The sequence below is a fragment of the Paraburkholderia sp. LEh10 genome, from assembly GCF_017814945.1.
GTDB lineage: Bacteria > Pseudomonadota > Gammaproteobacteria > Burkholderiales > Burkholderiaceae > Paraburkholderia.
The window spans coordinates 1-86,720 of record NZ_JAGIPX010000036.1 but is presented as its reverse complement, the minus strand read 5'-3'; the positions used below and the strand labels follow the sequence as shown (position 1 = coordinate 86,720).

The following is an 86,720-nucleotide window of genomic DNA, read 5'->3' as shown; positions in this document are numbered from 1 at the left end:
TGCCTGCGCCACAAACGAGGACGCGAATCTTAGGCCATCCCGCGCCGCATGACAAGGGTGTGACGGGAGATTTTTTCGTCATTCAACCAGCAACTATTTTCCCGGCGCCTTCCCGACCTGCGCCACCGGGTCCACCGACTTTCCATCCGCCTCCGCAGCCAGTACGCGAGCGTCGGGCGAGCCGATCGTCCAGTCGTGCAAGACCGTATAGGCCACGGCAAGCAGCGTCGGCCCAATGAACACACCGAGAAAGCCAAACGCGAACGCGCCACCGAGAATACCGAGCATCACGAGAATCAGCGGCATGTCGCTGCTCTTGCCGATCAGGATAGGCTTGACGACGTTATCGGACATACCGACCACCACCACGCCCCACACCACGAGAAATATTGCCCATCCCGTCTCGCCGCCGTGATAAAGCCAGATCGCGGCAGGCAGCCATACCACGACAGGGCCGCCGGGGATCACCGACAGAAAGAACGTCGCGAGCCCCAGCAACGCCGGCGCTGGAACGCCCGAGATCCAGCAGCCAAAACCAGCCAGCACGCCCTGCACCAGCGCAGTCCCGAGAATGCCGTACACCACGCCTTTTACCGTGCTGCCCGCCAGGGCCAGCAGATAGTCGGCGCGCTCACCGGCGATACGTCGCATGCCCGCGTTGAGCCACGCGGCAGCGCCCTCGCCACCCGTATAAAAGAAGAAAGTCAGAATGATGCTGAGCGCGAGCAACCCCAGTCCGTGCGTGACGGCGAGAGCCGCCGCGAGAATCCACTTGCCGGCCGGCGCGGCCAGCACACGCAATTGCGAAACCATCTCGGAGTTGCTGCTGGTCACGCGTACCCAGAACGATTCAATGCTCGAACCGACGAGCGGAATCCGCGCCACCCAATCCGGCAGATCCGGCAAGCCCGCATCCATCAAGTGCTGAACGAACGTGGTGATATCCCTGGTGTGTGCACCCAGCGCGAAACCCGCGTACACGAAAGGCCCCAGCACGACGACCAGAATGATGAGCACAATCAGCGTCGCAGCCCACCTGCGCCGCCCGCCCAGGCTCGCCGACAGCTTGCAGTACAGCCCCCATGAGCTGTAGCTGAGAATCGCGCCCCACAGCAGCGCGGTCGTGAATGGCGCCAGCACCAGCAGCGAGCCGCCGACCAGCAACAGCAACGCGAACACGGCGGCAAGCCGCTCGATCAGTTGGTCCGATTTCACCATGAGCGACTCCCGACACCGTTGCACGCAGACCGAAGCGACCCACGACGCGCAGACATCCAAACATCTGCAGAACGAGTATAGGAAAGCGCACGGGAAAACGACGCACGCGAAGATGCGCGTCGGCGGCGAGCGGGCGAATGGGCTTGCTCCCGCGACTGCAAAGGCGATAGCGCCGGCGAATCACTGCCAGCAGTGCGTGTCGATAATATGTCGGCGAAGAAACGACTAGAATATATGGTTCTCTGCACACAACCTCCGGATTTATGCGCTCGCGAATCGCTAAACGACTCCCTCCCGATGCCGACAAGCTGGTCGGTCTTTCGCTCGCGCTTTTCGCGTCGGGCAGCCGCACCGAAGACCGCTTCTGGGAAGCCAAGCTCGACGCGCTGCTCGCAAAAATCGTCCGCAATGGCAATCAGACGACGCTCGACGCAGCGCTCGACCATCTTCAGCAAAATCACCCTGACGCTTACGGCGCCCTCGCTGACATGGCGGAAACGCATAGCGAGTCGCTGGTCGTCGAACACGACGGCGTGCAGTACGAAGCCTTGCTGATCGCCGCGCCCGTATTGGCCTGGACGCGCTATGTGATTCCGTCCGGCGCGCTGAAAGGCGATGCGGCCGACGCGCTGCGCGCGCATCTGCAGGCGCACGTGCTGGCGGACGGCACCCGCGTCGCGATGGCGCCCTTTATGTATAGCATCGACCAGTTGCCGCGTCACCATGTCGAAACGTGGCGTCTCGCGCAGCAACTGGCACAGGCGGCCGTCGGCGGCGGCAACGCGAAAATCAACTTCGGCGAGTTGCCGGAAACGTCGCCGATTCTGGCCGACCCGCGCTTCCTGCTGGCCGTCGTCGCGGCGCCCGTCGGCGCGCCCGTGTTCCGCTGGCAGGAAGAAGAGCACGGTACGCGGATCGAGCGCAGTCAATGCCTCGAACAATGGGCAACCCAAGGCGGCGCCAATCTGGCTGTCGTGCTCCCGGGCTGCGAGTTCGAATGCCTGTTGCCGGATGCTTACTACTCGGCCTGTCGCGACGCCGACGAGCGGGTGCGCCCGCACACTGTCCGCACGGCGGTGCGCTACCTGTTCGACACCATCGGCGCCACGCCCGACGAACTGCGCGCTGTCGTTGCCGGCTTCGGCGAGCGGCGCATCGACGAATATCGGATCGGCTTCACGCGCCGCGGCAACAACGACGTCATCTACGGCGTCGTGTGGCCGTTGTATGGCCGCGAGAACGGCGACCCAGGCATCGACGAAGAGCCGCAGGAAGCGATGTCCAGCGACGGCCCGCTCGAAGACATCGTGGCATTGCTGAAGGAAACAGGCGTCACCGATATTCGCCGACACGCAGGCCGCTTCGAGCCGGAATATTGCGACGACTGCGGCGTGCCGCTTTATGCGGATCCGCTTGGAGAGATCGTTCATGCTGAAATGCCGGAAGATGCAGAGCCTGCACAACCGCATTTCCACTGATCACTTCAGAATTTTCCATGCGTTTAATCAAGCCCCGCTGTACGCGGGGCTTTTTTCATGGCACTCGTCCTATGCCACCTGGACAGGCGGCCACGAGACCGGGAATTTGTCATCATCGACAGGATGATGGTGCATCGCTGCGCGACGACGATTTCGTTGCTGGCACCGCGCCGCCACGACTGATCGAACAGGAGGCAACGCATGCGATTTTCAGTTCTCAACTCGGACGCCGAACGCAGGGAAGGACTCAAGGCGCTCTTACGGCAAATCGACCGGCAGGCACGCTTTGGCGAAGCACAGGACTGGCCGCAGGCCGAGCGCACGCTGCGCCGCCAGCAACCGGACATGCTGGTGATCGACTGGGAAGACTGGATGTCGCCGACCGACGCTCGTGCGTTGCTCGCCAATCATCCGGGCTTGCCTGTCGCCGTGCTGGTCGACGACATATCGCCCGCCCATGTACGCGCGCTCATTGAAAAAGGCGTGCTTGGCGTGATTCCCCGCTCGACGGACCCGCGGGTCATCGTGCGGGCGCTGGAAATGGTTCTGCTGGGCTGCCACTACATCCCCGCCGGCGCGCTTTCGCTCGATGTGCCCGCGCAATCCGGCACACTTGCCCGTCCGCTGAACGAAGCGCACTCGCTCGAGCTGGTCGCCGCTCCGCCGAAGCGGCCGCGTTTCGCGGGCGGTCTTTCGCCGCGTCAAGAACAGATCATGCGCTGCGTGCACATGGGAAGCACCAACAAGATGATCGCTCGCGCGCTGGGCATCAGCGAGGGCACGGTGAAGATTCATCTGGCCACGATCTTCCAGCAGCTCGGCGCGCCGAATCGCGCCGCCGCCGTCGCCATTTACAACGGCTGGCTCACCGCGCAACTAGAAGTGCTGCGCAGCGGACCTAATCGCATCCAGCGTCCCGCGCGCGTGTCCAACGTCGCGCCGTCGCGGCAACGCAAGCCGCGCACGTTTTGCTATCCGTTGCCCGCCAACGACACCGCCGCGGCACTGCCGATGGCCGCCGAAGCAACCACGCCATACGCCACGCGGCGCAAGAGCAGGGCGCGCGACGAAGGCGCGATGTAAGGTCGAAAGGAACCGATCATGAATGGATATAAATCATGGCTGGCATGGAATCCGCTCACACCTTTCGTCCTTCAACGAGTAATATGAAGCCATGGGTTTCCTCTATACACCGCTTCCGTTGTGGGTCGCTGTCGGTGGCTGGATCGCCGCTGTGGCTGTGCTCGCGCTCGCGCTGTGGAAGAACCCGTTCAGGCGATTGCAGGAACCCGTGCTCCAGCATGTGTGGCTCGCGATCATCGTCGCGGTGTCCGTGCTGTGGGCGAGCAACGCGTGGCTCGAAGACGGCACGGTGATCCATCTGCTCGGTGCAACACTGGTCGTCACGCTATTCGACTGGGGCCTCGCGCTCGTCGCCATGGCCATCGTGACGGGGCTCGCGGCCGTCGTCTTCGATGCACCGTGGCAAGGCATCGCGCTCACCTTCCTCGTCTACGGCGCCGTGCCCGTCGGTGTATCGACGCTTCTGCAGCGCGCAAGCATCGCATGGCTGCCGCGCAATCTCTTCATGTTCATCTTCGGCCAGGGCTTCGTGTCACCCGCGATCGCCGTCACGGTGGCATCGGCTGCTGCACTGGCAACGCACGTCGCGCTCACCAACGGTTCGATGTCCGCCATCCCGGCCGGCTACGCTTTTAGCGTGTTCCTGCTTGCATCGGGTGAAGCGTGGTTCACGGGCATGTCGACAGCGTTGATCGCCGTCTATCGTCCCGCGTGGGTCACGACCTACGATGTGCGCCGCTATCGCCTCGGCGGCCCGCGCACCTGAACCCAGCTGATGTAGCCGCAGTGAAGCGGAACACTTAAACACGGATCACGCGACGCATCCCATCGCTGCTGGCGCATACCCGCGGCATCCGCCGACGCATCGCCTCATCGGGCTGCCTGACCACGACATAGCGCGACACAGCGCACGGACACTGCAAAATATTTGTGCCAGGATTGAACTCATTCCTGTGGGCGGGCATCTTATGTGCCAGAAGTCTTCACAGCATTGACCCAGATAGATGGAACGCACCAACGCACCGCGCCGATTGCTGCGGTTGGTCGGCCGGTTTGCGGTGTGGGCTGCGAGCACATCACTCGTATGCACACTGCCCGCCTTCGCCGATCAACTCGGACAGCACAACGACCTTGTCAGCAAGTTCATCAACGACATGCACGCCGATCCCCTGGTCGCGGATTGCGCCGCGCATGGCGACTTCGTCGCGAGCACGTCGACGGCTTTCGATCATGTAGAGTTTCCGCCCAGCTCGTTCGACAGCGCGCATTCATCTGTCACGCCATGGAACGATTCGTTCGACGAGGGTAAGCAGAAGGTCAAGGTCGACAGCATCGTGACCGTCGAGGGCCTGGGCATTCCGCAAGCCGGCGGTGAGCCATCGCAGCTCAAGTTTCGCTGCGGCTACGTCGGCGCACAGATGCTCGCGTTCAGCTGGAACGATCCGGTGCCGCCTTTGCGCGCACGCAGCGCTGCGTCGTCGGACACGCAGGGGGCGAAGGGCAAGCACGCGGCCAGCGGCAAGGGGTCCAAGAAGAGCGCGGGCGGCAAAGCGGCCAAGGGTGGCACCACGAACAAGTCGGGCACGAAGAAATCGGGCAAGTCGTCGAGCAAGGCGGTGACGACCAAAAGCAGTGCAACCAAGAGCGGCGCCACCAAGGCAAGCGCGAAAAAATCAGCGACAAAGAAAAAGTAATGACGCCGCGGCGCCGTCTGATTCGACCATCGGATCAGACGCTTTTCAAACAGCGAGGCCACGCACGATGCGTGGCCTCGCTTTTTTACACACCTTTGCCGCGCGCCGATGCACGCAGCGCGCGTGTCAGGCGAACGCCTCCATGTGCCAGAGAATCGCCTGCAGCATCGCAGCGCCGAGCGATGCGCTGCGCTCGCCGTTCCAGCCGACGCGCTCGTCGGGCAGATTGGCGTTGTCCTTGAACGGCATTTCCAGCGTCAGCGACAGGCAACCGAACTCGTTGCCGATGTACTTCGACGCGAGCTTGAGCGCATCCTGCCGATACTTGCTCGCTTCGTAGCCGTATTTGTCCTGGAAGTCGGGACTCGCGCGCTTGAAATTGTCGATGAACGCCGTCTGTTCCTGTCGTTGCCGCTCAGTGAAGCTCGGCAGCATCTCGGAGCCCGCAACGAACACATACGGCAGCGCTTCGTCGCCGTGAATATCGAAGAACAGATCGCAGCCGGTGGCGTGAATCGCGTCGCGCACCAGCAGCACTTCGGGACTGCGCGCGGCGTCCGGCTCCATCCATTCGCGATTCAGGTTCGCGCCTGCCGCATTGGTGCGCAGGTTGCCGTGCACGCTGCCGTCCGGATTCATATTCGGCACGATAAAGAAGTCGGCGTAGTCGTAGAGCTTGCGCGCGACGGGGTCACCCGACCAGTCGCCCCACCCCGCGAGCCGCTTCACCAGCCCTTCGACGAACCATTCGGCCATCGTCTCGCCCGGATGCTGGCGGGCGATGATCCAGATTTTCTTCTTCGGCTTCAGCGTGCCGTCTTCGAGCAACGTGGGCGCGCCAAGCGTCAGCAGCGACATCGGACGTCCCTCGACGGTCTTGCCCAGTTCTGTCAGCGCGGCATGCGGCATTTGTTGAACGGCGCCGAGGAATTCCGAGTGGCGCTCTTCGCTGTACGGCTCGAAGTACGCGTAATGGATGCTGTCGAAGTCGGGCGTGTGGTCGATGGTCAACACCCGGCCGTCGAATGAAGTCGGCACGCGGAACCAGTTCACACGGTCATAGCTCGCGCACGCCTGATAGTTGCGCCAGCCTTCGGCGAACGCACAGTCGGCGGCGTTTTCGAACGTCATCACGCAACGTTCGCCGCGCGCGCCCGACAGACGGAAATAGAACCACTGCGCAAAGTCCGCATGGCTGTCCGGGCGCACGCGCAGACGGATGTTGTCGGCCTGCTCGCAGGACAACACTTCGATCGCGCCTGCGTCGAAGTTGCTTGTAATCGATAACGTCATGATGTTCTTCCTGCTGTCCATACTGCTTGCACGGCGCGGCGTCAGTCCGCGACGCGCCGGCGAAATACATAAGTGGAGTCGTTCGATGCGACGGCGTCGAACGCATAGCCTTCGGCATCGAAACCCTTCAACTGTTCCGGCGTGTCGAGCCGGTTCTCCACGGCGAAGCGCGCGATCAGACCGCGCGCGCGTTTGGCATGAAAGCTGATGATCTTGTAGCGGCCGCCCTTCCAGTCCTCGAACACGGGCGTGATCACAGGCGCGGCGAGCAGCTTCGGCTTGACGGACCTGAAGTACTCCGTCGACGCGCAATTGATCAGCACACGCGAACCGTCCTGCTTCTTTTCGAGTTGTCGGTTGAGCGCCTGCGTGATGCGCTCGCCCCAGAACGCGTACAGATCCTTGCCGCGGCTGTTCTCGAAACGAGTGCCCATTTCGAGCCGGTAAGGCTGCAGCAGATCGAGCGGACGCAACAGGCCATACAGGCCCGACAGCACACGCACGTGCTGCTGCGCATAGTCGAGATCGGAAGCCGACAGCGACTTCGCGTCGAAACCCTCGTAGACGTCGCCATTGAATGCGAGCACGGCCTGCTTCGCGTTGGACGTGTCGAATTTCGGCGACCAGTCGGCGTAACGCTGGAAGTTCAGATGCGCGAGCGGATCGGAAATATCCATTAGCGTCGCAATATCCTGCGGCGACAGACGCCGCAGATCGCCGATCAGTTCAGCGGCGTCATCGACAAAATCGGGGATCGTGTGCTTCCTGACGTGCGGCGGTGTGTCGTAGTCCAGCGATTTGGCCGGCGACAGAACGATTATCATAGAGGCTTTCAGGCACGCCCGTGCCTGGCGGTCAAAGACGAAAGCCAGATTGTAGCGAATGCCCGAAACCCTTGCCTCGCCTGAACAGAACGCATCTGCACACGCGCTCGGCGTCGTGCTCGATTCGAACGTGTGGATCGACATTCTCGTGTTCGACGATCCGCACACGCGCCCCATTCACGCCGCGCTCGAACGCGGCACGCTGCGCGCGCTGATCGACGCGCGCTGTCTCGCCGAGCTGACGCACGTGCTCGATTATCCGCAGTTCGAAAAGCGCGCGATCGACAAGGCCGCCGTGCTCGCGACCGTCGCGCGGCTGTCGACGCTGGTCGAGCCGCCCGCGCCCGCCGACGACGCGCGGCCGCTGCCCAAATGCAAGGACCGCGACGACCAGAAGTTTCTTGAACTCGCGCATGCGATGCAGGCGGACTGGCTCGTCTCGAAGGATCGCGCGGTGCTGAAGCTCGCAAAACGGATCGCGCGCGACTTCGGCTTCCGGATCGCGCAGCCCGGGCCGTTCGTCGCCGGGTGCGGGATCGCGATCGACGAGCCCGTTGCGGCCTGATGCGGTCCGAAAGCCGGACGTCTTGCACTTCGAGCCCTGACCCGTCATCCCCGGCGCCGATTTTCCCTACAATCGAGCTTCACGCGCCGCCATCTGGGCGCACCCGTTTGTGCCACAACCACCCGGCCCCGCTTTGCACCGCGACATGAACGCACCGACCACGCCTATGACGACCATGCCTCCTACGTTCCCGTCCCGTTTGCCGAATGTCGGCACGACGATCTTCACCGTGATGAGCGCGCTCGCCGCCGAAAAGAACGCTGTCAATCTCGGCCAGGGTTTTCCGGATTTCGATTGCGATCCGAACATTGTCGACGCAGTGGCGAACGCGATGCGCGAAGGCCATAACCAGTATCCGCCGATGGCCGGTATCGCGCCGCTGCGCCAGGCGATCTCCGAGAAAATCGCAAGCCTGTATGGACGGCACTACGACGCGACCACGGAAATCACCGTGACGGCAGGCGCGACGCAGGCGCTTCTGACGGCCATCCTGTGTGCCGTTCATCCGGGCGATGAAGTGATCGTCGTCGAGCCGACCTACGACAGCTACTTGCCGTCCATCGAACTCGCGGGCGGCAAGCCCGTTTTCGTCACGCTCGAAGCGCCCGATTACGCGATTCCGTTCGACCGGCTCGCTGCCGCGATCACGCCGAAAACCCGCATGATCCTGATCAACACGCCGCACAACCCGACGGGCACCGTCTGGCGCGCGAGCGACATGCAGAAGCTCGAAGACATCGTGCGCGGCACGAATGTTCTGATCGTGTCGGATGAGGTCTACGAGCACATGGTCTACGACGGCGCGCCGCACGAAAGCGTCGCGCGTTACCCGGAACTGGCGCAGCGCAGCTTTGTCGTGTCGAGTTTCGGCAAGACCTATCACGTGACGGGCTGGAAGGTCGGCTATGTGGCTGCCCCCGCAGCGCTGATGGCGGAATTCCGCAAGGTTCATCAGTTCAACGTGTTCACTGTCAACACGCCGATGCAACTGGGCCTCGCGCATTACATGCAGGACCCGGCGCCGTATCTGAATCTGCCCGCCTTCTATCAGAACAAGCGTGACTTCTTCCGTGCCGGCCTGCAAAACACACGCTTCAAGTTGCTGCCTTGCACGGGCACGTACTTTCAGTGCGTCGACTATTCGGCCATCAGCGACATGCGCGAAGCCGAATTCGCGCAATGGCTGACGAGCGAGATCGGCGTCGCGGCCATTCCCGTGTCTGCGTTCTATCACGAGCCGCATGAATCGGGCGTCGTGCGCTTCTGCTTCGCGAAGAAAGAAGACACACTCGCCACCGCGCTCGAACGGCTGGCGCGTCTCTGACATGGCGCGCGCGACGATGCGAACGAACCCGGGTTCTTCGCCATCGCGCGCGAAGCGAACGGGCGCGCCTGCGGCTTGTGCATCGCCGCAAGCACGCGCCGCGCGTTCACTTTTTCTTTTGCGCTTCCATGTACGCCTTGCGGTCGTCCGTCACGCGCTGTGCGGCCGGGCGCGCATTGATCGTCTTCACGTACGGCTTCCAGTCGAGGCCGACATCGAGCAGGAAATCGTGCCCGTAGACGGCCTGCGTCGCCATGCCGACAAGCGGCAGACTGGTGAAGCCCGCAACGTCCGCAATACAGAACTCTTCACCACGGACATAAGGCGTGAACTTCGCAAGCCGTCTGAAGCCGCGAATGTGACGGATCAGCAGTTTCTCGGTGCGGCCTTTCGTGGCATCGGTGATCGTGCCGCCGAAAAACGCCTGCTTGTACAGATTGCGCGCGGTCAGTTCGAGATGCACGTCGATGAACGTGATCAGCTCGCGCTCTTTGGCTGCTTCCCAAGGGACGCGCGAGAACATCGCCTTCTCGGTAAACATCGCGGCCGCGTATTCGAGGATCACCTGCGACTCGCACAGGCTGCCATGCTCCGTCTGGATGTACGGCACCTTGCCGAGCGGCGAATGCTCGAGAATCGCCTCGTCATCGCCCGGCAGCACGAACACTTCTTCAAATGGAATGCCGAATTCGAGCAGCGCGAACTTCACTTTGTTGTAATAGTTGGACAGCGCAAAACCATGCAACTTGATCATCCGGTGTCTCCCTGCGGATGGTTATCGAGAGTCGCCTGTCATTCGTCGCGAAGACGCCGAATGCAACGAATCTGAAACGAGCGTGCTATTTTAAAATAATCATGGAGTGAGTCACATAATGTCATCGATTACCTCTCGCCAGTACAGCATCGATACCGTCGGCATTGTCGGCACGGGTGCAATGGGTCGCGGCATTGCGCAGATTGCCGCGCTTGCGGGCCTCAAGGTCAAGCTCTACGACACGAACGCCGCCGCGATCGGCGCGGCGCGCGACTACCTGTCGGACACGTTTTCGAAGCTGGTCGCCAAAGGCAAGCTCGACAACTCGCGCTCGCTCGCGGCGCTCGCCTGCGTGACGGGCGCGAACGCCATCGGCGACCTAAAGGACTGCGACCTCGTCGTCGAAGCGATCGTCGAAAAGCTCGACGTGAAGCGCGCGCTCTTCAAGGAACTCGAAGGGATCGTCGGCGAGCGCTGCATCCTCGCGTCGAATACCTCGTCGTTGTCGATTACGGCGATTGCAGCGGCTTGCGCCGATCCGTCGCGCGTGCTCGGCTACCACTTCTTCAACCCGGTGCCGCTGATGAAGGTCGTCGAAGTGATCGACGGCCTGCGCAGCGATCCCGCCGCCGGCGACGCGCTGATGGATCTCGCGCGCCGCATGGGACACACGCCCGTGCGCGCGAAGGACATGCCGGGCTTCATCGTCAATCACGCGGGCCGCGGCATGAACACGGAAGGCCTGCGTGTCGCGGATGAAGGTGTCGCGAGCTTCGTCGAGGTCGATCGCATCATGCGCGAGCAGGCGGGCTTCCGTCTCGGGCCGTTCGAGCTGCTCGACCTGACGGCGCTCGACGTGTCGCATCCCGTCATGGAGTCGATCTATCACCAGTTCTACGAAGAGCCGCGCTTCACGCCGTCGCCGATCACGGGCACACGGCTCGCGGGCGGCCTGATCGGACGCAAGGCGGGTGAAGGGTTCTATCGGTATGTCGATGGCAAGCAGCAGGTGCCCGAGGAAGCGCCCGCACCGGCCGGATTGCCGACCCGCGTGTGGGTCAGCAAGCGCGTGCCCGCCGCGCGCGACGCCGTGCTCGCGCTGATCGCGAAGGCCGGTGTCGCCGTCGACGACGGTGCGACGCCGGCCGCCGATTCGCTGATCGTCGTGACCCCGCTCGGTTTCGACGCGACGACGGCTGCCGTCGATGAACAACTGGACGCGAGCCGCGTCGTTGCGATCGATACGCTGTTCCCGCTCGTCGACGCACAACGCCGCACGCTGATGACCACGCCTGCGACTACGCGCGCCGCGCGCGACACCGCACACGCACTGTTCGCGCACGGCGGCGTGCCCGTCACGGTGATCCGCGATTCGACAGGCTTCGTCGCGCAGCGTGTCGTGGCGACCATCGTCAATATCGGCTGCGATATCGCACAACGTCAGATTGCCTCGCCGCAGGACATCGATCTCGCCGTGACGCTCGGCCTCGGTTATCCGCGCGGGCCGCTCGCGCTCGGCGACGCGCTCGGCGCGCAGACCATTCTCACGATCCTGCGCAATATGTTCAGCGTTCTGGGCGATCCGCGCTACCGGCCGTCGCCGTGGCTCGCGCGCCGCGCGCAACTCGGCATGTCGCTGACGCAGGCGGATGCCGCCGATGACACCAGGGAGCAAGCATAATGGCCGCCGAACTGCTGGCTTCCCGCCCCACCGAAAGCGAATCGACGCTCGTGCTGACGCTGTCGAATCCGGGCGCGCGCAACGCGATGCACCCGGACATGTACGCAGCCGGCATCGAGGCGATGAACACGGCTGAGCGCGACACGTCGATCGGCGCCATCGTGATCACAGGCGCCGACCAGTTCTTCTGCGCGGGCGGCAACCTGAACCGCCTGCTCGAGAATCGCGCGAAAGATCCTGCCGTGCAGGCGCAAAGCATCGATCTGCTCGGCGAATGGATCGCGTCGCTGCAGGCCTCGTCGAAGCCGGTGATCGCGGCCGTCGAAGGCGCGGCGGCAGGCGCGGGCTTTTCGCTTGCGCTCGCGTGCGACCTGATCGTCGCCGCCGACGACGCGAAGTTCGTGATGTCGTATGCGCGCGTCGGCCTCACGCCCGACGGCGGCGGCTCGTGGTTCCTCGCCCGCGCGCTGCCGCGCCAGATCGCGACGGAAGTGCTGATCGAAGGCAAGCCGATCGGCGCGCCGCGTCTTCACGAACTCGGCGTCGTGAACCGGCTCGCGAAACCGGGCACCGTGCGCGATACGGCCATCGCATGGGCCGACGATCTCGGCAAGGTCTCGCCGAACGCGAAAGCGCGCATCAAAGGTCTGATCGCGGCGGCGGGCGCACAATCGCTGGCCGAGCATCTCGTCGCGGAGCGCGACAGCTTCGTCGCGTCGCTGCATCATCGCGACGGGCTCGAAGGCATCACGGCGTTCCTTGAAAAGCGCGCGCCCAACTACAAATGAGCACGCCGACGGGACCCGGCTATCAGCTGCCGAAGCGCCGGCGCATCTATCTGATGCGGCACGGCGACGTGACGTACTTCGATGCGTCGGGCCAGACGATCGACCCCGAACGCGTGCCGCTGAACGACAACGGCTGCGCGCAGGCGGACGCCGCGGGCCGCGCGTTTGCCGGGCAGAATGTGCGCTTCGATCGCGTGATCGCGAGCGGCATGCCGCGCACGGTCGAAACGGCGCAGCGCGTGCTCGCGCAAATGGGCCAGCACGCCGATATCGGCATCGAGCCCGCGTGGGAAGAGATACGCGGCGGCAAGCCGGGCTCGATACCGCCCGCCGATCTCGAAGCGGCATTTCTCGGCGCATTCGACGGCATCGTCGCCGAGGACATGAAGTTTCTCGGCGGCGAGACGATCGGCGAACTGTTCGACCGCGTGCTGCCCGCTATGGCTGCGCTGCGCGATGACCCATCGTGGGACGTCGTGTTGCTGGTGCTGCACGGCGGTGTCAATCGCGCGATTCTCTCGCACGCGATCACGGCGGGCGGACGCACGTTCTTCGGTCATCTCGCGCAAGCCACGGGCTGCATCAACGCGCTCGATGTCGGCGACGCGCCGCGCGACTGGGTCGTGCGGCTCATCAATCATTCGCCGCCGTCGCCGCTGCATCGCGACGTGCGCAATACGACGATGGAAATGCTTTACGCGCAGTTCATCCAGTCCAGACGCAACTAGTCGCCACCTCGATCGCACAACGGAGGAGACATGCCGCAAGACGCGACACCAGCCGGATCGACGACTCAAACCGACTACTCCGCATTCGAAGGCACACGGCCCATCAGCGAGCGGCAACGCATCGACATCGATGCGCTGTCCGCGTGGCTCGCACAACACATTGAGGGCTTCGCCGGGCCGCTCGCGCTCGAACAGTTTGCCGGCGGCCAATCGAACCCCACCTTCAAGCTCGTCACGCCGGCACGCTCGTATGTGATGCGCGCGAAGCCCGGCCCTTCCGCGAAGCTGCTGCCATCGGCGCACGCGGTCGAGCGAGAGTATCGCGTGATGCACGCGCTGCGCGACACCGATGTGCCCGTCGCACAGATGCTTGCGTTGTGCGAGGACGAAAGCGTGATCGGCCGCGCGTTCTACGTGATGGAGTTCGTGCAGGGCCGTGTGTTGTGGGACCCGTCGCTGCCCGGCATGACGCCCGCGCAGCGCGGGGCGATCTACGACGAGATGAATCGCGTGATCGCCGCGCTGCATGCCGTCAATGCCGAAGCGGCAGGTCTCGCGGACTACGGCAAGCCGGGCAACTACTTCACGCGGCAGATCGGCCGCTGGAGCAAGCAGTATCAGGCGTCGGAGACGGAGCCGATCGACGCGATGAACCGCCTGATCGAATGGCTGCCGCAGCACATGCCCGCCGAAGCCGGCGAGCGCGTATCCGTCGTGCACGGCGACTACCGGCTCGACAATCTCATCTTTCATCCGCACGAGCCGCGCGTGCTCGCCGTGCTCGACTGGGAACTGTCGACACTGGGCGATCCCCTCGCCGATTTCGCGTATCACTGCATGGCGTGGCATGTCGATCCCGCGCAGTTTCGCGGCATCGCGGGACTCGACTGGGCTGCGCTAGGCATTCCCGACGAGGCACAGTACGTGCAACGCTATTGCGAGCGCACGGGCTTTTCGATCCACGGCGACTGGAACTTCTATCTCGCGTACAACATGTTCCGCATCGCGGCGATCCTGCAAGGGATCATGAAGCGCGTCGTCGACGGCACGGCGGCGAGCGAACAGGCGGCCGACGCCGGCCGGCGCGCGCGCCCGATGGCCGAGCTCGCGTGGCGCTACGCACAGACAGTACGCTGACCGAACGCGCCCGCCAAGGCGCTGTCATCATCAGGACCGGCTTCAAACGTCATCCACGAGGGCAAGATGAATTTCGACTACACCCCGAAAGTTCAGGCATTGCGCGAGAAGCTGCTCGCCTTCTTCGACGAACACATTTACCCGAGCGAACAGGCGTATGCCGCCGAAGTCGCGCGCAACCGGGAGGCGGGCAACGCGTGGGTGCCGACGGAACTCATTGAGAGCCTGAAGCAGAGGGCACGCGACGCGGGCCTGTGGAATCTTTTCTTGCCCGATTCCGAACGCGGCGCCGGCCTGACGAACCTCGAATACGCGCCGCTGTGCGAGATCATGGGCCGCGTGCCGTGGGCGCCTGAAGTGTTCAACTGCAATGCGCCCGATACGGGCAACATGGAGACGATCGAACGCTACGGCAGCGAAGAGAACAGGCGCGAATGGCTGGAGCCGCTGCTGCAAGGCCAGATCCGTTCGGCGTTTCTGATGACGGAGCCGGACGTGGCGTCGTCGGATGCGACCAACATCCAGACGAGCATCGTGCGCGACGGCGACACGTATGTGATCAACGGACACAAGTGGTGGTCGTCGGGGGCGGGCGACCCGCGCTGCAAGCTATTCATCGTGATGGGCAAGACAGATTCCGAAGCGCCGCGCCACCAGCAGCAATCGATGATCCTCGTGCCCGCCGACGCGACGGGCATCACCGTGCATCGTCCGTTGACGGTGTTCGGTTACGACGACGCGCCGCACGGCCATATGGACATCACGCTCGACAACGTCCGCGTGCCTGCCGCCAACCTGCTGCTGGGCGAAGGACGCGGCTTCGAAATCGCGCAGGGGCGGCTCGGGCCGGGCCGCATCCATCATTGCATGCGGCTCATCGGGCTCGCGGAGCGCGCGCTCGAACTGATGTCGAAGCGCGCGTTGCAGCGCGTCGCGTTCGGCAAGCCGATTGCCGCGCAGACGGTCACGCAGGAGCGCATCGCCGAGGCGCGCTGCATGATCGAGCAGGCGCGCCTCTTGACGCTGAAGACGGCGTACATGATGGACACCGTGGGCAACAAGGGAGCGCGCGGCGAGATCGCGATGATCAAGGTCGTCGCGCCGAACATGGCGTGCAAGGTGATCGACTGGGCGATGCAGGCGCATGGCGCGGCGGGCATGAGCGACGATTTCCCGCTCGCCTATGCGTATACGACCGCGCGGTGGCTGCGGTTTGCCGATGGGCCCGATGAGGTGCATCGGAATGCGATTGCGAAGATTGAACTGGCCAGATATGCGGCGTCGCCGGCTTCTTCCGCCGGAGCGCACGGCTGAAAGGCGCCTTCTGTAGCGCCGGCACTGTTCGGTGAACTGTGATCTAATTTTTTTTTGTGTCCGCGACGCGGGTGGTTTGGGTTTTTGCTCGCATGCGCGATGCGGTTTGTTTTGCCCTGCGCGGGCGGTCGCGATGTGGTTTGCTTTGCCTTTGCGCGGGCATGCCGCGATGTGGTTTGCTTTGCCCTGCGCGGGCGGCCGCAATGCGGTTTGCCTTGCCCTACGCGGGCATCCGCAATGCGGTTTGCTTTGCCGCTGTCGCTGGCATCCGCGATAGCGCCTCGCGGCGCGGGCGTTGCCCCTGTGCGGGGCGCTAACGCGGATGCCCGCGTAAGGGCAAAGCGAACCGCATCGCGCATGCCCGCGCAGGGCAAATCAAACCACATCGCGCATGCGAGCAAAAACCCAAACCATCTGCATCGCAGACAACGAAAACCCAAGGAGCCTCCAATGATCGACATCTACAGCTGGGCGACCCCGAACGGCCACAAGATCCACATCATGCTCGAGGAGACAGGCCTCGAATACAACGTGCATCCGATCAACATCGGCGCGGGCGACCAGTTCACGCACGAGTTCCTCGCGATCAGCCCGAACAACAAAATCCCCGCCATCGTCGACAGCGATGGCCCAACGCGCGCTGACGGCAAACCATTCGCGCTGTTCGAGTCCGGCGCGATCCTGATCTATCTCGCAGAGAAAACAGGCAAGTTCCTGCCGGCCGATCCGGCCGCGCGCTATGAAACGCTGCAATGGCTGATGTTCCAGATGGGCGGCATCGGCCCGATGCTCGGTCAGACACACCACTTCCGCGTCTACGCGCCGCAGCCGATCGAATACGCGATCAACCGCTATACGAACGAAGCAAAGCGCCTCTACGGTGTAATGGATACGGCGCTCGGCAAGACGCGCTATCTGGCGGGCAACGACTATACGATCGCAGATATCGCCACCTTCCCGTGGACGCGCTCATGGCAAAACCAGGGCCTGCAGATCGACGAATTTCCAAACGTGAAGCGCTGGCACGAAGAAATCGCCGCGCGACCCGCCGTGCAGCGCGGCGTCGAAGTGCTGGCGTCGGCACGCGTGCCGCTGATGGACGAAAAAGCAAAGGAAGTGCTGTTTGGCGCGACGCAGTACGCGAAGCACTGAGCGCCACTATCGGCGATGCTGCGGGACGCAGCAGCGCCACCCGCTCACCGGCAGGTTCGCGAAGCGATCGCTGCGCGTGGCGTCTGCGCGCGATGCTGGAAATAGTGCCGCGTGATGAACTCCGCGATACGAACCGGCCGCTCGCGGCGCTGCCGTTCGAGCGCCACGCTCGATACGACCTGTACCCCGCCTTCTTCGACATCCGTCACGCCTGCCACCGCGAAGCTCGCCGCAACCGCGAACCCACAGGCACAGACGCCGTGAATCGCACGCGATTGAGCCCGTCGTTGACGCCCATGCGCTGCTCGAAACCGAATGTGTTGTCGAGCAGCGCCGGGATCAACGACAAGGTCAGAAAGCCGTGCGCAATCGGTGCGCCAAACGGCGATTCGCGATTCGCGCGTCGCGCGTCGCGCGTTCGCGACCGACGTGTATCCATTGATGATCGCCCGTTGCGTCGGCAAAGCCGTCGACGCTCGTTTGATCGACCGCGACCCAATGGCTCACGCGCGGGACCATGCCGACGAGCGCACGCACGACGTCGGCATGACGTGGTGTCAACTTTGGAATCACGCAGCGGCGCCGGGATTGCGCAGCCCGAAGATCGCCTTCGAGCGCACAGTAATCACCAGTTCGCCATTCTGATTGATGCCCCGCCACTCCGTCGAAACGATGCCGCGATCCGGCTTGCTCGCCGACACGCGCTTGTCGAGAATGCTGTTGGTCATGCGAATCGTGTCGCCGGCTCGCACGGGCTTGAGCCAACGCAGGTCGTCGATACCGGGCGAGCCCATCGACGTCGAGCCCTCCAGCGCGCTGCGCACCAGCATGCCCATCATCACCGAGCACGTATGCCAGCCGCTCGCGATCAGCGTGCGATACGGCGACGCGGCAGCGCCCGCGTCGCTCACATGGAACGGCTGCGGATCAAACTGCTCCGCGAACCGGACGATCTCCTCGCGCGTGAACGTGTGCTCGCCGACTTCATACGTCTGGCCGACTTCCATGTCCTCATAGCTCAAACCCATCTCTCACCTCATAACATGTGTAGGGTGCAACGCTCAGGCCGCGGCCGTCGCGAAGCCCGGCAGCGCAGCAAAGCGCGCCAGATGATGATCGACATCGCCGAGCGTGGTTTCGATGATCGCGAGACGCTTGAACAGATGCGCGGCCGCGACCTCGTTCGTCACGCCCATGCCGCCATGCAGTTGCACGGCCTGCTGGCCGACGAAGCGCGCTGCCTGTCCCACCCGCACCTTGGCCGCCGACACCGCGCGCCGACGCTGGTCGATGTCCTCGCTGCCATAACGCACCGCGGCGAGATACGTCGCCGAACGGGCCTGCTCCGTGTGAATCAGCATGTCGACCATCTTGTGCTGCAGCGCCTGGAAGCGCGCAATCGGCACGCCGAACTGCTGGCGCGTCTTCGTGTATTCGACCGTCGCATGATTCAGCGCGTCGAGCGCGCCGACGGCCTCCGAGCACAGCAGCACGATGCCGTAATCGGCGATGTGCTCCAGCGCGGCGGCACCCGCGTGCGTGCCGTCGAGCTTGCGCGCGGGCGTTGCATTAAACACGAGCGTCGCGGCGCGCTGGCCGTCGATCGTCCGATAGTCGGTGACCTGCGTGTTCGCCGCATCGCGCGCGACGACGAACAGCGCCACCTCACCGTCGAGCCGCGCGGGCACGATCCAGTGATCGGCTTGCGCGCCGTGCAGCACGACCGATTTGGTACCGCTCAATACATAGCCGCCGCCCTGACGGACCGCTTTCGTTTCGATAAAAAAGAGGTCGTAGCGTGCATCGGGTTCGTGGAATGCGACAGCGAGCTTGAGCTTGCCTTGTGCTGCAAGTTCGAGCAGTTCGGCATCGTCGCCGTCGCCCGTGCCGGAAAGCTTCAGCGCTTCGATGCCGACAGCCGTCGACCAATACGGCTCGACGACCATCGCGCGCCCGAGTTCCTGCATCACGACCAGCATGTCGACGGTGCCGCCGTTGAAGCCGCCCTGCGCTTCCGGCACGGGCAACGCGGTCAGGCCGAGTTCGGCGAATGCGGACCAATGCTCGTTCGAGACGCCCGCCATCGAGTGCACAATCGCCTGACGCGCTTCAAAGCCGTAGTGCCTGTCGAGATAGCGGCGCAGCGCATCCGCGAATTGCTGCTGTTCATCGGTGAAATTGAAGTCCATGCGCCGCTCCTCACAGTCCGAGAATCATCTGCGCGATGATGTTCTTTTGAATTTCGTTCGAGCCGCCGTAGATCGACGTCTTGCGATAGTTGAAGTAGTACGCGGCGAGCGGCGCGGCATCGTCGTCGCCTGCGATGCTGTGCGCGCGTTCGCCTTCGAGGAACGGCACGTCGAACGGCGCGGCAAGCGGACCGACGGCTTCGACCATCAGCTCCGTCAGACCTTGCTGCACTTCGGTACCCTTGATCTTCAGCATCGATGCCTCCGGCCCCGGCCCGCGCCCGCCCGCTTCATTCGCGACGACGCGCTGTACGGTTACTTCGAGCGCCATCAGCTCGATTTCGAGGCTCGCGACCTTCGCGGCGAAGAGCGGATCGTGCAAGAGCGGCTTGCCGTTCTTCTTCTGCCTGAGCGCGACGCTCTTGAGAAACGCGAGTTCGCGCTTCGATTGCCCGACGCGCGCAATGCCCGTGCGCTCGTGGCCAAGCAGATATTTCGCGTAGGTCCAGCCGCGGTTTTCATCGCCGACCAGATTCTCGACGGGGACCTTCACGTCTTCGAAGAACACTTCGTTGACTTCGTGATCCTCGTCGAGCGTGATGATCGGACGCACGGTGATGCCCGGCGTCTTCATGTCGATCAACAGGAACGAAATGCCCTCCTGCTTTTTCGCGCCGCTGTCGGTGCGCACGAGACAGAACATCATGTCGGCGTACTGACCGAGCGTCGTCCAGGTCTTCTGGCCGTTGACGACGTAGTGATCGCCGACGCGCTCTGCGCGCGTGCGCAGCGACGCCAGATCCGAGCCCGAGCCCGGCTCCGAATAGCCCTGGCACCACCAGTCGGTGCCGTCGAGGATACGCGGCAGATAGTGGCGCTTTTGTGCTTCGCTGCCGTACTTCATCAGCACGGGCGCGACCATCGACACGCCGAACGGCAGCACCGCAGGCGCGCCGATGCGGGCGCACTCTTCGTCCCAGATATGGCGCTGCGTCGCGTTCCAGTCCGGGCCGCCGTATTCGTGCGGCCATGCGGGCGCCGACCAGCCGCGCTTGCCGAGCAGCTTGTGCCAGTTCGCGTAGTCGTCGCGATTCAGACGTTTGTGGCTGAGGACTTTGTCGCGCAGCTCGTCAGGCAGATTCGCTTCGAGCCAGGCGCGAATGTCGGCGCGGAATGCGTCGTCGGCGGGGGAATAGTTCAGATCCATGCGCAGTGTCTCCTGGCCGCGGCCGCCCGCCGCCAAGAGCACTGCCACTGCACGCGATGGCTATTGCAGCGGCTCTTTCAATGCGGCGGGGACAGGCAGCGGCATCACATCGATGCCTTCTTCGACGAGGGCTCGCGCGTCTTCCGGCGTGGTGACACCCCGGATGCTGCGAGCGGGTGCTTCGTTGTAGTGAATGCGCCGCGCTTCCTCGGCAAAGCGGTCGCCCACGTTCTCCGTCTTCTCCAGCACCTCGCGCAGCGCGCGCATTACCTGCGCCTGCAGCTCGCCAGCATTCGCAGCCTTCTCGCCCGATGCGCTCGTCGCACCCGACAGATTCAGGCGCGGCGCAGACGGCAAGCGGCTCACTTCGGTCGCACCGCAAATCGGACATTCGACCAGCTTGCGGGACAATTGCGATTCGAAGTCGTCGGCGGAAGCAAACCAGCCTTCGAACCGATGGTCATGCGGACACTGTAGATCGAGGACCTTCATGGGGAATCAGGGCTTGCGTACGAGTTTAGCGCAAAAACAAAATTTTTGAACGGTCGTTCGTTAAAATGCGTCTGCTTTTTTGGCGCCGGTTCAGCGCGACGTGGCAACATGCGTCGCTTAGATGCTACTCGCATCTCGCTCAGGCGCCGGAAAGCGGGCAGCGAACGGGAACCAGCCATTCTAGCGCGTTGGAGCAAGGCGCGCCGACAGTCAGAAGGCCGGCTTGCAATGCCCGTCAGAAACGGAAAACGGCAGCGCGCAGGCTGCCGTCGCAGATTCGTCGCGGCGCCGACGAGCAAGCAGAACTTGCGCGCCTTCTGGCGTCAGCCTGGTTCCGGTGCGTTCGTCGGCCATGCGCCCGACAGCATCTTCTCCAGCCAGAATGTGCCAATGATCGTCTTCACGTCGCTGACCTGGCCCGTGCGCACCCATTCGGATACGTCCGACACCTTCGCGATGAACGTCTCAAGAAACTCCCCGTCGTCGAGCTTGCGCTCGCCCGGTGTCAGGCCACGCGCGACGTATATGTCGATGAACTCGGTCGAGTAGGAAATGATGGGATGAATGCGCGTCAAATAGATGTATTCGCGCGCGGTGTAGCCCGTCTCTTCGAGCAGCTCGCGCTTTGCACACGTCAGCGGATCTTCATCCGGATCGAGCTTGCCCGCCGGGTACTCGACCATCACCTTGCCCATCGCGTAACGGTACTGGCTCTCCATCAGCACCCGGCCATCGTCGAACAGCGGAATCACCATCACGGCGCCAGGATGCTGCACGTATTCGCGCGTCGCGTGCTTGCCGTCAGGCAGACGCACTGTGTCGAACTTGACCGTCATGAAGGGGCCTTGATAAGCCACTTCGCTCTTGATGCAAGTCTCTTTGAGCGCAGCGTCGTGATTGGGGAGTTCTGCCATGTGCGGCCTCTTTGCAGCAAGAGACGCGACGGCTGGAACCGTCAGCGCCGTTTGACGAGATATTGAAACGTGAAGCCCGGGAAGGCGAACACGATGAACAGGCTGAACGTGATCGCGTAGAACTGCCAGCCCTGTTCGAAGCGGTTGCCGGCGCGCGCTTCGAGCAAAAAGCCGAGCGCGCCGACAATGAAATACAACACGATCAGTTCGCCGATCCTGAGCCACGCGCTCTTCTTCGCGGTCTTCAACGGGACCACACCGAACAGGCGCTGATTCAAAAACGGCAGGTTGGCGCCCACGAGCGCCAACAGCACAATGAACCACCCTGCTGCCGACATTACAGCGGCAGCGTATGCGAAATCGCGTTCAGACAGATCGACATCAGCGGACCCGGCACGATGCCGAGCACCAGCACGGCCACGCCGTTCAGCGCGAGCAGCGTGCGCTTGCAGGTATCGCCCGCGATCGGCGTCGTATCGACGGGGTCATCGAAGTAGACCAGCTTGACGATGCGCAGGTAGTAGAACGCACCGAACAGCGACGTGATCACGGCGAGCACGGCCAGCCACGTGAGGCCCGCGTTCATCGTCGCTTCGAGCACGGCGAGCTTCGCATAGAAGCCGACCGTCGGCGGAATGCCGGCGAGCGAGAACATCATCACCATCATCACGAACGCGAACACCGGGCTGCGCTGGTTGAGACCCTTGAAGTCATCGAGCGTTTCCGCTTCGAACTCGCGGCGCGCGAGCAGCATCACGACGCCAAACGAGCCGAGCGTCGTCAGCAGATAAACGATGCTGTAGAACATCGCCGAACCGTACGCGCTCGCAGCCGCACCCGTCTTGCCGTCGACCACGCCCGCGAGCAGGCCGAGCAGCACGAAGCCCATGTTCGAGATCGCCGAGTAGGCGAGCATCCGCTTCACATTGCGCTGAACGATACCCGTGATGTTGCCGACGATCAGCGACAACGCGGCGAGGATCACGAGCATTTCCTGCCAGTCGACGGCCAGCGGCAGCAGACCCATCACCAGGAAGCGCAGGCCCCAGGCGAATGCCGCGACCTTCGGACCGCCGCCGACGATCAGCGTCATCGCGGTCGGCGCGCCCTGGTAGACGTCCGGCACCCACATGTGGAACGGCACGGCGCCCATCTTGAACGCGATACCCGCGACGATGAAGATCACGCCAAACAGCAGCACCACATCGTTGATACGGCCCGAAGCCACCGCCTTCAGCACTTCGTTCAGTTCGAGCGAGCCCGTCGCGCCGTAGAGCATTGAGATGCCATACAGCAGGAAGCCCGAAGCCAGCGCGCCCAGCACGTAGTACTTCATCGCGGCTTCGTTCGACGGCGCCGCTTCACGGCGCAGCGCGATCACGGCGTACAGCGACAGCGACATCAGTTCCAGACCGAGGTACAGCGTCAGGAAGTTGTTGCCCGAAATCATCACCAGCTGGCCAAGCAGCGAGAACATGCCGAGCAGGAAGAAGTTGCCCTCGTACAGGCCACGGTCTTCGAGATACTTGCGCGAGTAGATGATCGACACCGCGTAACCCAGCGACACCACCGCCTTCATCACGTTGGCGAACGGATCGACCACGTACATGCGCGAGAAGTAGTACTGCGGCCCGGCGCCCGGCGCGAATGCGTCGATGGCGAACCAGATGCCGGCCACCACCGTCGAGACGAGTGCGATGAAATACGTCGAGCGGCGGCTCTCGGCGCCCCTGAAGGTGTCGTTGAGCCACGCGACGACGATGGCGGTCATCACCAGCGCGTCGGGTAACAAGGCGGTCATAGGTGCGTTTTGCATGATCTTTAAATTCCTCCGCTTCGCATCACTGCGGCAGCGGCAGCTTCGACTGCGCAACGTGGGACAGGAGGTTTTCCACCGACACGTGCATCACTTCGGTAAAGGGCTTCGGATAGATGCCCATGTACAGCGTCAAGGCGGCGAGCACCGCCAGCATGAAGAACTCGCGGCGATTGATATCGACGAGGCTCTTCACGTGGTCGTTCACAACCGCGCCGAAGTACACGCGCTTGTACATCCACAACGTATAGGCCGCGCCGAGAATCAGCGTCACGGCCGCGCCGAACGCGATCCAGAAGTTGTACTGGACAGCGGCCAGAATCACCATGAACTCGCCGACGAAACCGGACGTGCCCGGCAGGCCGCAGTTCGCCATCGAGAACAGCATCACGAGCGCCGCGAACTTCGGCATCGTGTTGACGACGCCGCCGTAATCGGCGATCTGACGCGAGTGCATCCGGTCGTACAGCACGCCGATGCAAAGGAACATCGCGCCCGACACGAAGCCGTGCGAGATCATCTGCACGATCGCGCCTTCCGTACCGAGCTGGTTGAAGATGAAGAAGCCGAGCGTCACGAAGCCCATGTGCGCGATCGACGAATACGCGACCAGCTTCTTCATGTCAGCCTGCACCATCGCGACGAAGCCGATATAGATCACCGCGATCAGCGACAGCGTAATCACGACGGGCGCGAGGAAATGGCTCGCATCCGGTGCGATGGGCAGCGAGAAGCGCAGGAAGCCGTATGCGCCCAGCTTCAGCATGATCGCGGCCAGCACCACCGAGCCGCCCGTCGGCGCTTCCACGTGCGCGTCAGGCAACCACGTGTGGACGGGCCACATCGGCACCTTGACGGCGAACGCGAGGAAGAACGCGATGAACAGCAGCACTTGCGGCGTCATCGACAGCTTCGCGGCTTGCCACGTGGCCAGATCGAACGTGCCCGTCTGCGTGTACAGGTACAGCAGGCCGACCAGCATCAGCAGCGAGCCCATCAGCGTATAGAGGAAGAACTTGAACGCCGCATACACGCGGTTCGCCCCGCCCCACACGCCGATGATGATGTACATCGGAATCAGCGTCGCTTCGAAGAACACGTAGAACAGCATGCCGTCGGCCGCGCAGAACACGCCGACCATGATGCCCGACAGGATCAGGAATGCCGCCATGTATTGCGCGACGTTCTTCGTGATCACTTCCCACGCGCTGATCACCACGATCACCGTGATCAACGCCGTCAGCACGACGAACCACATCGCAATGCCGTCGATGCCGAGGTGATACGTGATGTTGAAGCGCTCGATCCAGTTAGCTTTTTCTTCGAACTGCAATGCCGCCGTGCTCGTGTCGAAATCCGTGATCAACGGAATCGTCACGATGAAACTCAACACCGAACCGATCAGCGAAATCCAGCGCGCAGGACCGGGATTGCGATCAGAACCGACGGCCAGAACCACCAGGCCAAAAACAATCGGCATCCAGATCGCGATACTCAGAATCGGAAACGTCGTGTGCATGTGAAGTGTCTCCAGCCTGTTCTTATTTGCCGCCAAGCGTTACAAACAGGGTCAAGAGCCCCAGCATGCCGATGATCATGGCGAATGCGTAGTGGTAGATGTAACCCGATTGCAGGAAACGGATCACGCTCGCGAACCAGCCGATAAAGCGGGCGCTTCCGTTGACAACGCCGTCGATGACCACGACGTCGCCTTCCTTCCACAGCCCGCGGCCGATGGCCACGGCGCCGCGTGCGAACACGACTTCGTTGATCTTGTCCATGTAGTACTTGTTATCCAGCAGCGTGTAGATGGGGCCGAACGCGCGGCGCAGGGAAGCCGGCAGATCCGGACGCTTCAGATACAGGAACCACGCAACCACCACACCGGCCAGCGCCAGCCACACGGGCACACCCGATGCCGCGTGCAGGCCCATCGACGCCCAGCCCTGGAATTCTTCCGCCATCTCGTGCAGCGCCGGATGGTTTTCACCGATGAAGATCACCTTCTCGAACGCGACGCCGTGCTGGAAGAAATCGCCATACAGCATCGGGCCGATTCCGATTGCGCCGATCACGATCGACGGAATGGCGAGCAGGACCAGCGGCACCCACACCACCCACGGCGTCTCGTGCGGCTCGTGAGCGTGATCGTCATGACCGTGGCCGTGGTCGCCGTGATGGCCGTGGCCATGCGCAGCCGCTTCCGCGCCCATCGGCGAGTCGGGATGCTTCGGACCCCGGAAGCGCTCTTGGCCGTGGAAGACCATGAAGTACATGCGGAACGAGTACAGCGCCGTCACGAACACGCTCGCGACGACCGCGAAATACGCGAAGCCCGAACCCGGCAGATGCGAGAGCTTCACCGCATCGATGATCGAGTCCTTCGAATAAAAGCCCGAGAAGAACGGTGTGCCGATCAGCGCAAGCGAGCCGATCAGCGACGTGATCCACGTGATCGGCATGTACTTGCGCAGGCCGCCCATGTTGCGCATGTCCTGGTCGTGGTGCATGCCGATGATCACCGAACCCGCGCCGAGGAACAGCAGCGCCTTGAAGAACGCGTGCGTCATCAGGTGGAACACGGCGACGGGATACGCGGACACGCCCAGCGCGACCGTCATGTAGCCGAGCTGCGACAGCGTCGAGTAAGCGACGACACGCTTGATGTCGTTCTGCACGATGCCGAGGAAGCCCATGAACAGCGCCGTGATCGCGCCGATCACCGTGATGAACGACAGTGCCGAGTCCGACAGTTCGAACAGCGGCGACATGCGCGTCACCATGAAGATGCCGGCCGTCACCATGGTCGCCGCGTGAATCAGTGCGGAGATCGGTGTCGGGCCTTCCATCGAGTCCGGCAGCCACACGTGCAGCGGGAACTGCGCCGACTTGCCCATCGCGCCGATGAAGAGGCAGATGCAAGCGACCGTCAGCAGGCCCCAGTCGGTGCCCGGGAAGCTCAGCGACGCCAGTTCGTGGCTCTTCGCGAACACGTCGCCGTAGTTCATCGAGCCGCCGTACGCGAGGATCAGGCCGATGCCGAGAATGAAGCCGAAGTCGCCCACGCGGTTGACGATGAACGCCTTCATGTTCGCGTAGATCGCGCTCTCACGCTTGAAGTAGAAGCCGATCAGCAGGTACGACACGAGACCCACCGCTTCCCAGCCGAAGAACAGCTGCAGGAAGTTGTTGCTCATCACGAGCATCAGCATCGAGAACGTGAACAGCGAGATGTACGAGAAGAAGCGCTCGTAACCCGTCTCTTCGTCGGCCATGTAGCCGATCGTGTAGATGTGCACCATCAGCGACACGAAGGTCACCACGCACATCATCATCGCCGTCAGCGTGTCGACGAGGAAGCCCACTTCGAACTTCACCTTGCCGACCGTCATCCATTCGTACACGGTCGCGTTGAAGCTCGCGCCGTTCAGCACGTCGAGGAACACGAAGCAGGACAGCACGAACGAGATCGCGACGCCGAGAATCGTGACCGAGTGAGCACCCGCGCGCCCCACCGTCTTGCCGAACAGCCCCGCAATCAGCGAGCCGGCCAGCGGTGCAAGCGCAACCGCCAGCAACAGGTTTTCATTGAGTGTCGTAGACATAAGAGCCTGTGCCTGAAATTAACCTTTGAGCTGATCGAGATCCTCGACGTTGATCGTGTCGAGGCTTCGGAACAGGGTCACCAGAATTGCAAGGCCGATCGCCGCTTCGGCTGCCGCGACGGTCAGCACGAAGAACACGAAGATCTGGCCATGCACATCGCCGAGGTAATGCGAGAACGCGACGAAGTTCGTGTTGACCGCCAGCAGCATCAGTTCGATCGCCATCAGGATGATGATGACGTTGCGACGGTTCAGGAATATGCCAACGATGCTGATCGCGAACAGGATCGCGCCGAGCACGAGGTAATGGGCAAGGGACAACATGTTTTTTCTCCTCTACGTCAGCTGTTCTTGCCGGCGCCCGCGTCGCCGGTAATGGCTTCAGGTTCAGCCGGACGTTCCTTCTCTGCTGCCATCTTGACCACGCGCACGCGATCTTCGCGGCGCACCTTCACCTGCTCCGACACACGCTGACGCTTGCTGTCCTTGCCGTGGCGCGCGGTCAGCGCGATCGCCGCGATGATCGCGACCAGCAGCACGAGACCCGCCACTTCGAACGCGAAGATGTAGTCGGTGTAGATGATCTTGCCGATCAGGCGCGTGTTCGACCAGTCGGCCGCGCCGGCGACGGCCGCCGTCGTGTCGCGCACGGGCTGAACCGTCGCGCCGTAGCCGCGCCACAGAATCAGCGCCGTCTCGATCACGATGATCGCGCCGACCACCGTCGCCATCGGCACGAAGCGCTTGAAGTCGCGCCGCAGCACGTCGAGATTGATGTCCAGCATCATCACGACGAACAGGAACAGCACCATCACCGCGCCGACATACACCAGCACCAGCAGGATCGCGAGGAATTCCGCCTGCAGCAGCATCCAGATCGCGGCCGCGTTGAAGAACGCGAGCACGAGGAACAACGCGGATGCCACCGGGTTGCGCGAAGTGATCACCTTCAGCCCTGACACCGTCAGGAGTAGCGCGAAGATGTAGAACAGTACGGTCGTGAAGTCCATGATTACCGATTCATCGTTAGGCCATCGTCAGGCTTGGTGCTGTGGCATGCGTCAACGTTGCACGATGCCGCGCCACAGCGGTCTGGCAGCGCCGCGCGGTCTTATGCCTGGCAGACCGTGCGGCGTCGAACTGCTGTATCAACCTACATCAACGATACGGTGCGTCCGCTGCCTTGTTCGCAGCGATTTCCGCTTCGTAGCGGTCGCCGACTGCCAGCAGCATGTCCTTCGTGAAGTACAGATCGCCGCGCTTTTCGCCGTGATATTCGAGAATGTGCGTCTCGACGATCGAATCGACGGGGCAGCTCTCTTCGCAGAAGCCGCAGAAAATGCACTTGGTCAGGTCAATGTCGTAGCGCGTCGTGCGGCGCGTGTTGTCCGCGCGCGTTTCCGATTCGATCGTGATCGCAAGCGCCGGACACACCGCTTCGCACAGCTTGCATGCGATGCAGCGCTCTTCGCCGTTCTCATAGCGGCGCAGCGCGTGAAGGCCACGAAAACGCGGCGAGATCGGGGTCTTCTCTTCCGGGAACTGCACGGTGATCTTGCGCTGGAACGTATAACGTCCCGTCAGCGCGAGGCCCTTGAGCAGCTCGGTCAGAAAGAAGGTCTTGAAGAAGTTTTGGATTGCGGTCATGGTTCGTCCGCCCTTTAATTCCAGATATTCAACGGCGACATGATCCAGAGGCCGACCACGATCACCCAGATCACAGTGACAGGCAGGAACACCTTCCAGCCCAGACGCATGATCTGGTCATAGCGGTAGCGCGGGAACGTCGCACGCGCCCAGATGAATACCGACAGCAGGAAGAAGACTTTCAGGACCAGCCAGAAAATGCCGGGGATAAACGACAGGAACTCGAACGGCGCGCTCCAGCCGCCCAGGAACAGGACGGAAGCCAGTGCCGAGATCACGATCATGTTGATGTACTCGGCGAGGAAGAACAGCGCGAACGCCATACCCGAGTAATCGATCATGTGGCCGGCGACGATTTCCGACTCCCCTTCCACCACGTCGAACGGATGGCGGTTCGTTTCGGCGATGCCCGAAATGAAGTACACGGCGAAGGCGGGCAGCAGCGGCAGCCAGTTCCACGACAGGAACGTGACACCGTGGCTCGCGAAGATGCCACGCATCTGCGAACCGACGATGTCCGTCAGGTTCATCGTGCCTGCCGTCATCATCACGACGACGAGCGCGAAGCCCATCGAGATTTCGTACGACACCATCTGTGCCGCCGCGCGCATCGCGCCGAGGAACGCGTACTTCGAGTTCGACGCCCAGCCCGCGAGAATCACGCCGTACACGCCCATCGACGAAATCGAGATCGCGTACAGCAGGCCCGCGTTGATGTCGCCGAGCACGGCGCCTGCCTGGAACGGGATCACCGCCCAGACCGCGAATGCGGGGACCACTACCATTACGGGCGCGACCAGGTAGATCCAGCGGCTCGCCTGGGTCGGCTGGATGACTTCCTTGAGCAGCAGCTTCAGCACGTCGGCGATTGGCTGCAAGAGACCTGCGGGGCCGACGCGGTTCGGCCCGAGACGCACGTGCATCCAGCCGATCAGCTTACGTTCCCACAGAATCAGGTACGCCACGCACAGCAGGATCGCGACGGACACCACCAGGATGCGCACGAGTGCCCACACCGTCGGCCATGCGACACCGAGAAGTTGGCTGCCGCCCGCGTTGATCGTATCGAACAAGGTCATTTACGCCTTCTCCACCACCAGTTCACCGAACAGGTTGCCCAGCGCTGCACCGGCAGGCGTAGCCGCCGACACGCGGACGACCGTCTCCGCAAGATTCGCATCACGCACGGCCGGAACCTGCACCGAGCGATCGCCCTGACGAACGCGCACTGCGTCGCCTTCCTTCAAACCCAGCTTGTCGAACAGCGCTGCCGGCAGACCGGCCGTGTGCGCAGCGCGCGCGGCCGCCGTCAGATGCAGCGATTCGGCGCGGCGCACGAGCGGGTCAGCGTGGTAGATGGGCACATCGGCGACGCGCTCGAACGCGCCGTTCGCCGCCTTCGCCGCGCTGCCGCGCGCAACGGCCACCGACGTCCGGTTGGACATGCGCGGCGTGAGGTCGCCGTCGCCAAGCGCGGCGACACGCACTTCCTCTGCCGTGTCGTACTCGAAACCCGACGCGCCGAGCAGGCTGCCCAGCACGCGCAGCACCTTCCATGCGGGACGCGTGTCACCGAGCGGGCGCACGACGCCGTTGAACATCTGCACCGTGCCTTCCGCGTTGACGAACGTGCCCGACGTTTCCGTGAACGGTGCGATCGGCAGCAGCACGTCTGCGTATTCGGCACCCGTTTGGAACGGCGACAGCACGACGACCATTTCCGCCTGGTTCAGCGCCGCCAGCGCTTGCGCCGGGTTGGCCGTATCGAATTCCGGCTCGAGGTTCAGCAGCACATAACCCTTGCGCGGCTGCTCGAAGACTTCGCGTGCGTTCAGGCCGCCCTCGCCCGGCAATGCGCCGACGAGATGCGCGCCGACCGTGTTCGCTGCTTCCGTCAGGAAGCCGAGCGTTGCGCCCGTCGCGTCGGCGATCCATTGCGCGGCTGCGTGGATACGCGAGAACTCGGGATGCTGGACGGCACCGTTGCCGAGCAGCACGACGCGCTTTTCACCTGCGCCGAGCGCCGTTGCCGTCCGTTTTGCGGCTTCGGACGCCGTCGCGCCTGCAAAGGCCTCCGGCAGCGCGACGCCCTTCGCTTCCGACACTGCCGCAGCAATGCCCGCGAGCTCGTCGAGCCATGCCGACGGCGCCGCCGCGATGCGCGCCGCTTGCGGGATCAACGCGTCGTCGCGCGTGGCTTGCAGCAGCGTGATCTTCGCGCCGCCCTTCGCGGCCTGGCGCAGACGCGCGGCGAACAACGGGTGATCGCGGCGCAGCGACGAGCCGATCACCAACGCGGCGTCGAGCATCGACAGGTCGGCGATGGCCGTACCGAGCCACGGTGCGCCATTCACGCCCGCCGGGAAGTCCGTCTGACGCAGACGGAAATCGACGTTCGGCGTGCCGACCGCTTCAGCAATCTCTTTCAGCAGGAACAGTTCTTCGACCGTGCTGTGCGCGCTGCCGAGCGCGGCAATCGCGTTCGCGCCGTGGTCGGCCTTGATGCCCTTCAGACCCTTGACGACGTATTCGAGTGCCGTCTGCCAGTCCGTCTCGACCCACTGGCCGCCTTGCTTGAGCATCGGCTTCGTCAGGCGTTCCGCGCTGTTCAGGCCTTCGTACGAGAAGCGGTCCTTGTCCGAAATCCAGCATTCATTGATGGCTTCGTTTTCGAACGGCAGGACGCGCATCACGCGGTTGTTCTTCACCTGCACGACGAGGTTCGCACCGACGGAGTCGTGCGGGCTCACCGACTTGCGGCGCGACAGTTCCCACGTGCGGGCGCTATAGCGGAACGGCTTGCTGGTCAGCGCGCCGACGGGGCACAGGTCGATCATGTTGCCCGACAATTCGGAGTCGACCGTCTTGCCGACGAACGACGTGATTTCCGAATGCTCGCCACGGCCGAGCATGCCGAGCTCCATCACGCCGGCGATCTCTTCGCCGAAGCGCACACAGCGCGTGCAGTGAATGCAGCGCGACATTTCTTCCATCGAGATCAGCGGTCCGACGTTCTTGTGGAACACGACGCGCTTCTCTTCGCTGTAACGCGACGCCGACTTGCCGTAACCGACGGCCAGATCCTGCAGCTGGCATTCGCCGCCCTGGTCGCAGATCGGGCAGTCGAGCGGGTGATTGATCAGCAGGAATTCCATCACGGATTGCTGGCCCTTCACTGCCTTGTCCGACTGCGTGCGCACGATCATGCCCGCCGACACCGGCGTCGCGCATGCAGGCACGGCCTTCGGCATCTTCTCGACATCGACGAGACACATCCGGCAGTTGGCCGCAATCGACAGCTTCTTGTGATAGCAGAAGTGAGGGATATAGGTATCGACCTTGTGGGCAGCCTGAATGATCATGCTGCCTTCGGCCACCTCTACTTTCTTGCCGTCTATTTCAAGTTCAACCATGATGGTCAATCTTCCTTAACCTGTTACCGCTCAATCGTTCGCCCGCTCGCCGCTGCGCGCAGCGTTGCGGCGGCTCCCGCGTTGTCTCTGGTGGCTTTATGCAGCGACCGTTTCCGATGCCGCCGCTGCGCCCGCATGCCCCCCGACGAGACAACGCTTGTTGGCGACGTGATACTCGAATTCGTCCCAGTAATGCTTGAGCATGCCTCGCACAGGCATCGCGGCTGCATCGCCGAGCGCGCAGATCGTGCGGCCCATGATGTTCTCGGCGACCGAGTTCAGCAGATCCAGATCTTCGTTGCGGCCCAGACCGTGCTCGATGCGATGCACGACGCGATACAGCCAGCCCGTGCCTTCGCGGCATGGCGTGCACTGACCGCACGACTCCTCGTAATAGAAGTACGACAGGCGCAACAACGAGCGCACCATGCAGCGCGTCTCGTCCATCACGATCACGGCGCCCGAACCGAGCATCGAACCCGCCTTCGCGATCGAATCGTAGTCCATGTCGGTTTGCATCATGATGTCGCCCGGAACCACGGGCGCCGACGACCCACCCGGGATCACGGCCTTGATCTTCTTGCCGCCGCGCATGCCGCCTGCGAGTTCCATTAGCGTCGAGAACGGCGTGCCAAGCGGGATCTCATAGTTGCCCGGACGCTCGACGTCACCCGACACCGAGAAGATCTTCGTGCCGCCGTTGTTCGGCTTGCCCATTTCCAGGTAAGTCTGCGGACCGACCGCCAGCAGGAACGGCACGGCTGCGAACGTTTCTGTGTTGTTAATCGTGGTCGGCTTGCCGTACACGCCGAAGCTCGCCGGGAAAGGCGGCTTGAAGCGCGGCTGGCCCTTCTTGCCTTCCAGCGATTCGAGCAGCGCGGTTTCCTCGCCGCAGATGTACGCGCCGTAACCGTGGTGCGCGTGCAGCTCGAACGAGAAGCCCGAGCCCATGATGTTGTCGCCGAGGAAGCCCGCTGCGCGCGCTTCTTCCAGCGCCTCTTCAAAGCGCTTGTAGACTTCGAAGATTTCGCCGTGAATGTAGTTGTAGCCGACGGTAATGCCCATCGCGTACGCGCCGATGGCCATGCCTTCGATCAGCGCATGCGGATTCCAGCGCAGGATGTCGCGGTCCTTGAACGTGCCCGGCTCGCCTTCGTCCGAGTTGCAGACGAGATACTTCTGCCCCGGAAACTGACGTGGCATGAAGCTCCACTTGAGGCCGGTCGGGAAGCCCGCACCGCCGCGGCCACGCAAGCCCGAAGCCTTCACGTCGGCGATCACCTGCTCGGGCGCAATCTTTTCTTCGAGAATGCGGCGCAGCTGCTTGTAGCCCCCGCGCGCCACGTAATCCTGAAGATGCCAGTTGTCGCCGTTCAGGCCGGCGAGAATCAGCGGTTTGATGTGACGATCGTGTAAAGACGTCATTTCGAAAGTTCCTCGAGCAGCTGGTCGATCTTCTCGCGGCTCATGAAGCTGCACATACGATGGTTGTTCACGAGCAGCACGGGGGCGTCGCCGCACGAACCCATGCATTCGCCCTCTTTGAGGGTGAACTTGCCGTCCGCCGTAGTTTCGCCGAAGTCGATGCCGAGCTTCTGCTTCAGATATTCGGCGGCGCTGTCCGAACCGCCATCGGGACCGAGCTGGCACGGCAGGTTCGTGCAGAGCGTGATCTTGTGTTTGCCGACGGGCGACGTCTCGTACATCGTGTAGAAGGTCGCGACCTCCTGCACGGCGACTGCCGGCATGCCGAGATAGTCCGCGACGAACTGCATCAGTTCGGGCGACAGCCAGCCATGCTCCTCCTGACCGATCGCCAACGCCGACATCACGGCGGACTGTTTCTGATCGGCGGGGTACTTCGCGATCGCACGATCGATTTCTTTCAGGCCTTCAGCTGAGATCATTTTCAGACACGACTCTTTCAATTCCTACCGAACGAAAACCTGTCGCGCACTGCATGTTGCGACAGACCCGGCGTTCCTTTGCTTGACGCGCACCCAGCTTCTAATGCTTTATCGGCTTCGTGAGCGCGCGCCTTGATGAATACCGCTTATGAAGACCGGCTAGCGATCCACTTCACCGAACACGATGTCCTGCGTGCCGATGATCGTCACGGCGTCGGCGATCATGTGACCGCGCGCCATTTCGTCGAGCGCGGACAGATGCGCATAGCCCGGCGCGCGAATCTTCAGGCGATACGGCTTGTTCGCGCCGTCCGACACGAGATAGATGCCGAACTCGCCCTTCGGATGCTCGACGGCCGCGTACGCTTCGCCTTCCGGCACATGGAAGCCTTCCGTGAAGAGCTTGAAGTGGTGAATCAGCTCTTCCATGTTCGACTTCATGCCGACGCGCGACGGCGGCGCGACCTTGTGATTGTCGGTCATCACAGGGCCAGGATTCTTACGCAACCATTCAATGCACTGTTTCGCGATGCGTGTGGATTGGCGCATTTCTTCGACGCGCACCAGATAGCGGTCGTAACAATCGCCGTTCACGCCAACGGGAATGTCGAAGTCGAGCTGATCGTAGACTTCGTACGGCTGCTTCTTGCGCAGATCCCACTCGACGCCCGAGCCGCGCAGCATCGCGCCCGTCATGCCCAACTGGAGCGCACGCTCCGGGCTCACGACGCCGATGCCGACCAGACGCTGTTTCCAGATGCGGTTGTCGGTGAGCAGCGTCTCGTATTCGTCGACGCACTTCGGGAAGCGGTTGAAGAAGTCTTCGATGAAGTCGAGCAGCGAGCCTTGGCGGTTCTCGTTGAGCCGCGACAATGCCTTCGCGTTGCGAATTTTCGATGCCTTGTATTGCGGCATCGCTTCCGGCAGATCGCGATAGACGCCACCCGGACGATAGTACGCGGCGTGCATGCGTGCGCCGGACACCGCTTCATAGACGTCCATCAGGTCTTCGCGCTCACGGAACGCGTAGAGAAACACGGCCATCGCGCCGACGTCGAGTGCGTGCGCGCCGATCCACATCAAGTGGTTCAGCACGCGCGTGATTTCGTCGAACAGCACGCGAATGTATTGGGCACGGATGGGCACGTCGATGCCGAGCAGCTTTTCGATGGCCAGCACATAGCCGTGCTCGTTGACCATCATCGACACATAGTCGAGACGGTCCATGTACGGCACCGACTGAATGAAAGTCTTGCTTTCCGCGAGCTTTTCAGTCGCGCGGTGCAACAGGCCGATATGCGGATCGGCGCGCTGGATCACCTCGCCGTCGAGTTCGAGCACGAGGCGCAGCACGCCGTGCGCTGCCGGGTGCTGCGGTCCGAAGTTGAGCGTGTAGTTCTTGATCTCTGCCATGGCGTTCTCTTAGTGTTTCAGACCGCCATAGCGATCCTCGCGGATCACGCGCGGTGTGATTTCCCGAGGCTCGATCGTCACCGGCTGATAGACGACGCGCTTCTCTTCCGGGTCATAACGCATTTCGACGTAGCCGGAAACCGGGAAATCCTTGCGGAACGGATGACCGATGAAACCGTAATCGGTCAGGATGCGGCGCAGGTCCGGGTGACCCTCGAAGACGATGCCGTACAGATCGAACGCTTCGCGCTCATACCAGTTGGCCGAGTTCCAGATGTCGACGACGGACGCGACGAGGGGCACTTCGTCGTCCGGCGCAAACACACGTACGCGCAGGCGCCAGTTGTTCGAGATGGACAGCAGATGCAGGACGGCGGCAAAACGCGGACCTTCGTAAGCGCCTTCGCCGTAGGTTTGATAGTCGATACCGCACAGGTCGATCAACTGCTCGAAGCGCAGCGTCGCGTCATCGCGCAGACGCCTCGCCACTTCGAGGTAATCACCCGCCTTCACGACAATGGTCAGCTCACCGATGGATTCGGTGATGCTCGTCAGGCGGCCGCCAAAGGCCGCCTCGAGGTTCGCTTTGAGGGTCTCGAGTTTGCTTGCCATATTGTGGGGGAGGCTCTGGCCTTATTGACGGGCGATGGTATTGGTGCGGCGGATCTTCGCCTGCAACTGGATCACGCCGTACACCAGCGCTTCAGCCGTAGGCGGGCAGCCCGGCACATACACATCGACTGGCACGATGCGGTCGCAGCCACGCACCACCGAATACGAGTAGTGATAGTAGCCGCCGCCGTTCGCGCACGAACCCATCGAGATCACCCAGCGCGGCTCGGCCATCTGGTCGTAGACCTTGCGCAGCGCAGGCGCCATCTTGTTGCACAGTGTGCCGGCGACGATCATCACATCCGACTGACGCGGACTCGGACGGAACACCACGCCGAAACGGTCAAGGTCATAACGGGCAGCGCCCGCATGCATCATCTCGACCGCGCAACACGCGAGACCGAACGTCATCGGCCACAGGGAACCGGTACGCGTCCAGTTGATCAGCTTGTCAGCCGTGGTGGTGACAAACCCTTCCTTCAAGACCCCTTCGATACTCATTTGTTTTCCACTCCAGACGGGCGGCGAGCCATCGCCACCCATGCACACCGGCGATTAACCCGTCATTCCCAGTCAAGACCACCTTTCTTCCAGATATAGGCGAAGCCCAGCAGGAATTCGAGCAGAAAAATCATCATCGAAATGAAGCCGGGCCAGCCGATATCGCGCAGGGCAACGCCCCACGGAAACAGGAATGCCGTTTCAAGGTCGAAAATGATGAAGAGAATGGCAACCAGGTAGTAGCGCACATCGAACTTCATGCGCGCATCTTCGAATGCTTCGAAGCCGCACTCGTACGGTGCGTTCTTTTCGGTGTCCGGGCGATTCGGACCGAGGATCTTGCCGATACTGACCAGTGCTACGCCTAAACCGGTGCCCACGAGGAGGAACAACAATACGGGGAAATAGGCTGCGAGGTTCAAAGCTATCCTCAATCGGTTGGTTCTGAGTGACGTCAGGAGACGTGGACTACTTCGAACAACCCCTGACGCGAAACACTTCGGGCTGCTTGATGTTGAAAGCACACAGCAAACACAACCCTAGAAGTGAAAATGCCAGCCGAAGCTGAAGCAAGCGGCTGGCATTAGATAACATTGGTGCCGACGGCGAGACTCGAACTCGCACAGCTTTCGCCACTACCCCCTCAAGATAGCGTGTCTACCAATTTCACCACGTCGGCACTGTCTGCAATCCGGGAAAACAACTTGTAAAACCCGCGAATCGCTTCAAGACTTGAATTGTAACCCGGTTAAACAGTTTGTTCAACGCACAAACGCGTTTTCTTCGAAAATTTATTTCGGCACATCCTGGCCTGGCGCAGAAGCTGCAGATGCAGCAATAGCAGCCGATGCATTAGCGGGCGCCGAAGCAGCAGGCGCAACCGAGGCAGCCACAGGAGCCGATGCGGGCATGCCACCCAGCACGCCTGCCGAAGGTTTCGAATGATATGCGCCGAGATACGTCAACGCCAACGTGGTCACGAAGAACACGGCTGCCAGTATCGCAGTGGTACGTGACAGAAAATTAGCAGAGCCTGTCGCGCCGAAGAGACTGCCCGATGCACCACTACCGAAAGCCGCGCCCATGTCGGCGCCCTTGCCGTGTTGCAACAGCACGAGGCCGATGACGCCAAGCGCCGACAGCAACTGCACGACAATGATCAATGTTTTCAAATACAGCATCACACTCACCTGAGTCTTTATTTAACCGCACAGCACGACATGCTGCACGCAATGGGTCATCCTCGCCCGGGCACTGCGTTCAACGCGCGGCGGTGGCCGCGACAGCTGCACCGCAGATTGCCAGGAAATCCTTGTCCTTCAACGATGCGCCGCCAATCAGGCCGCCGTCGATGTCCGGCTGACTGAACAACTCTTCGGCGTTCTCGGGCTTTACGCTGCCGCCGTACAACAGCGACACGTCCGCGACATCATCACCCTTTGCCGCGAGACGCGCACGCAAGAACGCGTGAACGTCCTGCGCCTGCTGCGCCGTCGCGCTCTTGCCCGTGCCGATTGCCCAGACGGGCTCGTAAGCCACGACGATCCGGGCCGCACTCTCCACCGACAGCCTTGCGAGCACGGCATCGAGTTGCCCGCCTACGATCTGCTCGGTCTTGCCGGCCTCGCGCTCTTCGAGCGTTTCACCGACGCAAACGATCGGCGTCAAACCTGCCTCGAGCGCGCGCTCCGCCTTTATCGCGACCAGATCAGCACTTTCGCAATGATAGGCACGACGCTCCGAGTGTCCGACGATCGCAAACGACGCGCCGAATTCAGCGGCCATTTCAGCGGCGACTTCGCCCGTGTATGCACCATGCGTGTACGCGGAGATGTCCTGCACGCCCCACGCGACGCGACCACTTTCGAGCAGCGTCTGCGCTTGCGCGAGGTAAGGACACGGCACGCATACGCCGACTCGCACATCGTCCGGAAGATCGTCGGCGCCGCTCGATACCGCTTGCAGCAGCACGCGGTTATCGGCGAGCCGACCATGCAGCTTCCAGTTGCCGACTACCAGTTTTGCTCGTTGATTCGCCATCGTCTCGCTCGTTTTATCGTGGTACGGGTGTTGAACGCGTCCGCTTCGTCAGCGCTCGCTACCCTGTCCGCATGCAAAAACCATGCAGAACGCGCAAAACATGCGATTTTACTGTGTGCTGACAGACCGGGTCAAACTCAATTAAATGGCCGCTGTCAAGCACCCGCGCCCCAATTCAGTACGATCTTGCCGACGTGCGCGCTGCTTTCCATCAGTTCGTGCGCCTGTGCTGCCTGCGCCGCCGGGAACACCTTGTAGATCACCGGCTTGATCGTGCCGTCTTCGAGGTGCGGCCATACATGCTCCTTCAGTTGCGCGGCGATCTTCGCCTTGAACTCGACGGGACGCGGCCGCAGCGTCGATCCCGTCACCGTCAGCCGGCGACGCAGAATATCGTTCAGGTTCACTTCGGCCTTCGCGCCGCCCAGCAACGCGATGATCACGAGGCGGCCGCCGTCGGCGAGCGCCTTCAGCTCGCGCGGCACGTAGCTTCCGGCAACCATGTCGAGGATCACGTCGACCCCGCGATCATTGGTGAGCGACTTGATCACTTCGACGAAATCTTCCGTCTTGTAGTTGATCGCGCGCTCCGCGCCGATCGCTTCGCACGCACGGCACTTTTCGTCGTTGCCCGCCGTCGCGAATACACGAAAGCCGAGCGCATGCGCAATCTGGATCGCCGTCACGCCGATACCGCTCGAACCGCCCTGCACGAGGAACGTTTCGTTCTCGCCGCCCTCGCCCTTGCCGAGCATCGCGCGGTCAAACACGTTGCTCCAGACGGTGAAGAACGTCTCGGGCAACGCGGCCGCCTCGACATCCGACAAGCCCGCCGGCACGGGCAGGCATTGCAGCAGCGGCACGGCCGCATATTCCGCATAGCCGCCGCCCGCCATCAGCGCGCACACGTGGTCGCCGATCTTCAGACCGAACGGGTTGCGCTTCTCGTCGATATTTCCGCCGACGATTTCGCCCGCGACTTCAAGCCCCGGCAGATCCGACGCGCCCGGCGGCGGCGCATAGCCGCCCTTGCGCTGAAACACGTCCGGCCGGTTCACGCCCGACGCAGCCACCTTGATCAGCACTTCGCCCGTCTTCGGTTCGGGCATTGGCCGCTCGGCGAGTTTCAAGACTTCCGGCGCACCGAATTCGGTGATTTCGATTGCGTTCATCGTCGTCTCTCCCCAGGACTGGATTGCGCTGTGAACCGGTTACGGAGAAACCAGTTCGCACTGCAATCCACCCTACATGAAAAACGGCCGGCGCGCTTCCACGCTGCCGGCCGTCCACTTTCACCGCGTTACTGCTGCGGCGTCGGCTCCGTCTGTGCTGCTTCGTTCAGAAGCGCCTTCGCCGACAGACGCACACGACCCTTCTCGTCCGTCTGGATGACCTTGACCTTCACTTGCTGGCCTTCCTTCAGATAGTCGTTGATGTCCTTGATGCGCTCGTTGGCGATCTCGGAGATGTGCAGCAGGCCGTCCTTGCCCGGCAGCAGGTTCACGATCGCGCCGAAGTCCAGCAGCTTGAGCACCGTGCCTTCGTACACCTGACCCACCTCGACTTCCGCCGTGATGTTCTCGATGCGCTTCTTCGCCTCGGCCATGCCTTCGCTGCTCGTGCTCGCGATCGTGACGACGCCGTCGTCCGAAATGTCGATCGTCGTGCCCGTTTCTTCCGTCAGCGCGCGGATCACCGAACCGCCCTTGCCGATCACGTCGCGGATCTTTTCGGGATTGATCTTGATGGTGATCATGCGCGGCGCGTAAGCCGACAGTTCCGTGTTCACGCCCGACACCGCCGACGTCATCTTGCCGAGGATGTGCATGCGGCCTTCCTTCGCCTGTGCGAGCGCCACCTGCATGATCTCCTTCGTGATGCCCTGGATCTTGATGTCCATCTGCAGCGCCGTCACGCCGTCAGCCGTGCCCGCCACCTTGAAGTCCATGTCGCCGAGGTGATCTTCATCGCCGAGGATGTCGGTCAGCACGGCAAACTTGTTGCCTTCGAGGATCAGGCCCATCGCGATGCCCGCGACGTGCGCCTTCATCGGCACGCCGGCGTCCATCAGCGCGAGGCAGCCGCCGCACACCGACGCCATCGACGACGAACCGTTCGACTCGGTGATTTCCGACACGACGCGAATCGAGTAGCCGAATTCGTCGGCGCTCGGCAGGCACGCGACCAGCGCGCGCTTCGCGAGGCGGCCGTGGCCGATTTCGCGGCGCTTCGGCGAGCCGACGCGGCCCGTTTCGCCCGTCGCGAACGGCGGCATGTTGTAGTGGAGCATGAAGCGGTCGCGGTACTCGCCTTCGAGCGCGTCGATGATCTGCTCGTCGCCCTTCGTACCAAGCGTCGCGACGACGAGCGCCTGCGTTTCGCCACGCGTGAAGAGCGCCGAACCGTGCGTGCGCGGCAGCACGCCCGTGCGGATTTCGATCGGGCGCACCGTGCGGGTGTCGCGGCCGTCGATACGCGGCTCGCCGTTCAGGATCTGCGAACGGACGATCTTCGCCTCGATGTCGAACAGCACGTTGCCGACGGACGCCTTGTCGGCTGCCACGGTGCCCGCGCTCGCCGCTTCTTCTTCCAGCTTCGTCTGCGTTGCTGCGTAGATTTCCTTCAGGCGCGTCGAGCGAGCCTGCTTGTCGCGCGTCTGGTAAGCCGCGGCCAGATCGGCGTAGGCGATTTCGTTGACGCGCGAGATCAGCGCTTCGTTCTTCGGCGCCGGCTGCCAGTCCCACTCGGGCTTGCCGCCTTCACGAACGAGTTCATGGATCGCGTCGATGGCCGTTTGCATCTGCTCATGACCGAACACGACAGCGCCCAGCATCACGTCTTCCGGCAGTTGATCCGCTTCCGATTCGACCATCAGCACCGCGCGCTCCGTGCCGGCGACGACGAGGTCCAGACGCGATTCCTTGACTTGCGAACGGGTCGGGTTCAGCACGTACTCGTTGTTGATGTACGCGACGCGCGCTGCGCCGACGGGGCCGTTGAACGGCAGGCCCGACACGGCGAGCGCCGCCGACGCGCCGATCAGCGCCGGGATGTCGGCCGGGACTTCCGGGTTGATCGACATCACGTGCACGACGACCTGCACTTCGTTGTAGAAGCCTTCCGGGAACAGCGGACGCAGCGGACGGTCGATCAGGCGCGAAATCAGCGTTTCGCCTTCCGACGGACGGCCTTCACGGCGGAAGAAGCCGCCCGGAATCTTGCCTGCCGAATAGGTCTTTTCGATGTAGTCGACGGTCAGCGGGAAGAAGTCCTGGCCCGGCTTCGCCGTCTTCGCGCCGACGACGGTCGCCAGCACGACGGTGTCACCGACGTCGACGAGCACAGCGCCGCTCGCCTGGCGGGCGATTTCACCCGTTTCCATGCGAACCGTATGCTGGCCCCACTTGAACTCTTTGACGACCTTGTTAAACATAGACATTTGTCCTCCTGGATCTTTTAGTCATGCCGCGCCAGACCGCGCGGCAGCTTCAGGACCGAGGCCTTTCGGGTAGAGGAGTGTTATGCCATTCCAGAGAATCACGTGGATGCACTCACTTGCACGCGAACCGCTGGAATGACACAGCGCCCTACCCTGAAGCCCGGTTTTGATTCGTTTTACCCGCGACGCAACCGGCACGCCAGACGGGTGATGCAACGGCAAACCTCACACGAAGCGCACCGTTGAAAAACAAAATGCCTGTATCAGCAGAACTGACACAGGCATCTTGCTGACAGAAAGTCCGATGCGTCCGATTACTTACGCAGACCCAGCTTCTCGATCAGAGCGCGGTAACGGTCGGCGTCCTTGCCCTTCAGGTAGTCGAGCAGCTTGCGACGACGGCTCACCATGCGCAGCAGACCGCGACGGCTGTGGTGGTCCTTTGCGTGTGCCTTGAAGTGGACCGTCAGTTCGTTGATGCGCGTGGTCAGCAGAGCGACCTGAACTTCGGGGGAGCCGGTGTCGTTGGCGCCACGTGCGAATTGCGCGACGACGTCGGATTTCTTGATTTCAGCTACGGACATGTGGATTTCCTTTGAATCAGACAGGCGGTCACGGAAGAAGGGCCGTGCCGTGGGTTACAACAAAACGAGTCGCGTATTGTAGCACAGCCCGCTCATCCGGCGAACCACACGGTTTCGGGCAGGTTTCGAGCAGCAAGCAGGACTGGCGCCGAACCCGGCATCGCGTCATCAGGGCCGCTTCATCCTGCAGGTCGTCGGCGCGACGGTACGCGCGGCCGGCAATCCCAGCACCGTTCGGAAGCCGTAGCCCGAGCCTTCGTTGTCGAAATGGACGCCGGGTGTGCCCGCCTTGTCCATCTCCATCACGTAAAGGGGCTGGATCAGCTGGTGGTCCTCGGCGCGCATCCACGATGCGTGGAAGCCGCCCTCGTTCTGCTCGTACTTCATGCCTTCCAGCGCCTTCGCGACTTGTTCCGGCTGCGCGCTGCCCGCGCGGTTCATCGCCGCCGCCAGCATCCCGATCATCAGCGGCATGCGCAGCACCGGGTAGTCGTCCTGCGCGGCGGGGAAACGCTGGCGGAACGCCGCATACCACGCGTCCGACGCCGCGCCGCCTGCGTTCGGATGCCAGTCGGCGACGGCGATCACGCGCTTGACGCCCGCATCGCCGAGCGCGGCGGGCGCGCCGAGGCTATTGCCGTAGAACGTATAGAACTTCGTGTCGAGGCCCTGCTCGCGCGCCGCCTTCACGAGCAGCGTCAGATCATTGCCCCAGTTGCCCGTGACCACGGCATCCGCGCCGCTTGCGCGGATCTTCGCGACGTATGGCGCGAAATCCTTCACGCGGCCAATCGGATGAAACTCGTCGCCGACCACGGCGATATCGGGACGTTTCGCGGAGAGCGCCGCGCGCGCCAGCGTGCTGACGTCATGACCGAAGCTATAGTCCTGATTCAGCAGATAGACCTTCTTCACCGATTTGTCGCGCTCCATCACGTCGGCGAGCGCATCCATCCGCATGCCCGCGTGCGCATCGAAGCGGAAGTGCCAGAAGCTGCAGCTCGCGTTGGTGAGCGCCGGATCGTCGGCGGAATAGTTGAGGAACAGCGCGCGATTGTCCGGCTCGCGCGCGTTCTGCCTGTCGATGGCAGCGAGAAGCGCCGCCGCCACGGCCGAACTGTTGCCTTGCGCAATGAAGCCAATGTGCCTGTCGGCAGCCGCGCGCAGCTGCACGAGCGCTTCTTCGGCGCTGCCTTTGCTGTCGAGCACGACGAGTTCCAGCGGATGGACGCCGTCCGCGAGCTTCACGCCGCCGCGCGCATTGACCGTTTCGACGCCGAAGCGCAGATTCCGCTCGACGGCCGCGCCTGCGTTCGCGAACGGGCCGGACATGCCTTCGATCATCGCGATGCGGATCGGCGCGCCCGTCGGCGCATTTTGCGCGTGAGCGCCCGCCGTCAGCGCCATCGCCATCATCGCCGCGGTCGCCGCAATCGCCTTCGTCCACTTTGCTTTCATCAGCGCATCTCAACTGTCGATCGAAGCGCGGATCATAGGCGGCGCGCACCTCGCAAGCAAGCGAACCGGCGTCCGCGCGAACGAAACGCCCAAAAATCTTTTGACGCAGCGCATGTCAAAATATCAGGTCAGGAGAATAACAACCAGCCATCGAACGCTTACGGAGGTGTCATGTTCAACCGCCTTACATCCGCGCGCGCGGGCCGCGCGTCGTCGGCGATGCCGGGCTCGAGGGCGGCGCGCAGCGCGCTGGCCGTGCTCGCCTGCGCGAGCGTCCTCGCGCTCGCCGGATGCGCGCAGCCCTGGCAGAACTATCAGGCGGGCGCGGACCAGTCGACGATCGTCGCACGCCTCGGTCCGCCGCGCGAAGTCTACGACCTGCCCGACGGCGGCAAGCGCCTGATGTGGCCGACGCAACCGATGGGGGAAACCACCACGGCCGCCGACGTCGACGCCTCCGGCAAGATCCTCAACGTGCGCCAGGTGCTGCAGCCGAACGAGTTCTATCGCGCGGAAATCGGCAAATGGACGCGCGACGACGTGCTCGTCAACTTCGGGCGGCCCGTCGAGACCAGCTATTTCCCGCTGATGAAGCGTGAGGTGTGGACTTACCGCTATCTCGAGGACAACATCTGGTACATGATGTACAGCTTCTACTTCGACAATCAGGGCATCTTGCGTCTCACACAAAAGACGCCCGATCCGCTGCACGATCCGGATCGGCGCAGCCTCTTCTGAGCCGCGCCGCCAACGAAAAGCCGCCCTTCGAGGCGGCTTTTTTCATCGCGCAATGTGAAAAAAACCCCGCCGCAGCGGGGTTTCTGATGACGGCCCGATGCCGGCAACACGCGTCAGATTTCGGCGCGCTGCGGGTTCAGCTTGTCGTGGCCCGCATACAGCCGGTTCAGCGCCGAGATATACGCCTTCGCCGACGCCGCGACGATATCCGGGTCCGTGCCCACGCCATTGACGATGCGCCCAGCCTTCGACAGGCGCACGGTCACTTCGCCTTGCGCCTGCGTGCCCGTCGTGATCGCGTTGACCGAGTACAGCAGCAGTTCCGAGCCGCTGCCGACTTCCGTTTCGATCGCGTTCAGCGTCGCGTCGACGGGACCGTTGCCGTTCGCTTCGCCGACGACCTCCTTGCCTTCGACCGAAAACACGATGCGCGCATGCGGCCGCTCGCCCGTTTCCGAGTGCTGCGACAACGACACGAACTTGTAGCGCTCCTTCTCCTGCGCTTCGAGCGACTCTTCCGCGACGATCGCGATGATGTCTTCGTCGAAGATTTCGGCCTTGCGGTCAGCCAGTTCCTTGAAGCGCTGGAACGCGAGGTTCAGTTCGCTTTCGCTGTCGAGCGTGATGCCCAGTTCCTGCAGACGCTGCTTGAACGCGTTGCGGCCCGAGAGCTTGCCGAGCACGATCTTGTTCGCGGTCCAGCCCACGTCTTCGGCGCGCATGATTTCGTACGTGTCGCGCGCCTTCAGCACGCCGTCCTGGTGGATGCCCGACGCGTGTGCGAACGCGTTCGCGCCGACCACCGCCTTGTTCGGCTGCACGACGAAACCGGTGATCTGCGATACGAGCTTCGAGGCCGGCACGATCTGGGTCGTGTCGATGCCGAGATCGAGGCCGAAGTAATCCTTGCGGGTCTTCACGGCCATCACGATTTCTTCGAGCGAGGTGTTGCCCGCGCGCTCGCCGAGACCGTTGATCGTGCACTCCACCTGACGCGCGCCGCCGATCTGCACGCCTGCCAGCGAGTTCGCGACAGCCATGCCGAGGTCGTTATGACAGTGCACCGAGAACACCGCCTTGTCCGAGTTCGGGATGCGCTCGCGCAGCGTCTTCACGAGATTGCCGTACAGTTCCGGCACGCCGTAGCCGACGGTATCCGCGATATTGATCGTCGTCGCGCCTTCCGCGATCACGGCTTCGAGCACGCGGCACAGGAAGTCCATGTCCGAGCGGCTGCCGTCTTCCGGCGAGAACTCGACGTCGTTCGTGAACTTGCGCGCGAACCGCACGGCCAGCTTCGCCTGCTCGAACACCTGTTCCGGCGACATGCGCAGCTTCTTTTCCATGTGCAGCGGCGACGTCGCGATGAACGTGTGGATGCGGAAGTGGTCGGCGGGCTTCAGCGCGTCGGCGGCACGCTGGATGTCCTTGTCGTTCGCGCGGGCGAGCGAGCAGATCGTGCTGTCCTTGATCATGCCGGCGATCGTGTGGATCGCGTCGAAGTCACCGTTCGAGCTTGCGGCGAAGCCGGCTTCGATCACGTCTACCTTCATGCGCTCGAGCTGCTTGGCGATGCGGATTTTTTCTTCCTTCGTCATCGACGCACCGGGCGATTGTTCGCCGTCACGCAACGTCGTGTCGAAAATGATGAGCTTGTCTGCCATCTCGGGTCTCCAGGGGGATTCGGTCGGTTTGAATTGGAAAACGGAATTCGAGTGTTTGCGCCACCACCGCAGGCGACGCTAGACAACGAACGAGGCAGACGGAGGGCGAAAACGATCAGCGCGGCAGGCGCGCTAGCGCTAGCGAGCCTGGTAGCGCGCCGGCTTGAAGAGACAGAAGGGGGAACGTGGAAGGTGCCATGCCAGAGACTATAGCGGCAATGCCGAAAACGCGCAATTGGGTTGGGTTTGGGCTGCTTGCCGGTTTGCGTTGCCCCCCGCTCGCATCCGCGATAGCGGGCAAAACAAGCCCGCCCTGATCGCAGGCAAACCACACCAGCATCACCCAACCCCAAGCCACTCACGCATCAGATCGCCATTCGCGCGGAAAACATCGGGCGAACCATCGAAGACAATCTCCCCATGCCCCATCACCGCGATACGGCTCGCAAGCCGATCAGCGACAACGAGCCGCTGCTCTATCAGCAGCATCGCAACCCCGCGCTCGCGCAGCAACTTCAACGCCGCCGTCAGTTGCGCGACGACCTGCCCCGCCAGTCCCTCCGTCGGTTCGTCGACCACAACGAAATCAGGATCGCCGAGCAACGCGCGCGCAACCGACAGCATCTGCTGCTCGCCGCCCGACAATGCGCCCGCCTTCGTCCGCGCCCGTTCGCGCAGCACGGGAAAGAGCGTGTGCGCATCGTCGAGCGTGAAGCGCGCGGCGTCTTTTCTGCCGCGCGACGGGATGCCAAGTTGCAGATTCTCGCGCACGGTCAGCGTCGGAAACACATCCCGCTGCTCAGGCACATAGCCGACGCCGAGCCGCGCGATCTCGAACGGACGCTTGCCGGCAAGCGTTACGCCCGCGAAACGGATCACGCCCTGTGTATGCACGAAACCCATGATCGCCTTCGCGAGCGTCGAGCGGCCCGACCCGTTGCGGCCCGCGAGCGCGACGGCCTCGCCCGCCTGGATACACAGGTTCACGCCGTGCAGCGCCTGGCTCGCGCCATACCACGCGCGCAGATCGCGGATCTCCAGCAACGGGTTCATCGCGCCGCTCCCGGCGGCACGTCGCGAGGCTCGCCGAGATAGGCCGCGCGCACGGCGGGATCGGCGCGGATCGCGTCCGGCGTGCCCGTCGCGATCACCTGCCCTTGCACGAGCACACTGATGCGATCCGCCAGACCGAACACCACGTCCATGTCGTGCTCGACCATCAGCAGCGTGCGTCCCGCCGTCGCCGCGCGGATCAGTTCGACCGCGCGGGCGGCCTCGGCGCGGTTCATGCCGGCCGTCGGCTCGTCGAGCAGCAGCGTATGCGCGCCGCTCGCGAGCGCGAGCCCCAGATCGAGCGCCCGCTGTTCCGCGTAGCTCAGCGTGCCCGCAATCGCGTCGCGCCGCCCGTCGAGCCCGACCGAATGCAGCACGGCTTCGGCATGCGCGTCGGCTTCGCGTGTCGTCGTGTAGCGCTGCCACCAGCGCATGTGCTCGCGATTCGCGATCATTGCGGCACAACGCAGGTTGTCGAGCACGCTCAACTTCCCGAACAAGCTGGTCGTCTGAAAACTGCGCGCAAGGCCGCGGCGACAGATCGCCGCCGGCGCGAGCCGCGTAATGTCGGCGCCGTACAGCTGAATGCGCCCCGCGCTCGGCCGCGTCGCGCCCGCGATCAGGTGGAAGAGCGTCGATTTGCCCGCGCCGTTCGGACCGATCAGCGCGTGACGCTCGTGCGGCTCGATGGACAGGTCGACGCCGTGCAGCACGCGCGTGGCGCCGAAGCGCTTTTCGAGTCGATGCACGGCGATCGCGGGAATCATGCGTGCGCTCCGTCGCGCGCGTCGGCGGCTCGCTTTCTTTCGATGCGCGCGGCAACCGTCGTCGCGAGCCAGCCGAGCGCGGCGAGACACGCCACGGCCGCCGTCAGCCGCAGCGGATCTGGCGTCGCGAAGAGGCTCGCGCGTTGTTCGCCGCCAAAGCGCTGCGCGTACGCCCAATCGACGCACAGCACAATCGCAAGCGACCATCCGGCAGCGCTCGCGAGGCGCAGCGCGAAGAGCGGCGCACAGGCGCGCCAGCCGTCGCGCGCGAAGCGCGCCGCCTGACGCTTGAGCCATCCCGCGACGCCGTCCGGCGCCCTCACCACGACGACCACAAAGAACAGCCCGAGATACACGAGCCACGCGCGCGTCGCGCTCGCCACCACGACGCTGAAAAACGTCAGCACGACGGCGCCCGCGACGGGTCCAAAGAACGCCCCGCTTCCGCCGATCACGGTCGCGATCAGCACCGAGCCAGAGCGCAGCATGCCGACGCTTTCCGTCGAGACCAGCTCGACGTCGATCAGCCACAGCGTGCCCGCGATGCCCGCGAAAAACGACGACCATACGACGACCTCATAACGCACGCGGCGCGCATGGCAGCCGATGGCGGCCGCGCGCGCCGGGTTGTCGCGCACGGCATTCGCGAGCCGCATGAACGGCGTGCGCGTCAGCGCGTACATCGCGATCACGGCGAGCGCGCACCACAGCGCGATCAGCGCATATGCTTCGCGCGCGGGCCCGAATGTGACGCCCGGCACGTTGAACGCGGCGGGGCCCGCCGTGCGGTCTATCGCGACGCCCGCTTCGCCGCCGAACCAGTCGGGCAGGGTCCACGCCGCCGCCGCGACGAGTTCACCGATGCCGAGCGTGATCATCGCGAACGCGGTGCCCGCGCGGCGCGTGGCGATGAGCCCGTACGACGCGCCGAACAGCGCGCCGCCGAGGCCGCCCGCCAGCGGCAACAGCGGCAGTGGCACGCCGACGCGATTGAACAGTTGCGCCGCGATCAGCGCACCGATGCCCGACGACGCCGCATGTCCGAACGACAGCAGCCCCGCCCCGCCGAGCAGCAGGTTGTACGACAGCGCGAACACGATCATCGCCGCTGTCTGCGCGAGCCACGCGACCAGCCAGCTTTGCGGGAAAACGCACGGCGGCACGGCGAGCAGCAGCGCGAGCGCGATCCAAGGCACGGCTGCGTGCCAGCTTCGGGCGTGCGACGAAGACAGCGGCGCGCTACGCATCGTCGTCGCGTTGTCCGAACAAGCCGCGCGAACGCACGGCGAGCATCGCGACGAGCAGCAGATACGGCACGAGCGGCGCGAGTTGTGCGAGCGTCAGCGCGCTCCACGCCGCCGGGAGTGATCCGCCGAGGTCGCCGATCAGGTCGCCGAGCGAAACGTCGGTCGCGACGGCGAAAGTCTGCACGCAGCCGATCGCCAGCGACGCGACGAGCGCGCCGCCGAGCGACCCCAGCCCGCCCATTACGACCACGACGAAGACGATCGACCCGACGGAGTCCGCCATCGCCGGTTCGAGCACGAAGAGCGGCGCGCCGATCACGCCCGCCAGCGCCGCGAGCGCCGTGCCCGCTGCGAACACGCAGGTGAACACGCGCGGCACGTCATGGCCAAGCGCCTCGACAGCGTCGGGGTGAGTGAGCGCCGCGCGCACGACGAGCCCCGCCCTCGACACCCGCAGCACCGCGTACAGCGCCGCCAGCATCGCCACGGCGACGCTCATCATGAACACGCGATACTGCGAGAACGCGACGCCGTAAACGCTGAACAGCGAACCGTCGAGCGCCTTCGGCACCGGGGCGCTCAGCGCCTGCAGGCCCCAGACGAGCTTGACGCCCTCGCCGATCAGATAGGCGACGCCGAAGGTCAGCAGCAATTCCGCGAGATGCCCGTGCGGCCGCACGCGGCGCAACAGCCAGCGCTCCAGCGCCGCGCCCATCAGCCCGACGACGAGCGGCGCGATCACGAGCGCCCACCAGAATCCCGCGCGCGCCGCGACGGAAAACCCGACATACGCGCCAAGCATGTAGAAGCTCGCGTGCGCGAAGTTCAGCACGCCGAGCATGCTGAAGATCAGCGTCAGCCCCGCCGACAGCATGAACAGCAGCAAGCCGTAGCTCGCGCCGTTCAGCGCATCGATGACGAGCGATTGCACGCGCTAGTCCGCCTGCGCGCGTTGCGTGTCCTGCGCGCTCACCAGCGGCTCCAGCGCGGCGCGCAGTCTGTCGGGCAGCGCCACCGGCCGACGCGTGTCGCGATCCACGTAGACATGCACGAAATGCCCTTGCGCAGCGGGCGCGTCGTCGCCTTCCTTGAAGAGCCCCACTTCGTAGCGCACGCTCGACGTGCCCAGACGCACGACGCGCAGCCCCGCATCGACGCGGTCCGGAAACACGAGCGGCGCGAAGTAGTTGCATTGCGTCTCGACGACGAGGCCGATCGTCGTGCTGTGCTCGATGTCGAGCACGCCGGCGCGGATCAGATACTCGTTCACGACGGTATCGAAGTAGCTGTAATAGACGACATTGTTCACGTGTCCGTAGACGTCGTTGTCCATCCAGCGCGTGCCGATGGAGAGGAAGTGCGGGTAGGCGGCGCGCGGCGCAGGGGCGGGTTTGTTCATGTCGTTTCCGGCTGGCGTGGCTGATGGGGTGGTCGGGGCTTCGGCGGCGGCGCGCTTACATCGACTCGGTCAGCATCCGCCGATAATCGTCGGCCGTCGCTTCGCGCGGATTCGTCTTGTGGCAATGATCGGCGAGCGCGCCCTTGATGACCTTGTCGAACACGCTTTCGTCGACGCCCATTTGCCGCAGGCCCGTCGGCAAGCCGAGGCGCGCTGTCATGTCGTGCAGCGCCTGGGCGAGATCGGCGCCCTCCTGCAGATTCATCACGCGGCGCATGCGCGCGTAGCGCCGGTTAGCGACGACCGTCTCCGCGCTTTCGTTGAAACGCAGCACGGCAGGCAGCACGACGGCATTGAGCGTGCCGTGATGCAGCGACGTGCGTCCGTTCACGGGCACGCCGCCGAGCGGATGCGACAGCGAATGCACGCAGCCGAGGCCCTTCTGGAACGCCATCGCGCCCTGCTCGAATACCGGCTCGTCGAGCCCGCGAAGCTGCGCCCGTGGCGCGCGGCCACGGGACTCGCGCTCGGCGACTGGATGCGCCGGCGCGGTCTGCCCTTCGAATTCGTCGAGCGGCCCTGGCAGTAAGCGCAACGCTGTGCGGTGATTGCGGGCGTGCGCTGCCGTATTGTCGGAAGCCGACGGGGATTACCTTCAAAAGCAACGGAGACACATCGATATGGCCTACATCTACTATCTGACACACATTCATCTCGGCTACGACGCGCTCGCGCAATTGCCGGCGGAGTGCGAGCGCTCGGGCATCAGGCGGCCGCTCGTGGTGACGGACAAGGGCGTGATGGCGGCGGGCGTCGCGCAACAGGCGATCGATGCGTTGAAGCTCCCTGGCGTGCCCGTCTTCGACGACACGCCGTCGAACCCGACAGAAGCGATGGTGATGGCCGCCGCGCGCCGTTATCGCGACGAAGGCTGCGACGGGCTTGTCGCGATCGGCGGCGGTTCGTCGATCGATCTGGCGAAGGGCGTCGCGATCATGGCGACGCATGAAGGCGCGATGACGCAGTACGCGACCATCGAAGGCGGCAGCGGCAAGATCACGGAAAAGGCCGCGCCGCTGATCGCGATTCCGACCACGGCGGGCACGGGCAGCGAAGTGGCGCGCGGCGCAATCGTGATTCTCAACGACGGGCGCAAGGTTGGCTTTCATTCGTGGCATCTGCTGCCGAAGGCCGCGATCTGCGATCCCGGCCTCACGCTCGGCCTGCCGCCGACGCTGACGGCCGCCACCGGCATGGACGCGATCGCGCACTGCATCGAGACGTTTCTCGCGCCGTCGTTCAACCCCCCAGCGGACGGCATCGCGCTCGACGGGCTGGAGCGCGCGTGGGCCAACATCGAGCTCGCGACGCACGACGGCCAGCACCGCGATGCACGCCTGCACATGATGAGCGCGTCGATGCGGCGACAGCGCGATTTCGCCCTGCGCACGCACGTGATACGCGATGATCAGCTCGTTCTTGCGCATGAACTCGTACACGCCGACGAGTTCGACGGAATCCGCGACCAGCGATGTCTCTTCCTTCACTTCGCGCGCGATCCCCTGCTCCGGCGTCTCGTCGCTTTCGAGAAAGCCGGTGATCAACGCGAACCTGCCCTCGGGCCACGCGGCGTTGCGCGCAAGCAGCACCTTGCCTTCATATTCGACGATCGCCGCGACGACGGGCAACGGATTATTCCAGTGCACATAGCCGCAGGACGCGTCGGGACAGCCCTGACGAATACGGCCGCCTTCTTGCGAGGGATCGGTGCGCTCGACGAGCGGCGTCGCGCAGCGCGGGCAGTATAGGTAATCGGTCATGTGCGTCGGCAAAGGTGGTTCGGTGCGCGCGGCGCGGGGTCGCGTCGCGCGCGGGACAATGCTCATGCCGTCAAGCCACGCACAGCGCACGGACTTCGGCGGTGAAGCGCTCGACGGTCTCGGGCTGCGTGTCCCACGCGCACATCAGCCGGCAGCCGCCCGCGCCGATGAACTCATAGAACTTCCAGCCGCGCGTGCGCATCGCCTTCGCCACGTGCGGCGGCAGTTGCGCGAACACCGCATTCGATTCGCTCGGAAACATGATGCTCACACCCGGAATTTCCGCGAGGCGCGACTCCATCAACTTCGCCATCGCGTTCGCATGGCGCGCGTTGCGCAGCCAGACATCGTTATCGAGCAGGCCGAGCCACGGCGCGGAGATGAAGCGCATCTTCGACGCCAGTTGCCCTGCCTGCTTCAGGCGATACGCGAAATCGTCGGCGAGCGCGCGGTCGAAAAACACGACCGCCTCCCCGACGGGCAAGCCGTTCTTGGTGCCGCCGAAACACAGGACGTCGATGCCCGCGCGCCACGTGATCTCGGACGGATGCACGTCGAGCGCGGCGACGGCGTTCGCGAAGCGCGCGCCGTCCATATGCACCTTCAGATGACGGCGCTTCGCGATTGCCGCGATCGCGCGTATCTCCTCGACGCTGTACACGGTGCCCACTTCCGTCGATTGCGTGAGCGTGACGACCTTGGGCTTCGGATAATGGATATCGGCGCGGCGCGTGACGACGGCCTCGATTGCATCGGGCGTGAGCTTGCCGCGGGCGCCGGGCGCTGTCAGCAGCTTCGAGCCGTTCGAGAAGAACTCGGGGCCGCCGCACTCGTCAGTTTCGATATGCGCGAGCTCATGGCAGATCACGGAATGGTAGGACTGGCACAGCGACGCGAGCGCGAGCGAGTTCGCCGCCGTGCCATTGAAGACGAAGAACACTTCGCAGTCGGTCTGGAACAGCTCGCGCAGGCGGTCGCAGACTTGCTGCGTCCACGAGTCATCGCCGTAGGCCGGTTCGTGGCCGCTGTTGTTGGCGGCAATCAGCGCTTCGAGCGCCTCGGGACAGATGCCGGCGTAGTTGTCCGACGCGAAATGTTGCATGGCAGGCGGCGCGCCCGTCGACGGGCGCGCGAAGATGGCTGGAAAGCGGACATTTTAGTGCGGTGGGTGCTGAATTGGTTTTTGGCTGCTTTGGTCCAGCCGGGGGCTGCCTGCGCGTGGGAAAGCCATCTTGCGCGTGCAATTGGGCGGCGTGGCCTCACGCATTGACGGCCGCAGTGTTTCGCTCAGTGTTTGGTACCGGTCATCACACGCAATGATGCCGTCGGCGTGCTTGCGGAACGTGTCCGGCCACAGCCTCGGCGCGCGGCCTCTCGCTCACGCGCGCGACACGGGCCGAGCCAGCGCCACCGCGACAAGCCCCGCCGCGCCCGCCAGCAGAGCGCCCGCCGCCAGTGACAACGCAGGCGTAAAAGAGCCCGTGTGAGCGGCGATCGGCGCGGCGACGAGCGGTCCGGCGATCTGCCCGAGGCCGTAAGCAGCCGTCGCGTAGCCCATCAGGCCCGCCGCGTCGTCGCCGTGCAGGCGGCGCGCTTCACGCATCGCGAACAGCGTGATCGCGGTGAACGGCAAGCCGATCAATGCGCTGCCGAGCGCGAAGCCGCCCGCCGTCGGCGATACGATGCCCGCAGCAATGCCGAGCGCCTGCAGCACATAGCACCCTGCGAGCAGCACGCGGTTGTCCCAGTGCGACGGCAGGCGCGCGCCCGCCAGCGCGCCCGCGACGAGCGCGGCGCCGAACATCGGCCAGAACAGGTCCGGCCACGGAGAACCCGCCGGCAACGCGGCGCGGGCGATCACGGGCAGAAACGTCGCCGTGATGATGTAGCCGAAGCCCGGCACGCCGTAGAGCACGATCAGCCAGAACGCATCGGCGCGATGCAGATGCACCCGGTGATGCTGCGCGTGGCTCTTGGGCGCTGCGCTGCGTGCGGTTGTCTTGACGGCTGGCGTCGAGGCGAACGTGCGCCACACGAGCGCGGTGATCACCGCCGACGCGAGCCCGAAACCAATCCACCCCGCCGACGCGCCGTATCCGCCCGCCGCGCTGACCAGTAAACCCGTGGCCGCAATGCCGAAGCCCGGCCCCGTGTAGATCACCCCGCCCCACTCGTTCGCGCCGAGTTCGGCGAGCCGCCGCAAGCCCCATTGCGACGCGAACACGAACGTCCACGCGCTGACGGCGCCCGCGACGAAGCGCACGACCGCCCAGACCCAGAACTGATGGGTGACGCCCATCGCCAGCACGAGCAGGACCGTCAGCGCGAGGCCCGCTTTCACCATGCGCGCGGCATCGATGCGCAACGCCGCGCACGCGATCGCGCCGAGAAAATAGCCCCCATAGTTCAGCGACGCGAGCCAACCGCCATGTTTGATATCGAGGCCGCCGCCGTGAAGCATCAGCGGCAAAAGCGGTGTAAAGGCGAAGCGCCCGACGCCGAGCGCGACAGCCAGCGCCGCCATGCAGGCGAGCGCGGCCCGGCGGGCGGCAGCAGGTGACGCGCGAGTCTGAAAGTGGTGCGTGGCGAGGTCGGTCATTGCGGTGGCTTGGCTGCGAGTGCCCGCCGCGCGAAAAGCGTGCGGCAGACGTCAGGTTGTCGAGCCAATCGTAACTTGACCGCTTAATCTCATAAAATGAATAATACGGATAGATTTAATCTCATCGAGAGATTCATGGATCTTGCCGCCCTGACCATCTTCCGCGCCGTCGTGCGCGAGAACGGCGTGACACGCGCCGCCGCGAAGCTCAACCGCGTGCAGTCGAACGTCACGACGCGCATCAAGCAGCTCGAAGAGCAGCTCGGCACGGAGCTTTTCATCCGCGACGGACGCCGGCTCGTGCTGACGCCCGCCGGCGAAACGCTTTTGCCTTATGCAGAACGGCTGCTCGCGCTCGCCGACGAAGCGCGGCACGCGGTCAAGGACGCCCGGCCGAGCGGGCGCCTGCGTCTCGGCACGATGGAAAGCGTCGCCGCGAGCCGGCTCCCCGGGCTGCTCGCGCAATACCATCAGACGTGGCCGGACGTCTCGCTCGAACTGGAGACGGGAACGTCGCGCAAGCTGATCGATCGCGTGCGCGAATTCGAAGTGGACGCCGCGCTCACCGCGACGCCGCCCGACCCTGCATGGCATGGCGATCTGTTCGAGGCCGTGCCCGTATTCCGCGAGGAACTGGTGATGCTGACGCCGCGCGGCCATCGCCCGATCCATCATGCGAGCGATATCGCACTGTCGACGCTGATCGCATTCGAGCAGGGTTGCGCGTATCGGATTTACATCGAGAAGTGGTACATCGAGCATGGCATCCGGCCGGCGCGCGTGCTCGAGCTTGGGTCGTATCACGCAATGGTCGCGTGCGTGGCGGCCGGCGCGGGCGTCGCCGTCGCGCCGCGTTCGGTGCTGGCGCTGCTGCCCGAATCTAACGATATCGCCGTGCATCCCCTCGACGAGATCGGCAGCATCGACACGCTGCTGATCTGGCGGCGCGGGCATTTCTCATCCGCATTGAATGCGCTGCGCGGCATGCTCATCGCGAGCGGCAACGTGCCTGATCGGAGCGTCGAAGCGCTGGCTGGATTGTGAATTGCCGTGCGAAGCCAACCTCTCTTCCGCCAGCCTTGAGCGCACCGCGCGTGCCGCTCACGCCATTCCGTCCGATGAAAAACAAAAAGCCGCGAGTCTTGTCGACCCGCGGCTTTTTATTCGTTGGATGCGAACGCTGTTCGGAGCGACGGCTTAGAGTTGCGCTTCCACCCAGCCCTTCACGCCTGCCAGAGCAGCGGGCAGATTGGCGGGCTCCGTGCCGCCCGCCTGCGCCATGTCGGGACGGCCACCGCCCTTGCCGCCGACCTGTTGCGCGACGAAGTTCACGAGTTCGCCTGCCTTGACCTTCTTGCTCGCATCGGCTGTGACACCCGCGATCAGGCTGACCTTGCCGCCTTCGACGGACGCGAGCACGATGGCCGCGCTTTTGAGCTTGTCCTTGAGCTTGTCCACGGTTTCACGCAGCGTCTTGACGTCCGCGCCTTCCAGCGTCGCCGCCAGCACCTGCACACCCGATACGTCGATCGCCTGGCCCGCCAGTTCGTCGCCCTGGCTCGACGCGAGCTTCGACTTCAGCGCACCCAGTTCTTTTTCGAGCGACTTCACCTGGTCCTGGACCATCGCAATGCGCTGCGTCAGCTCCGACGGCTGCGCCTTCAGCGCGGCCGCTGCCGCGGTGATGCGCGCGTCCAGTTCCTGCACGTAGCGCACCGCGTTGTCGCCCGTGATCGCCTCGACGCGGCGGATACCCGCCGCGACGCCGCCTTCCATCACGATCTTGAAGAAGCCGATGTCGCCCGTGCGGTGCACGTGTGTACCGCCGCACAGCTCGCGCGAGAAGCCGAGATCCAGCACGCGCACTTCGTCGCCGTACTTCTCGCCGAAGAGCGCCATCGCGCCGCCCTTCACTGCTTCGTCGAACGGCATGACGCGCACGATACCCGGCGCGTTCGCCAGCACTTCCGCATTGACTATTTCTTCGACACGGCGGATTTCGTCGTCCGTCATCGGCGCGTTGTGCGCGAAGTCGAACCGGGTCTTGTCCGCGTCGACGAGCGAGCCCTTCTGCTGTACGTGGCCGCCGAGCACTTCGCGCAGCGCCTTGTGCATCAGGTGCGTGGCCGAATGGTTGCGGGCCGTGCGCGCGCGGCGGATCGCGTCGATTTCCGCCTTCACGACGTCGCCGACCTTCAGCGTGCCCTGCTCGAGGGTGCCGTGGTGGCCCACGACGTCCGCCTGGACCTTTAGCGTATCGGCGACGGCAAAGCGGAGGGCCGCATTCGCGAGCACGCCCTGATCGCCGACCTGGCCGCCCGATTCCGCGTAGAACGGCGTGTGATCGAGCACGACGACGGCTTGCTGGCCCTTCGTCACTTCGTTGACGGACGCGCCGTCGACATAAAGCGCCGTGACCTTCGCGTCGTCGAAGACGATTTCCTCGTAGCCGTGGAACGTGGTCTTTGCGCCCGAGTATTCGAGGCCCTGCGCCATCTTGAACTTGCCGGCCGCGCGCGCCTGTTCGCGCTGGCGGGCCATCGCTTCGTCGAACGCCGGTTCGTCGACGGTGACGCTGCGCTCGCGGCACACGTCCGCCGTCAAGTCCAGCGGGAAGCCGTAGGTGTCGTGTAACTTGAACGCGACTTCGCCGTCGAGCGTCTTGCCGCCCTTCGCTTCCAGGTCGGCCAGCGCGCCTTCGAGGATCGACATGCCGTGCTCGATGGTTTCGAAGAAGCGCTCCTCTTCCTGGCGGAGAACGTCCGTGACGCGTTGCTCGGCATCCTTCAGTTCCGGGTACGCGCCGCCCATCTGCGCGACGAGATCGGCAACCAGCTTGTGGAAGAACGAACCCTTGCGGCCGAGCTTGTAGCCATGACGGATCGCACGGCGCACGATACGGCGCAGCACGTAGCCACGGCCTTCGTTGCCGGGAATCACGCCGTCGACGATCAGGAACGAGCAAGCGCGGATGTGATCGGCGATCACCTTCAGCGAGTTGTTGGAAAGATCCGCGACTCCCGTTTCGCGCGCCGCGCCTTTGATCAGCGCCTGGAACAGGTCGATCTCATAGTTGCTGTGCACGTGCTGCAACACAGCCGCGATCCGCTCGAGGCCCATGCCCGTGTCCACGCACTGCTTGGGCAGTGGCGTCATGTTGCCCTGCGCATCGCGGTTGAACTGCATGAACACGAGGTTCCAGATTTCGATGTAGCGGTCGCCGTCTTCTTCCGGCGATCCCGGCGGGCCGCCCCACACGTCCGGGCCGTGGTCGTAGAAGATTTCCGAGCACGGACCGCACGGGCCCGTATCGGCCATCTGCCAGAAGTTGTCCGATGCGTAGCGCGCGCCCTTGTTGTCGCCGATGCGGATGATCCGCTCGGTCGGCACGCCGACTTCCTTCGCCCAGATGTCGTAGGCTTCGTCGTCTTCCTGGTAGACGGTGACCCAGAGCTTTTCCTTCGGCAGCTGATAGACGCCCGTCAGTAGCTCCCACGCGTAGTGGATCGCGTCGCGCTTGAAATAGTCGCCGAACGAGAAGTTACCGAGCATTTCGAAGAACGTGTGGTGACGCGCGGTGTAGCCGACGTTCTCCAGATCGTTGTGCTTTCCGCCCGCGCGCACGCTGCGCTGCGCCGTCGTGGCCCGCGAGTACGGACGCGATTCGGCGCCGAGAAACACATCTTTGAACTGCACCATGCCCGAATTGGTGAAGAGCAGCGTCGGGTCGTTGCCGGGCACGAGGCTCGACGAACGGACGATCGTATGGCCCTTCGATTCGAAGAATTTGAGGAATTTCTCGCGGATTTCGGCGGCTTTCATAGCGTGCTTGTGGGGACGGTCCTGGCTTGAGCCGACGGCTGCGGAAGACTGACCGGCCGTCGCAATGGATTGTTTCCTGAACGGTCGATTATACGGGATCGGCGCGCCCGCGCGGCGGCGCGGCGCGGGTTGCGCGCGCCATTGGCCATTCGGCCGGTTTTTGCCGGCAGCACCGACAGGAAAAGGTCCGCTGCGTCATTTGTCCTATGCCATCGGGCCGAATGGGCCGGCCCCGGCTAATCGCTTAAGATGCAACACATCGTTGAATCGGGCACCCGCATGCCCCATCACATTGGAGACATCGACAGACCATGGGCGCACTCAGTCATATCCGCGTGCTGGACCTTACCCGCGTGCTCGCCGGTCCGTGGTGCGCGCAAACACTCGCCGACTTCGGCGCCGACGTGATCAAGGTCGAGCGGCCTGGCGCCGGCGACGACACGCGCCACTGGGGCCCGCCGTACCTGAAGAAGCCGGACGGCGAGGACACGCGCGAAGCCGCCTACTACCTCGCGGCGAACCGCAATAAGCGCTCAGTCACCGTCGATATCGCCACACCAGAAGGGCAGGCGATCGTCCGCGAGCTGGCGGCGCAAAGCGATATCGTGCTGGAGAACTACAAGGTCGGCCAGTTGAAGAAGTATGGGCTCGACTATGAGTCGCTGAAGGCCGTGAAGCCGGACATCATCTACTGCTCGGTCACGGGCTTCGGACAGACGGGCCCGTACGCGCAGCGCGCGGGCTACGACTTCATCGTGCAGGGCATCGGCGGCTTCATGAGTATCACGGGCGAGCGCGACAGCCTGCCGGGCGGCGGACCGCAAAAAGCGGGCGTTGCCATCGCGGACCTGATGACGGGCATGTACTCGACCGTCGCGGTGCTGACGGCGCTCGCGCATCGCGAGCGCACGGGCGAAGGCCAGTACATCGACATGGCGCTGCTCGACGTGCAGGTCGCGATGCTCGCCAACATGAACTCGAATTTCCTCGCGAGCGGCAAGCCGCCCGTGCGCTGGGGCAACGCGCATCCGAACATCGTCCCCTACCAGACGTTCCAGACGAGCGACAGCTGGATCATCGTCGCCGTGGGCAACGACGGTCAGTTCCGCAAGTTCGTCGAAGCGGGCAATCGCGCGGATCTCGCCGACGACGACCGCTTCGCGACCAACCCCGAGCGCGTGCGCAACCGTGAAATCCTCGTGCCGATCCTCGCCGAGATGGTCCGCGCGCGCAGCAAGCACGAATGGATCGACGCGCTCGAAGCGGCAGGCGTGCCCTGCGGCCCGATCAACGACCTCGGCGAAGTCTTCGAAAACGAACAGGTGATCGCGCGCGGCATGCAATTGCAATTACCGCATCCGTCAGGCGGCACGGTGCAGCTGGTGCGCAACCCAATCAGGATGAGCGCGACGCCGCCCGAAGCGCACGCCCACCCGCCCACGCTCGGGGAACATACGGAGGCGATCCTGCGCGATGTGCTCGGGTATGGAGACGACCGGATCAACGCACTGCGGGATCAATCGGTGATCTGATGGACGGTGGCCGATTGCGAGAAGCTGCGCGGGTCGTACCTGCGCGAGGCTGCGCGAATAGAAGCGCCGCCTGGTCGGCCGGCGATCCTACGCCTACGCAGGAAGCCGCGCCCCGAGGTGGCAGCGGCTTGCGCGCAGAGGCAGTGGGCCCCAAGTCGACGGCGCGGATCGAGAAGGCGCAAAAAGGCGCGAGAAGGCGCGACGAGCCGCGCCAGTGGCTCACGCCATCGACGCCAGCCACCGCTGCCCTACTTCCCAGTCGCCCAGCCCGCTTTCGGCGTTGATATGGCCGCGCGGACCGATGTTCTCCCAGCGGCTGCCCCACGCCGCCGCGCAAGCCTGCGAGAACGGCACGCCGCCATACGGATCGTCGGTGCTGGCGACCACGATCGATTTGAACGGCAGCCTGACCAGCGGCACAGCGCCAAAGCCCGAAGCATCCGGGGGGAATTCAGGCCCAGCCGGGTCGGGCACTGCGACGAGCAACGCACCCGCCACTTTGGCGAGCCCTCCGTCCGATGCATGACGAGCCGCCCAGAATGCGATCGTCAGACACCCGAGGCTATGCGCGGCAAGCAGAACGGGCGCCTTCGACGCGGCGACCGTCGCGTCGAGCGTGTCGCACCATGCTTCGCAAACGGGATGATCCCAGTCGTGCATCGCCACGCGCACGAAGTTCGGATACCGCGCCTCCCAGCGGGTTTGCCAGTGCCCCTCGCCGGAGTTCATATAACCCGGCAACACGATCACGCTCTGCTGCTCCGACGCCATTGCTTTCCCCGTTCCTCGTCTGATTGTCAAAAGGCGGCGCGGCCGCCAGCGCTATTGAATCACACGGCCCACGCCCGCGCCGCGCGGATCGGCGGCCGGGTGCGGAGTCGTGCCGTCGATGCGGATCATCTGCACATCGCCATTGAACTCCTGGCCTTGCAGCGTGTAGCCGCGCGCCTTCAACTGCTCGGCCAGCTCGCCGTCGATGGGATGATATGGCTCCCAGTAAATCGTCTTCTGCGGCAGCAACTGGTGATGAAAGCGCATCGCGGCAAGCGCGTCAGCGGGCGGCATGTTGAAGTCGTACAGGTCCGTCATCACCTGGAAAATCGACGTGAAGATGCGCGAGCCGCCCGGCGTGCCGATCACGAGTGAAACCTTGCCGTCCTTTAGCAGGATGGTCGGCGTCATCGACGAAAGCGGCCGGCGGCCCGGCGCGATCGTGTTGACGTCGCCGCTCGTCACGCCGAACTGGTTGGGCACGCCCGCCTTCGACTCGAAATCGTCCATTTCGTCGTTCAGCGCGAAACCACCGCCGTCGACCACCACGCCCGAACCGAACGGCCCGTTCAGCGTATAGGTGTTCGACACCGCGTTGCCCCACTTGTCGACGACGGAGAAATGCGTCGTTTGCGCCCTTTCGGGCATCGAGTCGCCGAGGCCCGGTTTCACGGGCGCGGCGCCCGGCACCTCGTCCGGCGTGATGTCCTCGACGCGCTTCGCGAGGTACCCATCGTCGATCAGCTTGTCGACGGGGACGCGGTACGCATCGGGATCGCCGATGTATTGCTGGCGGTCGGCGAACACGCGGTCTTCGATCTGTGCGACCAGATGGATGTACGGCTCCGAATTCAGCGCGACTCCGTCGAATTGCGGCTTCAGGTCCGCCTTCATCTTCAACATCTGGATCAGTCCGATGCCGCCCGAGCTCGGCGGCGGCGCAGTGACGATCTGGTGGCCGTTCCAGCTCGCCGTCACCGGCTGACGCCAGACGGCCTTGTACCGCACGAGGTCGGACTTCGTGATCAGGCCGTGCCCGTACATCTGCCTCGCGATCAGGTCCGCCGTCTGTCCCTCGTAGAACTCGCGGCCACCGCCCGACGCGATCCGCGTCAACGTCTGCGCCAGTTCAGGCTGGCGAAACAGCGCGCCCGCTTTCAGGTTCGAGAAATACGCGTCGAAGTTGGTCTTGCGGCCGAAGCTCTGCGAAGCAACGTCGCGGCGCTTGTGCAGCCAGTCATCCACCGTGAAGCCGTCCGTCGCGTACTTGATGGCGGGCGCGAGCACCTGCTTCCACTTGAGCTTGCCAAAACGCTTTTGCGCTTCCCACATGCCGTCGACGGTGCCCGGCACGGCCACCGCGCGATGTCCGATGGTGCTTATGCCCGTGATCACGTTGCCCTTGTCGTCGAGGTACATGTCGCGCGTCGCGCTTTGCGGCGCCTTTTCGCGGTAGTCGAGAAAGTATGGCTTGCCGTCCACGTAGAGCGTCATGAACCCGCCGCCGCCGATATTGCCCGCATCCGGGTACGTGACGGCGAGCGTGAAAGCGATCGCGACGGCGGCATCGACGGCATTGCCGCCTGCCGCGAAAATCTGCTGCGCGGTCTCGGCGGCGTAGCGGTCGGGCACGGCGACGGCGGCCGCGTCGAGCGCGGGCTTCGGCTGTGTCGTCTTCGCCTCGGCATGTGGCGACGCGACGAAGCTCGCCGTCAGTGCAGCCGTGCACACGAGCGTCGCGACGAAACGCGCAAAAAGTCCTGATCGTCGCGTTGCTGCTGTTGCGGCACGCTCGCCGTCGAAGCGGACGACACGTCGGGACCCGGGCGCCGCAGAAAAAACTGCGGCGTCGGCACATGAATCGGCATGGGCGCCAGCATGCGTTTCGACATGCCGATCGGCGCCTGGAAGCGCGCGAGGCGCGCGCAACGTCGGAAGGAACATCCGGGGAACTCCGGGATCGATGGACCTGCAACGCATGCGCAGCGGCAGTGGCCCGCTTGCGGCGGGAACAGGTCGCGTAACGCGGCGCAACGGGCGGCCGCACACACGCGACGCGCGCCCGAGCCCGCGACAGAATAACGGAAAGGCGGCGACGGCCTGGAAGCACGCCAGGGGCGCGCCACCCCAAGCGCGCCCGCGTGCATCGCCAGCGGAAGGCAGGCAAGCTCTCGGCTCGGCAAACGCACGAGCGGGACGCGTCGCTCGCGTGCACAGTGGCGCGCGACGCATCCTAAGCGCCCAGGTCGGCCCGAGCCAACGCGATTTACGTCCTGTTACAGCGTCCTCCCGACCCCGAAAACACCGCGCGGGCCCGCGACTGCCGGCTGCGCGCCGCACACCGCAAGGCTAAAGACTGTTCTCGAAGGTGTCGTCAGGTAGAATTGACAGACTAACGGACGCATATAGTGCCCAGGACCGACCTTCTCCTTCTCGCATGAACAACGAACGCAAAGACGCCGAGCGCAACGACGCGCCGGCTTCCAATTTCATCCGCAACATCATCGACGACGACAACCGCTCCCATAAGTGGGGTCAGCGGGTGGAAACGCGCTTCCCGCCCGAGCCGAATGGTTATCTGCATATCGGCCATGCGAAGAGCATCTGCCTGAACTTCGGCATTGCGCAAAGCTACGGCGGCGTCTGCCATCTGCGTTTCGACGACACCAATCCGGAAAAGGAAAGCTTCGAATACGTCGATTCGATCATCGACGCGGTCAAGTGGCTCGGCTTCGAGTGGAACGCTGACGGCAAGGAGCACCTCTACTTCGCGAGCGACTACTACGACAAGCTCTATGAGTTCGCCGAATTGCTGATCTCGCGCGGCAAGGCCTATGTGGATAGTCAGACGGCCGAAGAAATCCGCGCGAATCGCGGCTCCGCGACGGAAGTCGGCACGCCGTCGCCGTTTCGCGAGCGCAGCGTCGACGAGAACCTGGACCTGTTCCGCCGCATGAAGGCGGGCGAGTTCAAGGAAGGCGAGCACGTGCTGCGCGCGAAGATCGACATGTCGTCGCCGAACTTCAACATGCGCGATCCCGTGATCTATCGGATCCGCTTCGCCCACCACTATCGGACGGGCGACAAGTGGTGCGTGTACCCGATGTACGACTACACGCACTGCATCTCGGACGCGCTCGAGAACATCACGCATTCGCTGTGCACGCTCGAGTTCGAAGACCACCGGCCGCTATACGACTGGATCCTCAACGAACTCGCCGACGCCGGCATCTTCACGCGCCCGCTGCCGCAGCAAATCGAGTTTTCGCGCCTGAATCTCACGTACGCGATCACCAGCAAGCGCAAGCTGCTGCAACTGGTCAACGAAGGCCACGTCGACGGCTGGGACGATCCGCGCATGCCGACCATCGTCGGCGTGCGCCGCCGCGGCTTCACGCCGGACGGCATCAAGCTGTTCTGCGAGCGCATCGGCATCACGAAGGTCGACTCGTGGATCGACATGAGCGTGTTCGAAGGCGCGCTGCGCGACGATCTCGACGACAAGGCGCCGCGCGCGACCTGCGTGCTCGATCCGCTGAAGCTCGTCATCGACAACTACCCCGAAGGCCAGACGGAAGAATGCAGCGCGCCCGTGCATCCGCATCATCCCGATCGCGGCGTGCGCACGTTTCCGTTTTCGCGTGAACTGTGGATCGAGCGCGAAGACTTTAACGAAGCAGCGCCGAAGGGCTACTTCCGGCTGTTCCCGGGTAACAAGGTGCGTCTCAAGTACGGCTATGTCGTCGAATGCACGGGCGCGGACAAGGACGAGAACGGCAACCTGATCGCCGTGCATTGCAATTACTTCCCGGACAGCCGCTCGGGCACGGAAGGCGCGAACAACTACAAGGTGAAAGGCACGATCCACTGGATCAGCGCATCGCAGGCCGTGCCGGCGCAAGTGCGCCTATACGATCGCCTGTTCAAGGAAGCGCAGCCCGACGCAGGCGGCCGCGATTTCCTCGAAGCGCTCAATCCGGATTCGAAGCGCGTCGTGCAAGCCTACGTGGAGCCCAGCCTGCGCGACATCGAGCCGGAGCAGCGCTACCAGTTCGAGCGCCATGGTTACTTCGTCGCTGATCGCTACGACACGAAACCGGGCAAACCCGTATTCAATCGCATTGTCAGTCTGCGCGACAGTTGGGGGAAGCCGGCGTAAGCTGATTGTGTGGTTGAGTCACAGGCGGTATGCGGCGCTTTCTACGCGCCCATGCCGGCGAGCCACACCGCGGACGATACGCTGCGACGGCATGACGGTGCAGCCGGGGTGATTGCTGCCGGCCCAGGGGAAACGATGAAGGTTGCAATCAAACAAAAACTGGTGGCGCTCGCGGCTGCCGCGGCGGTTGCGTCGCTGGCTGCGCCCGCGCGCAGCGACGAACTGACGGGCACGCTGAAGAAAATTCATGACGATGGCGTGATCACGCTCGGCGTGCGCGAGGCGTCGATCCCGTTCTCCTACTCCAACGGCGATCGCACGATCGGCTATTCGCAGACGATCGCGCTCGCGATCGTCGAGGAAATCAAGAAGACGCTCGCGATGCCGAACCTGCGGGTGCGCGAAGTCACGATCACATCGGCGAATCGCTTTCTGATGCTGGTCAACAACCAGATCGACCTCGAGTGCGGCTCGACCACGCATACGCGCGAGCGCGAGAACGTCGCTGCGTTTTCGAACAGCTTCTTTCAGTACGCGGTGCGGATGATCGCGCGCAAGAACGCCGGCATCGCCGACTTCCCGGACCTCGCGGGCAAGCCGGTCGTGACGACGGCGGGCACGTCCGACGAGCGCCTCGTGCGTCAGTTGAACAGCGCGAAGCAGCTGAACATGCGGATTGCAAGCGCGAAAGATCATTCCGACGCGTTCGCCGCCGTCAAGGCGGACCGCGCGGTCGCGTTCGTGATGGACGAACCGATTCTGTACGGCTTTCGCGCGACCGACCCGCGCCCCGACGACTTCATTGTGACGGGCACGCCGCTTGGCTATGAAACCTACGCGTGCATGTTCCGCAAAGGCGATGCGCCGTTCCGCGACATCGTGAACCGCGTGATCGCGAGAATGCAGACGTCGGGCGAGGCCGAGCGCCTCTACAACGTCTGGTTCACGCAGCCGATTCCGCCGCATGGGATCAACCTGAACTACCCGCTGTCCGCGGAAATGCGCACGCTGTTCGCGCATCCGAACGACAAGGCGCTCGACTGACGCGCTGCGCGTGTAGGTGCGCGACGCCTCGCGAGCGCTACCGTTCGGCCACCAGCGTCCCGTGCAGTTCGGCGAGCGATAGCGTCGTCTGAAAGAGCCGCGTGAGGCTGCGGCTCGCGTAGTGCTGCACTTCGTCGGGTGTGCACCAGCGGAACGCGTCCATCTCGGGAATCATCTCGCCGTCCGAGCGGCGCGGAAACATCGACGTGCAGACGCAGCGCGTGAGGTCCAGTTCGTCGGAGCGAGCGCGCGCAGCGAACAGATGCAGGTCCTTGTCGCGCCGGTAAACAAACAGGCCGAGGTCCGTCAGACGCCCGGCCGCCACGGCGATACCCGTTTCCTCCTCCATCTCGCGCAGCGCGGTGACGTGCGGCGCCTCGCCTTCTTCGCCCTGCCCTTTGGGAATGTCCCAGTGATCGGTTTCCGTCGCGTGTGCAAGCAGCACGCGACCGTCCGGATCAAGCAGCACGACGCCGCAGGAAACCGTGCGCGCGCTCAATGTTTCTTCTGCATGACCCAGTTGCCCGTGCCCTGCCGGCAGAACTGCGGATTCAGATTCATCGACTGCCCTTTCGCGCTCAATACGACATGCAGCGACCGGCAGGTGCGGTCGCCTGTCTTCGACGTGGCGTCGGGCGTCAATTGCGCCTCGATCTTCGTGCTGTTGCGCAGGCCGTCGTTGTTCCAGGTGGCCGATTCGCCATCCTGCTTCTTGTCGAGCGTGTCGAACGCAGCCGCTCTGAGCGAATCATTGTCGGCCTGCTTCATGTAGGCGATCGGCGTGTCGTTCAGAAAGCCGAGATTGGCGGCATTGGCGCCGACTGCGCTGGCGAGCAGCAGCCCGCCCAGCGAGAGTTGAAACGCGGCTCGGGTTCTCATCGACATGGAGGATTCTCCGAAAAAACGAATTCAGGCAGGATCGGCGCAGCACCGCGCGATCTGGACCTCAAAAGGATAGCACGCCGTTCCCGCGTGTATGGTCGTTGGACACGTGCTGGCGGACGCGATCAAGCTTCGGCCGAAGCTGTATTGAGATAGCGAACCGGCCGTCGCCCGTCCGTCGGAAAGCTGCCCGACCATTTTTAGGACATCTCTCATAGGCGCTGGAGTACGCGATCCCTAACATGAGCCGAGTCAAATCCAACAGCTTCCCCCGCGCTCACGCGCTGCGACTTCCGTTCATGGACCTCTCGTTCGCTCTCCAGTTCTTCACTGCGATGCTGATGCTGATCTGCGTCGTTCTCGGCGCCATCGTGATGCGACTCGATCCGGTACCGACCCCGACCATCGCGCGCGTCCACGGCATGCGTCGCAGCAAGTGGCCCTGCGTGCTCACGCGAGTGGGTCTCGCATGCCTGCTCGCGTCGTTCGCGCTGATGCTCGGCGGCTGTTATCTGCTGCTGACAATGTGAGCGCCGGCCTGCTGCTCGGGCGCGTCGGGCTGATACCCGTCCGTCAGCGTCTTAAGAAACGCGACCACATCCTTAATCTCTGATTCGTCCAGCGCAGGCTTGTCGCCCGGCTTGCGATCGAATGGCGGGTCGGTATTCAGATTCGCCCAATACTGCTTCGGCAAATCGTCGAACTTCTGCACCTTCCCTTTTACGACCGGGTAGAACTTCTCCGGGTTCGTATCACGCTCCGCATAGAAACGGACGACCTCTTCGAGCGAGTGATAAATCCCATTGTGGAAGAACGTCTTGCGCAGTGCGACGTTGCGCAGCGACGGCGTGCGGAAGATGCCGCAATACTCGTCGCGTCCCTTCAGATCGGCCCGCTCCGGACCACATGCGCCCAGATCGTAGAAATGCGGATCGCGGTTCACTGGCAGCGCGCGATTGCGCGGCACGCCGATCGCGATCAGGCCGAAGTCGGTGAACGCGGGCGCCGCGCCGTCGAGCGCGCGCTGGCTGATGTGGCAGCTTGCGCAGTTGCCCTTCGTTTCGTCGTTGAAGAGTTGCAGCCCGTGCAGTTCGGCTTTCGTCAGTTGGGCTTTGCCAGCGAGATACGCGTCGTACTTGCTCGAATACGGATAGAACAGCTCAGGCGTCTGCTCGAAGACTTCGAGCGCCTGCAGCACGGCCTTGAACGTCGCGTCGTCGCTATCGAATACCTGCTCGCCAAACGCATCGCGGAACTGCTTCGCGTACGGCGCGGCCTTCACGGCCGCGGCCACTTTCTGCGGACTGCTGCCCATTTCGAACGACGACGTCAGCGGCATGCGCGCCTGTTCGTGTGCGCTATTTACGCGGCCGTCCCACATCAGGCCGCCCGTCGGGCCGGCGTCGACGCTTTCGTCGCCCTCGTCGTCCGAATCGTGGTAGTGCTCGTTGAACGACGGCACGTTCTGCAGATACTTGATGCTGGGCGCCGCACGCAAGCCCTGCTGGCGCATATCCAGCCCGCCCAGTTGCACGGCGAGGGCATTCGGCGGACCGAACGCGTGCTGCGGGTTGTGGCACGACGCGCACGCGAGTTTGCCCGCCCCCGACAGCGACGGATCGAAAAACAGTTGCTTGCCGACGGCCGTCATTTTCCTGACGGTCTCATACACCTGAGCGCGCGTCTGACCGCCCGCGGGAATCGCCGCAGCGCCGTCCGCCGATACTTTTTGCATCGCCGCGCCGCCGGCGGCCGTCGCTGTGCTTGCGGTCGCGTTCGCGCCGTCGCTGGACGTGCTTCGCGCGTCGCACGCGATCAGCATCGCCGACACGCATATCACGCCAAGCCATCCGGCACTCCACGCGCCGTTCGACAAACGCCCCCTTCGAATCCCTGCCACGTCCTGCTGCATATGTGTTGTTACCTGCCCGTGCTAATCGACCCGACGAGCGTATTTCGCAGAGATGTCGTCTAAATGACATAAAGCCGACGACGAATGAAAAACACAAGCCATTCAGAAGATCGAAGTAAGTAAATTAATCGTTCTGTCAAACAGCCCTGCGACACTCTCGCCGCCGGCTACCCCAATGAGGATCGCCGCGTGTCCCCAACGCGAGAGAGATAAATCAATGAACAAAAAACTGATCTGCGCGACGCCTATGGCGATCGCCGTAGCGGTCGGGCTGTACGCATGTGGTGGCGATTCGGATTCGAAGCCGACGTTGTCTTCCGTCAAGAACGTCGTGGTGATCTATGCGGAAAACCGCAGCTTCGACAACCTCTACGGCAACTTCCCCGGTGCTAACGGACTGCAGAACGTGTCGGCGGCGAGTTCGCGTCAGGTCGATCGCGACGGCTCGGTTCTGGCGACGCTGCCGCCCATCTGGAAAGGACTGACGATCGCGGGCGAAACGCCCGTCATCACGGAAGCGATGACAGCGAACTTGCCGAATGCGGCATTTGCGATCGACGATCCGAACGGCTTCAACCTGCCGCTCAACGTCACGACGCGCGACCTGTTCCACCGCTTCTACCAGAACCAGATGCAGATTCACGGCGGCAAGAACGACATGTTCGCCGCGTGGGGCGATTCGGGCGGGCTCGTGATGGGCCACTACACGGCCAACGCCGACAAGCTGCCGCTCTACAAGATCGCGCAGCAATTCACGCTCGCCGACAACTTCTTCATGGGCGCGTTCGGCGGCTCGTTCCTGAACCACCAATGGCTCGTGTGCGCGTGCACGCCGGCCTACCCGAACGCCAGCACGAGCCCGGCGAAGGGCCTGATCTCGGCGGTCAATCCCGATGGCGTCACGCTGACGCTCACGTCGACATCGCCCGCCTCGGCGTTGACGGGCATTCCCGCCTATGTCAACGACAGCAACCTCACACCCGACTTCTTCGCGGTCAACACGATGCAGCCGGCGTATCAGCCGAGCGGCAACAAGGCGGCCGCGGGCGGCGACGCGAATCTCGCCGACCCGAACAACGCGACGACGCTGCCGCCGCAGACCGCCCAGCACATCGGCGATCTGCTGAACAGCGCAGGCGTGACGTGGGCGTGGTATGGCGGCGCATGGGCCAATGCGCTGAGCGCGGCGCAGAACAACACGGCCAACGTGATCTATGGCCCGAACCTGACATCGCCCAACTTCCAGCCGCATCACCAGCCGTTCAACTACTTCGCCGATCTTGCGCCGGGCACCGACAACCGCGCGAAGCACCTGCTCGACGGCGGCGTGAACGGCTCGGAGTTCATCAAGCAAATCGACGCGGGCGCGCTGCCGCAAGTCGCGTTCTACAAGCCGCAGGGCAACCTGAACGCGCACGCGGGCTATACCGACGTGGCGCAAGGCGATCAGCACATCGCCGACGTGATCTCGCATCTGCAGAAGAGCCCGCAGTGGAACAACATGGTCGTGGTCATCACGTACGACGAGAACGGCGGCTTCTGGGATCACGTCGCGCCGCCGAAGGGCGACCGCTGGGGCCCGGGCTCGCGCATTCCGGCGATCATCGTGTCGCCGTACGCGAAGAAGGGCTTCGTCGATCATACGCAATATGACACGACGTCGATCCTGCGCTTCATCACGCACCGCTTCAATCTGCCGACGCTGCCGGGCCTGACCGCGCGCGACAACGCGCTCGTCGCCGCCGGCGGCCAGCCGATGGGCGATCTGACGAATGCGCTCGATCTCAAGCAGTAATCACGCAGGCGGGCCCCGCCTATAACGGGCAAGCAACAGTCGCGCATTCATCCACGTTCGATGCGCAACGCTTCGGGCAGCTTCGGCTGCCCTTTTTTATTGGCGTTCGATGGGCGCGCGATGTGGCGCGTGTTGGGCTGACGTCACGCGCCGCGCCGGGGCATTGCTGGAAATGCGGGAGTGGGAGGGGAAGATTTGCGCGGCAGCGGGCACCGAATGGGTGCCACGGCTCTCGACCTTGCGCATGACATCGAGTAGTTCGGCGCGGTGACTTTATCGGACGTTCGCCGAGCGACGACGGGAAGACGTCCTGATGGAACAACTTGATCACGTTGGCCGCATAGCCGTCAGCCCACGACTCGACCTTGCCTGCGTGCCAGCAAGCGATGCCCCCGATTTCGGCGAGTATCAATTGGAAAACCTGGGCAACACTGGTAAAGCAAGACGCCGTAAGCCCTTGACTTATTGAATTTTTTTGGGTGCTTCCGGGAAACGATCGAAATCTTGGCCCCCCCACGAGGAATCGAACCTCGATTTCAGGTTTAGAAGACCCGTGTTCTATCCGTTGAACTATGGGGAGGCGAAACTCGAATTCTAACCTGGCCGCAAGCGGCAGGTAGAGCGCGCGGCGCGAGGTCCGCAGCACGACAGCAGCCGGATCGTGCGCGAACCGCATGACATCCGCGTTGAAGGCCGCGCGCCGCGGCGTAGCAAAACTGCGACGCAGAAAAAATGCCCGGCAGCAGCGCCGGGCCCGGATTATAACCGATCGTGCCCCGCTATCAGACGGGCTGCGGATGCGTCATGAACCAGCCGAGAAACACCACGCCCGCAATGACGCAGTAAAGGCCGAACGACGCCAGCCGGCCGCGTCCTTCGAAATAGCGCATCAGGAAACGCACGCTCAGGTACGCGGCAACGGCTGTCAGCACGCCGCCCAGCAGCGCGTCGGCGAGCTGGTCCGGCGCGTGAAAGAGCTTCGGCAGTTCGAGCACGCCCGCCGCGAAAATAATCGGCGTGCCGAGCAGGAACGAAAATTCGGCGGCTTTCTCGGCGGTGAGCCCAGCGCCGTTGCCCGCGATCATCGTCAGGCCGCTGCGCGAGAAGCCCGGGATCAGCGCGCCGATCTGCGCCAGACCGACCAGAAATGCCTGCCTGAACGTCAGCTTCTCCGGCGCGCGATGCGCGCGCGAGCGCTGCAAACGATCGCCGAGCCACAGCAGGATGCCGTTGACGATCAGCGCGATCGCCACGATGCGCAGGTCGTGGAAAACGCGTTCGAGGCGCTTTTCGAGCACGAGCCCAACGAGACCCGCTGGAATCGTCCCGATGATGAGGGCCCACATCATATGACCTTCGTCATTGCGGCGGCCCGACAGCGACGCGAAAAAGCCGCCTGCGAGGGCAACCCAGCGCGCACGAAAGTACCACAGCAGCGCGAACGCGGTGCCCAGATGCAGGGCGACGAGAAACGGCAGCAACTGAGGCGCATGCTTGTCGATATGCATGCCGAAGAGAGCGGGAATGAGCAACGTGTGGCCAAGACTGCTCACTGGAAACAGTTCCGTGACGCCCTGCAGCACGCTCAAAAACATCAAAAACGACAGGCTCACGCGTCGCTCCTTTTCATTAGTAGGGAGGAAAGGCAGCTTGCCGGACAACGTGTCCGGCGTCTGAAGCGCGTCGATTATGCCTGGGCGATCCGGGCACGCCAAGGACAAAAATTCGCTTCTGGCGGAATCTTGCGGCAGTGCATCAAATCCGAAAGCATGATTACGGCGATGAAAGCAAAAAGGCCCGCCTTGAAGGCGGGCCCGTGTGCGGAGGCTGCGCGGACCGTCGATACGTGCCGACGGCTCAACGTGGAATCTCGTCGCCCCGTGTCAGCGTGTAAATTTATAAAAGAAATAAATCGTACTGCCCGTAAACATGCCGAACAGTGCCACGCTCATTGCCATTGCGAGATCCATCGCCCCTCCCGAAAACCGAAAGTTCGTATCCGGTCAGAACCGGTCGTCTTACACATTATCGATTGCACAGACTGTGCGGTAACACCCGCAATTTCCCCAGAAGGGTTTCCCCGTAGCGCAAAGCGGCGCAAAATCGGCGTTCGCCGCGCCTCGCGCCAGGGCGGTGCACGCCGACTCCCTTCTTAACCGCTTTTTATCGCCAAAGCCATGCCTCAATTCCAGCAACAGGACATCATCGAGATCGCGCACGACGCCTCCCTGCTCCGCTTCGCGCCGCAGGCGGGCGGTCGCCTGCTCTCGTGGGACATCGACGGCCAGTCGGTGATCTTCTGGCCCGAGCAGGCGGACTGGAGCCAGCCTGCGCGCGTGCGCGGCGGCAATCCGCTGCTCTTCCCGTTTCTAGGCCGCCATTTTGTCGACGGCCGGATCGGCCGCTGGAAGGACGCGCAAGGCACAGTGCGCGATCTGCCGATGCACGGCTTCGCGCGCGATCTGCCGTTCGAGGCCACGGTCGACGAAGCCGGCCGCTCGATCAGCATGACGCTGACCGACAGCGACGCGACACGCGCTGTCTATCCATTCGGCTTTCGCTTCGAGGCCCGGTACACGCTCGCCGACGCGCATACGCTCGACGTCGACTTCGTCACGACGAACACGGGCGCCGCCGGGAGCGCGCCGCTGCCCTACTACGCGGGCCATCACTTCTACTTCACGCTGCCGCACGCGCAGCGCGGCGAAACGGTGCTCGAACTACCGCGCACGGTGCGCCGTCATCAGCAGCCGGACGGCTCGATCAGCGCGGGCGAAGCGGGCGAGCCCGATTACCGTCTCGACGATCCGCGCATTCTGGACCGCTTCCATTGCCTCGACGGCGCGCCGGACCATCTGGTGCGCGTCGTCGCGCTGGACCTGAACCGCAGCATCACGATCGATCTGCAACGCCCCGGCTCGGTGCCCTGGTTCGCGGTGACGACCTGGACGGAGAAGCCAGAATCGGACTTCTTCTGCGTCGAGCCGTGGCTCGGCCTGCCCGACGCGATCCATAACGGCCAGGGCTTGCGCTGGCTCGATGCAGGCGACACGGAAACAGCGTCGCTGCGCATCGCGATCGGCACACTGCCCTAAAGCGGCGGGTCTTCCACATGCTGCGCGGCCTGTGCGTCGCGCAGCCTTTGCGTCGGGCGAAGCCTCGGGTCAAAAACGGGCGCGCCTTGCAAAACCGTTAGAATGGGTCGTTTTGCATCTGCCGCGTGATCGGGATCGGCGCGCGGCGGCGTCTTGCGAGGTCCAATGTTGACAACAAAAATCAGACGGCTCGTCTGCGCAGCGATGATCGCAGCACTGGCCGCTTGCGGCTCGGCACCCGTGGGTCCAGGCTATTACCGCGTCGAACGGGGCGACACGCTGTACAAGATCGCGCGCAGCAATCGCGCGTCGGTGCAGAGCATCGTGCGCTGGAATAACCTGCCGAACCCCGATTCGATCGAAGTCGGCCAGGTGCTGCGCGTATCGCCGCCGCCGGGCACAGCGACGGCGAGCACGAGCGCCGCACGCAGCAGCGGCGCGGGTGCTTCGGCGGGTGCGTCGGCGGGTGCGTCGGCAGGTGCGTCATCTTCGTCGCGCAGCGCAGCCGCGGACACACCGTCGCCATCGTCGACGGCTTCGTCGATCTCGCTGATCTGGCCGGCAAGCGGCAACGTGATCCGCGGCTTCGACGGCGGCAATTCGAAGGGCATCGACATCGCGAATGCCGCGGGCACGCCCGTGTTCGCGGCGGCAAGCGGGACCGTCGTCTATGCGAGCAACGGTTTGCGCGGCTACGGCAATCTGCTGATCATCAAGCACAACGCCGATTACCTGACCGCGTACGCGCACAACCGCGCGCTGCTGGTGAAGGAAGGTGAAGCCGTCCAGCAAGGCCAGAAGATCGCCGAAATGGGCGACTCGGACAACGACCGCGTGATGCTGCATTTCGAGCTGCGATACGCGGGCCGTTCGATCGATCCGGCGCGCTCGCTGCCGCCGCGCTGAAGGCGCTCGTCGCCCACATCGCGTCTGGCGAACGTCCCAGTCGCGAGCCCGCGCCTGCGGCGGCGGCCAACGCATGAGTCATGACGTGCGACGTGCCCGCTTCAAGGCCTGCGCCGGACGCGCTACAGAGGCACGCGCATACAGCGGCTCGCGGACCCAACGCCGTGCGCGGCTCCATCCTTCAGCCGCGCGGGCACGGTCCGTGCCGCAGCAGTCGACAAGCGCAATTGCGTGCAACGATACCAAGAGGACTTTTCGATGAAACACGCCCTTGCGGCAATTCGTGCGACGGCGGCCAGTCTCGCGATCGCGTCTGTCACAGGCTTCGCAGGCTGCGCAAGCTCGGGTTCGACGACGCTCACCTATCTGCCGAGCGGCGACACCGGTTTTGCGATCAACTGCAGCGGCAGCGACGCGAGCCAGAACTGGGGTGAATGCTACAGACGGGCCGGCGACGCATGCGGTGCCTACGGCTACGACGTGATATCGAAAGACGTCGACACAGGCGGCGCGGCGGGCGGCTCGCTGGGCGGCGTGCTCGGAGCAAACGTGAAGAACCGGTCGATGGTCGTTCGCTGCAAGCAGTGAATCAGCGATTCTGTGAATCAATCATCGGGACGGCTGCGCTGATATGTCTGATGTTAATCGTCGGCAAAACAAAAAAAGTGCCCGGCCGAGGCCGGGCAAACGGGGGTTCGGCGCATATCGGCAAAGGACCGGTTCACCATGCGCCGAAACGAAATCTAGCAACGCCCCCATACCCACGCAATCGATTAATTGTGCAAATAGTGTGAGTCGGCGCACGGTTCAAAGCCAATCTGAATCGGGCAACCGTCAATTTGGAAACCGAATCAACCGGATTCCTGTCATCGGACAGCCGAACCGCGCATTATCGGAATGCCCGCAAACCCACAATTGACGGGGGTCTTCAAAAGATCATAAAAATACGCTGCGCGAATTCATCTGCACTGCCATATTCACGCGATTCGCGCACTTCACGGCGCTCGCGGCAGTAACGGGACTACGTGCGCCAACGCACCTTTCCGTTACGATTTCTCGCTGATGAAACATCAGATTTAACGAGTGACGTATGGGTTTAGTGCTGGCATACGCGCGGCGCGACACACCATTCAGTGCGCGCGAAACCGCCTTTAATCAGCGAATGACATTGAACGGGCGTCGTGCGCGATGAGCATGCCGCTCAGGATGGCGGCCGCGCGTTCGAACGGCCGCCCGATAACAGCCAAACGGCCGTTCGTCGGCTATGGTTTATAGTTACGCCCGCCCGTGCCGGCGACCGCTGCCGTGCCCCGTTATGCCCTGCTGGTTACTATCGCCATGACATCCTCCGATATCCCACAAAGCCCTCTCTACCAGAAACTGCTCGGTGAAACCGCGAAGATCGGCTGGGCGGAACTCGAACGATTTTTCGCGCGCGGCATGCTGCTGCGCGTCGCACGGGATCTCGACCTCGTGAGCGTCGCCGAGGCGATCGCCAACGACGACACCGTGCAGGTCTCGCAATGGCTATCGTCGGGACTCGTCGACCGCGTGCAGTCGGAGACGGCTGCCGACTTCGCCGCGCGCGACCCGAACCTGTGGGCCGTCGTCGTATCGCCTTGGGTCTGCGTGCAGGAACGCGATTGAACGAGCGCGCCGACGACGCAGCCACGCTGGCGAGCGCCGCCGTGCCCACACGCTGGCACAGGCGTGTGCTGACGCTCGCGTTCCCCATCGTCGTTGCCAATCTGACGCAGCCGATACTCGGCGCCGTCGATACAGCCGTCGCCGGGCATCTCGACAGCGCGTCCTACCTCGGCGGCGTGGCCCTGGGCGGGCTGTTCTTCAACTTTGTGTTCTGGGGCTTCGGCTTCCTGCGCATGGGCACGACGGGGCTCGTCGCGCAATCGTTCGGCGCCGACGACGAGGCCGGCCTGCGCATGAACATCGTGCGCGCGCTGCTGCTCGCACTTGCCATCGGCGCGGTGGTGCTGGCACTGCAGGCTCCGTTGATCGAGTTCGCCGTGCGCACGATCGGCGGCAGCGACGACGTGCAGCGGCACGCGCGCGCCTACTGTCACGCGCGCATCTGGGCTGCGCCGCTCGCGCTCGCCAACTATGTCATTCTCGGCTGGCTGCTCGGCACGCAGCGCGTGCGCGTCGCGCTCGCCACGCAGGTGTTCATCAACACCGCGAACATCGTCGCCGTGCTGTTGTATGTGTATGCATTCCATTGGGGCATCGCGGGGATCGGCGCGGCGACCGCAACGGCCGACGCGCTTGGGTTCACATTCGGCGCCGCGCTTTTGTGGCCGCTGCTTTGGCCGCTATTGTCCCAAGTGCGCACGCGCGGCCTGCCCGCGCTTGAGCGCGCCGCGCTGTTCGACCGCGCCGCGCTCAAGAGAATGGTGACGATCAACCGCGACATCTTCGTGCGCACGATGTGCCTGCTCGGCGCGTTCGGCTGGTTCGCGCATCTGGGCGCGAGACAGGGCGACGCCACGCTCGCCGCAAACGCGCTGCTGCTCAACTTCCAGACTTTCATGGCCTATGGGCTCGACGGCTTCGCGCACGCGGCCGAAGCGCTCGTGGGCGCGGCCATTGGCGCGCGCAATCGCGACGCGTTCCGCCAGGCCGTCAAGGTGACGCTGCTCTGGTCGGCGCTCGGCGCGCTCGGTTTTGCCGCCGTCTACTGGACGGCGGGTGCGTGGATCATCGAACGGCTGACCGATCAGGCCATCGTTCGCGCGACGGCCGATGCGTTCCTGCCATGGACGGCGCTGTCGCCCGTCGTGTCCGTATGGGGCTTTCTGCTCGACGGGGTGTTCATCGGCGCGACGCGCACGCGCGAGCTAATGACGTCGATGGTCGTGTCGCTCGGCGTGTTTTTCGCGGCCTCGTGGGCGCTCATCGGCACCCACGGCAACCACGGGCTCTGGGCCGCGCTGCTGATCTTCATGGCGGCACGCGGCCTTACGCTTGGGCGCCTGCTGCCACGTCTCGCGCGTGACGTCGGACCGCGCGCGGCGCAGCGCCACGCCTGAACGGCACGCGCGCAACGTCCGCGATGCACGGAGGTTGGCGCAATACGCGCCGCCGACCCACGTTATTTGGGCGCGGCGGGCGTGTCGATCATTATGGGCGGACGATCGTCGGTCGGCACGCCATGGTAGTCGGCGGGGTCTTTGGGCGGCACGTGATGATGGTTCGACTGATCGCCGGCACACGCCGACAGGGCGAACAGCGAAAACAGCGATGCGGCAAGAAGGAAGCGCGTCATGGACTTTTGAACAGGGAGGGTCGTAACGACGAATGACGTCGCGGGCCACGAGTCTACCTGCAAAGCGTATTACGCGCCGCCGAACCCGGGCCGCTTCCGCCTTGCGCCAGGTTCCGGCGCAAGTCTACTATGTATCTATGGTCGAAGTCGTCGAAGGAGGCCGCCATGGATGCCGAATCGATCGCAGGTCTGGTTGGACTCGCCGTGGGTTTGCTGGTGCTCGTCGCCCTATCGGTATTCGAATCACGCACCTATCGCCGCGAACACAACGGCGAAGGCATGATGCATCACTGGCTTGCCGAGCATCACGTCCTCGACAGAATGCACCGCAGACACTGAAGCCGATCGCGCCGCGCTCCCAGCGGCGCGATGTTTGATGTTCGCCTGAATCTTTTCCGGGCTCGCGCGTCGACACTGACGCGGTGCGCGCGTGCGCGCACGCGAGGCGCCGTCCCACCCCACCCCTGTCTTTCTCTCGACCAAGTTGCCCAGCGGCCGCCATGGCGGGCATATGCCTTGCTGAAGCGTAAGCCACAGAGCGCGCATTCCGCGTGCTCGGCAATCCGGCCGCCGCACGCGAAGGCTGCCCCTCTGCGCGTGCGCCGTGGTCGCCATTTGTGGCCCGGCCCTATAAGGAGAGATAACATGACCCTCGGAACCATTCTGCTGATCGTGCTAATCCTGCTCTTGATCGGCGCCCTCCCCAGCTGGCCGTACAGCCGCGAGTGGGGCTATCGTCCGACCGGATTGGTCGGCGTGGTGCTGATCGTGGTGATCGTGCTTCTGCTGTTGGGACAGATATGACTGTCGGGCGTTTTGTGCATGTGCTTACGGCTCGTAGCGTCAGGAATTGACGGGCGGTCACGAGAGCGGATACAATCTCTGGCTCGCGTCGGAGCGTAGCGCAGCCTGGTAGCGCATCTGATTTGGGATCAGAGGGTCGTAGGTTCGAATCCTATCGCTCCGACCAATAGAAACAAGCACTTAGCCCAGCCATTATGGCTGGGCTTTTTGCTTTTCAAGGCTCCCGCTGCGCAATCGAATGGGTTGGGAGAATGCTGTCGGCGCCCACGCGCGAGCCTCTGCTAATCGCCCTGTCCCTACCACGACGCCCGCAGGCTCGCGGCGGCTCTGCAAGCTGTTTCCACGCGCCCGCGCCGGTCAAACGGCATCGGGCACGAGTCAGGTGCCCGAGCGGAGGTGGGTTTGCAACACGCATCGCGTGATGCTGTAAAGCGGCGCTACTGAAAAGTTATTCCGTCGAATGGAATGGGCTGGGCGTTCCAACTCGTGCCGCATCCCGTCGTCGCGTACTCAAGGTCGAATACGACGCTGCGAGTTTTATCCAGGCCAACAAGTCGCGCATGAACACCACCGTCGGCGATGGCGTAGCTAATCAGCACCGAGGCATCCGACGCGGCCTCGTAGGCACTCGAACACATATACGAGAAGATGCTCTGCCTGTAATCGAAGAGCCACGCCTCGACGGCGCTCTGATTCGCTCCTGGTTAACAGCGTTGATGACGTAGTCTGAACTGTATTGCACCGAGGCGCCCGACAACGCGGACGAAATTTTCAGATCCACGAAGGCAATGAAAGGGGAAGTACCACTGCGCACCGCCTTGACGACGGCCGCCGATCCGGAAACCGAACTCGAATCGCCGTCACCGCAACTGGCCAGGCTCAGCACCCACCATTGCGGCGCAAAGCGTTATGCGGACATATGACAAGCCCATCATTCGTGCAACGTAAGACATGGACGCCTCGTCGCATTGCGGTGGTCCAACCTACATGGCTGCTGACTGTCCGCGGATGCCGGGTACCGCACGGCAATGCGCATCAAAATCCCGTCAGACTCCCTGTCATGCCTCGATGCGAGGTGGCGATGGCGGCAGGCCCAAGTGGTCGTGATCAGATCTATGTCAGGAGAACGCGACCTGGCTCGCCAATTGAGGTGAAGAGTCCGCTACCCGCCCACGCGCACGGAACGCCTTCCCTCAACCCGTCCGCGATAAAACAGACGGCCCCACAAAACTCCCCTCACCTCGCGCTGTCCATACCTTCCATACGAGCCGGTACGAGCCGACACGAGCCCTGGAGACACCGCAATGAACCTGATCCTCTGGCGTCATGCCGAAGCTGAAGACACTGCATCGAACGATCTCGCCCGCCAGCTAACCTCACGCGGCCGCAAGCAGGCGCAGGCATCCGCGAAATGGCTGCGCGCGCGGCTCCCCGACGACGCCCTGATCCTCGCGAGCCCCGCCACGCGCACTGTGCAGACGGCTGAATCGTTGACGGACCAATATCGCGTCGTGCGCGAAATCGCACCGGACGCCAGCGCCACCGACGTCCTCGCCGCCGCCGGCTGGCCCGACGGCATCGCGCCGACCGTCGTGATCGTCGGCCACCAGCCGACGCTCGGTCATGTCGTCGCCCGCCTGCTGGCCGACAGCGGCGCAAGCTGGTCGATCAAGAAATCGGCGATCTGGTGGATCGAAAGCCGCTCGCGCGGCACCGGCGAACAAGCTGTGCTGCGCGCCGCGATCAGCCCGGATCTCTTCTGACCCTGGCCGCAGACCAGCGCACAGAGAATCACCGCAGGAGCATCGAAGGCCCCGCGAAAGCGTCGGGCTTACGGCACGTCATCGAATCGTCATACCGTTGCCACGTGAGCGTCACCCGCCGTTACTACATTGGCGTCGAAGTGAATTTTCATTTTCGACCAGGAACGCCACAATGCGAGAACTGCCGACGCCAACCCTGCCCTTCGCATCGATCCTCGAACCGCGCCGGCGCCTGCCGCGCACGGAAGAAGCCGTCACCGCCCAGCATCGTCTGCAAGTGTCCTGGGCACGTACCGACGAGGAACTTCGCGAAGCGCAGCGTCTGCGTTACCGCGTCTTCGCCGAGGAAATGGGCGCGCGCCTGTCCGGCCCCGTCGGCCTCGACGTCGATTCGTTCGACGCTTACTGCGATCACCTGATCGTGCGCGACCTCGACACGCTTAAGGTGGTCGGCACCTATCGCGTGCTGCCGCCGCACCAGGCGGCGCGCATCGGACGCCTGTATGCGCAAGGCGAGTTCGACATCTCGCGCCTTACGCACCTGCGCTCGAAGATGGTCGAAGTGGGCCGCTCGTGCGTGCATCCCGACTACCGCAGCGGCTCGGTGATCATGTCGCTGTGGGCGGGGCTCGGCTCGTACATGCAGCACAACGGCTACGAGACGATGCTAGGCTGCGCGAGCGTTGCGATGGCCGACGGCGGCCACTATGCGGCAAACCTGTACGCTTCGCTGCAGGATGATGCGCTGACCGAGCCGGAATATCGTGCGTTCCCGCACACGCCGCTGCCCGTCGACGAACTGCAAACGGGTGCAAAGGTCGCGCCGCCGCCGCTTGTCAAAGGCTATCTGCGCCTCGGCGCGAAGATTTGCGGCGCGCCTGCATGGGACCCAGACTTCAACACGGCCGATTTCCTGACGCTGTTCCGCCTGTCGGAAATCAACGCGCGCTACGCCCGCCACTTCCTCGGTGACGCGCTGCCGCGTTAGGCGCCGCAGCAAACATACACGCGGCTCGCGCCGCGCGATGCGCCCCCGGCGTTGCATCGAAGCGATATGCACGACGGTGAGCAGAATAAAAAACGCCCGGTTTGACCGGGCGTTTTCTTATGCGATTCGCGGTTCGCACACGCGATGCCGTCGATACAACTCGCGAATTCCGAACGATCAATCTTCCGTATAGACCACGCGATACGGCGTCCGAATTTTCTCCCACTCTGCCGCCTCCTGAATCAGGCTGTAGTCGGTCAGCGGATTGTTCGCGACCCATGAATTGGGCAGGCGCACGTCGTAGCCGCCATTCGCTTCCGCGACGGTAATTTCAGGAAAGCCGACATCGGCACGGCGACGGCACAGCAGCGCCGCGAGCCGCAGACAGAACAGCAGCTTCCATTCGAGATCGCGCGTCTGTGCGAGCTTGCCGAGCTTGCCCGCATGACCGACGACGAGCGCGGCAAGGCGCGCCTGATCGGTGCGCGAGAAACCCGGCATGTCCGCATTGCTCGCGATATACGCCGAATGCTTGTGGTACGCGCTATGTGAAATCGACAGCCCGATCTCGTGCAGCGCCGCGGCCCAGCCGAGGAACATGCGGTTTTCCTCGCGCACTTCGTCATCCGGTTCGTCGAGCTGATCGTAGAAGCGCACGGCCAGCTCACCGATGCGGCTCGCCTGCGGGCGGTCGACGCCGTAGCGCCGCATGAAGCCTTCGACGGTGATCGTGCGCATGTCCTGATGCTGCGAGCGGCCAAGCAGGTCGTACAGCACGCCCAGGCGCAACGCGCCGTCCGTCGTATCGACGTAATCAACGCCGAGTTCATCGAACACGGCGATCATGATCGACAGGCCGCCCGCCAGCACGGGCACGCGATCGGGCTTCAGCGCGATCAGCTTGAGCCGGTTGACGTTCTCCGCCTTGATCAGCGCCCGCTTCAGGCGCTCGAGGCCGCCGCGCGATATGCCGTGCGTGATGCCCGGATCGTTGAAGCCGTTCGCCTCAACGAGTTCCGCGAGCGCGCGCGCCGTGCCTGACGAACCAATACCCTGGTCCCAGCCCTCGGCCCGGTAATCCGCCGAAATGATCTGGATTTCGCGCGTCGCCGCCAGTTCCGCCTGACGCATCGTGTATTCGTCGACGTTGCCGGCCGGAAAGAACTGGCGGCTGTGGCTCACGCAGCCGATATACAGGCTCTCCATCTTGATCGGCGTGTAGTGCGAACCGATGATGAATTCCGTCGAGCCGCCGCCGATATCGACGACCAGTCGCTTGCCCGCGCTCGCCGGCACCGAATGCGCAGCGCCTGCGTAAATCAGGCGCGCTTCTTCGCGGCCGGCGATCACTTCGATGGGAAAACCGAGTGCGGCTTCCGCTTCGCCGAGAAATTCCTGCGCATTCTTCGCGACGCGCAGCGTATTGGTCGCGACGGCGCGCACATGATCCGGATGGAAATCGCGCAGACGTTCGCCGAAGCGCTTGAGCGCGTCCCAGCCGCGCACCTGCGATGCACGGTCGAGCAATTTTTCGCGCGACAGCCCCGCTCCAAGCCGCACCGGCTCACGCAGCGCGTCGACCTGATAGATCTGGCTGCCCGCTTCCGTTTCCTCGACGCGGCCCACGATCAGGCGGAAGCTGTTGGAGCCGAGATCGACGGCGGCGAGTAGTGGAGGAGTGTTGACCATCGGGTAGGGGAACCTCGTGCGCGCGGATGGTGCGCCCGTGCCAGGCGCATTCGTTGCCGCGTTGTTCAAAGTCGCCATTTTAAGCGTACTGGACATCGCGATGTCACCTAGGCCGTTGTCGTGCGATATGGTCACATATAGTTACGGCATATTTACGACACCGTTAGGCAAAAGCGTAAAATTGCGGCAAAAGCCAATTCACGCACTTGTCATCATACTGTGAGAATTTCCGAGCGTCCTTTCGAGTCACCTCCCGACCTTTCCTTCTCACCGCCGATGTCCAACCGCTACCCTCTTCTGAATCGCGAGCTGGGCATTTTGGGGTTCAACGAGCGCGTGCTCGCACAGGCTGCGGACCCATCCGTGCCGCTCCTCGAACGCTTACGTTTCATCTGCATCACCAGCAGCAATCTGGACGAGTTCTTCGAAATCCGCATGGCGGGCTTGCAGGAGCAGATGCGTGACAACCCCGGCGCGCTTTCGCCGGATGGGATGTCCCTGCAGCATTGCTACGACCTCGTCGTAGAACGTGCGCAAAAACTGGTCCATCGCCAGTACACGATGCTGCAGGACACCGTGCTGCCCGCACTCGAAGACGAAGGCATCTATTTTCACGGCACGGAAGCATGGAACGAAGCGCAGACGGAATGGGCGCGCAATTACTTCCTCGATGAACTCTTGCCCGTCCTGACGCCGATCGGCCTCGATCCCGCGCACCCTTTTCCGCGTGTGCTGAACAAGAGCCTGAATTTCGTCGTCGAACTGGAAGGCAAGGACGCGTTTGGCCGCCAGGCGGTGATGGGCATCGTGCAGGCGCCGCGCGCGCTGCCGCGACTCGTGCGCATGCCGCAGGAACTGTCCGGCTATCCGCACGGCTTCGTATTGCTCAGTTCGCTGCTGCAACGCTTCGTCGGCGAGCTGTTTCCGAATCTCGTCGTGCGCAGCTGCAACCAGTTCCGCATCACACGCAACAGCGAACTGTTCGTCGACGAAGACGAAATCACGAACCTGCGCGTCGCGCTGCAGGGCGAACTGCCCGCGCGACATCTCGGCAACGCGGTGCGGCTCGAAGTGTCGGCGGAAACGCCCGCGCATCTCGTGCGGCGCCTGCTCGACGAAAGCGGCCTTTTGCAGAAGGACTGCTATTACGTCGATGGCCCGGTGAATCTCGTGCGTCTGATGCAGTTGCCCGAGATGGTCGACCGGCCCGATCTGAAGTTCGTGCCGCACATTCCCGCCACGCCCGCGCAGATCACCAACAGCTCAAGCCTGTTCGACGTGATCGATCAGGGCGACGTGCTGCTGCATCATCCGTACGAGAGCTTCCAGCCCGTGCTCGAACTGCTTTTGCAGGCCGCGAAGGACCCCAACGTCGTCGCGATCAAGCAGACCATCTATCGGACGGGCACCGATTCGCCGCTGATGGACGCGTTGATGCAGGCTGCGCGCAACGGCAAGGAAGTGACCGTGGTGGTCGAACTGCTCGCGCGCTTCGATGAAGAGACGAACATCAACTGGGCGTCGCAGCTCGAAGCCGTCGGCGCGCATGTCGTGTACGGCGTGGTCGGCCACAAATGCCACGCGAAGATGATGCTGATCGTGCGGCGCGTGTCGGAAGGCGGGCGCTCGCTCCTCAAACGCTATGTGCACCTTGGCACGGGCAACTATCATCCACGCACGGCGCGTCTGTACACCGACTTCGGCCTGATGACGGCCGACCAGAAAATCTGCGAAGACGTCCACCACGTATTCCAGCAACTGACGGGCATCGGCGGTGAGTTGCCGCTGCACGAGTTGTGGCAATCGCCGTTCACCCTGCATCCGAAGCTCATCGACGCGATTCGCGCCGAGGCCGAGCATGCGCGCGCAGGCAAGCGCGCGCGGATCGTCGCGAAGATGAACGCGCTGCTGGAACCGACGGTGATCGCGGAACTCTATGAGGCCTCGCAGGCGGGCGTGAAGATCGACCTGATCGTGCGCGGCGTGTGCGCGTTGCAGCCGGGCGTGGAGGGGTTGTCGGAGAACATCACGGTGCGCTCGATCGTCGGGCGCTTTCTCGAGCATCACCGGATCTTTTACTTCTATGACGATGGACGTGAGCAGGTTTATCTGTCGAGCGCCGACTGGATGGATCGCAACTTCTTCCGGCGCGTCGAGGTGGCGTTTCCGATCAACAACAGACGGTTGAAGCGCCGCGTGATCGCGGAAGGGCTGTCGGCGTTTCTTGGCGATAATCAGTCCGCGTGGCTGATGCAGAGTGATGGGCATTATCGGCGCCGCCGGCCGGGGAAGTCGTCGCGCAATGCGCAGATGAGTTTGTTGACGAAGTTTTGTATGTAGTGGGATTCGCGTTGCCCTTGCGTGGGGATTCGCGATGCGGGTCGCCGTTCCTTTACGCTGGCAGCCGCGAGGCGGGTCGTTTTGCCCCTTCGCTGGCAGCCGCGATGCGGTTTGCTTTGCCCTTACGCGGGCATCCGCGATGCGGGTCGCCTTGCCCCTTCGCGGGCATCCGCGAGGCGGGTCGTTTTGCACCTTCGCTGGCAGCCGCGAGGCGGGTCGTTTTGCACCTTCGCTGGCAGCCGCGATGCGGTTTGCTTTGCCCTTACGCGGGCATCCGCGATGCGGTTCGCTTTGCCCCTTCGCGGGCATCCGCGATGCGCCTCGCGGCGCGGGCGTTGCCCCTGTGCGGGGCGGCACCTACTTTCTTTGCCGCGGCAAAGA

General features: G+C 63.7%; 77 protein-coding genes, 3 tRNA genes and 5 pseudogenes. 33 read left to right on the top strand and 52 right to left on the bottom strand.

The genetic code is table 11. From position 1 onward, the window contains the following. Nucleotides 1-93 precede the first annotated feature (93 nt). Nucleotides 94-1,218: an AI-2E family transporter gene (locus J8I87_RS26760; protein ID WP_209935078.1), complete on the bottom strand. Its 1,125-nt coding sequence runs from the start codon at nucleotides 1,216-1,218 to the stop codon at nucleotides 94-96. A gap of 263 nt (nucleotides 1,219-1,481) precedes the next feature. Between J8I87_RS26760 and J8I87_RS26755 the strand changes: the two genes are divergently transcribed. The 4 genes from J8I87_RS26755 (at nucleotide 1,482) to J8I87_RS26740 (ending at nucleotide 5,473) form a co-directional block, all read left to right on the top strand. After that, nucleotides 1,482-2,696 (top strand): DUF2863 family protein, encoded by a 1,215-nt coding sequence (locus J8I87_RS26755; protein WP_209935077.1) that lies wholly within the window; start codon nucleotides 1,482-1,484, stop codon nucleotides 2,694-2,696. A 201-nt stretch (nucleotides 2,697-2,897) separates the two neighbouring features. Further along, nucleotides 2,898-3,779, top strand: a complete 882-nt coding sequence (locus tag J8I87_RS26750) for a DNA-binding response regulator (RefSeq protein WP_209935076.1) — start codon at nucleotides 2,898-2,900, stop codon at nucleotides 3,777-3,779. Nucleotides 3,780-3,870: 91 nt separating this feature from the next. Then, the gene (locus J8I87_RS26745) at nucleotides 3,871-4,545 is read left to right on the top strand and encodes an energy-coupling factor ABC transporter permease (protein ID WP_209935075.1); all 675 of its coding nucleotides are present in this window, start codon (nucleotides 3,871-3,873) and stop codon (nucleotides 4,543-4,545) included. Nucleotides 4,546-4,783: 238 nt separating this feature from the next. Further along, on the top strand, nucleotides 4,784-5,473 hold the full coding sequence (locus J8I87_RS26740) for a BspC domain-containing protein (protein WP_209935074.1): 690 nt from the start codon (nucleotides 4,784-4,786) through the stop codon (nucleotides 5,471-5,473). Nucleotides 5,474-5,599: 126 nt separating this feature from the next. Here the strand turns inward: J8I87_RS26740 and J8I87_RS26735 are convergent, their stop codons facing one another. Both J8I87_RS26735 and yaaA read right to left on the bottom strand, forming a co-directional pair. Beyond that, on the bottom strand, nucleotides 5,600-6,766 hold the full coding sequence (locus J8I87_RS26735; RefSeq protein ID WP_209935072.1) for a M14-type cytosolic carboxypeptidase: 1,167 nt from the start codon (nucleotides 6,764-6,766) through the stop codon (nucleotides 5,600-5,602). 41 nt (nucleotides 6,767-6,807) lie between these two features. Beyond that, nucleotides 6,808-7,590, bottom strand: coding sequence for a peroxide stress protein YaaA (gene yaaA / locus J8I87_RS26730; RefSeq protein ID WP_209935071.1), 783 nt, complete (start codon nucleotides 7,588-7,590; stop codon nucleotides 6,808-6,810). A gap of 58 nt (nucleotides 7,591-7,648) precedes the next feature. Between yaaA and J8I87_RS26725 the strand changes: the two genes are divergently transcribed. Together J8I87_RS26725 and J8I87_RS26720 are read left to right on the top strand one after the other, a co-directional pair. Further along, the gene (locus tag J8I87_RS26725; RefSeq protein ID WP_209935070.1) at nucleotides 7,649-8,155 is read left to right on the top strand and encodes a putative toxin-antitoxin system toxin component, PIN family; all 507 of its coding nucleotides are present in this window, start codon (nucleotides 7,649-7,651) and stop codon (nucleotides 8,153-8,155) included. Nucleotides 8,156-8,300: 145 nt separating this feature from the next. Beyond that, nucleotides 8,301-9,479 carry a pyridoxal phosphate-dependent aminotransferase gene (locus J8I87_RS26720; protein WP_409518805.1) on the top strand — a complete coding sequence of 393 codons (1,179 nt, stop codon included), beginning with the start codon at nucleotides 8,301-8,303 and terminating at the stop codon, nucleotides 9,477-9,479. A 106-nt stretch (nucleotides 9,480-9,585) separates the two neighbouring features. On the opposite strand, the gene J8I87_RS26715 is transcribed toward J8I87_RS26720, so the two are convergent. Beyond that, complete coding sequence (locus J8I87_RS26715) at nucleotides 9,586-10,233, bottom strand: glutathione S-transferase (protein ID WP_209935069.1); 648 nt, start codon at nucleotides 10,231-10,233, stop codon at nucleotides 9,586-9,588. Nucleotides 10,234-10,351: 118 nt separating this feature from the next. Here J8I87_RS26715 and J8I87_RS26710 point away from each other — a divergent pair, with 118 nt between their 5' ends. The 6 genes from J8I87_RS26710 (at nucleotide 10,352) to J8I87_RS26685 (ending at nucleotide 17,033) form a co-directional block, all read left to right on the top strand. Beyond that, nucleotides 10,352-11,914 (top strand): 3-hydroxyacyl-CoA dehydrogenase, encoded by a 1,563-nt coding sequence (locus J8I87_RS26710; RefSeq protein WP_209935067.1) that lies wholly within the window; start codon nucleotides 10,352-10,354, stop codon nucleotides 11,912-11,914. Next, nucleotides 11,914-12,702, top strand: a complete 789-nt coding sequence (locus J8I87_RS26705) for an oxepin-CoA hydrolase, alternative type (protein WP_209935066.1) — start codon at nucleotides 11,914-11,916, stop codon at nucleotides 12,700-12,702. Before J8I87_RS26710 ends, J8I87_RS26705 begins: the two co-directional genes overlap by 1 nt. Further along, nucleotides 12,699-13,430, top strand: a complete 732-nt coding sequence (locus tag J8I87_RS26700; RefSeq protein WP_209935065.1) for a histidine phosphatase family protein — start codon at nucleotides 12,699-12,701, stop codon at nucleotides 13,428-13,430. Before J8I87_RS26705 ends, J8I87_RS26700 begins: the two co-directional genes overlap by 4 nt. Before the next feature lie 30 nt (nucleotides 13,431-13,460). Continuing rightward, nucleotides 13,461-14,567 (top strand): phosphotransferase, encoded by a 1,107-nt coding sequence (locus tag J8I87_RS26695; RefSeq protein WP_209935064.1) that lies wholly within the window; start codon nucleotides 13,461-13,463, stop codon nucleotides 14,565-14,567. Between the two features lie 66 nt (nucleotides 14,568-14,633). Then, a complete protein-coding gene (locus J8I87_RS26690; RefSeq protein WP_209935063.1) occupies nucleotides 14,634-15,881 on the top strand; it encodes an acyl-CoA dehydrogenase family protein in 1,248 nt (415 codons plus the stop codon). 450 nt (nucleotides 15,882-16,331) lie between these two features. Then, nucleotides 16,332-17,033, top strand: a complete 702-nt coding sequence (locus tag J8I87_RS26685; protein ID WP_209935062.1) for a glutathione binding-like protein — start codon at nucleotides 16,332-16,334, stop codon at nucleotides 17,031-17,033. A 44-nt stretch (nucleotides 17,034-17,077) separates the two neighbouring features. Here J8I87_RS26685 and J8I87_RS26680 read toward each other — a convergent pair. The 28 genes and pseudogenes from J8I87_RS26680 to J8I87_RS26545 all read right to left on the bottom strand — a co-directional run bounded on the left by J8I87_RS26680 (nucleotide 17,078) and on the right by J8I87_RS26545 (nucleotide 44,270). Continuing rightward, nucleotides 17,078-17,552 (bottom strand): annotated as a pseudogene (locus J8I87_RS26680) (MaoC family dehydratase). A gap of 50 nt (nucleotides 17,553-17,602) precedes the next feature. Continuing rightward, nucleotides 17,603-18,061, bottom strand: a complete 459-nt coding sequence (locus J8I87_RS26675) for a MaoC family dehydratase (protein ID WP_209935060.1) — start codon at nucleotides 18,059-18,061, stop codon at nucleotides 17,603-17,605. 33 nt (nucleotides 18,062-18,094) lie between these two features. Beyond that, nucleotides 18,095-19,222 (bottom strand): acyl-CoA dehydrogenase family protein, encoded by a 1,128-nt coding sequence (locus J8I87_RS26670; RefSeq protein ID WP_209935059.1) that lies wholly within the window; start codon nucleotides 19,220-19,222, stop codon nucleotides 18,095-18,097. A 10-nt stretch (nucleotides 19,223-19,232) separates the two neighbouring features. Then, nucleotides 19,233-20,429 (bottom strand): acyl-CoA dehydrogenase family protein, encoded by a 1,197-nt coding sequence (locus J8I87_RS26665; RefSeq protein WP_209935058.1) that lies wholly within the window; start codon nucleotides 20,427-20,429, stop codon nucleotides 19,233-19,235. Between the two features lie 60 nt (nucleotides 20,430-20,489). Next, complete coding sequence (locus tag J8I87_RS26660; protein WP_209935057.1) at nucleotides 20,490-20,921, bottom strand: DUF1178 family protein; 432 nt, start codon at nucleotides 20,919-20,921, stop codon at nucleotides 20,490-20,492. A 323-nt stretch (nucleotides 20,922-21,244) separates the two neighbouring features. Beyond that, on the bottom strand, nucleotides 21,245-21,835 hold the full coding sequence (locus J8I87_RS26655; RefSeq protein ID WP_209935056.1) for an NUDIX domain-containing protein: 591 nt from the start codon (nucleotides 21,833-21,835) through the stop codon (nucleotides 21,245-21,247). Nucleotides 21,836-21,876: 41 nt separating this feature from the next. Next, entirely contained in the window at nucleotides 21,877-22,173 is a 297-nt protein-coding gene (locus tag J8I87_RS26650) for a DUF2818 family protein (protein ID WP_209935055.1), read from the bottom strand. Beyond that, nucleotides 22,173-23,651, bottom strand: coding sequence for an NADH-quinone oxidoreductase subunit NuoN (gene nuoN, locus J8I87_RS26645; protein WP_209935053.1), 1,479 nt, complete (start codon nucleotides 23,649-23,651; stop codon nucleotides 22,173-22,175). Before nuoN ends, J8I87_RS26650 begins: the two co-directional genes overlap by 1 nt. 25 nt (nucleotides 23,652-23,676) lie before the next feature. After that, a complete protein-coding gene (locus J8I87_RS26640; RefSeq protein WP_209935052.1) occupies nucleotides 23,677-25,170 on the bottom strand; it encodes an NADH-quinone oxidoreductase subunit M in 1,494 nt (497 codons plus the stop codon). Nucleotides 25,171-25,192: 22 nt separating this feature from the next. Further along, nucleotides 25,193-27,256 carry an NADH-quinone oxidoreductase subunit L gene (gene nuoL, locus J8I87_RS26635; RefSeq protein WP_209935051.1) on the bottom strand — a complete coding sequence of 688 codons (2,064 nt, stop codon included), beginning with the start codon at nucleotides 27,254-27,256 and terminating at the stop codon, nucleotides 25,193-25,195. Between the two features lie 18 nt (nucleotides 27,257-27,274). Further along, nucleotides 27,275-27,580, bottom strand: coding sequence for an NADH-quinone oxidoreductase subunit NuoK (nuoK, locus tag J8I87_RS26630; protein WP_007588140.1), 306 nt, complete (start codon nucleotides 27,578-27,580; stop codon nucleotides 27,275-27,277). A 17-nt stretch (nucleotides 27,581-27,597) separates the two neighbouring features. Further along, the gene (locus J8I87_RS26625; protein WP_209935050.1) at nucleotides 27,598-28,266 is read right to left on the bottom strand and encodes an NADH-quinone oxidoreductase subunit J; all 669 of its coding nucleotides are present in this window, start codon (nucleotides 28,264-28,266) and stop codon (nucleotides 27,598-27,600) included. A 148-nt stretch (nucleotides 28,267-28,414) separates the two neighbouring features. After that, nucleotides 28,415-28,903: an NADH-quinone oxidoreductase subunit NuoI gene (gene nuoI, locus J8I87_RS26620; RefSeq protein ID WP_012401389.1), complete on the bottom strand. Its 489-nt coding sequence runs from the start codon at nucleotides 28,901-28,903 to the stop codon at nucleotides 28,415-28,417. Nucleotides 28,904-28,917: 14 nt separating this feature from the next. Beyond that, the gene (gene nuoH, locus J8I87_RS26615; RefSeq protein ID WP_209935049.1) at nucleotides 28,918-29,982 is read right to left on the bottom strand and encodes an NADH-quinone oxidoreductase subunit NuoH; all 1,065 of its coding nucleotides are present in this window, start codon (nucleotides 29,980-29,982) and stop codon (nucleotides 28,918-28,920) included. Further along, nucleotides 29,983-32,316, bottom strand: coding sequence for an NADH-quinone oxidoreductase subunit NuoG (gene nuoG / locus J8I87_RS26610; RefSeq protein WP_209935047.1), 2,334 nt, complete (start codon nucleotides 32,314-32,316; stop codon nucleotides 29,983-29,985). A gap of 96 nt (nucleotides 32,317-32,412) precedes the next feature. After that, nucleotides 32,413-33,741 (bottom strand): NADH-quinone oxidoreductase subunit NuoF, encoded by a 1,329-nt coding sequence (gene nuoF, locus J8I87_RS26605; protein WP_209935046.1) that lies wholly within the window; start codon nucleotides 33,739-33,741, stop codon nucleotides 32,413-32,415. Continuing rightward, the gene (gene nuoE / locus J8I87_RS26600) at nucleotides 33,738-34,223 is read right to left on the bottom strand and encodes an NADH-quinone oxidoreductase subunit NuoE (protein WP_209935045.1); all 486 of its coding nucleotides are present in this window, start codon (nucleotides 34,221-34,223) and stop codon (nucleotides 33,738-33,740) included. The genes nuoF and nuoE overlap by 4 nt, the downstream gene beginning before the upstream one ends. A 159-nt stretch (nucleotides 34,224-34,382) precedes the next feature. Next, on the bottom strand, nucleotides 34,383-35,636 hold the full coding sequence (locus tag J8I87_RS26595) for an NADH-quinone oxidoreductase subunit D (protein ID WP_209935044.1): 1,254 nt from the start codon (nucleotides 35,634-35,636) through the stop codon (nucleotides 34,383-34,385). A 9-nt stretch (nucleotides 35,637-35,645) separates the two neighbouring features. Further along, nucleotides 35,646-36,248: an NADH-quinone oxidoreductase subunit C gene (locus J8I87_RS26590; RefSeq protein ID WP_209935043.1), complete on the bottom strand. Its 603-nt coding sequence runs from the start codon at nucleotides 36,246-36,248 to the stop codon at nucleotides 35,646-35,648. 21 nt (nucleotides 36,249-36,269) lie between these two features. Then, nucleotides 36,270-36,749, bottom strand: a complete 480-nt coding sequence (locus J8I87_RS26585) for a NuoB/complex I 20 kDa subunit family protein (RefSeq protein WP_006052903.1) — start codon at nucleotides 36,747-36,749, stop codon at nucleotides 36,270-36,272. Between the two features lie 62 nt (nucleotides 36,750-36,811). Continuing rightward, the gene (locus tag J8I87_RS26580) at nucleotides 36,812-37,171 is read right to left on the bottom strand and encodes an NADH-quinone oxidoreductase subunit A (protein ID WP_007588164.1); all 360 of its coding nucleotides are present in this window, start codon (nucleotides 37,169-37,171) and stop codon (nucleotides 36,812-36,814) included. A 172-nt stretch (nucleotides 37,172-37,343) separates the two neighbouring features. Further along, nucleotides 37,344-37,428, bottom strand: a tRNA-Leu gene (locus J8I87_RS26575). 112 nt (nucleotides 37,429-37,540) lie between these two features. Next, entirely contained in the window at nucleotides 37,541-37,930 is a 390-nt protein-coding gene (secG, locus tag J8I87_RS26570; RefSeq protein ID WP_209935042.1) for a preprotein translocase subunit SecG, read from the bottom strand. 79 nt (nucleotides 37,931-38,009) lie between these two features. Further along, entirely contained in the window at nucleotides 38,010-38,789 is a 780-nt protein-coding gene (tpiA, locus tag J8I87_RS26565) for a triose-phosphate isomerase (protein ID WP_209935040.1), read from the bottom strand. A gap of 155 nt (nucleotides 38,790-38,944) precedes the next feature. Continuing rightward, nucleotides 38,945-39,961: an NAD(P)H-quinone oxidoreductase gene (locus tag J8I87_RS26560; RefSeq protein ID WP_209935039.1), complete on the bottom strand. Its 1,017-nt coding sequence runs from the start codon at nucleotides 39,959-39,961 to the stop codon at nucleotides 38,945-38,947. Nucleotides 39,962-40,089: 128 nt separating this feature from the next. Beyond that, complete coding sequence (gene pnp / locus J8I87_RS26555) at nucleotides 40,090-42,228, bottom strand: polyribonucleotide nucleotidyltransferase (protein ID WP_209935038.1); 2,139 nt, start codon at nucleotides 42,226-42,228, stop codon at nucleotides 40,090-40,092. A gap of 314 nt (nucleotides 42,229-42,542) precedes the next feature. After that, on the bottom strand, nucleotides 42,543-42,812 hold the full coding sequence (rpsO, locus tag J8I87_RS26550; protein ID WP_209935037.1) for a 30S ribosomal protein S15: 270 nt from the start codon (nucleotides 42,810-42,812) through the stop codon (nucleotides 42,543-42,545). Nucleotides 42,813-42,980: 168 nt separating this feature from the next. After that, nucleotides 42,981-44,270 carry a branched-chain amino acid ABC transporter substrate-binding protein gene (locus J8I87_RS26545; protein ID WP_209935036.1) on the bottom strand — a complete coding sequence of 430 codons (1,290 nt, stop codon included), beginning with the start codon at nucleotides 44,268-44,270 and terminating at the stop codon, nucleotides 42,981-42,983. Between the two features lie 171 nt (nucleotides 44,271-44,441). On the opposite strand from J8I87_RS26545, the gene J8I87_RS26540 reads away from it, so the two are divergent. After that, nucleotides 44,442-45,008: a hypothetical protein gene (locus tag J8I87_RS26540; protein WP_409518804.1), complete on the top strand. Its 567-nt coding sequence runs from the start codon at nucleotides 44,442-44,444 to the stop codon at nucleotides 45,006-45,008. A gap of 113 nt (nucleotides 45,009-45,121) precedes the next feature. Here J8I87_RS26540 and J8I87_RS26535 read toward each other — a convergent pair whose 3' ends face one another. From J8I87_RS26535 to J8I87_RS26505, 7 genes and pseudogenes are all read right to left on the bottom strand, one after another. Beyond that, entirely contained in the window at nucleotides 45,122-46,672 is a 1,551-nt protein-coding gene (locus J8I87_RS26535) for a 2-isopropylmalate synthase (RefSeq protein WP_209935034.1), read from the bottom strand. Nucleotides 46,673-47,011: 339 nt separating this feature from the next. Then, nucleotides 47,012-47,725 (bottom strand): ABC transporter ATP-binding protein, encoded by a 714-nt coding sequence (locus J8I87_RS26530; protein WP_209935032.1) that lies wholly within the window; start codon nucleotides 47,723-47,725, stop codon nucleotides 47,012-47,014. Further along, nucleotides 47,722-48,492, bottom strand: coding sequence for an ABC transporter ATP-binding protein (locus J8I87_RS26525; protein ID WP_209935029.1), 771 nt, complete (start codon nucleotides 48,490-48,492; stop codon nucleotides 47,722-47,724). Before J8I87_RS26525 ends, J8I87_RS26530 begins: the two co-directional genes overlap by 4 nt. Continuing rightward, nucleotides 48,489-49,739 carry a branched-chain amino acid ABC transporter permease gene (locus J8I87_RS26520; protein ID WP_209935028.1) on the bottom strand — a complete coding sequence of 417 codons (1,251 nt, stop codon included), beginning with the start codon at nucleotides 49,737-49,739 and terminating at the stop codon, nucleotides 48,489-48,491. The genes J8I87_RS26525 and J8I87_RS26520 overlap by 4 nt, the downstream gene beginning before the upstream one ends. Further along, the gene (locus J8I87_RS26515; RefSeq protein ID WP_209935027.1) at nucleotides 49,732-50,670 is read right to left on the bottom strand and encodes a branched-chain amino acid ABC transporter permease; all 939 of its coding nucleotides are present in this window, start codon (nucleotides 50,668-50,670) and stop codon (nucleotides 49,732-49,734) included. Before J8I87_RS26515 ends, J8I87_RS26520 begins: the two co-directional genes overlap by 8 nt. A 3-nt stretch (nucleotides 50,671-50,673) precedes the next feature. Continuing rightward, the gene (locus tag J8I87_RS26510) at nucleotides 50,674-51,138 is read right to left on the bottom strand and encodes an acyl-CoA thioesterase (RefSeq protein ID WP_209935026.1); all 465 of its coding nucleotides are present in this window, start codon (nucleotides 51,136-51,138) and stop codon (nucleotides 50,674-50,676) included. Nucleotides 51,139-51,193: 55 nt separating this feature from the next. Further along, nucleotides 51,194-51,601 (bottom strand): annotated as a pseudogene (locus tag J8I87_RS26505) (iron-containing alcohol dehydrogenase); the annotation flags it as partial. On the opposite strand from J8I87_RS26505, the pseudogene J8I87_RS26500 reads away from it, so the two are divergent. Beyond that, nucleotides 51,596-51,727 (top strand): annotated as a pseudogene (locus tag J8I87_RS26500) (ADP-ribose pyrophosphatase); the annotation flags it as partial. The pseudogenes J8I87_RS26505 and J8I87_RS26500 sit on opposite strands and share 6 nt — an antisense overlap. Before the next feature lie 91 nt (nucleotides 51,728-51,818). Next, nucleotides 51,819-52,562: pseudogene (locus J8I87_RS26495) on the top strand (iron-containing alcohol dehydrogenase); the annotation flags it as partial. On the opposite strand, the pseudogene J8I87_RS26490 reads toward J8I87_RS26495, so the two are convergent. From J8I87_RS26490 to J8I87_RS26480, 3 genes and pseudogenes are all read right to left on the bottom strand, one after another. Then, nucleotides 52,560-52,958, bottom strand: a pseudogene (locus J8I87_RS26490) (NUDIX domain-containing protein); the annotation flags it as partial. The pseudogenes J8I87_RS26495 and J8I87_RS26490 overlap by 3 nt on opposite strands. A 70-nt stretch (nucleotides 52,959-53,028) precedes the next feature. Then, on the bottom strand, nucleotides 53,029-54,060 hold the full coding sequence (locus tag J8I87_RS26485; protein ID WP_209935024.1) for a threonine aldolase family protein: 1,032 nt from the start codon (nucleotides 54,058-54,060) through the stop codon (nucleotides 53,029-53,031). Between the two features lie 276 nt (nucleotides 54,061-54,336). Then, entirely contained in the window at nucleotides 54,337-55,557 is a 1,221-nt protein-coding gene (locus J8I87_RS26480) for a YbfB/YjiJ family MFS transporter (protein ID WP_209935023.1), read from the bottom strand. 135 nt (nucleotides 55,558-55,692) lie between these two features. On the opposite strand from J8I87_RS26480, the gene J8I87_RS26475 reads away from it, so the two are divergent. Beyond that, nucleotides 55,693-56,601, top strand: coding sequence for a LysR substrate-binding domain-containing protein (locus J8I87_RS26475; RefSeq protein WP_209935022.1), 909 nt, complete (start codon nucleotides 55,693-55,695; stop codon nucleotides 56,599-56,601). A gap of 153 nt (nucleotides 56,602-56,754) precedes the next feature. Here J8I87_RS26475 and alaS read toward each other — a convergent pair whose 3' ends face one another. Further along, nucleotides 56,755-59,379 carry an alanine--tRNA ligase gene (alaS, locus tag J8I87_RS26470; protein WP_209935021.1) on the bottom strand — a complete coding sequence of 875 codons (2,625 nt, stop codon included), beginning with the start codon at nucleotides 59,377-59,379 and terminating at the stop codon, nucleotides 56,755-56,757. Between the two features lie 311 nt (nucleotides 59,380-59,690). On the opposite strand from alaS, the gene J8I87_RS26465 reads away from it, so the two are divergent. Then, complete coding sequence (locus J8I87_RS26465; RefSeq protein WP_209935020.1) at nucleotides 59,691-60,911, top strand: CaiB/BaiF CoA transferase family protein; 1,221 nt, start codon at nucleotides 59,691-59,693, stop codon at nucleotides 60,909-60,911. Nucleotides 60,912-61,130: 219 nt separating this feature from the next. Here J8I87_RS26465 and J8I87_RS26460 read toward each other — a convergent pair whose 3' ends face one another. Both J8I87_RS26460 and ggt read right to left on the bottom strand, forming a co-directional pair. After that, nucleotides 61,131-61,682, bottom strand: a complete 552-nt coding sequence (locus J8I87_RS26460) for an RBBP9/YdeN family alpha/beta hydrolase (protein WP_209935018.1) — start codon at nucleotides 61,680-61,682, stop codon at nucleotides 61,131-61,133. 51 nt (nucleotides 61,683-61,733) lie between these two features. Next, complete coding sequence (gene ggt / locus J8I87_RS26455; protein ID WP_245254177.1) at nucleotides 61,734-63,626, bottom strand: gamma-glutamyltransferase; 1,893 nt, start codon at nucleotides 63,624-63,626, stop codon at nucleotides 61,734-61,736. Between the two features lie 493 nt (nucleotides 63,627-64,119). On the opposite strand from ggt, the gene J8I87_RS26450 reads away from it, so the two are divergent. Together J8I87_RS26450 and J8I87_RS26445 are read left to right on the top strand one after the other, a co-directional pair. Continuing rightward, nucleotides 64,120-65,841, top strand: a complete 1,722-nt coding sequence (locus J8I87_RS26450) for a glutamine--tRNA ligase/YqeY domain fusion protein (protein WP_209935016.1) — start codon at nucleotides 64,120-64,122, stop codon at nucleotides 65,839-65,841. Between the two features lie 135 nt (nucleotides 65,842-65,976). Beyond that, a complete protein-coding gene (locus J8I87_RS26445) occupies nucleotides 65,977-66,885 on the top strand; it encodes a transporter substrate-binding domain-containing protein (protein ID WP_209935015.1) in 909 nt (302 codons plus the stop codon). A 37-nt stretch (nucleotides 66,886-66,922) separates the two neighbouring features. Here the strand turns inward: J8I87_RS26445 and J8I87_RS26440 are convergent, their stop codons facing one another. Beyond that, nucleotides 66,923-67,384 carry an NUDIX hydrolase gene (locus tag J8I87_RS26440; RefSeq protein ID WP_209935014.1) on the bottom strand — a complete coding sequence of 154 codons (462 nt, stop codon included), beginning with the start codon at nucleotides 67,382-67,384 and terminating at the stop codon, nucleotides 66,923-66,925. Then, nucleotides 67,381-67,770, bottom strand: a complete 390-nt coding sequence (locus J8I87_RS26435) for a hypothetical protein (protein WP_209935013.1) — start codon at nucleotides 67,768-67,770, stop codon at nucleotides 67,381-67,383. The genes J8I87_RS26440 and J8I87_RS26435 overlap by 4 nt, the downstream gene beginning before the upstream one ends. Nucleotides 67,771-68,009: 239 nt before the next feature. Between J8I87_RS26435 and J8I87_RS26430 the strand changes: the two genes are divergently transcribed. Continuing rightward, a complete protein-coding gene (locus J8I87_RS26430; RefSeq protein ID WP_245254176.1) occupies nucleotides 68,010-68,297 on the top strand; it encodes a hypothetical protein in 288 nt (95 codons plus the stop codon). Here the strand turns inward: J8I87_RS26430 and J8I87_RS26425 are convergent. Next, on the bottom strand, nucleotides 68,276-69,679 hold the full coding sequence (locus J8I87_RS26425; RefSeq protein WP_209935011.1) for a cytochrome-c peroxidase: 1,404 nt from the start codon (nucleotides 69,677-69,679) through the stop codon (nucleotides 68,276-68,278). The two genes, J8I87_RS26430 and J8I87_RS26425, sit on opposite strands and share 22 nt — an antisense overlap. A 217-nt stretch (nucleotides 69,680-69,896) precedes the next feature. Here J8I87_RS26425 and J8I87_RS26420 point away from each other — a divergent pair, with 217 nt between their 5' ends. Together J8I87_RS26420 and J8I87_RS26415 are read left to right on the top strand one after the other, a co-directional pair. Next, nucleotides 69,897-71,474 carry an acid phosphatase gene (locus J8I87_RS26420; protein WP_209935010.1) on the top strand — a complete coding sequence of 526 codons (1,578 nt, stop codon included), beginning with the start codon at nucleotides 69,897-69,899 and terminating at the stop codon, nucleotides 71,472-71,474. Nucleotides 71,475-71,787: 313 nt separating this feature from the next. Next, nucleotides 71,788-71,943: a hypothetical protein gene (locus tag J8I87_RS26415; RefSeq protein WP_209935009.1), complete on the top strand. Its 156-nt coding sequence runs from the start codon at nucleotides 71,788-71,790 to the stop codon at nucleotides 71,941-71,943. Nucleotides 71,944-71,979: 36 nt separating this feature from the next. Here the strand turns inward: J8I87_RS26415 and J8I87_RS26410 are convergent. Next, nucleotides 71,980-72,054, bottom strand: a tRNA-Arg gene (locus J8I87_RS26410). A gap of 202 nt (nucleotides 72,055-72,256) precedes the next feature. Beyond that, on the bottom strand, nucleotides 72,257-73,087 hold the full coding sequence (locus tag J8I87_RS26405; RefSeq protein WP_209935008.1) for an undecaprenyl-diphosphate phosphatase: 831 nt from the start codon (nucleotides 73,085-73,087) through the stop codon (nucleotides 72,257-72,259). Nucleotides 73,088-73,651: 564 nt separating this feature from the next. Between J8I87_RS26405 and J8I87_RS26400 the strand changes: the two genes are divergently transcribed. The 5 genes from J8I87_RS26400 to J8I87_RS26380 all read left to right on the top strand — a co-directional run bounded on the left by J8I87_RS26400 (nucleotide 73,652) and on the right by J8I87_RS26380 (nucleotide 78,519). Beyond that, nucleotides 73,652-74,569: an aldose epimerase gene (locus tag J8I87_RS26400; protein ID WP_209935007.1), complete on the top strand. Its 918-nt coding sequence runs from the start codon at nucleotides 73,652-73,654 to the stop codon at nucleotides 74,567-74,569. Nucleotides 74,570-74,734: 165 nt separating this feature from the next. Continuing rightward, on the top strand, nucleotides 74,735-75,475 hold the full coding sequence (locus J8I87_RS26395) for a peptidoglycan DD-metalloendopeptidase family protein (protein WP_209935005.1): 741 nt from the start codon (nucleotides 74,735-74,737) through the stop codon (nucleotides 75,473-75,475). A gap of 258 nt (nucleotides 75,476-75,733) precedes the next feature. Then, on the top strand, nucleotides 75,734-76,063 hold the full coding sequence (locus J8I87_RS26390; protein ID WP_209935004.1) for a hypothetical protein: 330 nt from the start codon (nucleotides 75,734-75,736) through the stop codon (nucleotides 76,061-76,063). Between the two features lie 750 nt (nucleotides 76,064-76,813). Next, complete coding sequence (locus J8I87_RS26385) at nucleotides 76,814-77,122, top strand: DUF2288 domain-containing protein (protein WP_209935003.1); 309 nt, start codon at nucleotides 76,814-76,816, stop codon at nucleotides 77,120-77,122. After that, complete coding sequence (locus tag J8I87_RS26380; protein WP_209935002.1) at nucleotides 77,119-78,519, top strand: MATE family efflux transporter; 1,401 nt, start codon at nucleotides 77,119-77,121, stop codon at nucleotides 78,517-78,519. Before J8I87_RS26385 ends, J8I87_RS26380 begins: the two co-directional genes overlap by 4 nt. 62 nt (nucleotides 78,520-78,581) lie before the next feature. Here J8I87_RS26380 and J8I87_RS26375 read toward each other — a convergent pair whose 3' ends face one another. Beyond that, the gene (locus J8I87_RS26375; protein ID WP_209935000.1) at nucleotides 78,582-78,755 is read right to left on the bottom strand and encodes a hypothetical protein; all 174 of its coding nucleotides are present in this window, start codon (nucleotides 78,753-78,755) and stop codon (nucleotides 78,582-78,584) included. A 165-nt stretch (nucleotides 78,756-78,920) separates the two neighbouring features. Between J8I87_RS26375 and J8I87_RS26370 the strand changes: the two genes are divergently transcribed. From J8I87_RS26370 to J8I87_RS26350, 5 genes are all read left to right on the top strand, one after another. Continuing rightward, nucleotides 78,921-79,094 carry a hypothetical protein gene (locus J8I87_RS26370; RefSeq protein WP_209934999.1) on the top strand — a complete coding sequence of 58 codons (174 nt, stop codon included), beginning with the start codon at nucleotides 78,921-78,923 and terminating at the stop codon, nucleotides 79,092-79,094. 306 nt (nucleotides 79,095-79,400) lie between these two features. Then, a complete protein-coding gene (locus J8I87_RS26365) occupies nucleotides 79,401-79,559 on the top strand; it encodes a DUF3309 family protein (RefSeq protein ID WP_209934998.1) in 159 nt (52 codons plus the stop codon). An 89-nt stretch (nucleotides 79,560-79,648) separates the two neighbouring features. After that, nucleotides 79,649-79,725 (top strand) — tRNA-Pro (locus J8I87_RS26360). 1,138 nt (nucleotides 79,726-80,863) lie between these two features. Further along, nucleotides 80,864-81,322, top strand: coding sequence for a histidine phosphatase family protein (locus J8I87_RS26355; RefSeq protein ID WP_209934997.1), 459 nt, complete (start codon nucleotides 80,864-80,866; stop codon nucleotides 81,320-81,322). Between the two features lie 172 nt (nucleotides 81,323-81,494). Next, on the top strand, nucleotides 81,495-82,310 hold the full coding sequence (locus J8I87_RS26350) for a GNAT family N-acetyltransferase (protein ID WP_209934996.1): 816 nt from the start codon (nucleotides 81,495-81,497) through the stop codon (nucleotides 82,308-82,310). A 177-nt stretch (nucleotides 82,311-82,487) separates the two neighbouring features. Here J8I87_RS26350 and ppx read toward each other — a convergent pair whose 3' ends face one another. Beyond that, nucleotides 82,488-84,095, bottom strand: coding sequence for an exopolyphosphatase (ppx, locus tag J8I87_RS26345; RefSeq protein WP_209934994.1), 1,608 nt, complete (start codon nucleotides 84,093-84,095; stop codon nucleotides 82,488-82,490). Nucleotides 84,096-84,275: 180 nt separating this feature from the next. Between ppx and ppk1 the strand changes: the two genes are divergently transcribed. Continuing rightward, complete coding sequence (gene ppk1, locus J8I87_RS26340; protein WP_209934993.1) at nucleotides 84,276-86,339, top strand: polyphosphate kinase 1; 2,064 nt, start codon at nucleotides 84,276-84,278, stop codon at nucleotides 86,337-86,339. The last annotated feature ends 381 nt before the right edge of the window (nucleotides 86,340-86,720 follow it).

Bases quoted from the DNA above. Each gene is read 5' to 3' on its own strand.
- J8I87_RS26760 (WP_209935078.1), bottom strand. From the start codon at position 1,218: ATGGTGAAATCGGACCAACTGATCGAGCGGCTTGCCGCCGTGTTCGCG.
- J8I87_RS26755 (WP_209935077.1), top strand. From the start codon at position 1,482: ATGCGCTCGCGAATCGCTAAACGACTCCCTCCCGATGCCGACAAGCTG.
- J8I87_RS26750 (WP_209935076.1), top strand. From the start codon at position 2,898: ATGCGATTTTCAGTTCTCAACTCGGACGCCGAACGCAGGGAAGGACTC.
- J8I87_RS26745 (WP_209935075.1), top strand. From the start codon at position 3,871: ATGGGTTTCCTCTATACACCGCTTCCGTTGTGGGTCGCTGTCGGTGGC.
- J8I87_RS26740 (WP_209935074.1), top strand. From the start codon at position 4,784: ATGGAACGCACCAACGCACCGCGCCGATTGCTGCGGTTGGTCGGCCGG.
- J8I87_RS26735 (WP_209935072.1), bottom strand. From the start codon at position 6,766: ATGACGTTATCGATTACAAGCAACTTCGACGCAGGCGCGATCGAAGTG.
- yaaA (WP_209935071.1), bottom strand. From the start codon at position 7,590: ATGATAATCGTTCTGTCGCCGGCCAAATCGCTGGACTACGACACACCG.
- J8I87_RS26725 (WP_209935070.1), top strand. From the start codon at position 7,649: ATGCCCGAAACCCTTGCCTCGCCTGAACAGAACGCATCTGCACACGCG.
- J8I87_RS26720 (WP_409518805.1), top strand. From the start codon at position 8,301: ATGAACGCACCGACCACGCCTATGACGACCATGCCTCCTACGTTCCCG.
- J8I87_RS26715 (WP_209935069.1), bottom strand. From the start codon at position 10,233: ATGATCAAGTTGCATGGTTTTGCGCTGTCCAACTATTACAACAAAGTG.
- J8I87_RS26710 (WP_209935067.1), top strand. From the start codon at position 10,352: ATGTCATCGATTACCTCTCGCCAGTACAGCATCGATACCGTCGGCATT.
- J8I87_RS26705 (WP_209935066.1), top strand. From the start codon at position 11,914: ATGGCCGCCGAACTGCTGGCTTCCCGCCCCACCGAAAGCGAATCGACG.
- J8I87_RS26700 (WP_209935065.1), top strand. From the start codon at position 12,699: ATGAGCACGCCGACGGGACCCGGCTATCAGCTGCCGAAGCGCCGGCGC.
- J8I87_RS26695 (WP_209935064.1), top strand. From the start codon at position 13,461: ATGCCGCAAGACGCGACACCAGCCGGATCGACGACTCAAACCGACTAC.
- J8I87_RS26690 (WP_209935063.1), top strand. From the start codon at position 14,634: ATGAATTTCGACTACACCCCGAAAGTTCAGGCATTGCGCGAGAAGCTG.
- J8I87_RS26685 (WP_209935062.1), top strand. From the start codon at position 16,332: ATGATCGACATCTACAGCTGGGCGACCCCGAACGGCCACAAGATCCAC.
- J8I87_RS26675 (WP_209935060.1), bottom strand. From the start codon at position 18,061: ATGGGTTTGAGCTATGAGGACATGGAAGTCGGCCAGACGTATGAAGTC.
- J8I87_RS26670 (WP_209935059.1), bottom strand. From the start codon at position 19,222: ATGGACTTCAATTTCACCGATGAACAGCAGCAATTCGCGGATGCGCTG.
- J8I87_RS26665 (WP_209935058.1), bottom strand. From the start codon at position 20,429: ATGGATCTGAACTATTCCCCCGCCGACGACGCATTCCGCGCCGACATT.
- J8I87_RS26660 (WP_209935057.1), bottom strand. From the start codon at position 20,921: ATGAAGGTCCTCGATCTACAGTGTCCGCATGACCATCGGTTCGAAGGC.
- J8I87_RS26655 (WP_209935056.1), bottom strand. From the start codon at position 21,835: ATGGCAGAACTCCCCAATCACGACGCTGCGCTCAAAGAGACTTGCATC.
- J8I87_RS26650 (WP_209935055.1), bottom strand. From the start codon at position 22,173: ATGTCGGCAGCAGGGTGGTTCATTGTGCTGTTGGCGCTCGTGGGCGCC.
- nuoN (WP_209935053.1), bottom strand. From the start codon at position 23,651: ATGCAAAACGCACCTATGACCGCCTTGTTACCCGACGCGCTGGTGATG.
- J8I87_RS26640 (WP_209935052.1), bottom strand. From the start codon at position 25,170: ATGCACACGACGTTTCCGATTCTGAGTATCGCGATCTGGATGCCGATT.
- nuoL (WP_209935051.1), bottom strand. From the start codon at position 27,256: ATGTCTACGACACTCAATGAAAACCTGTTGCTGGCGGTTGCGCTTGCA.
- nuoK (WP_007588140.1), bottom strand. From the start codon at position 27,580: ATGTTGTCCCTTGCCCATTACCTCGTGCTCGGCGCGATCCTGTTCGCG.
- J8I87_RS26625 (WP_209935050.1), bottom strand. From the start codon at position 28,266: ATGGACTTCACGACCGTACTGTTCTACATCTTCGCGCTACTCCTGACG.
- nuoI (WP_012401389.1), bottom strand. From the start codon at position 28,903: ATGACCGCAATCCAAAACTTCTTCAAGACCTTCTTTCTGACCGAGCTG.
- nuoH (WP_209935049.1), bottom strand. From the start codon at position 29,982: ATGACCTTGTTCGATACGATCAACGCGGGCGGCAGCCAACTTCTCGGT.
- nuoG (WP_209935047.1), bottom strand. From the start codon at position 32,316: ATGGTTGAACTTGAAATAGACGGCAAGAAAGTAGAGGTGGCCGAAGGC.
- nuoF (WP_209935046.1), bottom strand. From the start codon at position 33,741: ATGACGTCTTTACACGATCGTCACATCAAACCGCTGATTCTCGCCGGC.
- nuoE (WP_209935045.1), bottom strand. From the start codon at position 34,223: ATGATCTCAGCTGAAGGCCTGAAAGAAATCGATCGTGCGATCGCGAAG.
- J8I87_RS26595 (WP_209935044.1), bottom strand. From the start codon at position 35,636: ATGGCAGAGATCAAGAACTACACGCTCAACTTCGGACCGCAGCACCCG.
- J8I87_RS26590 (WP_209935043.1), bottom strand. From the start codon at position 36,248: ATGGCAAGCAAACTCGAGACCCTCAAAGCGAACCTCGAGGCGGCCTTT.
- J8I87_RS26585 (WP_006052903.1), bottom strand. From the start codon at position 36,749: ATGAGTATCGAAGGGGTCTTGAAGGAAGGGTTTGTCACCACCACGGCT.
- secG (WP_209935042.1), bottom strand. From the start codon at position 37,930: ATGCTGTATTTGAAAACATTGATCATTGTCGTGCAGTTGCTGTCGGCG.
- tpiA (WP_209935040.1), bottom strand. From the start codon at position 38,789: ATGGCGAATCAACGAGCAAAACTGGTAGTCGGCAACTGGAAGCTGCAT.
- J8I87_RS26560 (WP_209935039.1), bottom strand. From the start codon at position 39,961: ATGAACGCAATCGAAATCACCGAATTCGGTGCGCCGGAAGTCTTGAAA.
- pnp (WP_209935038.1), bottom strand. From the start codon at position 42,228: ATGTCTATGTTTAACAAGGTCGTCAAAGAGTTCAAGTGGGGCCAGCAT.
- rpsO (WP_209935037.1), bottom strand. From the start codon at position 42,812: ATGTCCGTAGCTGAAATCAAGAAATCCGACGTCGTCGCGCAATTCGCA.
- J8I87_RS26545 (WP_209935036.1), bottom strand. From the start codon at position 44,270: ATGAAAGCAAAGTGGACGAAGGCGATTGCGGCGACCGCGGCGATGATG.
- J8I87_RS26540 (WP_409518804.1), top strand. From the start codon at position 44,442: ATGTTCAACCGCCTTACATCCGCGCGCGCGGGCCGCGCGTCGTCGGCG.
- J8I87_RS26535 (WP_209935034.1), bottom strand. From the start codon at position 46,672: ATGGCAGACAAGCTCATCATTTTCGACACGACGTTGCGTGACGGCGAA.
- J8I87_RS26530 (WP_209935032.1), bottom strand. From the start codon at position 47,725: ATGAACCCGTTGCTGGAGATCCGCGATCTGCGCGCGTGGTATGGCGCG.
- J8I87_RS26525 (WP_209935029.1), bottom strand. From the start codon at position 48,492: ATGATTCCCGCGATCGCCGTGCATCGACTCGAAAAGCGCTTCGGCGCC.
- J8I87_RS26520 (WP_209935028.1), bottom strand. From the start codon at position 49,739: ATGCGTAGCGCGCCGCTGTCTTCGTCGCACGCCCGAAGCTGGCACGCA.
- J8I87_RS26510 (WP_209935026.1), bottom strand. From the start codon at position 51,138: ATGAACAAACCCGCCCCTGCGCCGCGCGCCGCCTACCCGCACTTCCTC.
- J8I87_RS26485 (WP_209935024.1), bottom strand. From the start codon at position 54,060: ATGCAACATTTCGCGTCGGACAACTACGCCGGCATCTGTCCCGAGGCG.
- J8I87_RS26480 (WP_209935023.1), bottom strand. From the start codon at position 55,557: ATGACCGACCTCGCCACGCACCACTTTCAGACTCGCGCGTCACCTGCT.
- J8I87_RS26475 (WP_209935022.1), top strand. From the start codon at position 55,693: ATGGATCTTGCCGCCCTGACCATCTTCCGCGCCGTCGTGCGCGAGAAC.
- alaS (WP_209935021.1), bottom strand. From the start codon at position 59,379: ATGAAAGCCGCCGAAATCCGCGAGAAATTCCTCAAATTCTTCGAATCG.
- J8I87_RS26465 (WP_209935020.1), top strand. From the start codon at position 59,691: ATGGGCGCACTCAGTCATATCCGCGTGCTGGACCTTACCCGCGTGCTC.
- J8I87_RS26460 (WP_209935018.1), bottom strand. From the start codon at position 61,682: ATGGCGTCGGAGCAGCAGAGCGTGATCGTGTTGCCGGGTTATATGAAC.
- ggt (WP_245254177.1), bottom strand. From the start codon at position 63,626: ATGTTCCTTCCGACGTTGCGCGCGCCTCGCGCGCTTCCAGGCGCCGAT.
- J8I87_RS26450 (WP_209935016.1), top strand. From the start codon at position 64,120: ATGAACAACGAACGCAAAGACGCCGAGCGCAACGACGCGCCGGCTTCC.
- J8I87_RS26445 (WP_209935015.1), top strand. From the start codon at position 65,977: ATGAAGGTTGCAATCAAACAAAAACTGGTGGCGCTCGCGGCTGCCGCG.
- J8I87_RS26435 (WP_209935013.1), bottom strand. From the start codon at position 67,770: ATGTCGATGAGAACCCGAGCCGCGTTTCAACTCTCGCTGGGCGGGCTG.
- J8I87_RS26430 (WP_245254176.1), top strand. From the start codon at position 68,010: ATGAGCCGAGTCAAATCCAACAGCTTCCCCCGCGCTCACGCGCTGCGA.
- J8I87_RS26425 (WP_209935011.1), bottom strand. From the start codon at position 69,679: ATGCAGCAGGACGTGGCAGGGATTCGAAGGGGGCGTTTGTCGAACGGC.
- J8I87_RS26420 (WP_209935010.1), top strand. From the start codon at position 69,897: ATGAACAAAAAACTGATCTGCGCGACGCCTATGGCGATCGCCGTAGCG.
- J8I87_RS26415 (WP_209935009.1), top strand. From the start codon at position 71,788: ATGGAACAACTTGATCACGTTGGCCGCATAGCCGTCAGCCCACGACTC.
- J8I87_RS26400 (WP_209935007.1), top strand. From the start codon at position 73,652: ATGCCTCAATTCCAGCAACAGGACATCATCGAGATCGCGCACGACGCC.
- J8I87_RS26395 (WP_209935005.1), top strand. From the start codon at position 74,735: ATGTTGACAACAAAAATCAGACGGCTCGTCTGCGCAGCGATGATCGCA.
- J8I87_RS26390 (WP_209935004.1), top strand. From the start codon at position 75,734: ATGAAACACGCCCTTGCGGCAATTCGTGCGACGGCGGCCAGTCTCGCG.
- J8I87_RS26385 (WP_209935003.1), top strand. From the start codon at position 76,814: ATGACATCCTCCGATATCCCACAAAGCCCTCTCTACCAGAAACTGCTC.
- J8I87_RS26375 (WP_209935000.1), bottom strand. From the start codon at position 78,755: ATGACGCGCTTCCTTCTTGCCGCATCGCTGTTTTCGCTGTTCGCCCTG.
- J8I87_RS26370 (WP_209934999.1), top strand. From the start codon at position 78,921: ATGGATGCCGAATCGATCGCAGGTCTGGTTGGACTCGCCGTGGGTTTG.
- J8I87_RS26365 (WP_209934998.1), top strand. From the start codon at position 79,401: ATGACCCTCGGAACCATTCTGCTGATCGTGCTAATCCTGCTCTTGATC.
- J8I87_RS26355 (WP_209934997.1), top strand. From the start codon at position 80,864: ATGAACCTGATCCTCTGGCGTCATGCCGAAGCTGAAGACACTGCATCG.
- J8I87_RS26350 (WP_209934996.1), top strand. From the start codon at position 81,495: ATGCGAGAACTGCCGACGCCAACCCTGCCCTTCGCATCGATCCTCGAA.
- ppx (WP_209934994.1), bottom strand. From the start codon at position 84,095: ATGTCCAGTACGCTTAAAATGGCGACTTTGAACAACGCGGCAACGAAT.
- ppk1 (WP_209934993.1), top strand. From the start codon at position 84,276: ATGTCCAACCGCTACCCTCTTCTGAATCGCGAGCTGGGCATTTTGGGG.